Here is a 113,683-nt window from a genome sequence, read left to right as displayed (position 1 = left end):
CGCCAGTTGCATCCGCGTGCAGCGGTCTTGCAGCGCGGCGCTCGCGAACGCCTGGGTGACGGTGCCGCATGCCACCATCCAGTCGCCCGTGGGCGCCAGGTCGGTCACGATGCCCCACTGGCCGTCCGGCAGATGGCACAGCAGCGGCAAATGCGCGGCATCGGGGCGCCGCAACCCCTGCGGCGCCCCCACCCCCAACAGGCGGCACAACAGAACCAGCAACTCGGCGGGATGCTGGACGCCGGCGCATTGACGCAGGCCGGACCGCAATTGCAGCGGATCCAGCACCGCGCCCTGCAACGTGGCCAGCCGGTTCAATGCCCAGGCCAGCGACTCCAGCGGCTCCATCTTGGGGACGGCGCTCACGGCGCCAGCTCCGTCGCGCCCAGGCGCACCTGCAGGCGATAGGCGGCCGCGGCCAGCGCGGCCTGCGAGTCGGCCCGGGCGTACTGGTTCTGCGCCAGTTCCCGCACGGCATTCAACAGGTCGATCCAGGTCTTGCGTCCGGCGGTGAACTGACGGGAATAGGAGTCGAGCACGTGCTGCGAGCCGGTGACGGCGCTCTCCAGCGCCGCCAACTGATTCTCGGCCGCCGCGATCTGATCGATATCGCCGAGCATCGCCTCGCGCTGTTCGAGCCAGGCCGCGTCCACGGCCATGCTTGCCGCCGACACGCGCTCGCGCAGGGCATCGGCCTCGACACCGGTCGAGAACCCCGCGCCCGGCGTGTAGCGCAGGCCCACGAACACCGATACGCCACGGTCGGTGCGGGCGCCCGGATAGGCATCGCCCAATGGGCGGTTGACGCGCAGGTAGGCCGTCGGCCAACGTTGCGCCGACTTGGCGTCGAGCTGGGCCCGCATGACGGCCACATCGCCCTGGGCCATTTTCACGGCCGCGCTGTCCCATGCCTGGGCGCCGACGTCTTCCGCCAGCAAACGGGCCGAAACGTCTTTGACCTGCTGCGCGTCGGGCCACGCGGCCAGCGTGTCGGCCTCAGCGTCCAGCCCGGCCACGCCCGACAATTGCTCGATCCGTTGTGCCGCCAGCCGCAGGGCGGAACGCGCCGTCGTCAGGTCGACTTCCGTCTGCCGCAGGCGCGACAGCGCCAATTCGATGTCGACCGCCGGCGAAGCATCGGCCGCCACCCGGCGGCGCATCTGGGCTTCGTAGCCGCGCAGCCGGGTCATGGTTGCCTCGGAAATGGCAATCCGGTCTCGGGCGCTGATCAGCGACTGCCAGGCGCCGATGACCTGCAGCGCCAGTTGCTGGCGCTGCCATGTGACCCGCGCCTCGCTCTTGCTCACATCCGCGCGCGCCCGATCGATATTGGCATTAATCTGGCCGCCATCCCATAGCGTCTGCTCGAGTTGGGCGCCCCGCGATGCGGGCGAGTTGACGGAAGTCGAGTGCGACTCCATGACCAGGGACGCCGAAGGCCACCAGCGCCGCCGGGCCGCGTCCACGTCGACCTTGGCCGCGTCCAGCTCTTGCTGCGCGCCACGCGCGAGCGGATGGCCGCGCATCGCCGCCTCGACCAGGGCCTGCAATGTGATGGGAGCCTCCCCGGGCCCGGAGGCACCCGCGGGTGCGCCAACCGACGCTGTCTTGCCGCCGGTCACACCGGCCCCGGCCGTGCCGCCCGTCGCGACCAGGGCCATCGCGACGACGGCGCCCGCGCACCAGCGCATTGCTACCCATGACCGGGATCGGCCCGCCCCGGACATCAGGACGACCATGACGTACCCGCATCCATTACGGACACGACAATCGTTGCGCATCGGTGCGTTTGCCAATCGGCATTGCAACCCGCCTGCATTTCAGTTTTATATTTTTTCATTATTACGACAACAAAAAAACGGCCCTGCAAGCCATTATTTCCACCTGGATGAAATCCCGCGATTCCAATTGAAATCGCTACGTGCATTCAGCAAGGAAATAACCCCGCCGGCACGATTCCTTCTCGAGAATCTAGGCGATTTGGCTAATGAATTAGAGCACTTGCGGCACACGCATCATGCGTAACGCCATAGGTATTAATTTCGATGGAGCAATCGAATGTCAATGCGCACGCCGCACTCTAATAATTATTATTGCGGGAAGCAGGACAAATAAAACACATAGATATTTATAAAACCGCGGCTTGGTCTTATATTATCCGAAGCCATTTCCAATAATGATATTTTCAGCTCGAATTATTTCCGTCGAGCTGCTCAGATGGCGTGATATTCAGATAAAAGGAAACCGCTCTTTCCCGGGAATCTGATTCATCCGCAAGAAAGTGGCCGATCAACAACGGCTGCGGAATCGCCCCGCACACCACGATGGCCATTGCGGCCAGATCGGTCGATCGGCGGGAGACGGCTCGATCAGAGCCCAAGGGTCGGTCGCGAATCCTGAAGCGGCGCGCCGCGCAGCGGCCCGCCGGGGAGCACCGGTACTCGGATACCGGCGCGGCTCCAGGCGAGGAGCCGCGCAAAAAAAAACGCCGCTTCGAAAGCGGCGTCTTTGGGTGCCATGGCATCAAGCTCCCCGGGGGATGGAGAGCTTGGGCTCAAGCGAGAATTCGGGGTGGTGGGCTGAGCGAGACTCGAACTCGCGACCAACGGATTAAAAGTCCGCTGCTCTACCGACTGAGCTATCAGCCCGACCGAAGCCCGAAATTATGGCTGATTTCGTGGACCTTGTCAAAAAATAGAGGCCAGGATGCCTTCACGCCGGAACTGGCGATCGCTGTCCGCCAGCGGCGCCGGTGCACGCGACCCGCCGCGCGCCGCGGCGGGACCGTGAAACAGCCGTTCGGCCCGCCTCAATGGAAAACGGCCGCTTGCGCGGCCGTTCTGCATCGGGGAGGCGACCTGGCTTACCAGGCAGCCACCACCGCGCCCTTGAACTTGGTCTCGATGAATTGCTTCACGGCCGGGCTGTGGTAGATGCTGACCAGCTTGGCGAACTCGGGACGGTCCTTGTCCTTTTCACGCACCACCAGCACGTTGGCGTACGGCGAGTTGGGCGATTCCTGGGCGATGGCGTCGGTGGCCGGGTTCAGGCCCGCTTCCAGCGCGAAGTTGGTGTTCACGGCCGAAGCGTCGGTGTCGTCCAGCGAACGCGGCAACTGGGCGGCGTCCAGTTCGATGAAGCGCAGCTTCTTCGGGTTCTCGATGACGTCGATCGGGGTGGCCTTCAGGCCGGCTTCCGGACGCAGCTTGATCAGGCCATTGGCCTGCAGCAGCAACAGGGCGCGGCCGCCGTTGGTCGGGTCGTTCGGCAGCGCGATGCGGGCGCCTTCCTTCAGCTCGGACAGCGACTTGATCTTCTTGCTGTAGATGCCGATCGGGAAGATCACGGTCTTGGCGATGCTGACCAGCTTGTAGCCGCGGTCGGCGTTGGCGTTGTCCAGGTACGGCTGGTGCTGGTAGCTGTTCAGATCCAGGTCGCCCGAGGCCAGCGCGACGTTGGGCTGCACGTAGTCGGTGAACTCGATCACCTGGATGTTCAGGCCCTGCTTGGCGGCTTCCTGCTTGACCACGTCGAAGATCTGGGCGTGCGGGCCGGCGGTGACGCCAACCTTAAGGGGCTTGTCCTGGGCCAGCGCGGGCTGGGCGAATACGGCGGCGCCGAGGGCGAACGCGGCCAGCGACTTCAAAACCTTGATGCTCATGTTGCGAATTTCCCGGATGTCGGAAGGAGGAGAAGAATGTTCGGTGTGCTCAACGATGCGAGATGCGGCGCACGTAGCGGTCGCCCAGGCTCTGGATCAGTTGCACCAGCACGATCAGCACGATGACCACCGCGGCCATCACATCGGACTGGAAGCGCTGGTAGCCGTAGCGGATCGCCAGGTCGCCCAGGCCGCCGCCGCCGATGGCGCCGGCCATGGCCGAGTAGCCGATCAGGCTGACCACGGTGACGATGGTGGCGGCGATCAGGCCGGGCAGCGCCTCGGGCAGCAGCACCTTCATGATGATCTGCATCGGCGAGGCGCCCATGGCGCGCGCGGCCGTGATCAGGCCCGGATCGACTTCGCGCATGGCGTTCTCGGCGATGCGCGCCATGAACGGGATCGCGGCCACCGACAGCGGCACGATGGCGGCGGTGGTGCCGATCGAGGTCTGCGCCACCAGGCGCGTGAACGGAATGATGGCGACCATCAGGATCACGAACGGCACCGAGCGGGTGGCGTTGATGACCGCGCCCAGCGCGTGGTTGACGGCCTGGTTCTCCAGCATGTTGCCGCGCGCGGTGACGGTCAGGATCACGCCCAGCGGAATGCCGACCAGCACCGCGATGGCGCTGGCCACGCCCACCATCAGCAGGGTGTCAAGCAGCGACGTAATAAGCAGGTCGATCAGTTGCGGGCTCATGAGCGATTTCTTCAACGGTGATGTCACGGGCGGTCAACGCGGCGATGGCGTCCTTGACCGCGGCGGGCGCGCCCTGGGCCAGCACGAACATCGTGCCGACGGCCACGCCCTGGATGTCTTCGACGCGCGCCTGCACCAGGCCCACGTCCAGCGAATACTGCGTCGACAGGTCGGACAGGAACGAACCCGACGCGTCGGTGCCGGTCAGCGACAGGCGCAGCAGGCGCACGGCCTGGCCCGGCTTGGCGGCGGCCAGCGCCTCGATGCGCTGCTTGACGGCGGCCAGCGTGGCGTCGGTCAGGTCCGACGCGGTCGCGGCCGACACCATGGCGCGGGTCACTTCGTGGCGCGGCTGCGCGAACACTTCGCGGGTGCTGCCCATCTCGACCACTTCGCCCTGCGACAGCACGGCCACGCGGTCGCAGACCTCGCGCACCACTTCCATCTGGTGCGTGATCATGACCACGGTCACGCCGGTCTTGCGGTTGATGTCGCGCAGCAGCGCCAGGATGTTGTGGGTGGTCTCGGGATCGAGCGCGGAGGTGGCCTCGTCGCTGAGCAGCACGTCCGGATTGTTGGCCAGGGCGCGCGCGATGCCGACGCGCTGCTTCTGGCCGCCGCTGATCTGGCTGGGATAACGGTCGCGCAGGTGCTCCAGGCCCACCAGCGCCAGGAGGCGTTCGACGCGGGCCGGGATCTCGCTCTTGGCGACGCCGGCGATTTCCAGCGGCAGCGCCACGTTGCCGTACACCGTGCGGCGCGACAGCAGGTTGAAGCCCTGGAACACCATGCCGATGCGGCGGCGCTGCGCGCGCAGTTGCGCCTCGCTCAGCCCGGTCAGCGCCTGGCCGCCGATGGCGATGGAGCCCTCGTTGGGACGCTCCAGCAGGTTGATGCACTGGACCAGCGTGCTTTTACCGGCCCCGCTGGGGCCGATGATGCCGAAGACCTCGCCCTGCTGGATGTGCAGGTTGATGCCACGCAGCGCCTGGAACTGGCCGTGCGGCGTGGCGTAGGTCTTGGATAGGTTCTCGATCTGAATCATGGCAAGCGATTTTGTATCTTTTCTCTTCTAAAGAGAACGACCGTTTTTTCCATTTTTAATAACTAACAGTAATATAAGATGCGTCCGCGCAAAGACGTAAAGGGCAGTCGGGAAGGAAAGCCTTCCTGACTGCCCTTTTTCATCGGCGGCCGGCGAACCGGCCCCGCCTGGCTCAGCGAGCGCGCGAAATACGGACTTCCGCGCCGCGGCGCTTGACCTCCAGGCCCTCGGACGGCGAAATGCGCAGGCCTTCCAGCCCCTTGATGTAGCTGGAGCCCTGCATCTGCATGACGCGGATCTTGTTGCGCATGACCACCGGGTTGTGCACCGGCATGCCGAACATCCAGACCTCGTCCAGGATGCGGGCCGAATTGAATTCACCGGTGTGCTGCGCGGCCGGGCCGAGACAGAGCATGTGCCCTTCGCGGCCGAACACCGGGAACTGGCCCAGCTCGCAATCGATGGTCCAGGTGGTGCCGCCTTCGTAGCGATGGCCGGTGTTCAGGTCCCACCAGGCCTCGCCCTTGGGCAGGTACACCCGCACCTGCTTGCCCGGCGCGGTGATCGGCGCCACCAGCAGGGCCGGGCCGAGCAGGTACTGCAGGTCCCATTCGTGGGCATGCGGGTCGTTGGGGAACGACAGCGCCATGGAGCGCTGCACCGGCAGCCCGGTGCGGGCCGCGTCCTCGATGGCGCCCAGCACGTAGGGCACCAGGCGGTAGCGCCACTGCATCCAGGTCTTGACGTGCGCCAGGGTCTCGTCACCGAAGTCCCACGGCAGCAGGCCGGCGACGCCCTGGAACGAGAAATTGGCCGAGAACACGCCGGCGGTCAGCCAGCGCAGGTACAGCTCGGGCGTCATGTCGGCCGTGCCGCGCGAACCGGTGCCAATGCCGTGCACCTGGACCGGCAGGCCCGAGGCGCCGATCGACAGCGCGGTGCGCAGGGTATGGCGCAGGCCTTCCCAGGTGTTGTCGACCTGCGGGCCAACCTGCCACGGCAGCCGTTGCGCGGCCGGGAACAGGTCGGTGCTGGGCACCACGCCCTCGGGCGGCACTTTCAGGCCGGCGACGGCGTCGAACAACGCGCGGCGCACCAGCAGCGGATACATGCTGCGCAGCGCGGGGCCGGTCTCGCCGTTGCGGGCGGAGACGCCATCGGGAATGGCGATCTGGGCGTCGCAGGCCGGCGCGTCCAGGCCGTCCTCGACCAGTTGGCGATGGCGCTCGACCCAGAGGTTGTAAATGTCGCGGTAGGTCAGGTCCAGCAGACCGTAGGGCTGGCCCGAGGTGGCGGCATTGCCGTCGAACACCTGCGCCGAGCCATCTTCGCGCGTCAGCAGCCAGCCGCGGTCTTCGAGTTCCTCGAACAGCGGGCTGATCTTGATGACACCCGGGAAACCCGACGCCGCCACATGCACGTTGTGCTTGTGGAACAGCGCCAGCATCTGCTTGGCATCGGGGAAGCGCTGGGCGTCCCATTCGAACACGGTCTTGTCGGCCTGGAAGCCCCAGGCCGCCGGCTGCGCCAGGGTCACGGCATCCACCGGAATCTGGTTTTCGCGCATGCGGCCCAGAAGGGCCACGGTCTGTGTCGGCATCTCGCCGCTGGCCTGCTGCAGCCACGCGCCCATCGCCCACAGCACCGGCTGGCCGGCGCGGCCGGTCAGGGCGGTGTACTGGTTGAGGATTTCGGCGGGCTCGCCGGCGAACAGGAACACATCCAGCACCACGTCGTCGACGCTGACGACGTAGGCCGAATCGGCCGGCGCCGTGCCAACCGCGTGCTCGACGCGGCGCATCGTGTTGACGTACAGCCCCCAGCCGCGCGGGCTCCATGCCAGCGGCAGGGCGCGATGCTCGGGATCGTCGGAGACCACGGATTCTTCGCGGCGATTCAGATCGCCCGGGGTTTCGCCCAGACCGTACACGCGCTCGCCCGGCAGCAGGGTAAAGCCCGCCGTCCAGGCCGCGGCGTCGGCCTGGTCCAGCGCGTTGTGCCCGAATGCGGGCGTATGCGCGGAAACCTCGGACTCGAACACCCGCTCTTCATTGCGGTAGAGCGCAAAGCGCACCGGGTTGGATTGGAGCTCCAGGGCCACGTCGCCCTGGGTGATGCGCCAACCGTCCCCGCCTTCGCGCGGGGCGATGGCGGCCTCGCCCACCGCCTCCTGGCGCGCGAGCAGCATCTCGGCCACGGCGCGCGCGCGCGCGCCGGGTTTGTCATCGGTAAGGTGGTTCGCCTCGCCGCAGCGCAGGCGGAACACACCAGGCGCATGCGCCTCGACTACCAGGTGCAACCCATCGCCCGCGTCGAAATCGATGCGACTGGGGCGGGACGTCAGCAGCTCGATGTTGTCGAGCTGGGTAGTATGGGCAAAGTCGAACTTGGGCGGCACAGAGCATCCCCCGGCTTAAGCCAAAAACCATCAAAAGACGCTATTTTGACGGATTTGAGCTTTGAAATAAACTCAGTCCCTCTTTTGGATGGCGATATCATCCGAAAAAAGGGGTCGCAAAGCCCCCGGCTGGCCCCCCGCAAGTCATCGCCAGAGCGCCACCGGAACACCAAACCTGCGCCCAACGCGGGTTCATTTGGCGCCAAATCCTGGCATTTGCCACAATTCTACGCCACCCCGCTCCGGGTTCTGCACGCCCCGGAAGTTTTTTTCAGCGTGGGGCGATCAACCGGGACAGATCGGTTTCAAGAGGTGACGGCTCGCCGCAAAGCCGGGCCGCAACCAGGTCCCCCATCAGCGCGGACCAGGACAACCCGCGCGACGCGTAGCCCGCCGCCAACCACAACCCCGGCGCATGGGCCAGCTCGCCCACGGCGGGCAGGCGCCCCGGCAACACCGCCCGCCACCCCGCCCAGCCCGGCAGCGTGCCAGGGACGAGCGCGTCGAAGGCGGGAAAGTCGCCGCTGCTAAGCAATCCCGCCGCCTTGTCCAACGTCACGCGCTGGCCTTCGGCGCCGATACACGCCTCGCTGGCGCCATGCACGTACGTACTGCCCGCCACACAACCCGCGCCAGTGTCCGGCAACAGGTAGCCCTCGCCCCCGACCACGCAACGCGGACCGCCGCCCAGCGCCGCGGCCGGAATCAGTGTGACCTCGCCTGCCAGCGCATGCATCTGCGCTACCCGCGGCAGCGGCGCCAGCAGGCCACTGGCCGCCAGCACACCCTGGGCGCCGAAGGCGTTGGCCAGGATCACGACATCGGCCCGCGCCAGCTCCGCATCGGCGGCGTCGAGCGCGCGCCAACCCGTGCCGTCCGGCGTCACCCGCGCCACCGTCCCCACCGCCACGCGCACGCCGGGCGTCGCCAGCAAGGCCGGAATCAACTGGGCGGGCTGCACCAGCATGCCCTGCCCGAAGAAAATACCGCCGCGCGCCAGCGGCAATCCGGCCAGCGCGCTGGCCTCGTCGCGGCTGACCGCGCGCACCCAGTCACGCGGAAACGCCAGCACCGACAGGGTTTCCTCCAGCGCGGCGGCGCGCCCGGCATCACGTTCCAATTGCACGGTCCCGCACCGGATCGGCGCGGCGCCGCCGGCCAGCCCGGCCCAACGCGCCCGGGCGCGTGCACTGCCGGCGCGCGACAGGCGCGCGCGCGCATTGTCGTCGCGCGCCAGCACCGGCGTCAGCGCAGCCGCGGTGTGGCCGGCATGGGCCAGCGCGCCCCCCGCCAGCGCCGCATCCAGCACTGTTACCCGCCAGCCCCGCAGCGCCAGGGACTGCGCAATGCCCGCCCCCGCCAGGCCCGCCCCCACCACCAGCGCATGGCGGCCAGGGTCGGCCGTGGCGGCCGGCGCGGCGTCGGCGCCGACCGCCACCGCGCCTACCGTCATGTGCCATTTGCCGCCATAGCCCGGCGCCCGCCGCACGTCGAACCCCGCATCGCGCAGGGCCTGGCGCAGTTCACCCGTGCAGGCCCAGGTGGCCACCGTGGCCTGCGGCGCGGCCAGCCGCGCCAGGTCCTTGAGCAAGGCGGCCTGCCACATGCGCGGGTTGCGTTCGGGTGCGAAACCGTCGAGGAAATACGCATCGACTCGCGCGGCGAGCCGCGGCGCCAACACCTGCGCGTCGCCGAAACCCAGCGTCAGCGTCACCGCGCCGCCCTCGAATTCCAGCCGGTGCAGGCCGGGCAGCAAGGCCGGCCACTGGGCCGCCAGTTGCGTCGCCAGCGCAGCCACGGGTTCGGGCGCATGGCGCGCCAGCAAGGCTCGCAGGTCTTCGCCGCCGAATGGATGCGCCTCCAGCGACACCACGTGCAGGGTGCGCGAACGCTGTGGATCGTCGCGCCAGGCGCGCCACAACGCCAGGAAATTGAGGCCCAGGCCGAAACCGGTCTCGCAGACGGTGAAGGCGCCGCGACCGCGCCAGCGTTCCGGCAGGCCGTTGCCCCGCAGGAAAACGTGTTCCGCCTGGCCCAACGCGCCCGACGGCGAGTGATAGACGTCGCCATAGACCGGGCTGTACAGCTGGCCCTGGGCATCGAATTCAGCGACGGCGGGGGTCAGGGGCGCATAGGACGAGGACATGAAAACGGCGGCGATCGGAAAAGAAGGATTATCGGCTGGCGCAGCCGGCTGCGTTGGATATGCGCCACGGGCACGCGGGCTTTTGCCGCGTCGCCACGGATTTGACGCATGGCTGGGCTTACACTGGTTTCATGGAAACCTATGACCCGCCCCGCTCGCTCGCCTCGCCCGTAGACCTGTGCGCCGCGCTTGACGCCGCGGTCACGGCAGCCCACGCCGGCGCGGCCATCCTGCAATCCTACGCGCATCATCGCGCCGACCTCGTGATCGATCGCAAGGCGCGCAACGATCTCGTGTCCCAGGCCGATCGCGAGGCCGAGGCCGCGATCATCGAACAATTGCAGGCGCGCACGCCCAAGTTCGGCATCGTCGCCGAAGAGACCGGCGGCCAGGCGCAGGGCGCCGCCACCTGGTATATCGACCCGCTCGACGGCACCACCAATTTCCTGCACGACATTCCGCACTACGCCGTCTCGATCGCGCTCATCGCGCATGCCGGCACGGCGGTGTCCCCCACCGAACGCCTGGCGCACGACACGCCCGTGGCGGGCGTGGTCTACGATCCCTGCCGCGAAGAACTGTTCACCGCCGTGTACGGCCTGGGCGCCTGGCTCAATGGCCGGCGCATCAGTTGCTCGCGCACCCGCACGCTGGACGACGCCGTGCTGGCGACGGGCTTTCCCTTCCGTGATTTTTCCTTCGCCAGCCAATACATGCCGATGCTGCATGACGCCATCAACCGAGCCCGCGGCGTGCGGCGCATGGGCGCGGCCGCGCTGGATCTGGCATGGACCGCCTGCGGCCGCTATGACGGCTATTGGGAAATGGGATTGGCGCCCTGGGACGTGGCCGCGGGCACGCTGATCGTGCGCGAAGCCGGCGGCGCCTGCAGCGACATGCACCAGCAGGACTCCTGGCCCATCGGCGGACGCGTCGTGGCCGGCAACCCCGACATCGAGCGCGCCCTGCACGAGATGATCGCCCCCCACCTGGACCAGCCGGGCTGAGGCCCGGCCGTCCCCACGCCGCGCGCGCTCAGGCCGCCTGGCCCTGCGGCGCCGCGGCCTCGGCGTCCGGACGCAGTTCGCGCCGCAGGATCTTGCCGACGTTGCTCTTGGGCAACTCGTCGCGAAACTCGACGAAGCGCGGCCGCTTGTAGCCGGTCAGCTTGTCCTTGCACCACTGCTGCACCTGGGCCTCGGTCAGCGAGGCATCCTTCTTCACCACGAAGACCTTGACGGCCTCGCCCGAATGCCCGTCCGGCACCCCGATGGCGGCGCATTCGAGCACGCCCGGCATCTGCGACACCGCCGCCTCGACCTCGTTCGGATAGACCTTGAAACCCGACACGGTGATCATGTCCTTCTTGCGGTCGACGATGCGCGTATAGCCCTTGTCGTCCATGATGCCGATATCGCCGGTGCGGAAGAAGCCGTCGGCGGTCATCGCCTGGCGGGTCTCTTCCGGCTTCTGCCAGTAGCCCGCCATGACCTGCGGCCCGCGGATGGAGACCTCGCCGCGCTCGCCCAGCGCCACCTCGTGGCCCTCGTCATCCAGGATGGCGACGTCGGTGGAGGGCAGCGGCAGCCCGATCGAGCCCGAATACGCATCGGTATCGGTCGGATTGACCGTGGCCACCGGCGAGGTTTCGGACAGGCCATAGCCTTCGACCAGCGGCCGCCCGGTAACCTTGAGCCAGCGCTCGGCCACCGCCTGCTGCACCGCCATGCCCCCGCCCAGCGTCAGCCGCAGGCCGGAGAAATCCAGCTTGGCGAAGTCCTCGTTGTGGACCAGCGCATTGAACAGCGTATTGACGCCCGGGAACACGTTGATGGGCGTTTTGCGCCACGCGCCGATCAGCGACGGCTGGTCGCGCGGATTGATGATGAGCACGTTGCGCATGCCGGCGTGCAGCCCGTACAGGCCGCAGACCGTCATGGCGAACACGTGATACAGCGGCAATGCGCTCAGGATCGTGACCTGCCGCGCCGCCAGGTCATGCAGCGCGGGCGAGGCCACCGCTTCCATCTGCATCACATTGGAGGTCAGGTTGCGATGCGTCAGCATCGCGCCCTTGGGCACGCCGGTGGTGCCGCCGGTGTACTGCAGCACGGCCAGATCGTCCATCGAAATGGCCGGCGCGGTGAACGGCAGGCCCGCCCCCGAGGCCAGCACCTTCGACAGCATCTGCGCGCCCTCGATGTGCCACGCCGGCACCAGTTTCTTGATGTAGCGCGCCGCCAGGTTCACCAGCGGCGCCTTCAGGCCGCCCAGCAGGTCGCCCGGCCCGGTCACCACCACGTGCTTGAGCTGGCCGCGGTCCGACACGCTCTGCAGCGTGTGGGCAAAATTCTCAAGGATGACGATGACCGCCGCGCCGCTGTCCTGCAACTGCCGTTGCAGTTCATCGGGGGTATACAGCGGATTGACGTTGACCACCGCGTGTCCGGCTCGCAGCGTGCCCAGCAGCGCCACCAGGTAGGCCGGCACGTTGGGCATCATCAATGCGACCCGCGACCTCTTGGGCAGCCCCAGGCTTTGCAGCCAGGCGGCGAACCCGTGGCCGTGCGCGTCCAGCTCCGCATAGGTGATGTCGCTGCCCATGGCGGTGCAGGCGATGCGGGTCGCGTACTGCTTGCAGGCCCGGTCCAGCAGGTCGGTCAGCGAGGTGTAGCCGTCGATGGAGATATCGGCGGGCACGCCTTTCGGGTAATGGGCAAGCCACGGACGGGTCATGGTGTTTGTCTCCATTAAATTGGTTTTTGATTGATGATAACCTTGTTGCGTTCCCATATTCCGCCTGATTCTTTCCATGAAACTGCTCGATCCCATCGTTGCCTGGCGCGACGATATCTCCCAGATCCGACGCGACATCCACGCGCATCCCGAATTGGCGTTCGAGGAATTCCGCACCGCCGACGTGGTCGCGGCCAAGCTCGAAGAATGGGGCATTGAAATCCATCGCGGCCTGGGCGGCACCGGCGTGGTCGGCATCATCCGCGGCGACCGTCCCGGCGAACGCGCCGTCGGCCTGCGCGCCGACATGGACGCCCTGCCGATGCAGGAAGCCAACACCTTCGCCCACGCCAGCAAGCACGCCGGCAAGATGCACGCCTGCGGCCACGACGGTCATACCGCCATGCTCCTGGCCGCCGCTCGCTACCTGTCGCAGCACCGCGACTTCGCCGGCACGGTGTATGTGATCTTCCAGCCCGCCGAGGAAGGCGGCGGCGGCGCCAAGCGCATGATCGACGACGGCCTGTTCACCCGCTTCCCGATGGAAGCCGTGTTCGGCATGCACAACTGGCCCGGCATGGCGCCCGGCCAGTTCGGCGTGACCGCCGGCCCCATCATGGCCTCCAGCAACGAATTCTCCATCGTGGTCAAGGGCAAGGGCACCCATGCAGGCATGCCCAACCTGGGCATCGACCCGGTGATGGCGGCGGTGCAACTGGCGCAATCGCTGCAGACCATCATCACGCGCAACCGCAATCCGCTCGACGCCGCGGTCCTCAGCATCACGCAGATCCACGCCGGCAGCGCCGACAACGTGGTGCCCAATCACGCCGAGCTGCGCGGCACCGTGCGCACCTTCACGCTGGAGGTGCTGGACCTGATCGAACGCCGTATGGAAGAGATCGCGCGCCACACCTGCGCCGCCATGGACTGCGAGGTGGAGTTCACCTTCCAGCGCAACTACCCGCCCACCATCAACCATCCCGACGAAGCCGCGTTCTGTGCCGACGTCATGCGCGACATCGTCGGCGCCGACAAGGTCAACGACCACGTGCAGCCCACCATGGGCGCCGAGGACTTCGCCTTCATGCTGCAGGAACTGCCCGGCTGCTACGTCTGGATCGGCAACGGCGTCGGCGACCACCGCGCCGCCGGCCATGGCCTGGGCCCCTGCATGCTGCATAACGGCAGCTACGACTTCAACGACGACCTGCTGCCGCTGGGCGGCACCTACTGGGTGCAACTGGCGCTCAAGCGCCTGGCCAAGGCCTGACGCGCCGCTAGAAGTCGCCCGCCTGCGCCGTCCGCACCGCCTGGCACATCGCCAGGAAGCGCTGGGCGGCGCGGGCGGCGGCATCCGCGTGCGGCACCAGGATGCTCAGCGTGCGCGTCAGCGGACGCGGCAACAGCCGCAAGGCCGCCAACGCGCCATCCTCGTGCCGCATCGACATGGCCGACACGAAGCCCACGCCGAGCCCGGCGCGCACCGCCTGCTTCACCCCCTCCACCCCCGCCAGTTCCAGCCCGATCGACGGCGCCAGGCCGGCGTCGGCGAACGCGCGCTCGACCAGCCGCCGCACGCCTGAGCCCGGTTCCCGCATCACCAGCGCCGACTGCGCCAGGTCGCGCAGCGTCACCGCGCCCTTGCCGGCCAGCGCGTGATCGGCCCGCACGATCGCCACCACCTCGTCCTGCCGCCACGCGTGCACCGCGGTATCGGCCGGCAGGCCCGTCGGCACGTCGCCCTCGATGAACGCCAGGTCCAGCGCGGGCAGGCGCTCCACGATCTCGCGCGTGTTGCCATCGGACAGGTGCAGGCTGACCGCCGGAAACGCCTGGCGGAAATCCGCCACCAGGGCGGGCAACAGGTAGCTGGCGGGCGTGGTGCTGGCCCCCAGGCGCAGCGCGCCGGTCTCCAGGCCGCGCCAGGACTCCCGCACCGCCTGGGCCTGGCGGTACACCTGGCGCAATTGCCGCGCCTGCTCGGCAAGGCGCTCGCCCGCTTCGGTCAGGGCGATGCCGTGGCCGCTGCGGCGGTACAGCGGCTCGCCGAACCATTCCTGCAAGGCGCGCAACTGGCCCGACACGGCCGGCTGTGACAGGTGCAGTTGCTGCGCCGCGCGGCTGATATTGCCGGCATCGGCCACCGTGGCGAAGGTGAGCAATTGATCGGGGGTCATGGGCGGTCCGGGCGGCGGCAGCCGTATTATCAGAATTTCCGATATTTCATATCAAAAATGAAAATTTTTCAAATAACGACCATGAAATTAATATTTCGCCTAGTTATTTAGATATGCACGAAGGCCCGCCATGAGCACCGCCAGCACCACCGCCCCCCACCATGCCGCCCCTGCCGCGCCGCCCGCCGCGGCCGCCGCGGCCACGCCCTGGCGCGACAAGCTCAACGGCGTGCTGTTCGTCGGCCTGATGTCGGCCGCGGTGATGCAACTGGCGGACCTGCCCGCCATCCGCCAGCTCGGTTTCTCGCCGCTGGTGGTCGGTATCGTGTGCGGCATGCTGTACGGCAACTTCCTGCGCGGCACCATGCCGGTCGATTGGGGCGTGGGCGTCAACTTCACCGCGCGCCGCCTGCTGCGCATCGCCGTGGCCTTCTATGGCCTGAACATCAGCATCCAGCAGATCGCCGCCGTCGGCCTGCCGGGCCTGGCGGTCTCGGTGGCGGTGGTGGTGGGCACGCTGCTGATCGGCACCTGGGTCGGCCAGCGCCTGCTCGGGCTGGACCGCGACACCGCCATGCTGACGGCCGCCGGCAGCGCCATCTGTGGCGCGGCCGCCGTGCTGGCCTTCGAGCCGACCCTGCGGGCGCAGCCGCACAAGAGCGCCGTGGCGGTGGCCACGGTGGTGCTGTTCGGCACGCTGTCGATGTTCCTGTACCCGGTGCTGTACCACGCCGGCTGGCTGCCTTTCGACACCCAGGCGCTGGGCATCTACATCGGCGGCACCATCCACGAAGTGGCGCAGGTGGTGGGCGCGGCCAGCAACATCGACCCCGCCACCACGGAAGTCGCCACCATCGTCAAGATGACCCGCGTCGCGCTGCTGGTGCCGGTGCTGCTGGTCCTCGGCCTGTACCTGCGCAGCGCCGCCAGCCACGCCGGCGGCAACGCCAAGGGCGCCAAGCTGCCCATTCCCTGGTTCGCGGTCGGCTTCCTGGCCCTGGCCATCATCAACTCGCTGAACATCATCCCGGCCGACGTCGTCGCCGCCATCCGCCGCCTGGACGTCTTCGCCCTGACCATGGCCATGACCGCGCTGGGCATCGAAACGCGCTTCGCCAACATCCGCAAGGCCGGTCCGCGCGTGATGGCGCTGGGCCTGATCCTGTACGTCTGGCTGCTGGTCGGCGGCTACGGCATCGTCAAGCTGGCGTCCTGATCCGCGGGCGCTTCGAGAAAGCGTCCCGACGTGGCGCCGGCCCGCGCCGGCGCCACGTTTTTCCTGCATAATCGGCTGGTTGCCTTGCATTGGAGCCGGCCGCATGACCTCCAGCACCAAAACCCCCTTCACGACTTTGCCCGCCAATCGCGACGCGGTATTGCGCGTCATGCCAATGCCGGCGGACGCCAACATCCACGGGGACGTTTTCGGCGGCTGGATCATGTCCCAGGTCGACATCGCCGGCTCGATTCCCGCTGCCCGCCGCGCGGCCGGCCGGGTCGCCACCGTCGCCGTCAATGCGTTCCAGTTCAAGCAACCCGTGTTCGTGGGCGACCTGCTCAGCTTCTATGCCTCCATCGTCAAGACCGGCAAGACCTCCATCACCGTCTCGGTCGAGGTCTACGCGGAGCGCCAGCGCCTGGATGCCGAAGTCGTCAAGGTCACCGAAGCCACGCTGACCTACGTCGCCACCGACGAAGCTCGGCGCAGCCGCCCTCTCCCCATTCTTTGAGCCGTATCGCATGACGCAGTCCGCCGCCGCGCAGAAACCGCCCGCGACGCCCCGCCGCCTCGACCCGGAAGACGCGCAGCACGCCCTGGCGGAAGTCCAGGAGCGCCTGCGCCGCCAACAGTTGGTGGCCGACCTGGTGCATCGCCAGGAAGAAGGCGACGCCAAGGCCAACCTGGTCGAAGACCTGGTGCACCGCCAGCACGAGGCCGAGCTCAAGACCCTGCTGGACGGCCTGCATCCCGCGGACATCGCCTTCATCCTCGAGTCGCTGCCCAAGGATGAACGCCAGGCGATCTGGAAGCTGGTCAGCCCCGAGCACGACGCCGACGTGCTGCTCGAGGTCGAGGACTGGGTGCGCGAGTCGCTGATCGAGGCGATGGACCGCCAGGACCTGGTGGCCGCCACCGGCAACATGGACGCCGACGAACTGGCGGACCTGGCGCCCGACCTGCCGCCGGACGTGGTGGCCGAGGTCCAGAAAGGCCTGACCGAGGAAGAGCGCGCGCAACTGCTGGAAGCGATGGGCTATCCGGAGGACAGCGTCGGCGCCATCATGGACTTCGAAATGGTCCGGGTGCGCGAGGACGTCACGCTCGAAGTGGTGCTGCGCTACCTGCGCCGCCTGCACGAACTGCCCGACCACACCGACCAGATCTTCGTGGTCGACCGCCAGGACAAGCTGCAAGGCATCCTGCCGCTGTCGCGCCTGCTGGTCAGCGAACCCGAAACCGAAGTGCGCGCGGTCATGAACGCCGACTTCCTGACCCTCAACCCGCTCGACTCCGACGCCGACGCCGCCGGCGCATTCGAACGCTACGACCTGGTGTCGGCGCCCGTGATGGACGACCAGGGCCGCCTGATCGGCCGCGTCACCATTGCGGACGTGGTCGACGTGATGCGCGAAGACTCACAGGAGCAGGCCCTGTCGCGCGCCGGTCTGCAGGAAGAGGACATCTTCGCCCCGGTCAGCACCGCGCTGCGCAACCGCGCGCCCTGGCTGCTGTTCAATCTCTGTACCGCCGCCACGGCCTCGTTCGTGGCCTCGCAATTCGAGGGCACGGTCAGTCAGATCGTGATCCTGGCGTTTCTGATGTCCATCGTCGCCGGCATCGGTGGCAACTCGGGCAACCAGACCATGACGCTGATCATCCGCGCCCTGGCGATGGGCCGGATCACCGGGCGCAACCTGTGGCAACTGGTCAAGCGTGAACTGTTCGTGACCCTCATGGTGGGCCTGTGCGGCAGCCTGGTGGCGGCCCTGTTCGCCTGGGTGATTTCGCACTCCCTGTCGATCGCGCTGGTGATGATGGCCGCCATGGTCTGCAACATGCTGGTCGGCGCGTCGGTCGGGGTGCTGGTGCCGATGGTGCGGGCCCGTTTCGGCAAGGATCCGGCCATGGGATCCTCGGTCCTGCTGACCTTCGCGACAGACTCGCTGGGCTTTTTCATCTTCCTGGGCCTGGCCACGATTTTCCTGCTGTAGCGCGTCCGCAACGGACCCGCGCACGAATGTTTCACCGGATGTCCTGAACACTCGTTTGACAGCGACATGACAGTCAATATGACGGCCGCTCCGTTACAGTAACGGGGTTGTCATCATTTTCTGTCCCCGCAATGACCGCCCGTTTCCGGGCAGCGCTTTTTTGCCTGCTGCTCTCCACTTTCAGCGCCGCCGCGCACGCCTGCGATAACCTTCCCTCGTGGGCCCAATCCGCCTGTCAACGCCTCGACCAGATCTGGACCGAAGGCGGCAACGACCTCTATTTCAGCGGCTACGCGTGGCACAACCGCGCCATGTACAGCCGCGAAAAGATCAACAGCTTCAACGAGCTGGCCTGGGGCGGCGGCTATGGCCGCAGCATCTACGACGAAGACGGCGACTGGCAGGGCCTGTACGCCATGGCCTTCCTGGACTCGCACAGCAAGGTCGAGCCGATCGCCGGCTATGGTTTCCTGAAGATCGGACGGGTCAGCGAGAACTTCCGGCTGGGCGCCGGCTATACGGTCTTCCTGACCGCGCGCCACGACATCATGAGCTACGTGCCCTTCCCCGGCGTGCTGCCGCTGGTCTCGGCCGGCTACAAGGACACCATGCTGTACGCCACCTACATCCCCGGCTCGCGCGGCGCGGGCAACGTGCTGTTCATGTTCGGCCGCTGGGCCTTCTGACGGCCCGGCGCGCCGCCGCGGAACGGCCCCGGGCGCCCGCCGCAAGGCGCTTCGGCGGCCTCGGGCGCGCCGCCCTTCAGCAGGGCTGCATGCCCAGGCGGCGCACCAGCTCGCCCAGGCGCCAATCGTCAATGCCGTGGGCGCGCAGCGCCTTTTCGGTTTCCACCACGTAATCCAGGCACGGGCCTGAATGCCCAACCGCGTTGCGCACCGATGCCAGCAGGCGGTCGTCGCTCAGGTCGGCGGCGTATTCCTGGCAGGCGCGGTTCAAGAGGAAAACCAGTCCGCGCACGGGCGCCTGTTCGGTGTGGCAGGCCAGCCAGCGCGGCGTGTAGGCGCCGGTGACCATCTCGCGGCGCCATAGCGCCTCGAACACCTCCGGCACGTCGCAGGCGGCAATCTGGAATGCCACGCCGCGGCAGCAGCCGCCGCGATCCAGGCCGAACACCAGCCCGGGGTTGTCGGGCGAGCCGCGGTGGTCGTGCGACCAAAGGCAAAGCGAGCGGTGATAGCCGCGCACCGTGGCCAGGCGCCGTTCGCGCCAGGCAAAACCGGGATGCCAGATGAGGGAACCATAGGCGAACACCCACAGGTCGTCGGTGCCGTTCCATCCCACCAAAAGATCTTCCACCGACGCGGGTTGCGTCTTCGCCAGTCCGGCGCAGCCGGCGGGTACTGCCAACGACATAGGGTCCTCTGATATCCCGGGTTCATTCCCATGGCGGGAATGACGGATATGCTACGCCGCCTGGCGCGCAAAAGAATTGCGAGATGGGCCGCGCGCAACACCCCGAAAGAAATTTGTATTCGCCGGAGGGCGGCGCCAGGGAAAAAAATTGCGCATCGGCGCCGGGGCCCGATTGCCACCGGCCGCCCCCCTGGGGACGGTCCCGCACGGAGCGCGTCGGCCGCCCGCGCCTAGAGCGCGTCCAGCGGCAATTCCGTGGTGCTCTTGATCACTTCCATCGAGAAACTGGCGCTGACGTCCAGCAGGTCGACCGCGCCGATCAGGCGGCGGTAGAAGCGGTCGTAGGCCGCCATGTCCTCGACCACCACCTTGAGCAGGTAGTCGATGTCGCCGGCCATGCGGTGGAACTCGACCACGTTCGGCAGCGCCATGACCGCATTGATCAGGCTCTGGGTCCATTTCTCGTTGTGCTGGCTGGTCTTGATCGAGACGAACACGGTCAGGTTCAGCCCCAGCGCGCGCGGATCCAGCAGGATCGCGTTGCGGGCGATGACGCCATCGTCCTTGAGCTTCTGGATGCGGCGCCAGCAGGGGGTGACGGACAGATTGACCTGCTCGGCGATCTCGGCGACCGAGCAGGTGGCGTCCTTCTGCAGCAACGCCAAGATCTTGATGTCCGTCTGGTCCATGGGGGTTCCTCAAGCGATATCGCCGCAATCTTGCCCTGACGCCCCGACCGCGTCCAGCCGTGGAACACCCTAAGCGGCCGTGGCTTCAGTACGTGCCGGGGTAGCCACCGCCGTCAAGCAGGATGTTCTGCGCCGTCATGTAGCCAGCGTGCGCCGAGCAGACGTAGGCGCACAGCGCTCCCAGTTCCTCGGGCTGGCCATAGCGGCCGGCCGGGCTGGCGCGGCCCCGCTCGTCCCAAAGCTGTTCGAAGGTCTTGCCCCCCTCTTCCAGCATGCCGCGGATATGGCGCGCCTGCGCGTCGGTGGCGAAGGCGCCCGGCAGCAGGTTGTTGATGGTGACGTTGTGGCGCACGGTCTGACGCGCCAGGCCGCTGACAAAGCCGATCAGGCCGGCGCGGGCGCCGTTGGACAGTCCCAGCTCGGCGTGCGGCGCCTTGACGCTGCGCGAGACGATGTTGACGATGCGCCCGAAGCGCCGTTCGATCATGCCGTCGACCACGCGGCGGATCATGTCGATGGGGCCCAGCATCATGGAATCTAGCGCCGCGATCCAGTCTTCATGGCTCCAATCGCGGAAATCGCCAGGCATGGGGCCGTCGGCGTTGTTGATGAGGATGTCGGGGTGCGGACACGCGGCCAGCGCGGCGTCGCGGCCCTTGTCCAGCGTCAGGTCGGCCGAGACCCAGCCCACGCCGATGCCCGCGACGCGGGCGATCTCGGCGGCCGCCTGCTCCAGCGTCTGCGGGTTGCGGGCCGCGATCGTCACCGCCACGCCCTCGCGCGCCAACTGCAGGGCGCAGGCACGGCCCATGCCGCGGCTGCCGCCAAATACCAATGCCGTCTTGCCGCTGATCCCCAGATCCATGCCTGACTCTCCAGAGTGATGCCGTGAAGCGGATCAGTATAGGAGCGGCAGGCCGCGGCAGGGGTGGAATTTTTTTCTAATGTTCGGGCCCCGGCGGCCGAATTTGGCAAAGGCATTCCAGCGCAAATCCCTAAGATGAAACCTCGTCATTCAGGGGCCCGCCCATGACCTCCGTCCAACTTGCCGCCGCAGACCTGCGCTCGCTGTGCGAATCGGTGCAGGTCGCCCAGATGAACGCGGCCCGCGGCCTGCTGCGCGAGCTGGCCAGCAGCGTCGCCAATGCCGGCGACATGCTGCGCGGCCTGCCCGAAGACCTGCGCGCCGGCCGCGCCGACACCTACACCCGCCATATCGCCTACGCCGATCCGCATGGCGCCTTCACCGTCGCCTACCTGATCTGGCGCCCGGGGCAGTTCAGCCCGGTGCACGGCCACAAGACCTGGTGCACCTACCAGGTCCTGCAAGGCGAACTGGCCGAAACCCACTACCGCTGGGACCCTGCCGCCGCCGCGGCCATTGCCTGCGGCGAGATCAGTCGCCGGCCGGGCGATGTCGGCACCGCCGCCCCGGGCCTGCATCAGATCCACCGCCTCGGCAACGCTGGCCCGGGCGTCGCCGTGTCCCTGCATATCTACGGGGTCGACCAGGCCGACCTCTGCACCGGCGTCAACCATCTGGTGCCCACGCCCGCGCCGCACTGACGCCGTCCGCCGCAACCGGCATCCCGAAAAAAAGCGGGGCCTTCCAAGGCCCCGCTGCATATTTCCCGGCCGGGTTCTCAGCCCATCCACTGGCTGACCGGCGCCGCCGCGTCCTGCAGCGGCTGCGCCACCACGTCGATCAGCGCAGGGCCGTCATGCTCCATCGCCGCCTTGATCGCCGCGTCCAGCTTGGCCGGATCCTCGACCCGCCAGGCCTTCACGCCATAGGCTTCCGCGATGCGGGCGTGGTCGGTGCGGTCGAAGTCCACACTGTAGTAGCGCTTGTCGTAGCCGGCCTTCTGGCTGGCCTTGATCCAGCCATAGACCGAGTTCGAAAACACGATCATCAGCAGCGGCGCCTTGTGGCGCACGATGGTCTCGAGCTCGCCGACCGTGAAGCCGAAGCTGCCGTCGCCCATCACCGAGACGCACTTGGCGTTCGGCCGGCCGACCCAGGCGCCCAGCGCCGCCGACATCGAAAAGCCCAAGGCGCCATGGGCGCGGTTGGTGATGAAGTGGCGGCCGGGCCGCGACACGTCGTAGTAAGCCGAGAAGTACGGGCACGGCGTGCCGGGATCCGCGCACACCACGGCATCGTCGGGCAGCAGGCGATTGAGCGACTGCACCACGCGTTCGGGGCGGATCGGCGCCTCCAGGCTGCTCGCCAGCGGCTCCAGTTGCGCGCGCCGCGCGGCCTTGGCGCGGCCCGCCAGCACCGCGCCATCGACGGCGTCGGACGGCCGGTGCGCCAGGCGCGCCTGCACCTCGGCACCCAGCGCCTGCAGGGCGAGCTTGGCGTCGCCCACCATGCCGACTTCGGTCAGGTAGTTGGCGCCGATCACCATCGGATCGATGTCGATGTGCAGGATCGGCACGTCGCGGTTCGGGAAGCGCCAGTGCTCGGTCGAGGTCGAACCCGCGCGGCAGCCGACGAACAGCACCACGTCGGCCGCGGCCACCACGTCGCGCGTGGCCATCACGCCGCCGTTCGAACCCACCACGCCCGCGTTCAGCGGATGGGTGTCGGCCAGGCTGCCCTGGCCGCTGACCGTCACGCAGACCGCCGCCTTCAGGCTCTCGGCCAGTTCCTGCAGCGCGCCGCTGGCGCCGGCGATCACCACGCCGCCGCCGCAGATGATGACCGGCGAACGCGCGCCCACCAGGCGCTGCGCCGCGCGCGCCACGTCCGACGGATCCGGCGCGTAGCGCAGCGACGGAAACTGCGCATGCTCGGGCTGGGCCCAGACGTCGGCGCCATCGACCTGCTGCTTCATCACGTCATACGGAAAGCACAGGTGCGCCGCGCCGGGCTTGCCGGTGGTCATGGCGCGGAACGCCGCGCGCACCATGCCGGGGATCTGGTCGGCGCGATCGATGGTGCGGTTCCACTTGGTCAACGGCCGGTACAGTGCCTCCTGGTCCAGTTCGGTCAGCGGGTACTTGCCGCGCGAGCCCACCGCCACGTCGGAGGTGATGCCCAGCACCGGAATGGACGATTCGTTGGCCTCCACCAACCCCGGCAGCAGATAGGTCGCGCCGCCGCCGCTGGGCCCTTCGCACACGCCCACCTTGCCGGTCACGCGGGCATAGGCGTCGGCCATGTAGCCGGCGCTGCGCTCGTCACGGGTAAGGATGTGTCGCATGCCATGATCCAGCCGGTAGAGCGCGTCGTAGAACGGCAGGCTGGTATCGCCGCAGAGGCCGAAAATATGTTTGACGCCGTTGTGTTGCAGCATCCGCACCATTGCTTCGGCGCCAGTCAAGGTATCCATGTCTTCTCCACGCGATGCGCGGACCGGGCGGCGCGCGAAGGCGCGCCGCCACCGGCCGCTCAGTTATCCAGGTTGATGTTGCTGCTCTTGATGAACTTGCTCCAGCGGTCGTATTCCGCCTTCACGTAGGCATCCAGCGCCGGGCCGTTCGAGGCCACGATCTCGAAGCCGGCCTCTTCCAGCTTCTTCTTGACGTCCGGATCGGCCAGCACCGTGTTGAACGCCTGCGTCAGCTTTTTGACGGTCGCCTCCGGCGTGCCCTTGGGCGCGAACATGCCGCTCCACGAATAGGCGACGAAGCCCGGAAAACCGGACTCCGCCACCGTCGGCACGTTGGGCAGGTCCGGCAGGCGCTTCTCGCCGGCCACCGCTAGCGGCTTGATCTTGCCGGCCTGGATCTGGCCGCGCAGCGCGGCGAAGCTCAACCAGGTCATGTTGGCCTGGCCGCCCACCACGGCCTGGATGGCCGGTCCGCCGCCGCCATATGGCACGTGCAGTAGCTCCACCTTGGACAGGCGCTTGAGTTCTTCGGGCGCCAGGTGGTTCAGCGATCCCACGCCGGTGGAGGCATAGTTGAACTTGTTGGGCGGCTGCTTGGCCGCGGCCGCCAGGAATTCCTTCAGGTTGTCGCCCGGCACGCCCGGATTGGCGCCCAGCACCAGCGGAAAGCGCACGGTCTGGGTGATGGCGACGAAGTCCTTGAAGGTGTCGTAGGGCAGCTTGGGCTTCACCGCCGGGTTGATGCCGTGGTTGTCGAAGCTGACCAGCAGCGTGCTGCCGTCGGGCTCGGCCCGCGCCACGAAGGCGGTGGCGATCTGGCTGGCGGCGCCCGGGCGGTTTTCCACCACCACGGCGCGGCCGCCCAGTTCCTTGGATAGCCGTGGCTGCAGGATGCGGGCCAGGATGTCGGTGCTGCCGCCGGGCGGATACGGCACCACCAGGATCAGCGGCTTTTCTTCCGCCCGGGCGGGCGCGGCGGCCAGCCCGCCCCCCAGCGCGGCGAGCGCGCAGACGGCCGCCAAGGCGCGCCGCATCGTTGTGTAGGTCATGTGTTTTCCCCTGCTGTTGTGGTGTTGGCCGGCGCTGCGACAGCGGGTTCGGCCTGGTCCCGCATGTAAATCGTGGAAAAGCCGGTGCGGATGACATCGGTGATCTGGTCCAGCCGCCGGCCGATGTGGCTGCGCATCATGTCCGGCAGGGCATCCATGTCGCGCCGCTCCAACGCCTGGACGATGCGCAAGTGTTCGCCCTGGGTGTGGCTGCGACGGCCCTGCTGCATGTCGATCCAGCGCACGAAATGGATGCGGGCGTTGACGCTCTCCAGCGCGCGCACGAATTCCTCGTTGCGCGAATAGCGCGCCAGCGTCAGGTGAAACGCCTCGTCCAATTCCAGCAGGCGGGTCGCGTCACTGTCCTCGGGCACGTCGCGCGAGCGTTCGACAAACGCGCGCAGCGCCGCCAGTTCCTCGTCGGTGGCGCGTTCGCAGGCAGCGCGCACAATGCCGGCCTCGAGCACCGCGCGGTATTCATAGAGGCTATGGATCTGCTTGGCGTCGAGCAGCCGCGCGATGAAACCGCGGTTCACCGAACGGGTCAGGAAGCCCTCGACCATCAGTTGGTTGAGCACCTCGCGCAGCGGCGTGCGGCTCACGTTCAGGCGCCTGGCCAGTTCGACTTCGTTGATGCGCTCGCCCGGCTTGAACTCGAAACTCACCGCCATCGCCTTGACGGCGTTGTACAGCTCGGCCTGGCCGGCCATGGTGCGGGCTGCGGGTCGGGATGAGGTCATGAGGGTGTCGGCCGCCGGGGCGCTCCGCGATGGGGATAAAGTGCATACTAAAGTGCATACACTTTGCCGGACAACCCGGGTTTGCCCGCAAGCGCGAAGCAAGGCTCCGCCCCCAAAAATTGGGAACGGGAGGTCAACCAAAGAAAAAGCCCGCGCGGCGACTGCGCGCGGAAGGCGGGATCAGACGCCGGTGTCGAGCGTGTAGTGAGCGCCGTCGCGGTTTTCCAACGTCAGCGTGGACAGCACCGGGGTCACGGCCGTGGCGTCTTCCCGCACGTGGATGTGCAGGTTGGCCAGCGGCACGTCCCAACCGCCGGCGGCGGCCTCGGCCGTCACCCCTGCCACCAGGGCCAGCCGTTCGGCCACCTGGCGCGGCTGAGCCGCGCGGGCGTCGATGCGCAGCAGGCTGCGGGCGCCGTTGGGATGGGCCATCAATTCAGGCGACCAGACGCACTCGGGCGTCAGGTGACGGCAGAAATACATGCGGATCCCGGGCAGCGGCTGCTCGGCGAAACGCACGGTATGGAAACGGGCCTCGACTTCCCGGCCGTCCAGCATGGCGGGACGGGACAGCTCCTGCATCGGATTGACGGCGAAGCCGGCGGCGAGCAGGCGCTCGCGCGTGGCCTCGGCATCGTAGGTGCGGAACACCAGCGCCTCGAGCCCGAAGGGCGAATCGGCGATTTCCTTGCGCGCCGGCGGCGCGCCGGGCGGCCAGCCCAGCAGTTCGACGTAGGTGCCTTCGAGCACGATCAGGCGGTTGCACGAACCCAGGTTGTGCACCGCCTTGTCGCTCAGGTGGAAGCCCTGGCGCTCGAAGTGCGGCGCCAGCGCATCCAGGCGGTCCCGCACCATGACCACGGCGTGGTCGAACTCGGTCTGGCCGACGGCATGCAGCATGGCGTTATCCGCTCAGACCAGCTTGCCGTGGCACTGCTTGTACTTCTTGCCGCTGCCGCACGGGCACGGATCGTTGCGGCCCACCTTGGGCAGCACGTTGCGCACCGGCTGGGCGCCCGCGTCGTCGGCCGACTGGGCCAGGGCCTCGTCGTAGTCGGAGTGGTGGTACTGCACGTTCTGCACGTGCGGCTGGGCCGCTTCGGCCTCGGCCTGCTCGACCTGCTCGGACGACTGCACGCGCACCGTCATCAGCACGCGCACCACGTCGTCGCGGATGCGGTCCAGCATGCCCGAGAACAGTTCGAAGGCTTCGCGCTTGTATTCCTGCTTGGGGTTCTTCTGCGCGTAGCCGCGCAGATGGATGCCCTGGCGCAGATAGTCCAGCGCCGACAGGTGCTCGCGCCAGTGCGTGTCGATCGCCTGCAGCATGATCGAACGCTCGAACTGCGACCACGATTCGGCGCCGACCTGGTCGACCTTGCCCTGGTAGACGTCGCGCGCCGCCGCGATCACGCGCTCGCGCAGATCCTCGTCGGTCAGGTTGGCTTCCTTCTCGAGCATCTCGGTCAACGGCAGGTGGATCTGCCAATCAGCCTCCAGCGCCTTCTGCAAGGCCGGGATGTCCCACTGCTCTTCCACCGATTCCGGCGGCACGTAGGTGTTGAACAGGTCGACCACCGCGGCGTCGCGCAGGTTCTCGACCGTGGCGCTGACGCTGGCCGCTTCCAGCACTTCGTTGCGCTGCGCGTACAGCACCTTGCGCTGGTCGTTGGCGACGTCGTCGTATTCCAGCAGTTGCTTGCGGATGTCGAAGTTGCGACCTTCGACCTTGCGCTGCGCGGTCTCGATGGAACGCGTCACCATGCCGGCCTCGATCGGCTCGCCCTCGGGCAGCTTCAGGCGTTCCATGATGGCGCGCACGCGGTCGCCCGCGAAGATGCGCATCAGCGAATCTTCCAGCGACAGGTAGAAGCGCGACGAACCCGGGTCGCCCTGGCGGCCGGCGCGGCCGCGCAGTTGGTTGTCGATACGGCGCGATTCGTGGCGCTCGGTGCCGATGATGCGCAGGCCGCCCGCAGCCTTGACCTGCTCGTTGAGCGGCTTCCAGTCGGCACGCACCTTTTCGATGCGGGCGGTCTTTTCGGCTTCGGACAGCGACTCGTCGGCGCGGATCAGGTCGACCTGCTTGTCGACGCTGCCGCCCAGCACGATGTCGGTGCCGCGGCCCGCCATGTTGGTGGCGATGGTGATGTGGCCCGGCTTGCCGGCCTCGGCGACGATCTCGGCTTCACGCGCGTGCTGCTTGGCGTTCAGCACCTCGTGCGGCAGCTTGGCCTTTTTCAGCAGGCCCGACAGCAGTTCGGAGTTCTCGATGCTGGTGGTGCCCACCAGCACCGGCTGGCCGCGCTCGTGGCAATCGCGGATGTCTTCGAGGATGGCGTTGTACTTTTCGCCGTCCGTCTTGAAGACTTGGTCGTTCTGGTCCTTGCGGATCATGGGCTTGTTGGTCGGGATGATGACCGTCTCGAGCCCGTAGATCTCCTGGAATTCGTACGCTTCCGTGTCGGCCGTGCCGGTCATGCCGGACAGCTTCTCGTACATGCGGAAGTAGTTCTGGAAGGTGATCGACGCCAGCGTCTGGTTCTCGTGCTGGATCTTCACGCCTTCCTTGGCCTCGACCGCCTGGTGCAGGCCGTCGGACCAGCGGCGACCCACCATCAGGCGGCCGGTGAATTCGTCGACGATGATGACTTCGCCATCCTGCACCACGTATTGCTGGTCGCGGAAGAACAGCGTGTTGGCGCGCAGCGCCACCATCAGGTGATGCATCAGCGCGATGTGGCGCGGGTCGTACAGCGACTCGCCCTCGGGCAGGATGCCCAGGCGCGCCAGGATGCCTTCGGCGTTGACGTGGCCGGCTTCCGACAGGTAGACCTGCTGGCTCTTTTCATCGACCCAGTAGTCGCCCTCGGGTTCCGGCTCCTGCGGCTTGGGCTCGCTGGCCATGCGGGTCAGCAGCGGCGGCACCGCGTTCATGCGGATGTAGAGCTCGGTGTGGTCCTCAGCCTGGCCGGAGATGATCAGCGGCGTGCGCGCCTCGTCGATGAGGATCGAGTCCACTTCGTCGACGATGGCGTAGAACAGGCCGCGCTGGCGCCGATCCTCAACACGGTATTCCATGTTGTCGCGCAGGTAGTCGAAACCGAATTCGTTGTTGGTGCCGTAGGTGATGTCGGCGGCGTAGGCGGCCTTCTTTTCCTCGTTCGGCTGCTGCGGCACCACCACGCCCGTGGACAGGCCCAGGAAGTGATACAGGCGTCCCATCCATTCGGCGTCGCGGCGGGCCAGGTAGTCGTTCACCGTGACCACGTGCACGCCCTTGGCGGCGATCGCGTTCAGGTAGACCGGCAGCGTGGCCATCAGCGTCTTGCCTTCGCCCGTGCGCATTTCGGCGATCTTGCCGCTGTGCAGGGCGATGCCGCCCAGCAACTGCGCGTCGAAGTGGCGCATGCCGAACACCCGCTTGCCCGCCTCGCGCACCACGGCGAAGGCTTCGGGCAGCAGGTCGTCGAGCGACGTGCCCTGGGAATGGCGGGAACGGAATTCCGCGGTCTTGGCCGCCAGCTCCGCATCGGAGAGCGCGGAGATCTTGGGCTCCAGCCCATTGATCTGGGTTACCAGCTTGCGATACTGCTTAAGCAGCCGGTCGTTGCGGCTGCCTATGAGTTTTTTGAGCAGAGAAACCATGCGTATGTCGGCCGCACGAGCCCCGCCGCGCCCGCATGGGGCCAGGGCGGCGTCACCCGTGACTTGATTTATTTGGTTGAGCGGGGGTCCGCTGGGAAACGAACCAGTTTAACGCACCTGGCGCGTAAGAGCCTGAACCGATGGCCAGGGTGGCACTGTAGCCCGGATCGGGCGTCAGCGCGCGGCGCTGTCCGCGCCGGCCTGCGCCACCGTCGGCGGAGCGTTCTGCTGCGGGCCGAGGAACAGGCGCGGATCCAGCGGCTGGCCGGCCAGCCGCACTTCGAAATGCAGGTGCGGTCCGGTGGATCGCCCCGACGAGCCCACCCGGGCGATCTGCTGGCCGCGGTCGACCAGTTGACCCTGTTTGACCATCAGCGAGGAAGCATGCGCGTAGCGTGTGATAAGGCCATCGCCATGATCGATTTCGACCATGTTGCCATAGCCGGGATGGAATCTTGCTTCCAGCACCACGCCACCGGAGGCCGCCAGGATGGGCGTGCCCGGCGGCGCGGCGAAGTCCAGCCCCTCGTGCATGGCCGAACGACCGGTCACGGGGTTGCGGCGCCAGCCGTAGGAAGAACTGAGATAGGGGTAATCGGTGATCGGCATCGCCGTCGGCATGCGGGCCTGGTCGGCCGAGCGCCGGGTCAGCGCCGCGTCCAGCAGCTTGAGATTGTCGGTCTGCAGGGCCAGCCGTTCCTGGATCTCGTCCAACTGACGGCCCAGGGCCTCGGCCGAGGCGGCGCTGGGCGGCGTGCCCTCGGTGAACAGGTCGTCCATCACCTGGGTGGCCTCGGGGGCATGCTGGGCGTCGGCGGGGGCCGATGCCAGTTGCTTGGCGACCTCGGGATCGGTGTAGGCCACGCCAGCCACCTTGGCCACCCGTTGGCCCAGTCCGTCGATGCTGGCCAGCTTGGCCTGCAGCGCGCCCACCTTGGCGGCCAGCAGGTTCATGTTGCCCCGCAGGAAGTCCGCATCGCGTCCCGGTTGTTCGGACAGCGGCCAGCCAACGGTGTGTACGGCGGGCAGGATGGGTGTAATGTAGCGCTGAAGGGCGGCGCCGAAGATGGCGGCCGTCATCAGCGCGCCCCCCAGAAACAACGCCAAATGCGCGCCTCCCAGGGTGAAATGCCCGTCCCGCCCGTCGCGGGCGTGCATAATCACGATTTTCAAGGTTTGCTTCCTAATTCTCAGAGCCGGGATGAATAGACCCACTTCATACCGTCAACGTTCCAGTTCCAGCCGGCGAGGGGAAAATACCGCCCTGGGATGGCTGGGTCATGACATGCGGGGCGCCGGCGTACTGGCAACCGCCCGCAAGCACTTGCAAATCCAATATGCGGTGGCGGCGATCCTGCCCGCCCCGTTGGGCTCCGTCTGCCAGGTCGGCAAGCTGGAAAACCAGCGCCTTCAACTGGTGGTGCCCAGCGCCGCGCACGCGGCGAAGATGCGCCAACTTGCCCCGCGCATCGCGCAGGCTTTGGCGGACCAAGGCTGGAACCTTAACGAAATTGCGGTGAAGGTACAAGCCGGCCTGCCCAAGCCCGGGGCCCGCAAGCCGCTGCCGCCGAAAGAGGCGCAGCCGCTGGGGGATGCCGCCCTGGGCGCCTTCGAAACCCTGCATGACAACCTGCGTCCCGGCCCGCTGGCCGACGCGGTGGCCAGGCTATTGAAGCACCACAAGAGTAGCTGAGATAGCCGGGCTTGTCCGGATGCCCGCCTTTCGGGTGACATCGATGGCCACATTGCCGGACGGGATGACCCTGCGGCGGGCGCGGGGATGGCGCCAGCGGGACGAGGCGTGCCCCCTTGGGATGCCATCCAAATGAAATTGGCCGGCTGCCAGCCGGGGACAGCCCCCCGGCGCACCGGCCATCAGCAGTCGACCGGCCTCAGGCCAGTTGCCATTCGTGCCGGAACGCCTGCGGCGCCTCGGCTTGCGATTCGTAGGTGACCATTTCCCAGGCATCGCGCTGCGCCAGCAGCGCGCGCGCCAACTGGTTGTTCAGCGCGTGGCCCGATTTGCATGCCACATAGCGCGCGACCAGCGGCTTGCCCAGCAGATACAGGTCGCCGATGGCGTCCAGGATCTTGTGCTTCACGAATTCGTCATCGTAGCGCAGGCCGTCGCTGTTCAGCACCCGGTATTCGTCCATGACGATGGCGTTATCCAGGCTGCCGCCGCGGGCCAGGCCCATCGAACGCAGCGCCTCGACTTCGTTGACGAAGCCGAAGGTGCGCGCGCGCGCGATCTCGCGCACGTACGAATGGGTGGCGAAATCGATTTCGGCGAAATTCGCGGTCGAGTCGATGGCCGGGTGGCGGAAGTCGATCGAGAAGGCCAGCGCGTACCCTTCATGGGGTTCGAGCCGGGCCCACTTCTCGTTGCGGCCTTCGCCCTCGCGCACTTCCACCGTCTTCAACACGCGGATGAACTGCTTCGGCGCGTTCTGCTCGACGATGCCCGCCGAGCGCAACAGGTACACGAAGGTTGCCGCACTGCCGTCCATGATGGGGACTTCTTCGGCAGTGAGGTCGATATGCAGGTTGTCGATGCCCAGGCCGGCCAGCGCCGACATGAGATGCTCCACCGTGGAAACGCGGACGTTGCCCTGCTGCAGGACGGACGCCATGCGCGTATCGCCCACGCCAGTGGCCTGCGCGGGCAGGTCGACGACTTCGGGCAGATCGACGCGGTGGAACACGATGCCCGTATTGGGCGCCGCCGGACGCAGGGTGAGCTCGACCCGCCGTCCGGAGTGGACGCCGACGCCTGTCGTGCGGACGAGATTCTGAATGCTGCGCTGTCGGAACATGAGACTAAGGTATTTTGAGCCAGGAAGCCGGCAAGATGACAAGAGATTGCCGGCGTAACTGACGTATTGTAACTCTGTCCGGTTCTCAACGCCATCAAAGCGTCAGGACCGACCGATAAAACCGTCCCCGATTCACGTCACACAATCAAAACACAGACCGCTCCGCCTCCGGCCTGCCCGCGGGGACAGGCAAGCCGGAGATGAGGGAGTGCATATAGAGCCTGAAACCAGGCTCCAGGTTCAATCCGCCTGCTTACGCAGGAAAGCGGGGATGTCGAAATGATCCATGCCCGAGCTTTCCAGCGCGCGCACCTGGGCCGACGCCTGGCTGCGCGGGTTGCGCATGACAGACGGCATGTCCAGATTGCGGTAATCACCCTGACCGGCGGCCGGCATCGTGCCCATGGGCATGTTGTCGGTGCCGGTGCGCAGCACTTCAGCGGTGCTCTGCACCAGTTGCGGACGCGCCTGCGCACGGCCCAGGCCGGTCGCAACCACGGTCACGCGCAGGTTTTCACCCATCGATTCGTCGTAGGCGGTGCCGAAGATCACGGTCGCGTCGTCCGAAGCGTAGCTGCGGATCGTTTCCATGATTTCGCGCGTTTCGCGCATCTTCAGCGAGCGGCTGGCGGTGATGTTGACCAGCACGCCGCGCGCGCCGTTCAGGTCCACGCCTTCCAGCAGCGGGCAGGCGATGGCGTGCTCGGCGGCGACGCGGGCGCGGTCAGCGCCCGAAGCCGATGCCGTGCCCATCATGGCCTGGCCCTGCTCGCCCATGATCGTCTTGACGTCTTCGAAGTCGACGTTGACGTTGCCTTCGACGTTGATGATTTCGGCGATACCCGCGCACGCGTTGTGCAGGATGTCGTCGGCCGAACGGAAGCAGTCTTCCTGCGTCGCGTCCTCGTCCATCAGTTCATACAGGTTCTCGTTGAGCACCACGATGAGCGAATGCACGTGCTTGGCCAGTTCGGCAATGCCGTCTTCGGCCATCTTCAGGCGCTTGTTGCCTTCGAACGAGAAGGGCTTGGTGACCACGCCCACCGTCAGAATGCCCAGCTCCTTGGCGACTTCGGCCACGACCGGACCTGCGCCCGTGCCGGTGCCGCCGCCCATGCCCGCGGTGATGAAGACCATGTGCGCGCCGTTCAGGGCGGCACGGATCTCTTCACGCGCGGTTTCGGCCGACGCGCGGCCTTGCTCGGGCTTGGCGCCCGCGCCCAGGCCGGTGCGGCCCAGGCGGATCTGCACCGGGGCGTTGGTCGCCGCCAGTGCCTGCGCATCGGTGTTGGCGCAGATGAAATCCACGCCGTGCACGCCGCTGCGAATCATGTGCGCGACGGCATTGCCGCCCGCACCGCCCACACCAACGACCTTGATTACGGTCCCTTTGGTGTTGTTCTCAAGCATCTCAAAGTTCATCATGATGACTCCCTCACAAGTCCGATTTTGCAAATCACAAAAATTCCCCAACAACCTATATTTTGTGAATCGCCTCAAAGCCGAAGCCGACTGCTTTGGTCCGCAACGGGTTTGAGACGCCTCCCCTTTCTGGCCCGGCCCGCCCTACCGCCGCGGATCGTGCCAAGGAGCAGGCCCCAACCTGCCCCCCTCTTCAATTCATGAACCATTCCTTCATGCGCGCCAGCAGGCTCTTGAAATTGCCGGTCTGCGCGGCGACCTTGCGGCCGCGCACGCGTTGCATGCGCGCCTCCTGCAACAGCCCCATCACGGTCGAGAAGCGCGGATTGCGCATCACGTCGGCCAGGCTGCCTTCGTATTCGGGCACCGCCACGCGGACCGGCTTGAGGAACACGTCCTCGGCCAGTTCGATCATGCCGGGCAATTGCGCCGAGCCGCCGGTCAGCACCACGCCGGAAGCCAGCAGGTCCTCGTAGCCGGAGTCGCGCACCACCTGCTGCACCAGCGTGAACAGTTCTTCGACGCGCGGCTCGATCACGGCGCCCAGCGCCTGGCGCTTGACCTGGCGCGGGCCGCGGTCGCCCAGGCCCGGCACTTCCACGGACTCGTCCGGGCTCGCCAGCACCTGCTTGGCCACGCCATAGCGCAGCTTGATTTCCTCGGCATCGGGCGTCGGCGTGCGCAGCATGGCCGCGATGTCGTTGGTGATCTGGTCGCCGGCGATCGGCAGCACGGCGGTGTGGCGGATCGCGCCGCCGGTGAAGATCGCCACGTCGGTGGTGCCGCCGCCGATGTCCACCAGGACGACGCCCAGCTCCTTTTCGTCGGCGGTCAGCACGGCCAGGCTGGAGGCCAGCGGCTGCAGGATCAGGTCCTGCACTTCCAGGCCGCAGCGGCGCACGCACTTGACGATGTTCTGCGCGGCGCTGACGGCGCCGGTCACGATGTGCACGCGCACTTCCAGCCGCAGACCGCTCATGCCGATGGGTTCGCGGATGTCTTCCTGGCCGTCGACGATGAACTCCTGGGTCAGCACGTGCAGCACCTGCTGGTCGGTCGGGATGTTCACCGCCTTGGCGGTCTCGATGACGCGGGCGACGTCGGTGGCGGTGACTTCCTTGTCCTTGACGGCGACCATGCCGCTGGAATTGAAGCTGCGGATATGGCTGCCGGCAATGCCGGTGTAGACGTCTCGGATCTTGCAATCTGCCATCAGCTCGGCTTCTTCAAGCGCGCGCTGAATCGAATTCACAGTGGTCTCGATATTGACGACCACGCCCTTGCGCATGCCGCGCGATTCGTGCTGGCCGAGGCCAAGCACTTCGAATCGCCCTTCGGGCAGGATTTCAGCCACCACAGCCACCACCTTGCTGGTGCCGATATCGAGGGCGACGATAAGGTCCTTGATGTCACGGGTCATGGCGTTAGCGTTTCTTGGGAGGTTTCGGTGTGGATTTGGGTTTGTTTGCCGACGCGGGCAACGGGGCCAGCGCCAGGGCGAAACCATTGGGATAGCGCAGGTCGGCCTGCGTGATGGTGCGCCCTTCCAGGCGCCCCGCCACGGCCGGCCAGGCCTGAACAAAACGTTGAATGCGCGCCGCGAACGGCAGCGCGCCGGGCAGGCCGTGCGGATCCGGCGCATCGGCGCCCGGATCTCGGCCCAGGTCCAGCAGCATGCCGTTGGACAGCACCACGCGCCAGGCGTAGCGCGGACTCAGCTCCAGCTGCTTGACATGCATATCGAGCGGCGCGAACCAGCGCGCCAGCTCGGCGTAGCGTTGCACCACCAGCGACTCGGTGCCCTCGGGCCCGGAGAACTGCGGCAGCACCGTCTCGTCGTCCACTTCGCCCGTGTTGGCCGTGAACGCCTCGCCCCAGGTGTTGATCATCTGGTTCTCGTTCCACAGCGCCAGCGGCTGCTGCTCCTCGATGCGCACGCGCAGCACATTCGGCCAGATCCGCCGCACGGTGGCGTGGCGCACCCATGGCACCGACTCGAAGATCTCGCGCGCGTCGTCCAGGTCCACCGTGAAGAAGTTGCCCTTGAAGCGCCCCGCGATCGCCGCACGCACCGCGCCCGGCGAGACATAGTGCAGCTCGGAGTCCGGCGTGGACTCCAGCTCGATGGCCGACAGCGTGAAATACGGACGCTGCGCCACCCACACCACGCCCGCCAGGAGCATGGCGCAGACCGCCAGCACGGCAAGCGTGTTGGCGATCAGGTTGGTCGTGCGAGCGTCGTTCCACACAGAATGTCCGGGTCAAGTATTGCGAGCGGCGCTGTGCAACTTGCACGAGGCGTCGGCCAGGATCGCCACGCACAGCTCGGCATAGCTCATGCCGGTGGCGCGGGCCGCCATCGGCACCAGCGAATGGCTGGTCATGCCGGGCGAGGTATTCATTTCAAGCAGCCAGGGGCGGTTGTCGGCATCCAGCATGAAGTCGGCGCGGCCCCAGCCTTCGCAGCCCAGCGCGCGATAGGCGCGCACCGCGATGTCGGCGACCTCCTCGGCCACGGCCGGCGGCAACGCGGCCGGGCAGAAGTACTGCGTGTCATCGGAGAAGTACTTGTGCTCGTAGTCGTAGTTGCCGCCGGGCGCGGCGATCTCGATCACCGGCAGCGCGCGCGCGGTCTTGCCGCTGCCCAGCACCGCCACGGTCAGCTCGCGGCCCTGGATGAACTGCTCGGCCAGCACCTCGGCATCGAACCTGGCGGCCAGCGCGTAGGCTTCCTTCATGTCGGAATAGCCCACCACCTTGGTGATGCCCACGGTCGAGCCCTCGTGCGGCGGCTTGATGATGAGCGGCAGGCTCAGGCGGTCCGGCACCAGGCGCAGTTCCGTGTCGGCGTCCAGCAATTCGAATTCCGGCGTGGGCAGGCCATGCTGCAGCCACACGCGCTTGGTCATGGTCTTGTCCATGGCCAGGGCCGAGGCCAGCGGGCCGCTGCCGGTATAGGGGATGCCCAGCAATTCGAGCGCGCCCTGGATCGAGCCGTCTTCGCCGAAGCGGCCATGCAGGGCGATGAACACGCGCTCGAAGCCCTCGGCGGCCAGCTCGGCCAGGCTGCGCTCGCCCGTGTCGAACAGGTGCGCGTCGACGCCTGCGCTGAGCAGCGCCTGGTGCACGCCAGCCCCGGACATCAGGGACACTTCGCGTTCGGCGGAACGGCCGCCGTACAACACACCCACCTTGCCGAATTTCGCGCTCATGCCAATTCTCCAACTTGGGCCGGGACCTTGCTGATCGAGCCCGCCCCCATGACGATCACCACGTCGCCGTCGCGCACGAAATCGACCACCGCCTGCGGCAGGTCGGCCACGTCCTCGACGAACACCGGCTCGACCTTGCCGGCCACGCGCAGGGCGCGCGACAGGGCGCGGCCGTCGGCGGCCACCAGCGGCGGCTCCCCGGCGGCATAGACCTCTGTCAGCAGCACCGCGTCGGCCGTGCCCAGCACGCGCACGAAATCCTCGAAACAGTCGCGGGTGCGCGTGTAGCGATGCGGCTGGAATGCCAGCACGATGCGGCGGTCGGGCCAGGCGCCGCGGGCGGCGGCCAGCGTGGCGGCCATTTCCACCGGGTGGTGGCCGTAGTCGTCGATCACCGTGAAGGTGCCGCCGCCATGCGCGGCCGGCACCGGGAATTCGCCCGTCTGCGTGAAGCGGCGGCCCACGCCCTTGAACGAGGCCAGCGCGTCGCGGATGGCTTCATCGGCCACGCCCAGCTCGGTCGCCACCGCGATCGCCGCCAGCGCGTTGCGCACGTTGTGCAGGCCCGGCAGGTTCAGCTCCACCTGCAGCGGCGGCAGCAGCGTGTCGCGGTGGCTGCGCTGCACATTGAAGCGCATGCGCGTGCCGTCGGCCTGCACTTCGTAGCCGCGCACCATCGCGTCTTCGTTCAGGCCATACGAGGTGATGGGGCGCGACACGAACGGCATGATCTCGCGCACGTTGGCGTCGTCGGTGCACAGCACCGCGCTGCCGTAGAACGGCAGGCGCTGGGTGAATTCGATGAACGCGCTCTTGAGGCGGGCCACGTCGTGGCCATAGGTGTCCATGTGGTCCGCGTCGATGTTGGTCACGATGGCCATCACCGGCAGCAGGTTCAGGAACGAAGCGTCGGATTCGTCGGCCTCGACCACGATGTAGTCGCCCTGCCCCAGGCGCGCATTGGCCCCGGCGGAATTCAGGCGCCCGCCGATCACGAAGGTCGGATCCAGGTCGCCGGCGGCCAGGATGCTGGCCACCAGGCTGGTGGTGGTGGTCTTGCCATGCGTGCCGGCCACCGCGATGCCGCGCTTCAGGCGCATCAGCTCGGCCAGCATGATGGCGCGCGGCACCACCGGGATGCGGGCGGCGCGGGCCGCGATGACCTCGGGGTTGTCGCCCGCCACCGCGGTCGACGTGACGATGGCGTCGGCGCCGGTGACATTGCTGGCGACGTGGCCGATGGCGATATTCACGCCAAGGCCGGCCAGGCGGCGCGTCACGGCCGACTCGTTCAGGTCGGAACCGCTGATGGTGTAGCCCAGGTTGAGCAGCACCTCGGCGATGCCGCTCATGCCGGAACCGCCGACGCCTACGAAATGGATATGCTGGATTCTGTGTTTCATGATGAACGCCCCGCTGCTTGTTCACAGACGTCGGCGATATGCGCCGCCGCTTCCGGGCGCGCGTGCGCGCGGGCCCGTTCTGCGACGGCTTGCAGTTCTTGGCGGGAACGCTGGCCCAGCCAGTCCGCCAGCCACTCGGGGCTGAAGGCGTTCTGCGGCTGCAGCCACGCGGCCTGCGCGTCGCTCAGGAAGCGCGCGTTGGCGGTTTGATGATCATCGATGGCATGGGGCAGCGGCACGAACAGCGCCGCGACGCCGACGGCGGCCACTTCGGACACCGTCATGGCGCCCGCGCGGCAGACCAGCAGGTCGGCCTCGCCCATGGCGCCGGCCATGTCGTCGATGAAGGCGCGGCAGTCGGCCGTCACGCCCGCCTGGGCGTAGGCCTGCTGCAGCGCCGGCAAATGTTGCTCGCCGGCCTGGTGCACCACCACCGGACGGTCCGCCTGCGGAAGTCGAGCCAGCGCTTGCGGCACGGTGGTATTGAGCGCCTGGGCGCCCAAGCTGCCACCCACCACCAGCAGCCGCAACGGGCCGCTGCGGGCGGCATAGCGCCGCGCCGGATCGGGCAAGGCGCACAGGTCGGCGCGCACCGGGTTGCCCATGGCCTCGCCCTTGGGCAGCACGCCGGGGAACCCGCTCAGCACGCGGCGCGCCATCCTGGCCAGCCACTTGTTGGCGGTGCCGGCCACCGCGTTCTGCTCGTGCACCACCAGCGGCGTGCCACGCAACGTCGCGATGACGCCGCCCGGAAAGGCGACATAGCCGCCCATGCCCAGCACCACGTCCGGACGCACGGACGACAGTCGCGCCCAGGCCTGGGCGAAGGCGCGCACCAGCAGGAACGGCAGCTTCAGCAGCGCCGTCACGCCCTTGCCGCGCACGCCGGCGAAACGCAGCGGCACCAGTTCGATGCCGCGCGGCGGCACCAGCTTGCCTTCCATCTTGTCCGGGTTGCCCAGCCACAGCACGCGCCAGCCGCGCTGGCGCAGCACGTCGGCCACGGCCAGGCCGGGCATGATGTGGCCGCCGGTGCCGCCGGCCATGATCAGGATGGTGCGCGACGACGCGGTCATACCCGTCCTCCGCGCATCATGATGCGGTTTTCCACGTCCACCCGGATCAGCATGGCCAGGGCGCACAGGTTCATCACCACGCCCGAACCGCCATAGCTCATCAGCGGCAGCGTCAGGCCCTTGGTCGGCAACAGCCCGAGGCACACGCCCATGTTGATGAAGGCCTGCACCCCGAACCACATCGCCACGCCGTGCGCCACCAGGCCCGCGAACGTGCGTTCCATGGCAATGGCCTGGCGGCCGATGTCGAAACCGCGGTAGACGATGATGGCGAACAGCGTGATCACCAGCATCACGCCGGCGAAACCCAGTTCCTCTCCCACCACCGCCATCAGGAAGTCGGTATGGGCCTCGGGCAGGTAGTGCAATTTCTCGACGCTGGCGCCCAGCCCCACGCCCAGCCATTCGCCGCGCCCCAGGGCGATCAGGGAATGCGAAAGCTGGTAGGCGCTGCCGTAGGCGTTGTCTTCGTTCCAGGGATCCAGGTAGGCGAACAGGCGCGCGCGGCGCCACGGCGACAACCAGATCAGCATGAGGAAGGTGCCGACCAGCACCGCCAGCAGGCTGCTGAAGTACTTGCCGTTGATGCCGCCCAGGAACAGGATGCCGATCGCGATCGCCACGATCACCATGAAGGCGCCCAGGTCGGGCTCGAGCAGCAGCAGCATGCCGACGCCGGCCAGCGCGAACGCCATCGGCAGGAAGCCGCGGGCAAAGGCCTGCATGTGTTCCTGCTTGCGCACGGTGTAGTCGGCGGCGTAGAGCAGCGCGGCCAGCTTCATCAGTTCCGACGGCTGGAAATTCAGCGGACCCAGCGGGATCCAGCGGTGCGCGCCGTTGACCTCGCGGCCGATGCCGGGCACCAGCACCGCCACCAGCAGCACCATTGCCACCACGAACAGCGGCACCTCCAGGCGTTGCCACACGCGGATCGGAATCGCCAGCACGACGGCGCCCGCCACCAGGCCGGCGGTGACGAACAGGCCATGGCGGATGACAAAGTAATAGCGGCCATAGGAGGCATAGCGCGGGCCGTCGGCCAGCGCGATCGACGCCGAATACACCATCAGCAGGCCGAGCAGCAGCAAGGTCGACGCCGCAATCGCGAGCGGCATGTCGAAATTGCGCATGCGGGTACGGCCGGGCCGTACGGCGTTGACGCTGGCGGTGAGATCGGCGATCAGGCTCATGCCACCTCTCCCCGGTCGCGGGCCAGGTCTTCGACCTCTTCCACGAACACTTGCCCGCGGTGCGGGTAATTGCGGAACATGTCCAGGCTGGCGCAGGCCGGCGACAGCAGCACCACGTCGCCGGCCTGCGCCAGGTCAGCGGCGCGGCGCACGGCGTCGCGCAGCGATTCGACGGCGATGCAGTCGACGCCGGTGGCGGCCAGCACCCGACCGATCTCGGGGCCGTCCTGGCCAATCAGCAACACGGCGCGCGCGTGGCGCGACACCACCGGGATCAGCGGCGAGAAGTCCTGGCCCTTGCCCTGGCCGCCGGCGATCAGCACCACCGGCTGGCCCATGCCTTCCAGCGCGGCCACGGTGGCGCCAACGTTGGTGCCCTTGCTGTCGTTGATGTAGTCCACGCCGCCGATACTGCGCACGAAGGCGGCGCGATGCGGCTCGCCGGCGTATTCGCGCAGGGCCCGCAGCATCGGGCCCCAGCCCAGATCCAGGCAACGCGCCAACTGCAACGCGGCCAGTGCGTTCAAGGCATTGTGGATGCCGCGGATACGCAAGGCATCGACCGGCATCAGGCGGCTCATGCGGCCCTTGGCGCGTGTCGGCTCGGGCGCATCCTTCTTGCGCCGCACAGGCGCCACGGGCTCGTCGAAATCGACCGGCTCGGCCGCGGCCAGCCAGGCCACGCCCTGCCCGAGCTCCAGGCCCATGTCGCCGACCAGTTCCGGCACGTCGCGGCCAAAGCTGCGCACCGGCATGGCAGCCAGCGACGGCACCATGTCCACGGTATGGGGGTCATCGCGGTTGACGATGGCGATGCGCGTCATCTTCAACAGGCGCGCCTTGGCGCGCGCATAGGCGTCCATGCCGCCATGCCAGTCCAGATGGTCCTGCGTCACGTTGAGCACGACGGCCGCGTCGGCCATCAGCGTATGCGTGGTCTCGAGTTGGAAGCTCGACAGCTCCAGCACCCACACCTGCGGCAGATCGTCGGCATCCAGCGCCTGCATCAGCGCGGTCAGCGCCGCCGGGCTGATGTTGCCGGCGGCCAGCACCGACAGGCCACTGGCCTCGGCCAGATCGCGCGTCAGCGCGGTGACGGTGGTCTTGCCATTGGTGCCGGTCACGGCCAGCACGCGTGGGTGATATTCGCGGGTCTCGGCCAGTTCGGCCAGCGCCCGCGCGAACAATTCGATCTCGCCGATGATCTCGATGCCGCGCGCCTTGGCCTCGCGCAGCAGATCGCCAGCCGGCGCGCCTTCGGGCGCCAGTCCCGGGCTGACGACGATCTGGCTCACGCCGTCCAGCAACGCGACGTCGAAAGACGTATCGCAGCCCAGGCGGTACTCGACCTCGGCCTGCGCCAGCGCATCACGCAACGCGTCCAGTCCACCCGGCTCCGCGCGCGTGTCGGCCACGCGCAGGCGGGCACCCTGGCGGGCGCTCCAGCGTGCGGCGGCCACGCCCGACTCGCCCAATCCGAGGATCAGGACAAGCGGCGCGTCGGCGCGGGAGGTTTCCATCGTATTCATCGCAACTTCAGGGTAGAGAGGCCAATCAGCACCAGCATCATGCTGATGATCCAGAAACGCACGACCACCTGGGTTTCCTTCCAGCCGCCCACTTCGAAGTGATGATGCAGCGGAGCCATGCGGAATATGCGTCGACCTGTTCCATAACGTCGCTTGGTGTACTTGAACCACGTCACCTGGATCATCACCGACAGGGTCTCGACCACGAACACGCCGCCCATGATGAACAGCACGATCTCCTGGCGCACGATGACCGCGATGGTGCCCAGCGCGCCGCCCAGCGCCAGCGCGCCGACGTCGCCCATGAAGACCTGCGCCGGATACGCGTTGAACCACAAAAATGCCAGCCCCGCGCCCCCGATCGCCGCGCACAGCACCATCAATTCCGAGGCGCCGGGGATGTAGGGGAACAGCAGGTACTTCGAATAGTCGACGCGGCCGACCACGTAGGCGAAGATGCCGAGCGCGCTGCCAACCATCACGGTAGGCATGATCGCCAGGCCATCCAGGCCATCGGTCAGGTTGACGGCATTGCTGGTGCCGACGATCACGGCCCACGTCAACGCCACGAAGCCGAGCACGCCCAGCGGATAGCTGACGGTCTTGAAAAACGGCACGATCAGGTCGGCGCGCGTCGGCAGCGACATCGTGAAGCCGCTTCCCACCCAGGCCTTGAACAGCGGCCACAATTCGGTGTTGGCCGGCGCCGACACGGCGAACGCCAGGTAGACCGCGGCCACCAGGCCGATGGTTGCCTGCCAGAAGAACTTCTGGCGCGCCGGCATGCCTTCCGGATCGCGATAGACCACCTTGCGGTAATCGTCCATCCAGCCGATCCAGCCAAAGCCGAACGTCACCAGCAGCACCACCCAGACGAAGCGGTTGGTCCAGTCGGCCCAGAGCAGCGTGCTGATGGCGATGGAAATCAGGATCAGCACGCCGCCCATGGTCGGGGTGCCGGTCTTGACCAGGTGGCTTTCCGGGCCATACGAACGCACGGCCTGGCCGATTTTCATCTCGGTCAGCTTGCGGATCACGCGCGGGCCGGCCACCAGGCCGATCAGCAGCGCCGTGGCGCACGCCAGCACCGCGCGCAGCGTGATGTACTCGAACACGCCCAGCGCGCGCACATCATCGGAAAGCAGACGGGCGATCTCAAGCAGCATGGTTGTCCCCCTGCCCCTTGGACGCTTGCCCGTCATTCGAAATAAAAGCCGTCACTACCCGCTCCATGCGCATAAAGCGCGATCCCTTTATCAATACGCAGGACGCGTGCAGGCCGCGCAATGCGGCAACGACTTCGTCTACCGATGCGCAGGCGTGCGCGCCCGTGCCGTAGGCGGCCGCGGCCGCCCGGCTGGCATCGCCTAGCGTGATGAGCGCATCGAGGCCAAGCTCGCGCGCGTAATTGCCCACCTCTTCATGCATGGCGGGGCCGTTGTCCCCGACTTCGCCCATGTCGCCCAGAACCAGGACACGCGTGCCGGCCATGCGGGCCAGCACATCGATGGCCGCGCGAACCGAGTCGGGGTTGGCATTGTAGGTGTCATCGATGAGCAACGTTCCGTCACTCAATTTCTTGTGCTGCATCCGGCCCGCGACCGGGCTGAAGCCGGCCAGCGCGCGCACGGCGGCATCCAGCGGCGCGCCGGCGGCGATGGCGCTGGCGATCGCCGCCAGCGCATTGCGCAGGTTGTGCACGCCGGGCACCGGCAGCGTCAAGTCGGCGCTGCCCATCGGGGTCACCACGCGGCAGCGCGTCGAATCGACGTCCGCCAGGATCTGCTCGGCATAGACGTCCAGACCGGGCTGCAGGCCAAAACGCAAGACCCGGCGTGGAGCGGCCAGCTTGTCCCAGATGGCCGAGTAAGCCTCGTCGCCCGGATAGACGGCCACGCCGTCCGCCGGCAGCGCCGAGATGGCGGCGCCGTTTTCCAGCGCGACCGCTTCCACGGAGTGCATGAATTCCTGGTGCTCGCGCTGGGCATTGGTCACCAACGCCACGCTGGGCGCCGCGATGGCAGCCAGTTGGGCGATTTCGCCCGGATGATTCATGCCGAGTTCGAACACGGCCGCGCGATGCTCCGGACGCAGGCGCAGCAGCGTCAGCGGCACGCCGATGTCGTTGTTCAGGTTGCCGGCCGTGGCCAGCCGACCTGTCTCGCCGCGCCAGACCGCCAGCATGGCCGAGATCATTTCCTTGGTGGTGGTTTTGCCGTTGCTGCCCGTCACAGCCACCACCGGCAGCGTGAAGCGGGCGCGCCAGGCCGCGCCGATGCGCGTCAGCGCCACGCGGGTATCGCCCAGCACCAGTTGCGGCAGGTTCGATTCCGGCACGGCGTGCGCCACCACCGCGGCGCAGGCGCCGCGTTCGGCGGCCTGGTCCAGGTAGTTGTGCGCGTCGAAGTTCTCGCCCACCAGCGCCACGAACAGCTCGCCAGCGCCGATGCGCCGCGTATCCGTGGAAACGCCCTTGACCAGCGGCAGCAGCAGCGCCAGCCGCGCCCATTCGCGATCGTCGAACGGCAGCTTCTCGCCGGCGATCTCCTGATAGGTTTCGTGGCCCTTGCCAGCCAGCAGCACCACGTCCTCGGGCGCGCTGGCCCAGATGGCCTGCATGATGGCGCGGGCGCGGTCGACCTGCACCTCGACCGCCGCCGACGCCGGAATGCCGGCCAGGATCTGCGCCACGATCGCTTCGGGCGACTCGCTGCGCGGGTTGTCGCTGGACACCACCACGTGGTCCGCGAGTTCGGCGGCGATGCGGCCCATCTCGGGGCGCTTGCCGGCGTCGCGGTCGCCGCCGCAACCGAACACGCACACCAGGCGGCCGGCGCGCGCCTGCGCCACCGGACGCAATGCCATCAACGCGCGCGCCAGCGAATCTGGGGTGTGGGAGTAATCCACCACCACCAGCGCGCCACGGCCCGAGTGGGCCTGCGTGCTGGCGGCAACCGGTTCCACGGTCTGCAGGCGGCCATCGACCGGATCGGTCGCGGCCAGTTCGCGCGCGATCTGCGCGAATGGCAGGCCCAGCTTGTACAGCACGCCCGCCACCAGCAGCAGGTTGGAAACATTGTGCGCCCCCAGCAGGCGCGTCACGATCTGGGCCTCGCCATGCGGCGACACCAGCGTGAAGATCTGGCCTTGCGCGGTGGCCTGCAGGTCGCGCGCGCGCATCGCGGCGGGAATCGCCGGGTCCGCGCTCAGGCTGTAGCCCATCACCGACAGGTCCGCCGGCAGCGAGGCGATCAGGCGGCGCCCGGCTTCATCGTCGGCGTTCACCACCGCCGCGCTCAGGCCCGGCCAGCGGAACAGGCTGGCCTTGGCCGCCTCGTAACGTTCCATCGTGCCGTGATAGTCGAGGTGATCGCGCGTCAGGTTGGTGTAGGCGGCCAGCGCCACCCGCACGCCATCCATGCGGCCCTGCTCGATGCCGATCGAAGACGCTTCCATCGCCACCGCCTTGGCGCCGGCGTCGCGCATGGCGGCCAGCAGGCGGTGCACGGTCAGCACGTCCGGGGTCGTGAGATGGCCGCCCAGCGTCTGCCCGTCGGGCAGCACGGCGCCCAAGGTGCCAATGGTGCCGCAGGGCTTGTCGTTGCGGCCCAGCGCGTGGGCGATCCATTGCACCGACGAAGTCTTGCCATTGGTGCCGGTCACGGCCACCACGGCCAGGGTCGACGACGGCCGGCCGTACCAGGTGTCGCCCAGCTCGCCCAGCAGGGCGCGCAAGCCGGTCACCGGCAGCATCGGCGTATCGCCGGCGGCGGCCGCGGCCTCGATGGCCTCGGTCGCGGGCGCCTCGAACAGCACTGCGCTGGCGCCCAGCGCCAACGCCTTCTCTATATATAGACGGCCGTCGCTGGACAGGCCCGGGCAGGCGACGAACACGTCGCCCGGCTCGATCTCGCGGGAGTCCAGCTTCAGGTGCGCGGTCAACGACACGCGCGAATGCAACCACGCCACGGCTTGTTCGACCGTGGCGGCGGGGGATGAGAGGAAGCCTTTGGCGCTCATCTGCCTGGCTCCTTGATACCAGCAACAATTGTCGATTCGAAGGGCGCGTCCGGCCGCACCCCCATCAGCCGCAGACTCCCGCCGACAATGTGGGAGAACACGGGCGCGGCGATCGCGCCGCCGTAATAACCACCGACCGTGGGCTCGTCGATCGAGACGGCCACCACGATCTTGGGATCGGACACCGGCGCAAAGCCCACATACGAACTGCGATACCGCTGCGTGCTGTACTTGCCGTCGACAATCTTGCGCGCGGTGCCGCTCTTGCCGGCCACACGGTAACCCTGGACCTGGGCGGCCTTGGTGCCGTCCGGCCCGGTGGCGGCCTCCAGCATCCCGCGCACCAGCGCGGTGGTCTTGGGCGTATAGATCTTGACGCTGGTCGGATCGCTGTCGCGCTTGACCAGGGTCAGCGACACCATGTCGCCATTGCGGGCGAACACGGTGTAGGCGCGCGCCACTTGCAGCAGCGACACCGACAGGCCATAGCCATAGGCCATGGTGGCCTTCTCGATCAGGCGCCAGCGGTCCCAGGGGCGCAGGCGGCCAGGGGCCGCGCCGGGGAATCCCACTTGAGGGGCCTGGCCCAGGCCCAGTTCGGTGAAGCGGTCCCACATCTCGCGCGATTCCAGCTTCTCGGAGATCATCGTCATGCCGATGTTGCTGGACTTGCGCAGCACGCCGGCCACGTCCAGCGTGCCGTTGCGGCTGACGTCGCTGATCGTGCTGCCTTGATACGTAAAGCGGCCGTTGCCGGTCTCGAACAGGGTCGAGGTGGTGATGCGGCCCAGGTCCAGCGCCAGCGCGGCGGTGAACGGCTTCATGATCGAGCCCGGCTCGAACGTGTCGGTAATGGCCTGGTTGCGCAGATTGGCGCCGTGGAAGGTCTCGCGCTTGTTCGGGTCGAACGTCGGCACGTTGGCCAGCGCCAGGATCTCGCCGGTATGGACGTCCACGACCACGGCGGTGGCGCCCTTGGCCTGGTGCTTGTCCATCGCGTCCTTCAGTTCCTTGAACACCAGGTACTGCAGGCGGGTGTCGATCGACAGCCGCAGGTCGCGGCCATCCACCGGCAGCGTCACGGCCTGCACGTCCTCGATGACGCGGCCCAGCCGGTCCTTGATGACGCGGCGGCTGCCCGGGCGTCCCGACAATTGCTGGTTGAAGGTCAGTTCGACGCCTTCCTGGCCCTGGTCCTCGACGCTGTTGAAACCCACCACGTGGGCCATCACGTCGCCGTCCGGGTAGTAGCGGCGGGTCTCGGGCTGCTGGTGCACGCCCGGCAGGCCGAGCTGCTTGATCTTGTCGGCCACGTCCATCGAGACCTGGCGCTTCAGGTAGACGAAGTTCTTGTCTTCCTCGACCCGGCGGCGCAAGTCGGCGATCGGCGTTTCCAGCAATTTGGCCAGCGAGTCCAGCTGGCTCGGGGTCGCCTGCTTCAGATCCTCGGGAATGGCCCAGATGGCGCGCGCCGGCACGCTGGAGGCCAGCACCGCGCCGTTGCGGTCCATGATCTTGCCGCGGGTGGCGGACAGCGTCAGGGTGCGCTCATAGCGACGCTCGCCTTGCTGCTGCAGGAATTCGGTGGACAACCCTTGCAGGAACAACGCGCGGCCGGCCAGCACGGTGAAACCGCCAAACAGCAGGATCAGCACAAGACGCGCGCGCCAGGTCGGCAGTTGCCCGCGCAGCACCGGATTGTCGAAGAACGGAACGCGCTTCATTGGGCACCTCCGCTGGCCGGCACCGGCGCCTGATTCAGATAGAGCGTGCGGTCAGGCACGATGGGAATCATCTTCAGGCTGTCGCGCGCGATCACGTCAACCCGGGCGTTGCGCGCCAGCTCGGCGCGCTCCAACTGCAGACGCCGCCAGTTGGTTTCCAGGTCGCGCTCCTGCGCCTGATCGCGGCCCAGCTCGACGAAGAGCTGGCGCGACTGATACCGGCTGGTGACCAGGGAAATGGCCGACAGCATCAGCAAAGCCGCAACGATCAGGTTGACGCGACCCATCAGCGGCGCCCTCCCTTGCCGCCGCGACGAGGCGGCGGAGCCAGATCGCTGCCCGGCAGCGACCCGATTTTCACGAACGCCATGCCGCCCTCGGCGGGCAGGGGCGTGGCGGTGCGTTCGGCGACGCGCAGCACGGCCGAACGGGCGCGGGCGTTGGCCGAGACCTCATCGTCTTCGGCCAGCACGCGTCCCAGCGAACGCAACACCGGCTGGGGCATTTCGCTTTCGCGCAGGGGCAGGCGCGCATGCGCGGCTGCCGGACGAGCCGCCGCCGCGATGCACTGCTTGACCATACGGTCTTCAAGCGAATGAAAGCTGATCACCGCCAACCTCCCCCCCGGGGCAAGCAGGTCTAGAGCTGACGCGAGGGTGCGCGCGAGCTCTTCGAGTTCCCGATTGATGTAAATCCGTAGAGCTTGAAAGGTGCGTGTGGCCGGATGCTGCCCCTTTTCGCGCGTGCGGACGGCGCTGGCGACGCACTCGGCAAGCTCGAGCGTGGTGCGCAGCGGCCTTGTTGCGCGGCGAGCAGCAATCGCCTTTGCAACCTGAAAAGCAAACCGTTCTTCGCCATAATCCGCTATGACCTCCCGCATCTCATCCACACTGGCTTGCGCCAGCCAATCCGCCACCGTGGGTCCACGAGTGGTGTCCATCCGCATGTCGAGCGGGCCGTCCCGCATGAACGAGAAACCGCGCTCGGCATCGTCGATCTGAGGCGACGACACCCCCAGATCCAGCATCACGCCATCGACCTTGTCGATGCCGAGCTGCCGCAACTCTTCGGCCATGGTGGCAAAGCCCCCATGCACCACCGTCACCCGGGAATCCGCCGCCGCCAACGCATTGGCCACCGCGATCGCCTCGGGATCCTTGTCGAACACCACCAGGCGGGCCGCCGGACCGAGGCGGCCGAGCAGCTCGCGGCTGTGGCCACCGCGCCCAAAGGTGCCGTCCACGAAGACACCCCGTTCCGCTCGCGTAGCCGCGGCCGGCTCGTCCTGGGCGTGCGACCGTGCCGCGCCCTTGCCGCCGAAATCGGCCAGCAACAGCGCGTCCACCGTCGGCTCCAGCAGGACGGGCCGATGTTCGAATTCCATAACTCTTTCAGAACGAAAACTGATTCAACACATCCGGCATACCCTTGGCCAGGTCCTCAGCCTCGCGGCTGGCCAGGGTAGCGGCATCCCACAGCTCGAAGTGGGCGCCCAGACCGAGCAGCATCACATCGCGCGTCATACCGGAAGCGTTGCGCAGTTCAGGCGCGATCAGGACGCGGCCGGAGCCGTCCAGTTCCACGTCCTGAGCGTTGCCCAGCAACAGCCGCTGCAACGCGCGCGCCGTCATGGGAAAGGCGGCAATCTGCTCGCGCTTCTTTTCCCACTCGGGCCGCGGGTACACCAGCAGGCAGCCGTCTGGGTGGCGGGTCAGGGTCAGGCGGCCTTCGGCCTGCGCCATCAGCGCGTCACGATGCCGGGTCGGAATCGAGATCCGTCCCTTGGCATCCAGCGTGAGCGCGCTGCTTCCCTGAAACACCACTTTTACCCCACTTAATTGCACAATTTCCTACTATTTCCCACTCTACGGTATGGCAATGGGGCGGTCAAGCGCGCGGTTGCAATTTTTTCAATCACAACAAGGACTTAGAGCAACTTGTAAATACGCAAAAAGAAAAACCTCCCAATAAATCAGGAGGTTGCGTCACTATCTAAAAGTGCTTCTTAAGAAGTGGCGGCTAACAATGCCTTTGCATTGTTTTACCCGGCCCGCTTGCCGAAGACTGGCGGGCGTTGCGCGCCAGGTGGCGGATATCGCGGCGAGAAAAAAGCGCCGCGGCGCCACGCGTCGATCGGAAATCCAATGCAAGACGGGTCTATAGGCCGGATTCTGTACACCAGGTTTCCCTGGCGGACGATCATTCCTCTGCGCGGATCATTGCTGAGCCGCTGTAGCCATCTACCCGCATGCTCGGACGGAGCCGCCCTTCGCGACCCGAAAGCCGCACGCATGCCTATTTGATGTTGCTCCGGGTAGAGGTTGCCGCGTTTCACCCTGCGATGCCGCCGGCCGTTGCCGACCGGCGCGATACGGAGATGGCCGTATCGGTGCGCGACTGGCGCGCCCGCCCCGCAGACTCGTCTCTGTGGCCCTGTTCCTCGACCGCGTCCGAAGACGCGACCGGACGGCCGTTAGCCGCTACCCTGCCCTGTGGAGTCCGGACCTTCCTCGATGGACTCGCATCCACCGCGATCGCCCGACCCGCCTTGCGGTGCGTATTCTAGTACAGGTCGCCGCTCCGTCCCCGAACAGCGGCGCGGGTTCCTGCGACAATACCGGTCTGATCCGCTTATCCGCCGCAAGAACGACCCGACCCACATGGCCCTCGCAACGCTCATCACCCTGACCGACATCCAGCTGGCCTATGGCCACCACCCGCTGCTGGACCACGCCGACTTCGCCATTCAGGCCGGCGAGCGCATCGGCCTCATCGGCCGCAACGGCGCCGGCAAGTCCTCGCTGCTGCGGCTGCTGGACGGCCGCACCGTGCCGGACGATGGCGACATCGCCCGCAGCTCGGGCCTGCGCGTGGCCACGGTCGAACAGGAACCGGAACTGGACGAGAACGCCACCGTGTTCGACGTGGTCTGCAATGTCGACGGCGACCATGAAGACTGGCAGCGCCCCTCGCGCGTGCGCGCCGTGCTGGAAAAGCTCGGCCTGCCTGCGGACGTCCAGATCGCCGGCCTGTCGGGCGGCACCCGCAAGCGCGTCGCGCTGGCCCGCGCGCTGGTCGAAGAACCCGATCTGCTGCTGCTGGACGAACCCACCAACCACCTCGACTTCGACGGCATCGCCTGGCTCGAAGAAATGCTGCGCACCTGGAAGGGCGCCGCCGTCATCATCACCCACGACCGCCGCTTCCTGGATTCCGTGGCCACCCGCATCGTCGAGCTGGACCGCGGCCGGCTGCTCAGCTTCCCCGGCAACTTCTCGCAATGGCAGGAGCGCAAGGCCCAGTGGCTGGAGTCCGAACGCCTCGAACAGGCCCGCTTCGACAAGCTGCTGGCCCAGGAGGAAGTCTGGATCCGCAAGGGTGTGGAGGCACGCCGTACCCGCAATGAAGGCCGCGTGCGCCGCCTGGAACGCCTGCGCGTCGAACGCGCCGAGCGTCGCGAACGGGTCGGCGACGTGTCGCTGGCGCTGGCCGAGGGCCAGCGCTCGGGCAAGCTCGTGGCCGAACTCGACCATGTCGGCAAACGCTTCGGCGACAAGATCGTGGTGGACGACTACTCCACCACCATCCTGCGCGGCGACCGCATCGGCATCATCGGCCCCAATGGCGCCGGCAAGACCACGCTGCTAAAGCTGATCCTGGGCGAGATGCAGCCGGACAGCGGCACGACCCGCCTGGGCACCAACGTGTCGGTGGCCTACTTCGACCAGATGCGCGCCCAGCTCGACGAGAACGCGACGCTGGTCGACATCATCAGTCCGGGCAGCGAGTGGGTCGAGATCGGCGGCACCCGCAAGCACGTCATGAGCTATCTCGGCGACTTCCTGTTCTCGCCCGCCCGCGCCGGTTCGCCGGTGCGCAGCCTGTCGGGCGGCGAACGCGCCCGTCTGCTGCTGGCGCGCCTGTTCGCGCGTCCGGCCAACGTGCTGGTGCTGGACGAACCGACCAACGACCTCGATATCGAAACGCTGGAACTGCTTGAAGAACTGCTGCAGGAATACTCGGGCACCGTGCTGCTGGTCAGCCACGACCGGGCCTTCCTGAACAACGTCGTCACGCAGACCATCGCCTACGAAGGCAACGGCCACTGGCGCGACTACGTCGGTGGCTATGACGAATGGGTAGCCCAGCGCCCCGCCCCGGCGCCGGTCGCCGCGGCGCAGGAAGACGCAGCCAAGGCGGCGCGCGCGGCCGACGAAGCCGCGGCCCGCGCCAAGGCCGCCAAGCCCAAGCCGGCCCGCGCCGCCAAGATGAATTCGTGGGAGCTTCGCGAACTCGAAGGCCTGCCCGAAGCCATCGCCGCGCTCGAAGCGCAACAAGCCGAACTGGCCGGCAAGCTCGCCGACGGCAGCCTTTACCGCGATGCGCCCGCCGAAGTCGAACGCATCAACAGCGAGCTGTCCAAGCTGGAAAGCGAACTCGAGGAAAAGTTCGCGCGCTGGGAATTGCTCGAGGCGCGCCGCGAAAGCGCCCTCTGATCCAGTCCCGTTACCGCAGCGCCCGCGGCGCTTTCCGCACCGCCCTCTATATATAGTCGGAGGGCGGTCGCCGCGCTCAGACCGACGCGCGCCAGGCCAGCGTCTCGCCAGCGGCCAGCGGGACCAGCGCGGTGTTGCCGAACGGCACCTCGTCCGGAATCTGGAAGCTTTCGCGCACCAGCGTCAGCTTGCCAGTGTTGCGCGGCAGCCCATAGAAATCAGGGCCGTGGAAGCTGGCGAATCCTTCCAGCTTATCCAGCTTGCCGACCGCATCGAACGCGGTCGCGTACAGTTCCATCGCATGCAGCGCGGTATAGCAACCGGCACAGCCGCAGGCATGCTCCTTCAGGCCGCGCGCATGCGGCGCGCTGTCGGTGCCCAGGAAGAAACGCGGGCTGCCGCTGGTCGCGGCCTCCACAAGCGCCAAGCGGTGCGTCTCGCGCTTCAGGATCGGCAGGCAGTACCAATGCGGCCGCACACCGCCCTGGAAAATCGCATTGCGGTTGTACAGCATATGCTGCGGCGTGATCGTGGCCGCGATAGGACCCTCGGCATCGCGCACGTATTCGGCGCCTTCCTTGGTGGTGATGTGCTCGAACACCACCTTCAAGGCCGGAAACGCGCGGCGCAGCGGCTTCATCACGCGCTCCACGAAGATCGCCTCGCGGTCGAACACGTCGATCGACGGATCCGTCACTTCGCCATGCACCAACAGCGGCATGCCGCACTTTTCCAGCGCTTCCAGCGCCTTGGCGCACTTGCCCAGCAAGTCGGTCACGCCGGCGTCGGAATTGGTGGTCGCGCCCGCGGGATACAGCTTGACCGCGTAGACCTGGCCCGACTCGTGCGCGCGGAAGATCTCCTCGGCCGAGGTATTGTCAGTCAGGTACAGCGTCATCAGCGGCGTGAAGGCGCCCGCATCGCCGCCCGCCTTGGTCAACGCCGCCAGGATGCGGCCGCGATAGGCCAGCGCCTGCTCGGTGGTGGTTACCGGCGGCTTCAGGTTGGGCATGATGATGGCGCGGGCGAACTGCCGCGCCGTATCCGCAACCACCGCTTCCAGCGCCGCGCCGTCGCGCAGATGCAGGTGCCAGTCGTCGGGGCGGGTGATGATCAGTTGATTGGTGTTTTGCGTGGACATGTAGAGGCTTCTTAATCTGCCAGGGGCATGCCCCGTTCGGCCAGCGCGCAGAACATCGCGCTGCCCAGGGGAATGACGGCATCGTTGAAATCGAAATGCGAGTTGTGCAGCACGCAGCCGGATTCGGCGCCGCCCTGCCCCAGGCGGAAGTAGGCGCCGGGCTTGCTCTGCAGCATGAAGGAGAAATCCTCCGACCCCATCGACGGTACCAGATCGCGCACCACGTTTTCCTTGCCGATCATCTCGGTGGCGATGTCGGCGACCAGGTTGGCATGCTGTGGCGTGTTCAGGGTCGCGGGATAGATGCGTTCGTAAGTCAGTTCGGCCGTGCCGCCGAAGGCGCCGGCGATCGCCGTCACCAGCTCGCGCATGCGCGTCTCGACCATCTCCTGCACCGACTTGCGGAATGTGCGCACCGTGCCCACCAGCCGCGCCTCGCGCGGGATCACGCTCATCGCGCCAGGGTGGCCCGCCTGCAGGGACCCGATCGACACCACCGCGGAATCCAGCGGATTGACGTTGCGCGACACGATGGTCTGCAATGCCGTGATGACCTGGCCGGCGATCGTGACCGGGTCAATCGTCTGATAAGGATGCGCGCCGTGGCCGCCACGGCCTGTGATCAGGATCTCGAAGCGGTCTGCCGCGGCCATCATCGGCCCCGGATTGATGCCGATGGTGCCGGGCCTCAAGCCCGGCCAGTTGTGCAAGGCATAGATGGCATCGCACGGAAAGGTATCGAATAACCCGTCCTCCATCATGGCCTTGGCGCCACCGCGTCCTTCCTCGGCCGGCTGGAAGATGAGCACGGCCGTGCCATCGAAATTGCGCGTCTGCGCCAGATACTTCGCCGCCCCGATCAGCACAGCAGTATGGCCGTCGTGGCCGCAACCGTGCATAAGGCCCGGCTTGGTCGACTTGTGCCCGAATTCGTTGTCCTCCGTCATCGGCAGCGCATCCATGTCGGCACGCAGGCCGATCATGCGGCCGCTGTCGCAGCGTTTGCCGCGGATGACGCCCACCACGCCGGTCTTGCCAATTCCGCGATGCACCTCGATTCCAAGCGCCTCAAGCGCACCTGCGACGATCCCGGACGTCCGGACCTCTTCGAAGCCAAGCTCGGGATGGGCATGCAAGTCGCGCCGCAGCGCCGTCAATTCGTCATGGAACAGGCGAATTGATTCCAAAGGAGAACGTGCGTACATAGGAGGTTACAGAATGACGTGAGAGGGGGGACAGTGGGGATATTTTAGTTGCTACAGAGGATAAATGCCTTTGTCTTTACGGGAGAGACACGTTATGCTCCGGCCGCAGGACAATTTTTCCAACAGCCAGAGAAGGAGCGCCGCATTATGGCCACAACCTCCAAACCCGCGACCGCGCGCAAGCCGAACGCTGCATTCATGAAGCCCCTGACTCCCAGCGCCGAACTGGCCGCTGTGATCGGTTCGGAAGCCGTGCCGCGCACCGAGGTCACCAAGAAGATCTGGGAATACATCAAGAAGCACAACCTGCAAGATGCGAGCAACAAGCGCAACATCAACGCCGATGCCAAGCTGCGCCCGATCTTTGGCAAGGATCAGGTCACGATGTTCGAACTGACCAAACTGGTCAACGCACATCTGAAGTAAGCAGGCAAAGGGCGTACCCTGTACGTCCCTGCCTCGATACTGTCGCGACGCCCTGGCTAGAACGCCGGGCGGACCCGACTTCCGAAGATCCCCGCCGCCACAGGCTTTGCGCCTTGTCCAGCCAGTCCCATACCCGCGATGGGCACGGCCTTCCTCCCCACCTCATCCATCTTGCATGCGAACGCTGTCGCGTCGAATCGCGTGGGCAACATCATTGCGGTCTCGATCGAGATGCATGAGCACCCTCACGCTGTCGTGGCAGCCGCGCGTACGGGTCGGCGTCCTGAACGCAATGCTGCTCAGCAAAGGTCCGCGATCTCTCATGGCTCGCCATGCTCGGCACGCGACGATCTGCGCTTCATCGAGCAAGCAGGCGCGAAACGTCAAGGCCGTCGATCGCTGTGGGGCCATACGCGAAGATACCTGCGAGTAGATATATGGTCGTGGGGCCGCGCCCTATCGAACAGGCGAAGCAACTCGCCAGCGCGCTGGTCATCGGCCGCAACATCAAGCTCGGCATTGCTGAACTGCGGCCCTTGCGCCAGGTCCAGCAACACCTGCGCCATACGCACCAACGCCGCCAAGCCGCGCGGTTCATCGTGCAGCAACATGACGCTCGCCACTACCTCCAAAAGGCCCCTCGCGGCGTTCGCGCCTTACCCTGTGATGGCCGCGAGACAGTCAATGGCGAGCGATCGCCCATCCAGATAGTTCTGCCGCCAGCGCGTCAACGCCACGGCGTGGTCCCGAACGAAAAAAAGCCGGCGTCAGCCGGCTTTTTAGTGCGAGCGCCCGGAATCAGGCGTAGGAGGTCGGCGCAGCGCCTTCCAGCAGGGCCAGCCAGCCCTTGATCAGGCGATACAAGCCCCACACTACCGTCGCGACTACACCGATCCAGCCAATGTAGATGATCAGCGCCAGGCTGCTGATGGCCAGCCAGAGCAACGCCCACCAGAACGTGCGCAACAGCCAGTCGAAATGGGTGGCATAAACGGTGCCGGCGACGTCCGAGCGCTTCAGGTACATCAGCACGACAGCCGCCAGGGTGGCGATGCCCAGGAAACCACTGGTCAGAAAGCCCAGGGCGAACAAACCATAGGCGACATGGGTCAGCGTGCGCAGGTCTAATGCCGTACCGGGCGCGGGGGTCTGGGTATCACTCACGATTACGCTCCAACAATTGACTCGGTCAATCTTACCGCACAAAGCCAGCCGCCCCACGAGCGTTGTTATTTGGGCACATTCAATGCTGGCGCGGGTTGCAGGCTCGCTGCGGGGGCTTATCGCAAGCGATTTTCAGGAGTCGAAACCACAACGATCAATGACAGGATCGCCCTGGGATTCCGTCGCGGGCGCTATGTAGAAAACAAAAACCCCCGTGCGGCGCAAGCCGCATGGGGGTTTCTTTTGGGAGTGTCTTTTCAGGGTGTGGCGCGCCCCAAAAGACAAAACCCCACAGGCGTAGCCTGCGGGGTTTTGAGCAATAAAAGCCTGACGATGACCTACTTTCACAGACGTCCGTCCACTATCATCGGCGCAAAGGCGTTTCACTGTCCTGTTCGGGATGGGAAGGAGTGGTACCACCTTGCTATGGTCGTCAGGCGTAACGGGTTGAGAGATTGTCTTTGAGGACAACCGCTCCAATCTTGGAAGAAGCGCAACGTGTGGCGATCAGAGTATGACTCGATGATCAACGCACAGTGGGTGTAATTGGTGTTGGCTGGCTGCTGACGGGGCAGCCAGATTTTGTATTGAACGACACTTGGAACGCTATACCACCAGGTCATAACCATCAGTGTTATAGGATCAAGCCTCACGAGCAATTAGTATCGGTTAGCTTAACGCATTACTGCGCTTCCACACCCGACCTATCAACGTCCTGGTCTCGAACGACTCTTCAGGGGGATCAAGTCCCCGGGATACCTAATCTTCAGACGAGTTTCCCGCTTAGATGCCTTCAGCGGTTATCTCTTCCGTACTTAGCTACCCGGCAATGCCATTGGCATGACAACCGGTACACCAGAGGTACGTCCACTCCGGTCCTCTCGTACTAGGAGCAGGCTCCGTCAAGTATCCAACGCCCACGGCAGATAGGGACCAAACTGTCTCACGACGTTTTAAACCCAGCTCACGTACCTCTTTAAATGGCGAACAGCCATACCCTTGGGACCGGCTACAGCCCCAGGATGAGATGAGCCGACATCGAGGTGCCAAACACCGCCGTCGATATGAACTCTTGGGCGGTATCAGCCTGTTATCCCCAGAGTACCTTTTATCCGTTGAGCGATGGCCCTTCCATTCAGAACCACCGGATCACTATGTCCTGCTTTCGCACCTGTTCGACTTGTCAGTCTCACAGTCAAGCACGCTTATGCCATTGCACTATCAGCACGATTTCCGACCGTACCTAGCGTACCTTCGAACTCCTCCGTTACACTTTGGGAGGAGACCGCCCCAGTCAAACTGCCCACCATGCACTGTCCCCGATCCGGATAACGGACCAAGGTTAGAACCGCAAACAAACCAGGGTGGTATTTCAAGGATGGCTCCACGTGATCTAGCGACCACGCTTCAAAGCCTCCCACCTATCCTACACAGGCCGGTTCACAGTCCAATGCAAAGCTACAGTAAAGGTTCATGGGGTCTTTCCGTCTAGCCGCGGGTAGATTGCATCATCACAAACACTTCAACTTCGCTGAGTCTCAGGAGGAGACAGTGTGGCCATCGTTACGCCATTCGTGCAGGTCGGAACTTACCCGACAAGGAATTTCGCTACCTTAGGACCGTTATAGTTACGGCCGCCGTTTACCGGGGCTTCGATCAAGAGCTTGCACCCCATCACTTAACCTTCCGGCACCGGGCAGGCGTCACACCCTATACGTCGACTTTCGTCTTTGCAGAGTGCTGTGTTTTTAATAAACAGTCGCAGCCACCGATTCTCTGCGACCCCATCATGCTAAGCGCGCAGGCGCTTCACACTACCGGGGTATACCTTCTCCCGAAGTTACGGTATCAATTTGCCGAGTTCCTTCTCCTGAGTTCTCTCAAGCGCCTTGGAATATTCATCCCGTCCACCTGTGTCGGTTTGCGGTACGGTCTCGTACAGCTGAAGCTTAGAGGCTTTTCTTGGAACCACTTCCAATCACTTCGCAAGCAATGCTCGCTCGTGCCGTACCCTTGATTTACGCGCCCGGATTTGCCTAAGCGCCATCTTCGATACGTCAACAGGGACATCCAACACCCTGATGATCTTCCGCGATCCGTCCCCCCATCGCACTGTACGATGGTGCTGGAATATTAACCAGCTTCCCATCAGCTACGCATCTCTGCCTCGCCTTAGGGGCCGACTCACCCTGCGCCGATGAACGTTGCGCAGGAAACCTTGGACTTACGGCGAGGGGGCTTTTCACCCCCTTTATCGCTACTCATGTCAGCATTCGCACTTCTGATACCTCCAGCAGCCTTTACAAGCCACCTTCGCAGGCTTACAGAACGCTCTCCTACCGCGTGCACAAAGTGCACACCCGCAGCTTCGGTTTATCGCTTAGCCCCGTTACATCTTCCGCGCAGGACGACTCGATCAGTGAGCTATTACGCTTTCTTTAAAGGATGGCTGCTTCTAAGCCAACCTCCTGACTGTCTATGCCTTCCCACTTCGTTTCCCACTTAGCGATAATTTGGGACCTTAGCTGGCGGTCTGGGTTGTTTCCCTCTTGAGTCCGGACGTTAGCACCCGGTGCTCTGTCTCCCAAGCTGTACTTGCGGGTATTCGGAGTTTGCCATAGTTTGGTAAGTCGCCATGACCCCCTAGCTATAACAGTGCTCTACCCCCCGCAGTAATACTTGAGGCACTACCTAAATAGTTTTCGGAGAGAACCAGCTATTTCCAGATTTGTTTAGCCTTTCACCCCTATCCACAGCTCATCCCCTAATTTTTCAACATTAGTGGGTTCGGTCCTCCAGCACGTGTTACCGTGCCTTCAACCTGGCCATGGATAGATCATCTGGTTTCGGGTCTACACCCAGCGACTGAATCGCCCTATTCGGACTCGCTTTCGCTACGGCTTCCCTATTCGGTTAACCTTGCCACTGAATGTAAGTCGCTGACCCATTATACAAAAGGTACGCAGTCACCCCACAAGGAGGCTCCTACTGTTTGTATGCATACGGTTTCAGGATCTATTTCACTCCCCTTCCGGGGTTCTTTTCGCCTTTCCCTCACGGTACTGGTTCACTATCGGTCGATCACGAGTATTTAGCCTTGGAGGATGGTCCCCCCATCTTCAAACAGGATTTCACGTGTCCCGCCCTACTTTTCTCACGCTTAGTTCCACACACAAAATTTCGTCTACAGGGCTATCACCTGCTACGGCCGGACTTTCCATTCCGTTCGACTATCTTGCATGCTAAAACGTGAAGGCTCTTCCGATTTCGCTCGCCACTACTTTCGGAATCTCGGTTGATTTCTTTTCCTCGAGCTACTGAGATGTTTCAGTTCACCCGGTTCGCTTCCACTGACCTATGTATTCAGTCAGGGATACTCCTTGCGGAGTGGGTTTCCCCATTCGGATATCTGCGGATCAAAGCTTGTTTGCCAGCTCCCCGCAGCTTTTCGCAGGCTACTACGTCCTTCATCGCCTGTGATCGCCAAGGCATCCACCATATGCACTTAGTCGCTTGATCCTATAACGCTGTAGGCTATAGGACCTGAGTATTAGCGTTTGTGCCGTTCATAAGTTTCAAAGCAGTCTGAGGTTATTCACCCCAGTCTTGAGAACTTGGAACAAAATTAATGCAATCACAACCCGTACCCATCTTCATCAGCAAGCTGATTACTCGATGAGCACATTTCGTTGTGCTTCTTCCAGATTGTTAAAGAACGAATATAGCTGTTGAGTAAAACCCAACTCATAAGACCGGGCAGATATTATCCGCACGACGCTATGAGTTAGCCTCTACATCCCACCAGGCGCAGGTCTTGGTGGAGGTGAACGGGATCGAACCGATGACATCCTGCTTGCAAAGCAGGCGCTCTCCCAGCTGAGCTACACCCCCATATCCACGGCATCTCTACCTGCGAATACTTGGTGGGTCTGGTTGGATTCGAACCAACGACCCCCGCCTTATCAAGACGGTGCTCTAACCGACTGAGCTACAGACCCAAAACCTTCCCGGATCAGTAGTCAGAAGTCATGGACACAGGGAGGAGTCCCTCTACCCAAGCCCACAACCGATCCCAGCTATATCAAACAACCGATAAGAGTGGACGCTTAACACGAGCACTAAGCTCTGAAAGGAGGTGATCCAGCCGCACCTTCCGATACGGCTACCTTGTTACGACTTCACCCCAGTCATGAATCCTACCGTGGTAATCGCCCCCCTTGCGGTTAGGCTAACTACTTCTGGTAAAACCCACTCCCATGGTGTGACGGGCGGTGTGTACAAGACCCGGGAACGTATTCACCGCGACATGCTGATCCGCGATTACTAGCGATTCCGACTTCACGCAGTCGAGTTGCAGACTGCGATCCGGACTACGATCGGGTTTCTGGGATTGGCTCCCCCTCGCGGGTTGGCGACCCTCTGTCCCGACCATTGTATGACGTGTGAAGCCCTACCCATAAGGGCCATGAGGACTTGACGTCATCCCCACCTTCCTCCGGTTTGTCACCGGCAGTCTCATTAGAGTGCCCTTTCGTAGCAACTAATGACAAGGGTTGCGCTCGTTGCGGGACTTAACCCAACATCTCACGACACGAGCTGACGACAGCCATGCAGCACCTGTGTTCCGGTTCTCTTGCGAGCACTGCCAAATCTCTTCGGCATTCCAGACATGTCAAGGGTAGGTAAGGTTTTTCGCGTTGCATCGAATTAATCCACATCATCCACCGCTTGTGCGGGTCCCCGTCAATTCCTTTGAGTTTTAATCTTGCGACCGTACTCCCCAGGCGGTCAACTTCACGCGTTAGCTGCGCTACCAAGGCCCGAAGGCCCCAACAGCTAGTTGACATCGTTTAGGGCGTGGACTACCAGGGTATCTAATCCTGTTTGCTCCCCACGCTTTCGTGCATGAGCGTCAGTGTTATCCCAGGAGGCTGCCTTCGCCATCGGTGTTCCTCCGCATATCTACGCATTTCACTGCTACACGCGGAATTCCACCTCCCTCTGACACACTCTAGCCCGGTAGTTAAAAATGCAGTTCCAAAGTTAAGCTCTGGGATTTCACATCTTTCTTTCCGAACCGCCTGCGCACGCTTTACGCCCAGTAATTCCGATTAACGCTTGCACCCTACGTATTACCGCGGCTGCTGGCACGTAGTTAGCCGGTGCTTATTCTGCAGGTACCGTCAGTTTCGCGGGGTATTAACCCACGACGTTTCTTTCCTGCCAAAAGTGCTTTACAACCCGAAGGCCTTCATCGCACACGCGGGATGGCTGGATCAGGGTTTCCCCCATTGTCCAAAATTCCCCACTGCTGCCTCCCGTAGGAGTCTGGGCCGTGTCTCAGTCCCAGTGTGGCTGGTCGTCCTCTCAAACCAGCTACGGATCGTCGCCTTGGTGAGCCGTTACCCCACCAACTAGCTAATCCGATATCGGCCGCTCCAATAGTGCAAGGTCTTGCGATCCCCTGCTTTCCCCCGTAGGGCGTATGCGGTATTAGCTACGCTTTCGCGTAGTTATCCCCCGCTACTGGGCACGTTCCGATACATTACTCACCCGTTCGCCACTCGCCACCAGACCGAAGTCCGTGCTGCCGTTCGACTTGCATGTGTAAGGCATCCCGCTAGCGTTCAATCTGAGCCAGGATCAAACTCTTCAGTTTAATCTCTGTATTTGTTTCGTATTTCTTAGTTCCGAAGAACCGAGTCATACGTCGCTACTCAAAGGAAGTGAGGTATGTGCTTAGACTTGACATCTAAGGTACTTCACTTCTAGTGAGCACTTGATTTCATTGTGCTTGTGACGGGTTTTAAAACCAGTCACTATGCACTCGCATCAAGCGCCCACACTTATCGGCTGTTTAATTGTTAAAGAGCGGTACTGCCAAATTCTGTACTACTTACTGCATCTTCTGCTTTCTTCGGCGATTTCGCTTTCGCGTCGATCGCCGTGTCAGCAGCAGAGAAACGAGATTATGAAGAAGTTTTTATCGTTTGTCAAGTCAGCGTTGCTTGCTTCACTTCGCTGCCTTGCCTACGACCTCTTCAGGTCTCACCAGGTTCGCACCCGGCTTTCTCTTTAGCAGCTATCGAAATATCAGGGTTAACCCTAATTTTTCGGTAACTGCCAAGCCTGAAACTATAACACAACTTTTGCAGATTATGCAACCGGCTTTTGCCTAATTTGCATCCTATCTTGCAACCCCGCCGTTCTGTGAATCGCTTCACTTTGCAGCAGCCCCGGATCGCTCCAGAGGTTGGTTACCGCCCAGTCGGCTTGCAACGCTGCTCAGACCACCCTATCGGGTAAACCCTGATTCGCCGTCACCAGCCAAGCCCAAGACTATAGCACAATTTTTGCAGATCGTGCAACTGGCTTCTGCCTGATTTGCACCGACTTACGCAAAATTCGCTGACCGCCGGTTCGAGAGAATCATCGCTGACTCACCGCCTTGCTGCCCTGCGGCAGATTCGTCGCCGTGGCGTCAAATCCGTTGCACTTGCCTGGCTTCGCGGCTCACAAAACTGCGTGAACTGCGAAGGAGCGAGACTATAGCACAGAATTTTGGCTTGTCACGCCGGCATGACACTCGTTTTGCAGAAAGATGATGATTTCCGGGGACGCACCCCGCATTTGCCATGGGAAAGCCATCCGTTCTGCGCCATCTGCTCTACATGGAATGCGTATCACCAGGCCCGAGCCCTGCGCGAAGCACCCCGCGGCTGACGGCACCCCTGTAGCGCGCCGAGATGGATATACATCTCCACTCTATATAGAGGCGTCTCGGTTCTCCATAGGGCCATATCCGTTTTCGCCCCTACGCCCAGGTGCAGTGGACCTGGCCGAGGGTTTCGCCTGATCGCGGCCTATATAAGGAGGCGCCGTGGGCGGGGAACATCCGCCCACGGCCACGCGCTCTGGTCTCTCTATATATAGACATCCTATATGGAGGGGCCGATATAGAAGGCCTGATAGACACGAACGGACGCATCCCGCTCCGCTACAGCCGCAACTCTGTCGTTTCCTTGATCTGCTGCAGCGCGAAGAACGAGCGCATGTCGACCACCGCCGGATGGCGCATCAGGGTGTCCATGGCGAACTTGGAGAAGTGCGCGAGGTCCGCGACCTGGATGCGCAGCAGGTAGTCCATGTCGCCGGACATGGCGTAGCACTCGACCACTTCCGGCCAGAGCTGAACGTCGCGGGCGAAATCGCTCATGGGTGCGTGGCTGGAGCCGCTGTGCTTGTTCAGGCGGATGTTGACGTAGGCCAGCAGGCCCAGTCCGACCTTCTCGGCGTCGATCAGCGCCACGTACTTCTTGATGAAGCCCTTCTCTTCCAGCCGCCGCACCCGCCGCAGGCAGGGACTTGGGGACAGCGAGACGCGATCAGCCAGCTCCTGGTTGCTCAGGCGGCCATCCCGTTGCAATTCGGCCAGGATCCTTATATCTGTCCTATCCAGCTCCATGTCAGACATTTTCAGCCCCATATTTTTTATCCTGGGCAATATTATTGCTCAACCTTGCCCCTTTCGCGACATGTTTGCAATTGTCTGCCTGCCTTTCCTCCCTACAATCTTCATCCTAGACTTGAACGACAAGTCGCCTCTATAACGACTCAAGGGAGCAGACTCATGAGCAGCGCTTTCCAACCCTGGGACAACCCGATGGGCACCGCCGGGTTCGAATTCATCGAATATGCCGCGCCGGACCCCGCCGCGCTGCGCAAGGTGTTCGAACTGCTGGGCTTCAAGGCAATCGCCAAGCACCGCCACAAGGACGTGACGCTGTACCGCCAGGGCGGCGTGAATTTCCTGATCAACGCCGAACCCGATTCCTTCGCGCAGCGCTTCGCCCGCCTGCACGGCCCGTCGATCTGTGCGATCGGCTTTCGCGTGCAGGACGCGGCCGCGGCGTACAAGCGCGCGCTGGAACTGGGCGCGTGGGGTTTCGACTCGCACAGCGGTCCGATGGAACTGAACATTCCCGCCATCAAGGGCATCGGCGATTCGCTGATCTACCTGGTGGACCGCTGGAATGGCAAGGAAGGCCATGGCGGCATCGGCGACATCAGCATCTATGACGTCGACTTCGTGCCGGTGGATCCGCAGAACGCGCAGGCCGACCTGAACCACCGCGGCGCCGGGCTGACGCTGGTGGACCACCTGACGCACAACGTGCACAAGGGCCGCATGGCCGAGTGGTCGGAGTTCTACGAGCGCCTGTTCAACTTCCGCGAGGTGCGCTACTTCGACATCGAGGGCAAGGTGACGGGCGTGAAGTCCAAGGCCATGACCTCGCCGTGCGGCAACATCCGCATTCCCATCAACGAGGAAGGCACCGAGGAGAAAGGCCAGATCCAGGAATACCTGGACCTGTACCGCGGCGAAGGCATCCAGCACATCGCCATGGCCACCGAGGACATCTACGGCACGATCGAGGCGCTGCGCGCCAACGGCGTGGTGTTCCTGGATACGCCGGAAACCTACTACGAGCTGCTGGATCGCCGCCTGCCCAACCATGGCGAGGACGTGGCGCGCCTGCAGAAGAACCGCATCCTGCTGGATGGCGCCCCCGACGGCGGCCTGCTGCTGCAGATCTTCACCGAGAACCAGATCGGCCCGATCTTCTTCGAGATCATCCAGCGCAAGGGCAACGACGGTTTCGGCGAAGGCAATTTCAAGGCGCTGTTCGAGTCCATCGAGCTGGACCAGATGCGCCGCGGCGTGGTGAAAGCCGTCGACTGACCGCTTCCCCCGCCAGCGCCGGTACCCACGTACCTGGCGCCGGCCTTGAAACCTCGCCTTGCGCGAGGTTTTTTTTCGCCTGCCTTATTTCTTCAGGCGATCCTGGAACTGCTTGCGGAACTTGGCGACCTTGGGCGCGATCACGAACTGGCAATAGCCCTGCTCGGGATGCAGCGCGAAATAATCGCGGTGATAGTCCTCGGCCTGCCAGAAGCGCGCGGGCGCCAGCAGCTTGGTCACGATGGGCGCGTCGTAGACCTTCTGCGCCTCGACCTCGGCGATGACGGCCTCGGCCTGCTCGCGCTGGGTGTCGTTCTGCCAGAAGATGGCCGATTCGTACTGCGGGCCGATGTCGTTGCCCTGGCGCCCCGGAGTGGTCGGGTCGTGGGTGGCGAAGAAGACGCGCAGCAGGTCGCTGTACGACAGCTCGGCGGGATCGAATTCGACGCGCGCCACTTCGATGTGGCCGGTGTCCTTGCCGCAGACCTGCTCGTAGCTGGGGTTGTCGACGTGTCCGCCGCTGTAGCCGGGCAGCACGCTCTTGACGCCTCGCAGGTCGGTGAAGACCGCCTCGACGCACCAGAAACAGCCGCCGCCCAGAACGGCGACTTCATTGCCCGGGGAGGGTTGTTCAGCCATGACGATTCCTTTCCTGAAACTTTCCAGAGACGATACGACTACTTCTTGGCCGGCGCCAGCGTCAGGATCCATTCGGCCAGCAGGCGGGCGTCTTCCTGGCTGACGTGGGTTTGCGCCGGCATCGGCACGGCGCCCCAGGCGCCGCGGCCGCCTCCGCGGATCTTGCCCGCCAGGTAATCCACCATGGCATCTCCCTGCCCGGCGTAGCGCTCGGCCACGCTGGCCAGCGGCGGTCCGACGCGCTTGACGTCGACCTGGTGACAGGCCATGCAGGCCTTGCTCTTGGCCAGATCCAGGCCGGTGGTTTGCCCCTGGGCCGCGCCGGCGGCCAGCAGGCCGGCGGCGACCGCCAACAGACTACGTATCAAATGCATCGGTTACCGCCCCACGGCTCGCGGTGCTGGCGAGCTTGCCGAACTTGGCAAGCACACCGCGTGTATAACGCGGCTTGGGCTGGACCCAGGCCTGGCGACGAGCCGCCATTTCTTCGTCGCTGATATTGAGCTGCAACAGCAGCTTGTGGGCATCGATGGTAACCGAATCGCCCTCGCGGATCAGCGCGATCGGGCCGCCGACGAAGGCCTCGGGTGCCACGTGGCCCACCACCATGCCCCACGTGCCTCCCGAAAAGCGGCCGTCGGTGATGAGGCCGACGGTTTCTCCCAGGCCCTGCCCCACCAGCGCGGAAGTCGGCGCCAGCATTTCACGCATGCCGGGTCCGCCCTTCGGCCCTTCGTAGCGGATCACCACCACGTCGCCGTCACGGATCTGGCGCGCCATGATGGCGGCCATGGCGTCATCCTCGGAATCGAAGACCCGCGCCGGTCCGGTGATGACCGGGTTCTTCAGGCCGGTGATCTTGGCCACGCAGCCTTCCGGCGACAGGTTGCCCTTGAGGATGGCCAGGTGGCCCTGGGGATAGAGGGCGCGGTCCAGCGGCATGATCACGTCCTGATCGGCGCGCGGCGTATCGGGCACGTCGGCCAGCGATTGCGCTACGGTCTGGCCGGTGATGGTGATGCAGTCGCCGTGTAGCAGGCCGGCGTTGAGCAGCAGCTTCATGACCTGCGGAATGCCGCCGGCGCGATGCAGGTCGGTCGCCACGTATTTGCCGGACGGCTTGAGGTCGCACAGCACTGGCACGCGCTGGCGGATGCGTTCGAAGTCGTCGATGGTCCAGGGCACCTCGGCGGCGTGGGCGATGGCCAGGAAATGCAGCACGGCATTGGTCGAGCCGCCCGTTGCCATGATGACGGAAACGGCGTTCTCGATGGACTCGCGCGTGATGATGTCGCGCGGACGCAGCCCCCGCCTGACGGCCTGCACCAGTACCCGGGCGGACTCGGCCGCCGAGACGACTTTCTCTTCGTCCTCGTTGGCCATGGTGCTGGAATACGGCAGGCTCATGCCCATGGCTTCGAAGGCAGAGCTCATGGTGTTGGCGGTGTACATGCCGCCACAGGAACCCGAGCCGGGGATGGCGCATTTCTCGATCTGCTTGAAGTCGGCCTCGTCCATGCGCCCCATGGTGTATTCGCCGACCGCTTCGAACACCGAGACGATGGTCAGGTCCTTGCCCTGATAGCGGCCCGGCTTGATGGTGCCGCCATAGACGTAGATGCCCGGCACGTTCATGCGCGCCAGGGCGATCATGCCGCCCGGCATGTTCTTGTCGCAGCCGCCGATGACCACCACGCCGTCCATCCACTGGCCCTGCGCGGCGGTCTCGATACAGTCGGCGATGACTTCGCGCGACACCAGGGAGTACTTCATGCCCTCGGTGCCCATGGACATGCCATCGGAAATGGTGGGCGTGCCGAACACCTGCGGATTGGCTTTGGCGCCGCGGATGGCCTCGATGGCGGCATCGGCCAGGCGCTGCAGGCCGCTGTTGCACGGCGTGATGGTCGAATGGCCATTGGCCACGCCGATCATGGGATTGTCGAAGTCGGCTTCCTGGTAGCCCAGCGCGTAATACATGGCGCGGTTGGGCGCGCGGGCGACGCCGTGCGTGATGTGGCGGGAACGTTCGTTGTGCGACATGGTCTGTTGTCTCCTGTCGGCCGTCAGGGCGCGGACATGGCGATCGCGCCCGGGTGGGTAGCCAGCTCGCTCGCGGGCGAGTCTCGGGATACACCGACATGCCTGGGCTTGCATGCCGATCTACCGCGGGGCTCGCCGGTTATTATCATTCAACTTCATTGTGTCGGGCGGAACATGCTGCAATATCCAAAATTCGACCCCGTTGCCCTGCAGATCGGGCCCCTGTCCATCCATTGGTACGGGCTGATGTACCTGGTGGGCTTCGCGCTGGTATACGTCCTGGGCCGGCGCCGCATCACGCGCGGCCATACCACCTCGCTGAACGTGCGCGACCTGGAGGATCTGATCTTCTACAGCGTGCTGGGCGTGGTGCTGGGCGGACGGCTGGGCTATGTGCTGTTCTACAAGCCGAGCTATTACCTGGCGCATCCGCTGGAAGTGGCCTACCTGTGGGAAGGCGGCATGTCGTTCCACGGCGGGCTGATCGGCGTGATCCTGGTGATGCTGCTGTTCGCCCGCAAGAAGGGCCTGCCCTTTTTCGCCGTCAGCGATTTCATCGCGCCGCTGATCCCGCTGGGGCTGGGCTTTGGCCGACTGGGCAATTTCATCAATGGCGAGTTGTGGGGCCGCCCCACCGACGTGCCGTGGGCGATGGTGTTCCCGAGCAGCGGCGACGGCATCGCGCGCCATCCGTCCCAACTGTATGAGCTGGGGCTGGAAGGCATCGTGCTGTTCGCGCTGATGTGGTGGTTTTCGAGCAAGCCGCGCCCCCTGGGCCAGGTGAGCGCGGTATTCCTGATGGGCTACGGAACGTTCCGTTTCCTGGTGGAATTCACCCGCGAGCCGGACAACTTCCTGGGCCTGCTCGCGGGCGGGTTGAGCATGGGACAGTGGCTGTCCCTGCCGATGGTCGCCCTGGGCGCCATCATGTTCGTGCTTACTGCAAAACGATCGTCCCGTTGACCGAAATGCTGACCGTGACGTCCCCTGCTTCCAGGGGGACGTCCGCGCTGTAGCCTGCGCCGCCGGAGGCGTCCTTGGCCATGGCGCCCATCATGCGCGGCATCGGCGTGACGCCGCCGGCGCCGCCGAGTTCGAGCTTGCTCAGTCGGTAGCCCGAAAAACCGAAGGCGTTGGCCGCGGCCAGCGCGCGATCCTTGAAGGCCTGCGCGGCTTCCTTGAGCAGCTTGCGCTCCTCGGCCTCGCGCACCTCGCGCGACAGCGAGAAGCTGATGTTGGAAATGGCGGTCTTGTCGGACAGCTTCGAGGCCAGCGCGGCGGCGGCGGCAAAATCCTTCGATTCGAGAATGATCTCGCCCTGGCCACGCCAGGTCGTGCTGGTCTTGCCCTTGCTGCTGCTGGTGGAATTGGGCCAGACGTTGAAGCTGCCGGTGCGCACGTCGACGCCCTTGGTGTCGCGCGCGCGCTTGGCCACGTCGTCAAGCATCTCGGTCAGCTTCTTGCCGGCGGTGGGCTGATCCGCCGCTTCGGTCTCGGCCGACAGCGAGATGCGCACCGTGTCCTGCTTGACCTCGGACGACGCAGTGGCCTGCAAGGTCAGTTCCGGCGACCGGTTGGCGGCGGATTCCGCCGTGGCGGGAGCCGTCGCCGGTGCCTGCGCAAAAACAGGCTGCGCCAGCGAGAGAGCGGCCACGGCCGCGCACGCCGCGCCAAGTTTGGTCAGCGAAAAAACGGGGGATTTCAACATGGACTGGTCCTATGAGGGAGGACGATGGGGGAGGCGCCCGGCGCGGACCTGCGCTCATGGCAGGTCCGCTGGGATAGATGCCCCGCCTGTGCCGTCAAGGCCGGCATCTCGAACCCTGAGGTTCAAGGTGGTCGCGTTCCGAAGAGCGTCGGGTTCGTCTACGAGAGACAATCGCTCCAGCTCTGCACTCCCGCAACCAATATGCCATAAGACATAGGTTCAGAGAATGTATGGCCAGGTCACGGACACGGCAGGGACAAACTGAAAAACTTGAAAAAACGGGGTGAAAACCGCTTATGAACGTCAGAGCAGCTTTTCTTGCCCTGACAGCGCGTCGTCGAGGACTGCGTTCATGTCCTCGATTCTACGCTTGAAGTCGCCGACCGCCAAACCACCCAGCGGACCATCCGGCGCTTTCATGGCGAGCAGCTCGCCAGCGACCTGCAGCGCAGCCATGACGGCGATGCGTTCGTTGCTGGAGACCTTGCCGGTGCCCTGGATGCGCAGCATGAGCTGGTCGACGTGGCGCACGGCGGCCAACAGCGTGGGCTTTTCCTCGGCCGAACACGCCAGCGAATAATCACGCCCGAGGATTGTTACGTCTACGCGTTCCATCAGTGTTGCTCTCCGGACGGCGCACCCGGCAGACGGGCCAGGACGGCGTCGATGCGCTCGCGGGCCGCGGCGGCGGCCACACGCAGGCGCTGTAGTTCGGTGTCGCGGCTCTGCAGGGTGCCCTGCATTTCGGTTTCCCGGGCCGCGAAGCGCGCCTCGAGCGACTGGCGCTCGGCGGTTTCGCGAGCGAGCTGTTCGCGCAGGGCCACTTCGGCCTTCTGCGCCTGCTCCAGCATCGCGGTGACGGCGCCGTCGTTGTCTTGCAGCTTGCCCTGCAGCACGGCGATGTCGGCCTCACGCTCGGCGGCGCGCTGCTTGAGCACACGCTGCTCGGCTTCGGTTTCATTCAGGCGCATACGCAATGCGTCACGCTCGGCATGCAGTTGCCGGGTGCGTTGCACCAGTTGCCCAATACGGGCGGCGAGTTGGTCTAGGTCTTGCAGCATGGGCGCTATCGTAAACCATCCAGTGGGGAATCGGGCCGCTTCACGCAAGGTGAGAAACACGGCAATATTCAGTAGGAAATGCAGGCGGCATTGCCGGCGGCGGGCAACATACCCGATCAGGCACAACTAGAAAAGTCCCTCGCGCCCGGCAAGCGGCAGATCAAGCGGCCCCGCTTTCGCATTTCTTTCTATCAACTTTCACTTAGCTTTCAAACAACCCTCAATCTGCCCGCCCCGTTACATCTGGGGATCGGGAGTTCCCCAATTTTAGGGAAAACCCCAGGCTTTCACCTAGCTTACAGGGTTTGCATCGTTGCGGGCGTCCATTACCATTCGCCCTTTCAAGAAGCCGCGCCGAAGCTTTCAGAAGAACACCGGGCACCGAGTCGTGCCTTTTTTGTGCCTGTCACATGGCTTTCTGCCAGTGCGGCGGACCACAAACCTCTTTTTATCTACATGCTGTAAACAGGAGCCAACCAATCATGCAGCTACGCAATCGACAGGACTTCTGGTCGGGGGTGATGTTCATCGCCCTTGGACTGGGATTCGCCTGGCAAGCCAGCAGCTACCAAATGGGTACTGCCGCCCGGATGGGCCCCGGGTATTTTCCTTTCTGGCTGGGCATTGTTCTCGCATTGCTGGGTGCCATCGTGCTGCTTGGCTCGATGTCGAAGAAGGCCCAGGAAACCCACGTCGACAAGTTCGACTGGCGCATCGTGTTCCTCGTGGTCGGATCCGTGGTCGTCTATGGCCTGGTCCTGAAACTGCTGGGCATCTATATCTCGGTGTTCCTGCTGGTGGTACTCAGCAGCCTGGCCAGCCACGAGTTCAGCCTCAAGGTCGCCGTCGCCAACGGCATCTTCCTGGTGGTGTTCTCGTATCTGGCGTTCGTCAAGGGGCTGGGGCTGATTTTCCCGCTGTGGCCGTCGTTTCTGGGCATGAACTGAGGAGCAACCGGTCATGGAATTGTTTGACAACCTGATGTTGGGTTTCTCGGTGGCGTTCACGCCCGAGAACCTGTTGTACGCGCTGCTGGGCTGCGTCCTGGGTACGCTGATCGGCGTGCTGCCGGGCATCGGCCCGGTCCCGACCATTGCGATGCTGCTGCCGATCACGTACGTGCTGCCGCCGGTGGCCGGCCTGATCATGCTGGCGGGTATCTATTACGGCGCCCAGTACGGTGGTTCGACCACGGCCATCCTGGTGGCATTGCCAGGGGAAACGTCCGCGGTGGTGACCGTGCTGGACGGTCACCAGATGGCCCGCAACGGCCGTGCTGGCGCCGCGCTGGCCATCGCCGCCCTGGGTTCGTTCTTCGCCGGTTGCGTGGCCACGCTGCTGCTGGCCGCCTTCGCGCCCCCGCTGGCTGAAGTCGCCTTCAAGTTCGGCCCCGCCGAGTACTTCTCGCTGATGTGCCTGGGCCTGGTCGGCGCCGTGGTGCTGGCCTCGGGCTCGCTGCCCAAGGCGATCGCGATGATCATCCTGGGTCTGCTGCTGGGCATGGTCGGCACCGACGTCAACTCGGGCGTGGCCCGCTTCGACTTCGGCGTGCCGGAACTGCAGGACGGCATCGACTTCGCCATCGTGGCCATGGGCGTGTTCGGCTTCGCCGAAATCATGACCAACCTCGAGCAGAAGGAAAACCGCGTCGACATCACCGACAAGATCGGCACCCTGTACCCGAACAAGCAGGAATTCAAGGAATCCGCGCCCGCCGTGCTGCGTGGCACGGCCCTGGGTTCGGCCCTGGGCATCCTGCCGGGCGGCGGCGCGGTGCTGTCGTCGTTCGCGTCGTACACGCTGGAAAAGAAGATCTCGAAGAATCCGGAACGCTTCGGCAAGGGCCATCCGGCCGGCCTGGCGGGCCCGGAATCGGCCAACAACGCGGCCGCGCAGACCTCGTTCATCCCGCTGCTGACCCTGGGTATCCCGGGCAACGCCGTGATGGCGCTGATGGTCGGCGCGATGACGATCCACAACATCCAGCCCGGCCCGCAAGTGATGACGAGCCACCCCGAGCTGTTCTGGGGCCTGATCGCCTCGATGTGGATCGGCAACCTGATGCTGGTGGTGCTGAACCTGCCGCTGATCGGCCTGTGGGTCAAGCTGCTCAAGGTGCCCTACCGCATCCTGTTCCCCGCGATCCTGGTGTTCTGCACCATCGGTGTGTACTCGCTCAACTACAACTCGTTCGACATCTTCACGACGGCCATGTTCGGTATCGTGGGCTATGTCTGGTCGAAGCTGAAGTGCGAAGGCGCGCCGCTGCTGCTGGGCCTGGTGCTCGGCCCCATGATGGAAGAGAACTTCCGACGCGCCCTGCTGCTGTCGCGCGGCGACTTCAGCACCTTCGTGACGCGTCCGCTGTCGGCCTCGCTGCTGGCCGTGGCGGTGTTCCTGGTGATCCTGGTGGCCCTGCCGGCGATCCGCAAGAAGCGCGAAGAGACCTTCGTCGAAGAAGATTGAGGACGGCGCCGCCGCGTTGCGCGGCGGTTTCGCTCCCCACCCGAACCCCCGGCTTGCCGGGGGTTTTTATTTGGATTCGCGGTTGCGCCGGCGCCAACCGTACGCGTTACCAGAAACGAGTTGCTACAACGCAATACAGAGTGTGGATGCAAACGCCGGCATCTACGTTAAGCTACGGGTTTACCCCCACGCGATGATTCGAGATGAATTTCGACTGGAACAACCCCTATCCCACAACGCGTACGCCGGTCTTCGCCCGCAACATCGTGGCCACTTCGCAGCCGCTGGCGGCGCAGGCCGGGCTGCGCGTATTGGCCGGCGGCGGCAACGCGGTGGATGCGGCCATCGCCGCGGCCGCGACGCTGACGCTGACCGAACCCGTCAGCAATGGCCTGGGATCGGATTGCTTCGCCATCGTCTGGGACGGCTCCAAGCTGCATGGCCTGAATGCCTCGGGCCCGGCGCCGGCAGCCTGGAGCCCCGACTATTTCCGCCGCCGGCACCAGGGCATGATCCCGACCCGCGGTTGGGACAGCGTCACGGTGCCGGGCTGCGTGGCCGGCTGGGCCGCGCTGCATGAAAAACTGGGCCGCGTGTCGTTCGCCGACGTGCTGGCGCCCGCCATCGACTATGCCGAGCGCGGCTTCGCCGTCAGCCCCATGGTGCACCAGAAGTGGGCCGCACAAGCCGACGTGCTGCAGCCGCAACCCGGTTTCGCCGAACACTTCCTGCCGCGGGGCCGGGCGCCGCACATCGGCGAGCACTTCACGCTGAAAGGCGCCGCGGCGACGCTCAAGCGCATCGCCGCCAGCGGCGGCCGTGATTTCTACGAAGGCGAAACGGCCCACAAGCTGGTGGCCCATGCGCAGGCCCACGAGGCCGCCATGACGCTGGCCGACCTGCGCGACTACGCGCCGGAATGGGTGACGCCCGTCAGCCAGGCGTATCGCGGCCATACGCTGCACCAGATTCCGCCCAACGGCCAGGGCATCGCCGCCCTCATCGCGCTCGGGATCCTGCAGAACTTCGACCTGGCGGCGCGGCCGATCGATCATCCCGACACCCAGCATCTGTTGCTCGAGGCCATGAAGCTGGCGTTCGCCGATGTCTATGCGCACGTCGCGGACGCGCGCCACATGCGCGTGACGCCCGAACAGATGCTGCGCGCCGACTACCTGGCCGAACGCGCGCGGCTGATCGATCCGAATGTCGCCCAGGCATTCGCCTGCGGTCATGCGCCGCAGGGCGGCACGGTCTACCTGACCGCCGCCGACCGCAGCGGCATGATGGTCAGCTTCATCCAATCGAACTACATGGGGTTCGGTTCGGGCGTGGTGGTGCCGGGCACCGGCGTCAGCCTGCAGAACCGTGGCCATTGCTTCAGCACCGAAGCCGACCACCCCAACGCGGTGGCGGGTGGCAAGCGCCCCTTCCACACCATCATCCCGGGCTTCCTGATGCGCGACGGCGCGCCGGTCATGAGCTTCGGCGTGATGGGCGGCAACATGCAGCCGCAAGGCCAGGTACAGACGCTGGTGCGCATGCTCGACTACGGCCAGCAGCCGCAGGCCGCTTGCGACGCGCCGCGCTGGAAATGGAACCAGGGGCTGGCGGTGGATGTGGAGTCCTCGATGTCCGCCGCCGTGGCGCAAGGCCTGCGCGCCCGCGGCCACGTGCTCGAAGGCATCGATGACCCGTACATGGATTTCGGTTCCGGCCAGTTCATCTGGCGCCTGGGCGACCCGGCAGTGGATGGCTACGTCAGCGCCAGCGACAGCCGTCGCGACGGACTCGCCGCCGGCTTTTGATTGCGTTAAGGTTACTGCCTCAGGTTTTCCTTTCCAACGCGGAGTTCCCTGCATGGCATCGATCGGTACCAAGAGCTACGACGCAGTCGTGGCCCAGAAAGTCGCATTCCTCGGATTGGGCGTGATGGGCCTGCCCATGGCCGGCCATCTGGCCCGCGCCGGGCACGACGTCACCGTCTACAACCGCACGCCGTCCAAGGCGCAGGCCTGGGCCAGCGAATTCGGCGGCCACAGCGCGATGACGCCGCGCGAAGCCGTGGCGGGCGCGCAGATCGTGTTTGCCTGCGTCGGCAATGACGACGACCTGCGCAGCGTCACCCTCGGGCCGGATGGCGCATTCGCCGGCATGGCGCCGGGCGCGGTGTTCGTGGACCACACCACCGCCTCGGCGGACGTGGCGCGCGAGCTGTACGCGCAAGCCAAGGACCTGGGCCTGAATTTCATCGATGCGCCAGTGTCCGGCGGCCAGGCCGGCGCCGTCAACGGCGTGCTGACGGTCATGTGCGGCGGCGAACAGGCGGTGTTCGATGCCATCAAGCCCGTGGCGCAGGCGTTCGGCCGCGCGGTGACGCGCGTGGGCCCCCCGGGAGCCGGACAACTGGCCAAGATGGTCAACCAGATCTGTATCGCCGGCATCGTGCAAGGTCTGTCGGAAGCCGTGGCGTTCGGCCAGGCCGCCGACCTGGACATGAAACTGGTGCTGGATGTCATCAGCAAGGGCGCCGCGCAAAGCTGGCAGATGGAGAACCGTGGCGGCACCATGGTCGACGACAAGTTCGACTTCGGCTTCGCGGTCGACTGGATGCGCAAGGATCTCGGCCTGGTGCTGGCCGAGGCGCGCCACAACGGCGCCCGGCTGCCGCTGACGGCGCTGGTGGACCAGTTCTACGGCGATGTGCAGAAAATGGGCGGCGGCCGCTGGGATACGTCCAGCCTGATCAAGCGCCTGCGCGATTGACCTCCCGCTCGACGTGAAAAAAAGCGGCCCCGCGGGGCCGCTTTTTTCATTGCATCAAGCCGCCTGCAGTGCGCCTCGCGCCGGGGCCAGGTCGAGGGCGTCGATGCGCTGGCGCGCCAGCGCCACGCCTTCGAGCGCCGCGACTTCGCCCATCGCCATGCCTTCGGCGGCGATGAACGTGACCTCGTTCATGCCCAGGAAGCCCAGCATCTGCCGCAGGTACGGCGTCATGGTGTCGTTGGGCGTGCCTTCGGCCTTGCCGCCACGCGCCGTCAGCACGAACACCTGCTTACCCTTCACCAAGCCCTCGGGAACGCCTTCCGGCGTATAACGGAACGTGACGCCGGCACGGGCGACATGGTCCAGGTAGGTCTTGAACTGCGCCGGCAGGGTGAAGTTGTAGACCGGCACGGCGAACACGATGCGGTCCGCCTGCATCAGCTCGGCCACCAGCGCGTCGCTGCGTTCGACGATACGCTGCTGCTCGACGCTGCGGGCGTCGGCCGGCGTGAACAGGGCGCCGGCGGTCGCGCCGTCGAAATAGGGCAGCGGCTCGGCGCCGATATCGCGCACGGTGACGACGGCGGCCGGATCGGCCTGCTTGACGCGGGCAACCATATGGTCGGCCAATTGCTTGCTGTGCGAGCGCTCGCCCAGAATCGAGGACAGGATGACAAGGGTTTTCATAACGTGATCTCCAGTGCGGACCGCGAAAAGCGCGCGTCCTGAATGCATGACGTCACTGTAGATCGCTTAATTATTCACATAAACCCATGTATGATGAACTATTCGTTCCAGGTATAGAACAATCATGCAAGACCTAAACGACCTCTACTACTTTTCCCAAGTCGTCGAGCAGGGCGGTTTCAGCGCCGCCGCGCGGGCGCTGGATATCCCCAAATCGCGCCTGTCGCGCCGCATTTCGCACCTGGAGGAAAGCCTGGGGGTAAGGCTTTTGCAGCGCACCACCCGACGCCTGCGCCTGACCGCAGCCGGCGAGCGCTACCTGCATTACTGCCGGGAGATGGCCGCCTCGGCCCGCGCGGCCGACGATGCCATGCGCCAGTTGCAGTCCCAGCCCGCGGGGCCGGTGGTGGTCAGTTGCCCGGTGTCAATCGCGCAAGACGTGCTGGCGCCGCTGCTGCCGGAATTCCTCGATGCCTGGCCGGCAATCTCGGTACAACTGCTGGTGACCAACCGCCGGGTCGACCTGATCCGCGAAGGCGTGGACCTGGCCTTGCGCGTGAGGACCAAGCTCGATACCGATGCCGAACTGGTGGTACGCCACCTGGGCACCGCGCGCGGCACGCTGGTGGCCAGCCCCGGCTACCTGCAGCGCCACGGTGCGCCCGACACCCCGCAGGACCTGGCCTCGCACACGACGTTGAGCTTCAGCGATCCGCAGAATGAGGTGCGTTGGCCGCTGCGCAACGACAAGGGCGAAGAGGTGCATATCGAACTCAAGCCGCAGTTGTCGTGCAACGACTTCATCGTGCTGGTGGAGGCCGCCGTGCGCGGCCGCGGCATCGCGCTGCTGCCGTCGATCGCGACCCAGGAGGAACTGCGGCGCGGCCAACTGGTGCCGGTCCTGCCGCAGTGGCAGTCGCCGGAAGGCATCGTCCACTGCATCTATCCGTCCCGGCGCGGCATGATGCCGGCGGTGCGCACCCTGCTGGATTTCCTGTCGCAGCGCCTGCCCCCCACCTACCAGCGCCTGGAGAAGCAAGGCGCCACGGCGCCTGCCGCTCAGTAGCCGCGCTCGCGCTCGACCACGCCGGTGATGGGCTCGCCGCGCATCAGCCGGGCGACCTTGCCGGCAATCTGCTCGATGCTTTCGTCGCGCAGCGTGCGGGCGGCGATGTGCGGCGTGACATGCACGCGCGGATCGCGCCAGAACGGATGGTCCTTGGGCAGCGGCTCGGTATGGAACACGTCGAGCGTCGCGCCGGCGATCTCGCCCTCTTCCAGCATCCGCACCAGGTCGTCCTCGACCAGGTGTTCACCACGGCCGACGTTGACCAGGTGCGCCTCGGGCAGCAGTTGGCCAAGCGTGTCGCGGTTGAGGATGCCACGGGTGTCGGGCGTGAGAGGCAGCACGTTCACCAGGAAGCGGGTGCGCGCCAGGAAGGCCGGCAACGCGTCCTGCCCGGAGAAGGACTCCACGCCGGGGATCTCGCGCGGCGTGCGCGACCAGCCCGCCACCGGATAACCGAACTCGGCCAGCGTCTGCGCCACGCGCGCGCCCACCTGGCCCAGGCCCAGCACGCCCACCGGCCAGTCGGCCTGGCGCGTGCCTTCGCGGGTATCCCAGTGCTGGCGCGCCTGCGATTCGTCAAAGGCCTGAAAGTCGCGCGACACGCGCAGCAGCGCGTACAGCGCATATTCGGCCATCTGCACCGACATGCCCGCGTCCTCGAGGCGGACGATGCGCACGTGCGGCGGGATTTCCTTCATCTTGAGCAAGGCATCCACGCCCGCGCCCAGATTGAACAGCGTCTCGATGCGGGTCTCGTGCCGGAACAGTTCCGCCGGCGGCTTCCACACCAGGGCGACCTCGGCGCCGGAGGGCGGGCCATCGGGATTCCAGACCGAAATGCGACAGCCGGGCATGGCGGCTTGCAGGCGCGGGACCCAGACGTCGGGGTCGTGCAGGGGGCAGGCGAAAAGGATATGCATGGCGTAGATCCGGACAGGCTCGGGAAATCGCAAGCATGGGGGAAGACGGCGCACAAATCAAACGGCCCGGCGTGAACGCCGGGCCGTGTCTGACACGCGGAACGCGGAGCCGGTCAGGCGGCCTGGGTGACCTGCGGCTTGTTCTTGTTCTTGCCGCGGCGCAGGAAGGCCCACACCTGCAGCAGGATGAGCAGCGCGCTGGCGCCGATGAACCAGGCGCTGATCGGACGTTCGATGAACACCGCCAGGTCACCGCGCGACAACAGCAAGGCGCGGCGGAAGTTCTCTTCGACCATGGGCCCCAGCACGAAGCCGAGCAGGATCGGCGCGACCGAGAATTCCAGCGTCATCAGGACGGCGCCGATCACGCCAAAAGCCAGCACTTCCCAGATCTGGAAGAGACTGTTCTGGGTGCTGAACACGCCCACCGCGATGAAGAACAGCGCCGACGGGAACAGGTAGCGGTAAGGCACCTGCAGCAGCTTGACCCAGACGCCGATCAGCGGCACGTTGAGCACCATGAGCAGCACGTTGCCAACCCAGAAGCTGGCGATCAGGCCCCAGAAGATGTCCGGATGCTCGGTGATCAGTTGCGGGCCGGGCTGGATGCCCTGGATCAGCAGCGCGCCCAGGATCAGCGCCATCACCGCGTCGCCGGGGATGCCCAGGCTCATCGTGGGGATGAAGTCGACCTGCGTCTTCGAGTGCGACGAGGCTTCGGGCGAGGCCACGCCGGCGATCATGCCGGTGCCGAACTTCTCGGGCGTCTTGGAGATCTTGCGTTCCAGCGCGTAGGCCACGAAGGTGGTGATGGTCGGGCCGGTGCCGGGCATGGCGCCGAACAGCGTGCCCACGGCGGTGCCGCGCACCATCGGCCAGAAGGCCGTCTTCAGTTCCTGCTTGCTGGGACGCATGTCGCGCAGGCGCAGCTTGGCGCCGCTGCCGATGATGGTCATGCGGTTGACGCTCATCAGGAAGTCGGCCACGCCGAACAGGCCCATCGAGATCGCCACCAGTTCCAGGCCGTCGGACAGGTCGAGCAGGCCGAACGAGAAGCGGATGGTGCCGGTGTTCACGTCGGTGCCGACCACGCCGCACATCAGGCCGAACAGCGTCATGGCCACGCCCTTGAGCGGCGAACCGCGCGACATGGTGGCGCCGGCCAGCAGGCCCAGCAGCATGATCGAGAAAATCTCGGTCGGGCCGAACTTGAAGGCGACTTCGACCAGCAGCGGCGAGGCGAAGATCATGACGATGATGCCGACCGAGGCCGCGAAGAACGAGCAGATCATCGTGATGCCGAGCGCCGTTCCTCCCTTGCCCTGTTTGGTCAATGGATACCCGTCAAGGCACGTCACCGCGTGCGGCGGGTGCGAAGGCAGGTTGAGCAGGATCGCGCCGATGGCGCCGCCGTACTGCGAACCGTAGAAGATGCCGGCCAGCATCAGGATGGCAGGCACCGGCTGCATCACGTAAGTCAGCGGCAGCAGGATCGAGATGGCCGACAGCGCGCCCATGCCGGGCAGCACGCCGATGAGGTTACCCACCAGCACGCCGAAGAACGACCACATCAGGTTGTGGAGCTGGAAGGCGACGCCGAAGCCGTACCAGAGGTCGGTCAAAGCTTGAGAAATCATGACGCATCAACCCCAGCGAAACAGCGGCAGCTGCAGTTGCAGCGCCCACCAGAAAACCACCACCGCGATCACGGACATGCCGAGCGACAGTACGAACGCCTGCTTGACCGTGTTCTTGCGGTCGCCCAGGGCGGAGATGAAGACGATAGCGAAGGTCGCTGGCAGCAGGCCGCCATAGTGGCCCAGCAGCAGGAACGCCAGCGTGCCCAGCAGGATGCAGGCGCTGCCGCGGAAATCCGGCAGGCCATGCGCGTGGCCGTCGCCCGGCGCCGGCGGCGTGGCCTCGCCGGAGCGTGCCGAGATGGCGATCAGGATCCCCGTCAATGCGAGCAGGCCGCCCAATGCCGCGGGAAAGAACCCGGGGCCCATGTGGCTGAGCGTTCCAATGTGATAGTCCGTACCACCGTAGATCGCCCCCAATCCGACTAGGACCATCAGGGCGCCGCCGTAATAGTCCTTTCTATTAATTGTTTTTTGCACTTCCATCCTCCTGAAGCAGGGCCGTGCGGGCCCCTGGGATGCCGCCCGGAACGAGCGCCACCCGGCCTTTTCAACAACAGGCCGGTTCGCAGGTTAAGGATGGAACCTGCTAATTCGCTTTCTATGCGCTGTCGAGTCCCTGAATTCGGGGGTTATCCCTGATGGGAATCCACGAGCGGCGCTATGAAGGCCAGGGAGAAAGATTGAAAGCTTTGGCGATTACTGGTCGCCGGTGAAGGGCACTTCGGCGGGCCGGGGATATTGCGACACGGTGGTGGCCAGGGGCAGCCACACGACGGAGGCCAGGCCGACGCCGCCCTGCGCGTTGGGTTCGCCGTCGCGCAGATCAATGTCGCCATCGTTGCGGCGGGCGTAGGCGCGCGCGATCGCCAATCCGAGGCCGGAACCGGAGGATGTGACCGGTTTGTCCGTGCCGACCCGCTCGAAGCGGGCGAAAGCCCGCGCGCGCAGGTCCGGATCGAGCCCCGGGCCGTTGTCGGACACGGCCACTTCGGCGCGATCGCCGTGGCGGCCGACCGAGACCGTGATGCGCGCCCCCACGGGCGCGTAGTGGATGGCGTTGTGCACCAGGTTGGAAAGGGCCTCGTGCAGCTCGGCCTCGTTGCCGGAGACCGGGACCTCGACCTCGTGGCCCTGCTCGTTGGTGGCCTGCACCCACCCCAGGTCCTGCTGTTTCTCGTGCGCCAGCGGCAGGTACTGCAGCACCACCTCGCGCGAGACAGCGTTCAGGTCGAGCAGTTGGCGGGGCACCTGGTCGGCCTGGTTGGCATGCGCCAGCGACAGCAACTGCTCGGTCAGGCGGCGGGTGCGCCCCAACTGGTCGACGATGGCGCGCAACCCTTCCTGGGCCCGGGCCGGGTCGCGCTCTCGCAGGGCGTACTGGGCCTGGGTCAGCATGATGGCCAGCGGCGTGCGCAGTTGGTGCGAGGCGTCGGCCAAGAAGTGCGACTGCTCGTCCAGCACGCGGCGGTAGCGGGCGATGTGGTGGTTGACGGCGTCGACCAGCGGCGCCACTTCGCTCGGCACGCGCGAGGCGTCGAGCGGGGTCAGGTCTTCGGGCCGGCGGTTGCGGATGTCGGCGCGCAGCCGCCGCAACGGCTTCAGGGCCCAGGACACGCCCCACCAGACCAACAACACGACCAGCGCCAGCATGCGGGCGTCGCGCAGGATTTCCTGGCGGCGGGCGCTGTCTTCGGCCTCGATGCGCTTGCCCGTGCTTTCGGCCACCAGCACCAGCACCTGGCGGTGGACGCCCTGGTAGTACAGATCGCGCACCAGCGACACCACCCGTACCGGATCGTTGCGGTAGACCCCGTCGTAGAACACCGGCAGGCCATTGGAGCGCGGCCAGGTGGGCGGCCGCGGCAGTTCCGGCATGCCCAACAGGGTCTTGCCCTGTTCGGCCGGCACCGGCGACTCATCCGGCAGGGGCGGGTCGATCTGCTCGATGCGGAAATACTTGCGCAGGCCGGCCCGCGATTCCAGCATGACCTGGGCGTACAGCGGCGTGGCCACTTGCAGCGAACCGTCGGGCGCGAACTCCAGGCTGCTCTCGAGCACGCGGGCGGGTTCGAGCAGGGCGCTATCGTAGGCCTCGTTGGTGATCTCGGACAGGGTACGGTAGTCGTTCAGGCTGTCGATGACCAGCAGCGCCACCACGCCGGGCAGCAGCAGGATGATCAGCAGCGCGCGGATGCCGACTCGCGGCAGCCCTGGAATCCGGAGGCTCACGAGCGAGTCAGGAGTCGGCGGCTTCGCTGGCCACGCTTTCCAGCATGTAGCCCAGTCCGCGGACGGTCACGATGCGCACGTCGCTGCCGGCCAGCTTCTTGCGCAGGCGGTGCAGCACCACCTCGATGGCGTCGGGGTTGGCTTCGCTGTCGTGGGTGAAGACCTTGCCGAACAACTGCGATTTGTCCACGGGATAGCCGCTGCGCGTCAGCAGCGCCGCCAGGGCGGCGTGCTCGCGCGGGGTCAGGAACAGCAGGGAGCCGTCGAGCGTGAAGGCGCGGCTTTCGCTGTCGTAGGACAGCGAGCCACATTGCAGGCGCGGATGCTGGCGGCCGCGGCTGCGGCGCACCAGCGCGGTCAGGCGGGCTTCAAGTTCTTCGAGGGCGAACGGCTTGGTCAGGAAGTCGTCGGCGCCCAGGTTGAGACCGCGCACGCGGTCCTGCAGCGCGCCCTGGGCGGTCAGCAGCAGCACCGGGGTGCGGTCGTCGCGGTTGCGCATCTCGCGCAGCACCACCAGGCCGTGCTTGTCGGGCAGGCGCAGGTCCATGACGATGGCGTCGTACTCGGTGCCCGCCATGAACGCTTCGGCCGTGCGGGCGTCGGCCGCGTGGTCCGGCACGAATCCGCTCTGCGCGAGCGCGCGCATCAGCCAGGACGCCATGTCCCGTTCATCTTCAACCAATAATATGCGCATGACCGTCCGTTCCTTCGGGCAAGTTCTCTGCCGCCCGCTGCCCATGCACGCGCTGACGCAGGTAGCGGGTTTCGTGGTGACGCCGAAAGAGGATTGCCGACAACTCGTTCAACGCCTGGGTATAGACGTCCCGCTTGAACTCGATCACGGCATCCAGCGGCACCCAGTACTGGCTCCAGCGCCAGGCGTCGAATTCCGGATGCTGCGTCGCGCGCAGGCATACGTCGCTGTCACGTCCCACCAGGCGCAACAAGAACCAAATCTGCTTTTGTCCTTTATAGTGGCCGCGCCACTCACGCCGGACGAAGTGATCGGGCACGTTATAACGTAACCAATCGCGTGTACGCCCCAAAATACGGACATGCTCGGGCTTCAGGCCCACCTCTTCATGGAGCTCGCGATACATGGCCTGCACCGGGCTTTCGCCGTACTTGATGCCGCCCTGCGGGAACTGCCAGGCATGTTCCCTGATACGCTTGCCCCAAAAGACCTCGTTTCTGCTATTGACGAGAATGATGCCGACATTGGGGCGGTAGCCTTCGCGGTCAAGCATGGGCCACCCCCACCGAATTCAATACAATTACAGTCGATTATACGTATCTGCTGCCACCTTTAAACATGCGCGCATCCAACTACCACATCAACACCCTCAAAGAAGCCCCTTCCGAAGCGGAAGTCGCCAGCCACCAGCTCATGACCCGGGCCGGGATGATCCGCAAGCTGGCGGGCGGCATCTACACATACATGCCCCTCGGCCTGAAGGTCATCCGCAAGGTCGAGGCCATCATCCGCGAGGAAATGAACGCCGCCGGCGCGATCGAGCTGCTGATGCCGGTGGTCCAGCCCGCCGAACTCTGGATGGAATCCGGCCGCTGGGAACAGTACGGCGCGGAACTGCTGCGCATCAAGGACCGGCACCAGCGCGATTTCGTGCTGCAGCCCACCTCGGAAGAGGTGATCACCGACATCGCCCGCAACGAGATCCACAGCTACCGCCAACTGCCGGTGAACTTCTATCACATCCAGACCAAGTTCCGGGACGAGCGCCGTCCCCGCTTCGGCCTGATGCGCGGCCGTGAATTCACCATGAAGGACGCCTACTCCTTCGACCGCGACGAAGCCGGCGCCCAGAAGAGCTACGACACCATGTACGCCGCGTACATGCGCGTTTTCGGCCGCCTGGGCCTGGAATTCCGCGCGGTGGCGGCCGACACCGGCTCCATCGGCGGCACCCGCAGCCATGAATTCCAGGTGATCGCCGACACCGGCGAGGACCTGCTGGTCTACAACGCCGACTCCGACTACGCCGCCAACATCGAGCTGGCCGAAGCGCCCAGCCTGTACCCCACGCGCGGCGCGGCCACCCAGGCGATGGCCGACGTGGCCACCCCGGGCGCCGCCAAGTGCGAGGACGTGGCCCGCCTGCTGGGCCTGCCGCTGGAGCAGACGGTCAAGTCGATCGTCCTGGCCACCGACGGCGACAAGGGCAAGGTCGACATCTGGCTGCTGCTGCTGCGCGGCGACCACGAGCTGAACGAAATCAAGGCCGGCAAGCTGCCGGGCCTGGCCGGCTTCCGTTTCGCGACCGAGACCGAGATCGTCGAACACTTCGGCTGCAAGCCGGGCTACCTGGGCCCGGTGCGCACTGCGCGCCCGGTGCACGTCATCGCCGACCGCACCGTGGCCAACATGGCCGACTTCGTCTGCGGCGCCAACCGCGAAGACTTCCACATCCAGGGCGTGAACTGGGGCCGCGACCTGCCCGAGCCCGAACTGGTGGCCGACCTGCGCAACGTGGTCGCCGGCGACCCCTCGCCGGACGGCAAGGGCACGCTGTCGATCCAGCGCGGCATCGAGGTGGGACACGTTTTTTATCTGGGTAAAAAATACTCCGAAGCCCTCAAGGCGACCTTCCTGGACGAGACCGGCAAGCCAGCCGTCCTGGAGATGGGCTGCTACGGTATCGGCGTGACCCGCATCGTCGGCGCCGCCATCGAACAGAACCACGACGCGCGCGGCATCATCTGGCCGCGCGCCCTGGCACCGTTCGAAGTGGTGATCTGCCCGGTCGGCTGGGGCAAAAGCGAAACCGTGCGTAACACCTCCCTGAAACTGTACGAATCGCTGCTGGCGCGCGGCGTGGACGTCATCCTGGACGACCGCGATGCCCGCCCCGGCGTGATGTTTGCCGAGTGGGAATTGATCGGCGCGCCGCTCCGTGTAACAGTTGGAGAACGCGGCCTGAACGACGGTGTGGTGGAATTGCAGGCCCGTCGGGAAACCGAAGCGGCCAAGATTCCGGTAGAGTCCGCGCTTGAAGCCGTGCTGACGAAACTCGACACGCTGTAAACCTTATAGCAACTACGGACTTTTCGCGTCCCGACCCGCATCATCGAAGCCCGCATCGTGACCGTTCCGAAGTCCGCCGAATCCCGCCTGCAGGTCCGCGTCTACTATGAAGACACGGACGCGGGCGGGGTGGTTTTCTACGCCAACTACCTAAAATTCCTGGAGCGCGCCCGCACCGAGTGGCTGCGCGACCTGGGGGTCAACCAGTCCGGCCTGGCCGCCAGCGAGCAACGGCTGTTCGTCGTCCGCTCGCTGGACATGTCGTACCGCAAGCCGGCCAGACTGGACGATTTGCTTACCATACGCAGCCGGGTCACACGACTGGGCCGCGCTTCGATACACTTCGCGCAGCGCGCAGAACGGGACGGGGAACTGCTTGCCGAAGGCAATATCCAAGTCTGCTGCGTCGATGCCGTCAACATGCGGCCGGTGGAACTGCCGGCCGACGTCCGCGCCAAACTGGAATCAATTCAGGAATAACCATGCAAGCCACCAACGACATGTCGTTGCTTTCGTTGATTTCGCACGCCAGCGTGCCGGTGCAACTGATCATGCTGATGCTCCTGGGCATCTCGATCATGTCCTGGACCTATATTTTCGCCAAGCGGCTGGCCATCAAGCGTGCCCATGCCCAGACCCGCCGCTTCGAGGATGACTTCTGGTCCGGTGGCGACCTGTCGATGCTGCAGCAGGCCGTGGCCTCGCGCCGCGACGAGCAAGGCGCCCTGGCCCGCATCTTCGACGCCGGCATGACCGAATTCCTCAAGGCCCGCCGCGGCAACGCCAGCACCGACGCCACCGCCCTGCTCGACGGCCCCCGCCGCGCCATGCGCGCCGCCTACCAGCGCGAAATGGACGCCCTGGAGTCGCACCTGAACTTCCTGGCCTCGGCGGGTTCGGTCTCGCCCTACATCGGCCTGCTGGGCACGGTCTGGGGCATCATGCACGCCTTCATCGGCCTGTCGAACATGCAGCAGGCCACGCTGGCGTCGGTGGCTCCCGGCATCGCCGAAGCGCTGATCGCCACCGCCATCGGCCTGTTCGCCGCCATCCCCGCGGTGGTCGCCTACAACCGTTTCACCAACGACATCGACCGCATCTCGATCCGCTTCGACAGCTTCGTCGATGAATTCCTGAACATTCTGCAACGGCAGGTGCGCTAATGCCCTCGGTAAGCTCGCGCGGCAGATCCGGCCGCCGCATGAAGGCCGACATCAATGTGGTGCCGTACATCGACGTGATGCTGGTGCTGCTGGTCATCTTCATGGTGACCGCGCCGCTGATCACGCCGGGCCTGATCCAGTTGCCCTCGGTGGGCGCGGCGTCCGATGTCCCGGTCAAGCCGCTGGAAGTCCAGATTTCGGAAGACGGCAAGATCGCGCTGCGCATGCGCGAGCCTGGCGCCACGCTGCAGAACATCGCCCGCCCCGAACTGGTGGCGCAGGTGCGCTCGCGCATCACCGCGGAAACGCCGGTGGTGATCGCGGCCGACGGCAAGGTGCCGTACGAGACGGTCGTGAAGGTCATGGACGAACTGCGTACTAATGGCATCACCCGCCTGGGCCTGCTGGTGGACCAATCCGCCGGCGGCAACCAGCCCGCTACCGCGAAGAAACGCTAACGCGACGTCCTCCGCCGGCGCCGCCGGCTTGCAACGCTCATGACGCCACCCATCATTCGACACCACAGCGGCCCCCCGGCCACGCCGCCCAACAACGACAACCGGATCGCCCTGGTCCTGGCGTTGCTGGTGCACGCGCTGCTGCTGGCCGTGTTGATCTTCAACCTGAACTGGCGCACCGAAAACCCGGGGCCGGTGGAAGTGCAGTTGTGGGCCGACGGCAATTCGCCCGTCTCGCCCCCGCCGCAGCCACAGCCCGAACCGCCCAAGCCCCAGCCCAAGCCGCAACCCCAGCCGGAACCGGAAAAGACGCCGGAGCCGCCGCCTCCCCCTCCGCCGCCCAAGCCGGAACCGCAAGCCCAGCCCAAGCCTGACGAGGTGGATCCGGAAATCGCGCTGCAGGAAGCCAAGAAAAAGAAGGAGCAGGAAGAGCGGGCACGGCAGGCCGCCGAGGCCGCCAAGGAAAAGGCGCGCCTGGAGGAAGAGCGCAAGCAGGCCGAGCTGAAGGAAAAGAAGCGCCTGGAACAGGAACGCCAGGCCGCCGAGAAGGCCGCTGCGGACAAGGCCGCCGCCGAAAAGGCCGCTGCCGAAAAGGCCGCTGCCGAGAAGGCTGCCGCCGAAAAGAAGGCCAAGGACGACGCCGCCAAGAAGGCGGCCGAGAAAGCCGCCGCCGAAAAGGCCGCAGCGGAGAAGGCCGCTGCCGAGAAAGCCGCGGCTGACAAGGCTGCCGCCGAAAAGGCCGCCGCCGAGAAGAAGGCCAAGGAAGAAGCCGCCAAGAAGGCCGCTGCCGACAAGGCCCTGAAGGACGCGTTCCGCAACGACGCCCTGGGCGCGGCCGGCATTCCCGGCGGCACCGCCGACCGCAACCAGGCCGGTGGCGGGCGCGATAGCGGCTACGGCGCCAAGGTGCGCGCCTGCGTGCAGCCCGGCGTGGCCTACCCGCCGCCGCCGCGCAGCGGATCGGACAATCCGACGGCCCAATACCGGGTACAGTTAGGTTCTGACGGGAAGGTTAACGGGGTCACGCTGACCAGTTCCTCCGGCAACCCGGGCTTCGACCGCGCTGTCGAGACCGGCATCCGCCGTTGCAACCCCTTCCCCAAGCCTTCGACCGGCCGCTACGAGCCCATCATTGACGTTGTGTACAGAATGTATGATTGACAGGAGATTGCTGATTATGACTCCCGCCCATAGCCGACGAGCTTCCCCCCTCGTTCTCTGGCGATCGTATGGATTCGGCCTGTTGCTGCTGGCGCTTGCCTGCCTGATGGCCATCAGGCCCGCCCAGGCGCAGTTGCGTGTCGATATCTCCGGCACCGGCGCCACCCAATATCCCGTCGCCATCGCCGATTTCGCGGTGGATGATGCCCACGGCCGCGCCCTGGCCGAAGTGATCCGCGCCGACCTGACCCGCACCGGCCAGTTCCGCCTCATCAACGCGGCCGGTTCGGGCCTGAACGTCGATTCGCCCATCGCCCATGACGACTGGCGCGCCAAGGGCGCCGACTTCATCGCCTATGGCAGCATCGTGCGCGGCAACGACGGCCGCTACGACGTCCGCTACCGCCTGGCCGACACGGTCAAGAAGGGCCAGTTGGATGGCGTCGCGTTCTCCGGCACCGAGCAGGAACTGCGCCGCGTCGCCCACCAGATCGCCGACCGCATCTATGAAAAGATCACCGGCGTGCGCGGCGTGTTCTCGACCCGCATCGCCTACGTGCTCAAGCAAGGCGCCACCTATGAACTGCAGGTGGCGGACGCCGATGGCCAGAATCCGCAGGTCGCCCTGCGTTCGCGCGAGCCGATCATCTCGCCGTCCTGGTCGCCCGATGGCTCCAAGCTGGCGTACGTGAGCTTCGAATCCGGCAAGCCGGTGGTGTACGTGCACACCCTGGCCACCAGCGCCCGCGTGCCGGTCGCCAACTTCAAGGGCAACAACAGCGCCCCCGGCTGGTCGCCCGACGGCACCCAGCTTGCCGTGGCCCTGACGCGTGACGGTCTGTCGCAAATTTACATCGTTAGCGCGGCCGGCGGCTCGAATATGAAGCGAGTTACGCGTTCTCCCGGGATTGACACCGAGCCGAGCTTTACGCCGGACGGCCGTTCCATTATCTTTACCAGTGACCGCAGCGGCGGGCCGCAAATCTATCAAACCGGCCTGGACGGTGGCGATGCTCGCCGCCTCACGTTTAATGGTGGTTACAACATCTCACCCCGAATTTCCCCAGATGGATCGACGCTGCTGTACGTTGCCAGACGCGACGGCGCGTTCCGGATCGCATCGTTGAACCTGTCCTCCGGCTCGGAGAACTTGTTGACCGATGGTCGTGACGATCAGTCGCCAAGCTTCGCGCCGAACGGCATGCAAGTCCTCTACGCCGCGATTCAAAACGGCCGTAGCGTGCTTGCGGGCGTTTCGAGCGATGGCCGCGTACGGCAGACGCTTTCGGTACTGAATGGGGAAATACGTGAACCGACTTGGGGCCCATTTACCCGATAACACGTGTGACTCTCTTTGCAAAGGAACTATCATGAAGTCGCGCATTGCCAAAAGCCTAACCATCGCCGCTCTGGCCGCCACCCTGGCAGCTTGCAGCTCCGTCCCTCTCGACGATAAAGCGGGTCAGGGCGGAGGCGCTGGCCAAGGATCCTCGGCCTCCGGCCAGATCCTTGATCCCTTCAATCCCCAAAGCATCCTGGCGCAACAGCGCTCGGTATACTTTGACTTCGACAGCTACACGGTGTCCGACCAGTACCGCGGCTTGGTGGAAACCCACGCCCGCTACCTGGCTTCGCACCAGCAGCAGAAAATCAAGATCGAAGGCAACACCGACGAACGCGGCGGCGCCGAATACAACCTGGCCCTGGGCCAGCGCCGTGCCGACGCCGTGCGTCGCATGATGACCCTGCTGGGCGTCAGCGACAACCAGATCGAAACCATCAGCTTCGGTAAAGAAAAGCCGAAGGCGACTGGCTCGTCGGAAGCCGACTTTGCGGAAAACCGCCGCGCCGATATCGTTTATCAGCGTTAAGCTTTTCGTATAGTTAAGTGCCCCACCACGCGTCGGGACGGTCAACCGGCCGTCCCGACGTTTGTTTTTATCCCCCGGGAATTTTCATGCGCGATAACGTTCTGTCCCTGCGTCCCCTGATGGCGGCCACTGGCCTGGTGCTGGCCGCCCTGACGGCGCCCGCCCACGCTTTCTCCGATGATGAGGCCCGCAAGGCCATCCTGGATTTGCGCCAGCAGGTGCAGCAACAGAACGAGCAGAGCCAACGGGCCAAACTGCAATTGGCCGACCAGATCCAGGCGCTGCAGCAGGAAATCGCCCAATTGCGCGACCAGCTCGAACTGGTGTCGCGCCAGCAGCCCAGCGCCAATAAGCCGGGCGGCGCGCCAGGCGGCGCCAACCCGCCGGGCGCCACGGCCGGCGACCCGCAGGAGCAGGCCGCCTACGACGGCGCCATCGACCTGTTCCGCAAGGGCCAGTACAAGGAGGCGTCCGAATCGCTGGCCGCCTTCACCGCGCTCTACCCCGCCAGCCAGCTCGCGCCCAGCGCCCAGTTCTACCTGGGCAGCAGCCGCTACGCGCTGAAGGATTTCAAGGGCGCCATCGAGCAATTGAACGCCATGGTGCAGAAGGCCCCCGACAACGCCCGCGCCCCCGACGCCCTGCTGGTGATCGCCGGCAGCCAGATCGAGATGAACAACCGCGCCGGCGCCAAGACCACGCTGCAGCGCATCGTGCGCGACTACCCGACCACGCCGGCCGCCAACACGGCCAAGAGCCGCCTGCAACTGCTGCAGTAATGGCGCAAGCCGCTTCAGCGGTCGCCGCCTACCGGCACATCCTGCGCCGCCGCGCGGGGCTCATCGCCCTGCTGCTGGCGGCGATTTGCATTGGGCTGCTGCTCGACTTCACGCTCGGCCCCTCGGGCCTGGGCTGGGGCGAACTGTGGCGCACACTGAGCGCGCCGGCGTCGGCCGATCCGACGCTGCGCGTGATCGTCTGGGATATCCGGCTACCTTACGCCCTGATGGCCGCGCTGGTCGGCATGGCGCTGGGCCTGGCGGGCGCCGAAATGCAGACCATCCTGAACAATCCCCTGGCCAGCCCATTCACGCTGGGCGTGTCGTCGGCGGCCGCCTTCGGCGCGTCGCTGGCCATCGTGCTGCACCTGGGCGTGCCCGGCATCCCCGACGGCTGGCTGATCGCCGGCAATGCCTTCCTGTTCGCCATGCTGGCGGCCCTGCTGCTGGACGGCGTGGCACGCCGGGGCGGCATCAACACCTCGGGCGTGGTGTTGTTCGGCATCGCCATGGTGTTCACCTTCAACGCGCTGGTGTCGCTGGTGCAGTTCACCGCCAGCGCCGAGGCGCTGCAGAGCCTGGTGTTCTGGACCATGGGCAGCCTGGCGCGCTCGAGCTGGACCACGGTCACCGCCCTGGGATTGGCGTTCGCGCTGGCGCTGCCGCTGGCCATGCGCCAGTCCTGGAAACTGACCGCGCTGCGGCTGGGCGAGGAACGCGCCGCCAGTTTCGGCGTGGACGTGCGCCGCGTGCGCGTGACGGCGCTGGCGCGCGTCAGCCTGCTGTCGGCGCTGGCGGTGGCGTTCGTCGGCACCATCGGGTTCATCGGCCTGATCGCGCCCCATATCGCCCGCCGGCTGGTGGGCGAGGATCACCGCTTTTTCCTGCCGGGCAGCGCGCTGGTGGGCGGCGTCATCCTGTCGCTGGCCTCGGTGGCGTCCAAGAACCTCGCGCCCGGCGTCATCGTGCCGGTCGGGATCGTCACCTCGCTGATCGGCATTCCATTCTTCGTCGCGGTGGTGCTGCGCCGGAGGCTGCCATGACGGGCGCCACGCGTGCGCCGGCGCTGGCGATCGACGGCATCAGCGCCGGCTATGGCGGCACGGACGTGCTGCACGACCTGTCCTTGCCGCGCCTGGGCGCTGGCGAGGTCTCGGCCCTGCTGGGCCCCAATGGCAGCGGCAAATCGACGCTGCTCAAGGCGCTGGCGGGACTGGTGAAGGTGCGCGCCGGACGGGCGCGACTAAACGACCTGGAGCTGGCGCGGATGGATTTCGCCACCCGCGCGCGCCATCTGGTCTATCTGCCGCAAAGCCTGCCGGCCGCCGTGCACCTGCGCGTGTTCGAATCGGTGCTGGTGGCGGCCCGCGCCAGTGAGGCCGAGGGTCCGCCGACGGACCTGCACGGGATCGACCGGCTGCTGGAAAGGTTGGGCATCGGCCATCTGGCGTTGTCCTACCTGGACGCGCTGTCCGGCGGCCAGAAGCAGCTGGTGGGGCTGGCGCAGGCGCTGGTGCGGCGGCCGCGCGTGCTGCTGCTGGACGAACCGCTGTCGGCGCTGGACCTGAATTACCAGTTCCATGTGATGCGGCTGCTGAAACAGGAAACCGCCGACCACGGGCTGATCACGGTGATCGTGCTGCATGACCTGAACGTGGCGCTGCAGCACGCCGACCGGGCGGTGATGATCCATGGCGGCAGGCTGGTCGCCGCGGGCGCGCCGGCCGACGTCATCACGCCGGCCTCGCTGGCCGCCGTGTATGGCGTGCGGGGCCGGGTCGAGGCCTGCTCGCGGGGACGGCTGCAGGTGCTGATCGACGATCTGGAGGCCGATCCGCACTGACCCTGCGGCGGCGTCCGTCTGCCCGCGCCATGGCGCGGGGCTTTCCAGGCTGCGCTAGGCGCGCTGCGCCACGTCGGCGACCGGCGCGCCGGTCATGGCGGCCAATTGCCGCGGCGTCAGGTTGAAGACCGCGTGCGGGTGCCCCGCCGCCGCCCACAGGCTGTCGTACTGGAACAGGTCCTGGTCGAGCAGCATCACGGGCTTGACCGCGTGACCGATCGGGCAGACGCCGCCGATGGCGTAACCGGTCATCTCGCGCACGAACTTGGCGTCCGCCTTGGCCAGCGCGCCGACCTGCTCGGCGACCTTGGACTCATCGACGCGGTTGATACCGCTGGCGATGACCAGCACCGGCGCGTCATCGGCGGCCCGGCGGAAGATGATCGACTTGGCGATCTGTGCCACCTCGCACCCCAGCCCCGCCGCCGCCTCGGCCGAGGTCTTGCCCGTCTGCGGTAGCACCACCACCGGCTTGTCATGGCCCATCTCGGCCAGCAGGCGGGCGACGCGTTGGGCGGACTCGGGAAGATCGGCGGGGGTGGCGAGGGACATCTGGCGAACTCCGTTCAGGACAAAAAGATCGGGAATCGAGTTTATCAGCCCGGCGAATGCCCCCGCCGCGGACGCGGGCGTGCCGCTGCCGCGGGAGTGAAACGGCTAGAATGCCCGGCTGGCTTTCCCGACCCCGACCCGATGCGTTCCGAACCCGTCCTGCCCCTGCAAAGCGCCGATATCGGCGGCTATGCCATGTCCTACACCGAATACGGCGAAGGGGCGCCCCTGGTGCTGGTGCACGGCTCGCTGTCGGACTGTCGCTACTGGAAATCGCAGATGGCGCCGCTGGGCCGTTCGTTCCGGGTGCTGGCGGTATGCCTGCGCCGCTATTGGCCCGAAAGCTGGGATGGCGAAGGCGACGGTTTCTCGGTGGCGCAGCACGGCGCCGACGTGCTGGCGTTCATCGACAAGGTGGCGGGCGGTCCCGCCCATCTGGTGGGCCATTCGCGCGGCGGCCGCGTGGCCCTGGAAGCCGCGCTGGCCCGCCCCGACGCACTGCGCAGCCTGACGCTGGCCGACCCCGGCCTGCCGCTGCCTGGCGGCGACGACGCCCGGGGCGGCTTTCGCCAGCGGGCGCTCGAACTCATCCGCGACGGCGCCGTGGAAGAAGGCCTGGCGCTGTTCGTGGACACAGTGACCGGACCGGACACCTGGCAACGCATGGTGCCCTGGTTCAAGGAAATGGTGCGCGACAACGCCGGCACGCTGTTCGGCCAGGCCCGCGAGACCCCGGCCTCGCTGAGTCCGCAGGAGATCGCCTCGCTGACACTGCCGACGCTGCTCATCGGCGGCGCGTTGAGCCCCGATCCCTACCCCGCCGTGCTCGACGCGCTGGAGAGCTGGCTGCCGCAATCGCGGCGGGTGGACATTGCCGGCTCGTCGCACGGCATGAACCTGGGCAATCCGCGCGCCTTCAACGGCGCCATCGAATCGTTCCTGCGCGGTTGAGCGGCGCGAGTCGTCAGGGCTCGACCGACGGCGTGTGCTTGAGGCGCTTGAGCACGAAGGTCGAGCGGCTGTGCCGCACGCCGGGCAGCTTGTAGAGCCGCTTGCGCAGGAACTCTTCATAACCTTCGGTGCCGGCCACGGCGACCTTGATCAGGTAGTCGTATTCGCCCGTCACCAGGAACGCCTCCACCACTTGCGGCAGCCGCGTGATCGCCTCGCCGAAGCGCGCCAGCGTGTCGTCGTCGTGGTGCTCGAGCGTGACCTCGATCATGACCGTGTCCGGCAGGCCCAGCGCCTTCTGGTTCAACAGGGCCGCGTAGCCCTCGATGACGCCCGCGTCCTCCAGCGCCCTGACCCGGTTCCAGCAGGGCGTCGGCGACAGGCCGACCTGCTCGGCCAGCTTCAGGTTGGTGAGGCGGCCGTCGGCGCGCAGGGCGCGCAGGATCTTGCGGTCGGTTTCGTCGATTTTGGGTGGGGTGGACACGGCGGAAAATCCGTAGAAGAGACTATCCCTGCAAAACCTGATTCTAGAGGATATATATTCCTTCAATACCGCCAAATTGGCGGGAATCAGGAAACCTATTTTCCCGACCCGGCCGTAGACTCTCCATCAAGACGGGCATTACCCCGCCCGTCGGATCCAGCGCCCGCGCCGTGGCACAACCCCGCGCCGACGCCGGTGTAGTCCACCGCAGTGTGCCGCGCGCCGATCCGCGCGGCGGGAAATCATGTCTCACGCAGCAGCAGTCCCCGCAAGAACCGGCCTGGGCCTGTCCGGCACCGCCATGCTCCTGGCCGCACCGGCGCTCTTCGCCTCCAACATGGTGGCCGCCCGCTGGGCCCATGACGCCGCCCTTCCCCCCGTTTTCCTGGCCTTCGGCCGCTGGCTGATCGCCTTCCTGATCCTGTTGCCGCTGGCCGCGCCGGCCTTGCTGCGGCATCGCCGGGCGCTGTGGCGCGGCCTGCCCACGCTGCTGCCGCTGGCGGTGCTGGGCATGGGCGTGGCGGTGGCGCCGCAGTACATCGGCGCCCAAAGCACCAGCGCCACCAACATCGCCCTGATCTTCTCATGCAGCCCGATCCTGGTGGCGCTGCTGGAGGCAGTCATCTGGCGCAAGCCCCTTTCGCCCCTGCGCGCCGCCGGGCTGGCGCTGGCGCTGGGCGGCGTGCTGGTGGTGCTGACGCGCGGCGACGCCTGGGCGCTGGCGCGGCTGGCGTTCGGCCAGGGCGACCTGTGGGTGCTGCTGGCCGCCACCGGCTGGGCGCTCTATACGGTGCTGCAGAAGCGCCTGGCGCAGCCGGCGGTGCCGGATGGCGCGCGGCTGGCGGCGATGATGCTGGGCGGCGCGATCGCGCTGGCGCCGTTCGCCGGCATCGAAGCCGCCACCGGCGCCACCCCGCCCTGGAGCGATCCACGGCTGGCGGCGGTCCTGCTGTTCCTGGCGGTGGTGCCCAGCCTGGGCGCGTATTACGTCTACGGCCGCCTGATCAGCCGCGCCGGCCCCGCCACCGCGGGCCTGTCGATGTTCCTGGTGCCGGTGTATGCCGCGCTGCTGGCCTGGCCGCTGCTGGGCGAGGCGCCGCAACTGTTCCATGCCTACGGCTTCGTGATGATCCTGCTGGGCGTGAAGCTGGCGTCCTCGCGCGTGCGGGCGACGACGGCCGGGGCCGCCGCGCCGGCATGAGGCACACGTAGCGCCGACATGAAAAAAGGGCCACCCGCACGGGTGGCCCTTGTTCCGAGCCGATCGGAATTCAGCGGCCCGAACCCTGGGCCGCGATCACTTCCTGCGCCACCTGGCGCGGCGCTTCGGCGTAGTGCTTGAACTCCATCGTGTAGGTGGCGCGGCCCTGCGTCAGCGAGCGCAGCGAGGTGGAGTAGCCGAACATCTCGGCCAGCGGCACCTCGGCGCGCACCACCTTGCCGCCGCCCCCGGCGATGTCTTCCATGCCCTGCACCATGCCACGGCGTGACGACAGATCGCCCATGACGTTGCCGGTGAAGTCCTCGGGCGTTTCCACCTCGACCTGCATCATCGGCTCCAGCAGCACCGGGTCGGCGCGCCGCATGCCTTCCTTGAAGGCCATCGAACCGGCCATCTTGAAGGCGTTCTCGTTCGAGTCCACGTCGTGGTACGAACCGAAGAACAGCGTCACCTTCACATCGACCACCGGATAGCCCGCCAGCACGCCGGCGTTGAGCGCCTCGCGGATGCCCTTGTCCACCGCCGGGATGAACTCGCGCGGCACCACGCCGCCCTTGATGGCATCGACGAACTCGTAGCCCTTGCCAGGCTCCTGCGGCTCGAGCTTGAGCACCACGTGGCCGTACTGGCCGCGGCCGCCCGACTGCTTGACGAACTTGCCTTCGACCTCGTCACAGGTCTTGCGGATGGTCTCGCGATAGGCCACCTGCGGCTTGCCCACCGTGGCCTCGACGCCGAACTCGCGCTTCATGCGGTCGACCAGGATTTCCAGGTGCAGCTCGCCCATGCCGGAAATGATGGTCTGGCCGGACTCCTCGTCGGTGCGCACGCGGAATGAGGGATCTTCCTGCGCCAGCCGGCCCAGGGCGATGCCCATCTTTTCCTGGTCGGCCTTGGTCTTGGGCTCGACCGCCTGCGAGATGACCGGCTCGGGGAACACCATGCGTTCGAGCACGATGACGTGCGCCGGATCGGTCAGCGTATCGCCCGTGGTGACGTCCTTGACGCCTACCGCGGCGGCGATGTCGCCGGCATAGACCTCGGTGATCTCGCGCCGCTCGTTGGCGTGCATCTGCAGGATGCGGCCCAGGCGTTCCTTCTTTTCCTTGACCGGGTTGTAGACCGAGTCGCCGGACTTGACCACGCCGGAGTAGACGCGGAAGAACACCAACTGGCCGACGAACGGGTCGGTCATGATCTTGAAGGCCAGCGCCGAGAACGGTTCCTTGTCGGTGGGATGGCGTTCGATTTCATGGTCGCGCTCGTCGTGGCCCTTGATGGCGGGCACGTCGACGGGCGACGGCAGGTAGTCGATGACGGCATCCAGCATGGCCTGCACGCCCTTGTTCTTGAAGGCGCTGCCGCACAGCATCGGCACGATCTCGTTGGCGACCGTGCGCTGGCGCAGGCCCTGCTTGATCTCGGCCTCGGTCAGCGCCTCGCCGCCCAGGTATTTCTCCAGCAGCGTTTCATTGGCCTCGGCGGCCTTCTCGACCATCTTGTCGTGCCATTCCTGCGCCTGCGCCTGCAGCGCCGGTGGAATGTCACGGTACTCGAAACGCACGCCCTGGCTGGCGTCGTCCCAGATGATGGCCTTCATCTTGACAAGGTCGATGACGCCCTCGAAGCCGTCCTCGGCGCCCACCGGCAGTTGCACCGGCACGGCGTCGCCCTTGAGACGTTCGCTGATCTGGCGCTGCACGCGCAGGAAGTCCGCGCCGACGCGGTCCATCTTGTTGACGAAGGCCAGCCGCGGCACGCGGTACTTGTTGGCCTGGCGCCAGACGGTCTCGGATTGCGGCTGCACGCCGCCGACCGCGTCATAGACCATGACCGCGCCATCCAGCACGCGCATGGAGCGCTCGACCTCGATGGTGAAGTCGACGTGGCCCGGCGTGTCGATGATGTTGATGCGGTGTTCGGGATAATTGCCGCCCATGCCCTTCCAGAAGGCGGTGGTGGCGGCGGACGTGATGGTGATGCCGCGTTCCTGTTCCTGCTCCATCCAGTCCATCACGGCGGCGCCGTTGTGCACTTCGCCGATCTTGTGGGTGATACCGGTATAGAAGAGGATGCGCTCGGTGGTCGTCGTCTTGCCCGCGTCGATGTGGGCGCTGATGCCGATGTTCCGGTATAGCTCGATAGGCGTCTTGCGAGTCATGGCCTCGTTCCTTGCAGTAATCACCAGGAGTAGGCGGCAGGTCCGACCGGATACTGCCGCGGCGGGCGCCATGCCGCGTTGAGAGGTGTGCTCGGGTGTTGCGAAACCGCGCCCGCACTTATCCGTAAATATTACGCGCCGCGGGCCGGTTTACAAGCTTTAGCCATATGGGTCATAGGGAATGGCGCGGACAAGAAAAAGCCCCTCGCCAGGAGGGGCCGGGCCCGGCATCGGCGCCGGGAGGCCTGACAGCGGCCTGACACGGGCAACGAGGCCGGATTTACTTCTTTTCTTCCTTGACGCGGTACACCAGCACGGCGGTGCTGGCCAGCGACAGCACCTTGGCGGTGACGCTGCCCAGCAGCAGGCGCGACAGGCCGCTGCGGCCGTGGCTGCCGATGAAGATCAGGTCGCAACCGGCGTCGGCGGCGGCCTGGACGATGCCGTCGGCCACGTTGAAGTTGGACACGGCGCGCGCCTCGGACTTCACGCCGGCGGTGTCGGCGCGGTCGGTGATCTGCTTGAGGTACTTGTCGGCCTGCTCGGCCGAGGCCTTTTCGTAGTCTTCGTCGGTGATGGCGTAGGCCGCGGCCATGCCGTCGAAACCGATGGTGGCGGCGAACGGCTGCGTCACATAGAGGGCGACGACGTCAGCGCCCACCGAGCGCGCGAAGGAAATGCCGGCGTTGGCGGCTTGGGCCGACAGCGGCGAGCCGTCGGTGGGAATCAGGATCTTCTTGAACATCTTGCCTGCTCCTGTTTGAGAGGAAGCTCCATGCTACCGGAAACCCGCCAGGTTCACATCAAGCGAACCCGGGGTCCTTGATGCGCGTCAACCCAGTTGCTGGGCGGCGGCGAACAGATTGGTGCAGCGGGTGCCGGTGCGGCAGTAGGCCAGCACCGGGCCCGGCAGGGTGCGCAGCAGTTCGGCGAAGCGGACCACATCGGCGGCGGTCATGGCGCTGCCGACGACCGGCTGGTATTCGATTTTCAGGCCGGCGGCGGCGGCGGCCTTGGACACGTCGGCGGCGGTCGGCTGGTCGGGGCCGCCCTCGAAGTCGGGACGGTTGATGATGACGCTCTTGTAGCCGGCGGCGGCCACGTCGGCCATGTCGTCGGGGCCCAGTTGCGGGGCGACGGCGAAATTCTCGGTGAGGGGTTTGATGGGTGCGGACATGGCGATTCCTTGATGGGGATGACTGCGTATTATTGTAGGAGCCGTTTCAGGCGAAAAGCTTTTCCAGCATATTCCACACGCCCCGGTCATCGACCATCGGCACCGAGAACCGCAACATGGTCGACGGCCCCTGGGATGGCGAGAACAGCGTGCCGGGCGCCAGCAGCATGCCCTGGTCGGCGGCGGCGCGAGCCAGCACCTCGCTGTCGCGCCCGCAATCGGCCCACACGAACATGCCTGCCTGCGGCTCGTGCCGGATCGTCAGGCCGAGCTTCTGCAGGCCCTTCAGGCAGCGCTGGCGGGCCTCGTCCACCCGCAGCCGCACGCGCTCGATATGGCGCCGGTACTGTCCTTCCATCAGCACCCGGTGCACCACCCGTTCGCCCAGCTCGGGCGAAGTCAACCCGGCCAGCATCTTCAGGTCGGCCAGCTTCTGCAGGATGTCGGGATTGGCGGCCAGATAGCCCACGCGCAGGCTGGCCGCCAGCATCTTGGAATAGCCGCTGACCAGGATCACGCGATTGAGCCGGTCCAGCACCGCCAGCTTCATGGCGCCGCCCGGATGCAGCTCGCCGTAGGTGTCGTCTTCCACCACCATGAAATCGTGACGCTCGGCGATGCGCAGGATGTCGTAGGCGGCGCCCGCCGACAAAGTGTGGCCGGTGGGGTTGTGGACCGCGCTGTTGATGATGAACAGCTTCGGCTTGTGCTGCGCCGCCAACTGCTCCAGCAAGGCGGTGTCGGGACCGTCGGGACCGCGCGGCACGCCGATCAGCCGGGCGCCGAAGGCGGCCAGGCGGCCAAAGATGACGAACCAGGCCGGATCCTCGACCAGCACGGTGTCGCCGGGCTGCACCAACAGGCGGGCGATCAGGTCCAGGGCATGGGTGACGCCATTTGTGGTGAGCAGATTGCGTTCGGGATGGGCCGGCACGCCGTCGCTCTGCAGCGAGGCGGCGATCTGCTGGCGCAGCGGCGAAAACCCCTGCGGATGGCCGTAGGAAACGAGATGGCCGCGCACCGAGCGGCCCACCGCACGCACCGCGCCCGCCACCATTTCGGGATCGAGCCAGTCGGCCGGCAGCAAGCCGGCGCCGCCCGGCATGCCTGGCCCGCCGCCCTCGCGGAACATGCTACGCAGCAGCCAGGCGATATCGACCCGCGCCGGCGGCGTGAAATTCTGCGTGGAAGCGGGCACGGCGACCGGGGCCAGCGGCCCGCTGCGCGCGCGCACGAAAAAGCCGGCGCCGCGCCGCGATTGGACCAGACCGCGCGCCACCAGCCGGTCGTAGGCTTCCACCACCGTGAAACGGCTGACGCCGGACTGCTCGGCCATCTTGCGGATGGACGGCAAGCGCGTCCCCGGCCGCAAGCCCTGCTCGTCGATGCGCCGGGCCAGGCCGTCGGCCAATTGCGCCACCAGCGTGGCGTCGGCCTGGCGCACCGGCTGCCAGGGCATGGAAGGCGAAGTAACTGTCATGGGGATTTCACCAGGCCAGCGGTTGAAGTGACATGTATAAGTGTACCGGTACTGTACCGATAACTATGCGTAGAGTGACAGCAATGGCATCAGCCCGCAAGCCCCGCGGACCGCCCCGCCGCATCGCCATGGCAAGGCTGCGGCCAGGGCTGCCACGGGGACCGGCCGCAGCCCTGTTTCATTGGAGTCAAGAAATGACGTTGTTCCCCGCCAGCCTGGCCGACGTGCCGCTCGCTTCCCTGTCCTTGCTGGGTCCCCTGGCAATGTTCGCCCTGGTCAGTTCGATCACGCCGGGGCCGAACAACGTCATGCTGGCCGCGTCCGGCCTGAACTTCGGCTTTCGCCGCAGCATGCCGCACCTGCTGGGCGTGAACCTCGGCTTCACGCTGATGATTTTCCTGGTGGGCGTGGGGCTGGGATCAGTGTTCCAACAGGTGCCGCAGCTTTACACGGTGCTCAAATACGTGGGCGCAGCCTACCTGCTGTACCTGGCCTGGAAGATCGCCAACTCGGGCGGCATGGAGGATGGCGCCGTCAGCGGCAAGCCGATGACCTTCCTGCAGGCCGCCGCCTTCCAGTGGGTCAACCCCAAGGCCTGGGTGATGGCCGTCGGCGTGATCGCCACCTATACGCCGCAGGCCGGCTTCTTCGCCAACCTGGTCATCGCCACGGTGGTGTGCGGCATCGTCAACCTGCCGAGCATCGGCATCTGGGTCACCTTCGGCACCGCACTGCGGCGCGTGCTGCACAAGCCGTGGGCGATCCGCGCCTTCAACGTCAGCATGGCGCTGCTGCTGGTGGCCTCGCTGTATCCGGTGGCGCTGGAAGCCTTCCAGTGACGCGGCCGGATCAGGCCCGCAGCGCCACCACCACGGCGGGCGTGACCAGAACGTTGAACAGCCCTGCCATCACCATCACCAGGCCGGCCACCGCGCCCTCTTCCGCCGCCAGTTCGCGCGCCTTGGCCGTGCCGGCGCCGTGGGCGCCCATGCCGAACAGGGCGCCCCGAGCCAGGGCTGAACGCAGGGGCAGCCAGCGGCGCATGAGCTGGCCGATGGCCGCGCCGAAGACGCCGGTGACGATGACGAACACCGCGGTCAGGTCGGGTACGCCGCCGACGTGCGACGACACCGCCACCGCGAACGGCGTGGCCACCGAGCGCGGCAACAGGCTCAGCCGCAGATCCGGCGGCAGGCCCAGCAGGCTGCCCAGCAACCAGGCGCTGAGTCCGGCGATGGCGCTGCCGACCACCACCCCCGCCGCCAGCACCGGCCAGTAGCGGCGGATGAGCGCGCGCTGCTCGTACAGCGGCAGCGCGAAGGCAACGATCACCGGCCCCAGCATCAGCATCAGCCAGTGCGAGCCCGACATGTAGTCGCGATAGCCGGTATGCAGGAGCAACGCCAGCATCAGCAACAGGGCCGGCGCCACCACCAGCGTCGACGTCCACCAGTACGCATAGCGGCGATAGAACAGGCGTGCGCAGGCATAGGCCAACACGGTGGCCAGCGGCCAGAACAGCAGGTTGAATTCAGCCCGCATGGCGGTTCATCCATCGGTAGCAGAGGTCGATCGTCAGCGCTGTGCCCGCCATGACCAGCGCTGTGCCCAGCAGGATCACGGCCAACAGCTTGGCGCCCAGCACGCCCAGGAATTCGCGGTGGTCCAGCAACGACATCACCGCGGGCACGAAGAACAGCAGCATCTCGCCCAGCAACCAGCTCGCGCCCCGGTGCACGTTGCGAACGCGCAGCAGGCCCGAAGCCAGCAACGCCAGCACCAGCGCCATGCCGATGACGCCGCCCGGCACCGGCAGGCCGGCGGCATTGGCCAGCATCTGGCCCAACAGGGAAAACAGGGTGATGAGGACGATCTGCAGCAAGCGGCTGCGGCGCAGCAGGCTGCGCAGGAGAACGGGATAGCGTGGGCGAGACATGGGTGAAATTCCTTGGGATGGAAACGTTTTACGCCTGGCCAGGGCATAGATAAAATGAATTTGATGAATTCAACCCATTCCAATCAGGCATAGTTATGGATCTGCGCCCCTTGCGCGCCTTGGTGGAGGTGGTCCGCCAGGGCGGTTTTTCCCAGGCGGCCAAGGTCGTGTTCGCCACCCAGCCCACGGTCAGCAAGGCCGTGCGGCAACTGGAGGATGAAATCGGCATGCCCTTGCTCGACCGCCAGGCGCAGCCGCCGCGGCTGACCGAGGCAGGCGAGATCGTCTACCGGCGCGCGGTCAAGATGTTGGCCGAACGCGACGATCTCTACGCCGAGCTGGACGAGCTGCGCGGCCTGAAACGCGGCGTGTTGCGGCTGGGCCTGCCGCCACTGGGCAGCAACGCGCTGTTCGCGCCGATGTTCGCGCGCTTTCGCAGCCGCTATCCGCAGATCGAGATCAGCCTGCTGGAACATGGCGGCCATCGGCTCGAGGAAATGGTGATGGCCGGCGAAATCGAGCTGGCCGCGTCGCTGCGCCCGGAATCCGGCGAACTCGATTGGCAGCCGGTGGCGCGCGAGCCGTTGATCGCGCTGTTGCCCGCCGACCATGCTGGCGCGCGCGCCGCCGCCATCGACCTGGAACAACTGCGCGACTCGCCCTTCATCCTGTTCGAGACCGGCTTCGCGCTGAACCGCGTCATCCTCGATGCCTGCCAGCGGGCCGGCTTCACCCCGGCGATTGCCGCCCGCAGCGGCCAGACCGACTTCATCGCGGCGCTGGTCATGGCCGGCCTGGGGGTCGCCTTCCTGCCGCGCCTGAAGGCCAACGAGGAGCGGCATGCGGGCGTGGCGCGGGTGCCGGTGCGCGATCCCGGCACGGACTGGGAAATGGGCCTGGTGTGGCGACGCGGCGGCTATCTTTCGCACGCCGCCCAGGCCTGGCTGGCACTGGCGCGCGAGATGCATCCGGATACCGCTTGACGCGAGCCGTCAACAACCGCCGTTGTATGCTGGCGGCGGAACCGTGCCCGTCGGCGCGGGTCATATCCTCCATGCCCGCCCTGCCCCGCCTCACCCTGCGCCGCCTGATCGGCGCCGCCGTGCTCGCCGCCGCCAGCGTGGTCGGCTGCTCGCAGCTCGACTCCTGGCAGCGCCAGACCATCTTCTCGCCGCAATCCGAGCCGCAGACCTGGTGGCGCGAGCCGGCCAAGGGCACGCAGGTCTACGACCTGGCGCTGGCCAACGGCGACAAGGTTCGGGCCTGGTACTGGCAAAGCCCGCAGGCCGACGCGCCCACCGTGCTGTATCTGCATGGCGCGCGCTGGAACCTGAACGGCAGCGCCTTCCGCATCGACGGCTGGACCCGCAAGGGCTATTCGATCCTGGCCATCGACTACCGCGGTTTCGGCGCGTCGACGCCGCGCCTGCCGTCCGAGGCCAGCGCGCTGGAAGATGCCATGGCCGGCTTGAAGGAATTGGCCCGCCTGCAACCGGACCCGGCGCGCCGCTTCGTCTATGGCCACAGCCTGGGCGGCGCCATTGCGATCAACCTGGCGGCGCGCCCGGAGCAACCGGACTTCGCCGGGCTGATCGTCGAATCCAGTTTCACCAGCATCAGCGCGATGCTGTCCACCATGAAGTGGGGCCGCGTGCCCGGCGCCAGCCTGCTGGTCACGCAACCGTTCGACTCGGTGCAGACGCTGGCGCAGCTCCACACGCCGATGCTGTTCATGCATGGCACCGCCGATCGCGTAGTGCCGCACACCATGAGCGACGAGCTTTACGCCGCCGCCCGGGGAGTGGCGCCCGAACTGAAGCGGCTGGTCAAGATCGAGGGCGCGACGCATTCGGGCGCGTTCCGCAGCGGCGAGCAATACGACGACGCCGTGAAGACCTTCATGCGCGACGCCAGCCGCGCCTATCAACGCAAGGCCGGCTGACCCTCGCGCCGCGCCACCACGGGCCGAGCCATCCGTCGCGCCCGCGGGATCGGGCGTGCACGCCCGATCCCGCGGGCGCGCGCGGCATTCCGCTGGCTCCCTTCCCGCCCATTCCCCTGCGCCTTCGGGCGCCCACACCGTCCTCCCCGGGGAAACCCGCTCTCGGGAAACTCCCATATCAAAATATCTTCTAAATATATTTAACGGATATTAGACTTTCTCCCACCCGCCGCCCTTCCTTCGCGGCGCCGGCCATCCGAGGAGAATCCAGTTGAGTAACGTGCGTTGGCAGGGCGTCTTTCCTGCCGTAACCAGTAAGTTCCATGCCGACGAAACCCTCGACTTCGAAGCGATGCGCAAGCACTTCGGCTTCCTGATCGACAACGGCGTGCATGGCCTCGTCACCTGCGGTTCGCTCGGCGAAGCCAGCACCCTGACGCTGGAGGAAAAGCTGGCGGTGACGCGTTGCGCCGTGGAAGTCAGCGGCGGCCGCATCCCCGTGCTGGCCAACGTGTCGGAAACCAGCACCCGCGAGGCGCTGCGCTTCATCAAGGCGGCGGTGGACCTGGGCGTGGACGGCTTCATGCTGATGCCGTCGCTCATCTACGTGGCCGATGCGCGCGAGGCGATGCAGAGCATCCGCACCATGGCCGAGGCCGCCGCCAAGCCCTGCATGATCTACAACAACCCGGTCGCCTACCGCGTCGACCTCAAGCCCGAGCACATGGCCGAGCTGGCCGATTGCCAATGGCTGGTGGCGATCAAGGAAAGCAGCGACGACATCCGCCGCGTGACCGACCTGCGCAACAAGCTGGGCGACCGCTATCAACTGTTCATCGGCGTCGACGACCTGTCGTTCGAAGCCCTGGCGCTGGGCGCCGACGGCCTGCTGGCCGGCCTGGTGACCGCCTTCCCGCGCGAGACAGTGGCGCTGTACGACCTGATGAAGGCCGGCAAGTGGCAGGAAGCGCTGGCGCTGTACCAGTGGTTCACGCCGCTGCTGCACCTGGATGTTTCGACCAAGCTGGTGCAGAACATCAAGCTGGCCGAGACCCTGGCCGGCGTCGGCAACGAGCACGTGCGTCGTCCGCGCCTGCCGCTGGTGGGCGCCGAGCGCGAGCGCTGCGCCGGCATCATCGAAGCGGCGCTGGCCAAGCGGCCGCGGCAATACCAGTCGAAGTAAACGACCCAGCCCGAAGCAGGACCGGCGCGCCCGCAGGGCCGGGGCGCGCCATCCTCCCGCCAGCCTCTCGGACACCATGCACAGCGACATCATCCTTCAGACCCGGGGCCTCACCAAGGAATTCCGCGGCTTCGTGGCGGTCAACGACGTCAACCTGAGCGTCAGGCGCGGCGCGATCCATGCGCTGATCGGTCCCAACGGGGCCGGCAAGACCACGGTCTTCAATCTGCTCACCAAGTTCCACATCCCGACCCGCGGCCAGATCGTCTACGACGGCGTCGACATCACCGGCGAACGGCCGGCGCAGACGGCGCGGCGCGGCATCGTGCGCTCGTTCCAGATCTCGGCGGTGTTTGCGCAGTTGTCGGTGCGCGAGAACGTGCGCGTGGCCTTGCAGCGCAAGCTGGGCGTGGACTACTGCTTCTGGCGTTCGGAGCGCTCGCTGGAGCGGCTGCATGCGCGGGTCGAGGAGCTGCTCGACCAGGTCGGCCTGCGCGGGCAACTGGACGTGGCCGCCGGTGACCTGCCCTACGGCCGCAAGCGCACGCTGGAGATCGCCACCACGCTGGCGCTGGAGCCGGAACTGCTGTTGCTGGATGAGCCGACGCAAGGCATGGGCCACGAGGACGTGGACCGCGTCAAGCACCTGATCAAGCAGGTCTCGGCCGGCCGCAGCATCCTGATGGTGGAACACAACATGAAGGTGGTGGCCGACATCTGCGACACCATCACCGTCCTGCAACGCGGCGAGATCCTGGCCGAGGGTCCGTACGCCGAGGTGTCCGCGAACCCCGCGGTGCGCGAAGCGTACATGGGAGCGGAAGATGAATGACAAGACCCCGGCGCGGTCCATGCTGGAGATCCGCGATCTGCACGCCTGGTATGGCGAATCGCACATCCTGCACGGCATCGACCTGGACGTGAAGGCGGGCGAGTGCATCACGCTGCTGGGCCGCAATGGCGCGGGCCGCAGCTCGACCCTGAAGTCGGTGCTGGGCCTGGTGGGCCGGCGCAGCGGCTCCATCAAGGTGCAAGGCCAGGAAACCATCGGCCTGCCGCCGCACAAGATCGCGCGCCGGGGCATCGGCTATTGCCCCGAAGAGCGCGGCATCTACGCCTCGCTGTCCGCCGAGGAGAACCTCATGCTGCTGCCCTCGGTGGGACCGGACGGCATGTCGGTGGAAGAGATCTACACGATGTTCCCCAACCTGAAGGAACGCGCCCACAGCCCCGGAACGCGGCTGTCGGGCGGCGAGCAGCAGATGCTGGCGATGGCGCGCATCCTGCGCACCGGCGCCCGCCTGCTGCTGCTCGATGAAATCACCGAAGGCCTGGCGCCCGTCATCGTGCAGGCGCTGGGCCGGGTGATCCGGCAATTGCAGGAGCGCGGCTACACCACCGTGCTGGTCGAGCAGAACTTCCGCTTCGCCCGGCACCTGGCGGACCGCCATTACGTCATCGAACATGGCCAGGTGGCCGCCGTGATCGAGCGGGCCGAGGTCGAGCGGTCGCAGGACCGGCTCAACACCCTGCTCGGCATCTGAAGGCCGTCGCGCGCAGTTCCCCGTCATTGCAGTTCCCGTGTTGCTTCCGACCGCAGTCCCCCCATTCCCCTACGGAGCGTAGTCAGATGAAATTGAATCGAATTGCAGCGGCGCTGTGCGCCATCGGCTTGGCGGGCGCCGCCCACGCCGAGACCGGCATCAGCGACGGCATCGTCAAGGTCGGCGTGCTGACCGACCTGTCCGGCGTCTATTCCGACCTGGCCGGCAACGGCTCGGTGATCGCGGCGCGCATGGCGGCCGAGGAGATGGGCAACAAGGTGCTGGGCAAGCCGGTCGAGGTGGTGGCCGCCGACCATCAGAACAAGCCCGACGTCGCCGCCAACCTGGCGCGCGAATGGTTCGACCAGGGCAAGGTCGACATGATCACCGACTTCCCCACCGCGTCGACCGCGCTGGCCGTGATGGAGATCGCGCGCCAGAAGAACCGCGTGACCATGCCGTCCGCGGGCCTGTCGACGGCGATCCTGGGCGAGAAGTGCTCGCCGCTGAACGCGCAATGGACCAGCAACACCTACGCGCTGGCGGCCGGCACGGCGCGCGCGCTGGTCAAGGAAGGCAAGAAGAGCTGGTACTTCATCACCGCCGACTACACCTTCGGCCATTCGCTGGAGAAGGACGCCACCGAAGTCATCCAGGAGAACGGCGGCAGCGTCGTCGGCGTGTCGCGCCACCCCTTCCCCGGCAACGATTTCTCGTCGTTCCTGCTGAAGGCGCAGGCCTCCAAGGCCGACGTGATCGCCCTGGCCAACGCCGGCAACGACACCGTCAACGCGGTCAAGCAGGCCAACGAATTCGGCATCACCAAGAAGCAGATCGTGGCGCCGCTGCTCACCTACATTTCGGACGTGCACAGCATGGGCCTGGCCAAGGCACAGGGCATGTACCTGACCGAGGCGTTCTACTGGGACTACGACGACGCCTCGCGCGCCTGGGCCAGGAAGTTCTTCGAGAAGGCCAAGAAGATGCCGACGGCCTCGCAGGCGGGCGTCTACTCGGCCACGCTGTCCTACCTGAAGGCGATCGAGGCGGCCGGCACCGACGAGGCGCCGGCGGTCATGGCCAAGCTGCGCGAGATGACCATCAACGACGCCGTGATCCGCAACGGCAAGCTGCGCGCGGATGGCGCGCTGGTGCACGACATGCTGCTGTTGCAGGTGAAGGCGCCGGCCGAGTCCAAGGCGCCTTGGGACTACTACCACGTGAAGTCGGTGCTCAAGGGCGACGAGGTCTTTCCCAAGCCGCAGGCCGCCTGCGCGCTGAACAAGTCCTGACGCCCGCTGGCGCCGGGCGGCTTGCGCCCGGCGCCGGTTCGATCCGCCCGCGGCGCGCGGCAACGCGCGCCTCCCGCAAACCGACGCGTCCCGTGTCCGATCGCCGCCCACTATGTTCGACATCTCGCTTCCCGCCCTGCTCGCCCAACTGCTGGTGGGGCTGATCAACGGCTGCTTCTACGCCATCCTCAGCATGGGGCTGGCCATCATCTTCGGCCTGCTCAACATCGTCAATTTCACCCACGGCGCCCAGTTCATGATGGCGGCGTTCCTGGCGTGGATCGGCTTCACCCAGCTTCCGCAACTGCTGGGCCCGGGCGCGCAGATCAACTTCTGGGCGGCCCTGGTGCTGGCGCCGCTGATTGTCGGCGCGGTCGGAGTGGTCATCGAGAAGACGCTGCTCAAGCGGCTCTACCATCTGGACCACCTGTACGGCCTGCTGCTGACCTTCGGCATCGCGCTGATGATGGAAGGCGGGTTCCGCTACTTCTACGGCATCTCCGGCGTGGGCTACGAGCCGCCCGAGATCCTGCAGGGCGGCTTCGACCTGGGCTTCATGTTCCTGCCGGCGTACCGCGCCTTCGTGGTGGTGGCGTCGCTGCTGCTGTGCCTGCTGACCTGGTACCTGTTCGAGCGCACCCGCCTGGGCGCGCTGCTGCGCGCCGGCACCGAGAACGCCCGGCTGCTGCAGGCCTTCGGCGTCAACGTGCCGGTGATGATCACGCTGACCTACGGCTTCGGCGTGGCGCTGGCCGGCGTGGCGGGCGTGCTGGCCGCGCCCGTCATGCAGATCAACCCGCTGATGGGCTCCAACCTGCTCAATATCGTGTTCGCGGTGGTGGTGATCGGCGGCCTCGGCTCGATCATGGGCGCCATCGTCACCGGCCTGGCGCTGGGCCTGCTGGAGGGCCTGGCCAAGGTGTTCTACCCCGAAGCGTCCACCGTGGTCGTGTTCATCGTGATGGCGGTGGTGCTGCTGACGCGCCCCGCGGGCCTGTTCGGCAAGGAGAAATAAGGTGTCGCGCTTCCCTCTTTCCATCCGCATCCTCGCGCTGCTGCTGGTGCCGGCGCTGCTGGTCCCGTGGTTCCCGCAAGTGGTCTATCCGGTGTTCGTGATGAAGGTGCTGTGCTTCGCGCTGTTCGCGCTGGCCTTCAACCTGCTGACCGGCTTCACCGGCCTGGTGTCGTTCGGCCATGCCGCCTTCTTCGGCTGGGCCGGCTATGCCGCCGGCGAAATGATGATCCTGTACGGCGCGGCCGGCCTGCCGCCCGAGCTGGCAATGCTGTGCGGCGTGGCCATGGCCGCCGCCATCGGCTATGCCATCGGCTGGCTGGCGATCCGCCGCACCGGCATCTACTTCGCCATGATCACGCTGGCGCTGTCGCAGGTGGCCTACTTCATGGCGGTGCAGGTCCGCTGGACGCGCGGCGAGGACGGCATGCAGGGCATTCCGCGCGGCAAGTTCCTGGGCCTGGTGGACCTGAGCGCCGACACCAACATGTATTACTTCACGCTGGGCGTGTTCGTGCTGGGGTTCCTGTTCGTCTACCGGGTCATCCATTCGCCCTTCGGACAGGTGCTTAAGACCATCCGCGACAACGCGCCGCGGGCCATTTCGCTGGGGTACGATACGGATCGTTGCAAGCTGCTGGCGTTCGTGCTGTCGGCTTCGGTGGCCGGCCTGGCCGGCTCGCTCAAGGCGCTGGTGCTGCAACTGGTGGCGCTCAACGACGTGTCGCTGGCCACCTCCACCGAAGTCCTGCTGATGACGCTGCTGGGCGGGATCGGCACCGTGTGGGGCCCCGTGGTGGGCGCCACGCTGGTCGTCAGCCTGCAGAACTACCTGGCCACCCTGGGCGATGTCGTCACCATCGTCATCGGGTTGATTTTCGTGTTGTGCGTGTCGTTCTTCCGGCGCGGGTTCGTCGGCGAATGGCTGGCCTACACGCAGTGGCGCAAAACGAAGGAAAACAACCGTTGATGGCAGGAGCAGAACCCAAAAGGCGCGCGGCAGACGTCGCCTACGACCAGATCGAAAGCATGATCGCCACCCTGCAATTGCAGCCGGGCAGCGCGGTCGTTGAAGCGGATCTGATCGAAAAGACCGGCCTGGGCCGCACCCCGCTGCGCGAAGCGTTGCTGCGCATGGTGGCGGCCGGCCTGATCCGCCAGGAACCGCGGCGCGGCCTGCGGGTCTCGATGATCCAGCTTGCCGACCACATGGACCTGATCCAGACCCGCCGGGCGCTGGAGCAGTTGATCGCCGCCAGCGCGGCGCGCCGCGCCACGCCGGCGCAACGCGCCCAGATTGTCGAATGCGCGACGCAGATGGTGCGCGCGGCCGAGGGCGGCAACCTTGACGACTACATGCAGGCCGACCAGTTGCTCGACCACGTCTGCCACAGCGCCTGCCGCAACGTCTCGGCCGTGAATGCGGTGGAACCGCTGATCATCCAGTGCCGGCGCTTCTGGTACGCCTACCAGCACGAGGGCGACATCGCCGAGGGCGCGCGCCGCCACATGGCCATGGCCGCCGGCATCGCCACGGGCGACGAAGCGGCGGCCATCCAGGGCGCGGATTCGCTGATGGACTACCTGGAGATGTTTACGCGCAAGGTGATTGACGCGTAGCGCTCGCGGCCGGGGCGGCGGCGTCCTTGGCGCCGCGCGCCAGCCAGGCCATGACGCGCGGGCGGGCGCGGTCGTAGCCCAGGTTGTAGAAGAAGGCGTACGGCAGGTAGAACAGCACCAGCGCGATGTCCAGCACGAAGGCCTGCCACAGGCTGATGTTCAGCCACCAGGCGGCCAGCGGGATCACGATCAGGATCAGCCCCAGCTCGAAGCCGAACGCGTGGATCACGCGCACGCGCAGGTTGCGGGTGATGCCCAGGCGATTTTCGAGGCGGTCGAAGCCGGCGTTGTAGATCATGTTCCAGACCAGCGCGATCCAGGCGATCACGGCGGTCAGCACGCCCATTTCGAACAGCGACTTGCCCATGGCCCAGGCGGCCACCGGCGCGCACAGGCCGATGGCGAGGATTTCGAACAGGAAAGCGTGGATGAAGCGCTCCTTGATGGTTTTCTTGGCTTGCGTCATGACCCACCTCTGAGGTCGTTTGTTTCAGTGACCGGGGGATTTTCGACGATATTTCCGGTACGATAAAGATAGAATCCATCGGAAATTCCGATACAACACCCATCCATGCGCCATTCCCTGGAATCCCTGGCCACCTTCGCCCAGGTGGCCGCCGAGGGCACCTTTTCAGCGGCGGCCCGCAAGCTGGGCAAGAGCCAATCCACCGTCAGCGAGACTATCGCCAACCTCGAGGTCGACCTGAACGTGACCCTGTTCGACCGCAGCCAGCGGCAGCCGGCGCTGACCGAGGCCGGCCAGGTGCTGCTGGGCCAGGCCTTGCAGGTGCTGGCGGCCAACGACCGCCTGAACCGTAGCGCCAGCCAACTGTCCGCCGGACTGGAGCCGCGCCTGACCGTGGTGCTGTCGGATACGTTTCAGTCCGAAACCTTTGAGAACATGCTCAGCCAGATCGACCAGCGCTATCCGGCGCTGCGCTTCGAGTGCCTGATCGCGGAATACGAGGACGTGGTCGCGCTGGTGCAGCAGGGCCGCGCCCACCTGGGGCTGATGGCGGCGCAGGAAAGCTATCCGCCCGACATGGCCCACGCGACGCTGCGCGAAGCGTCGGAGATCGTGCTGTGCGTCGGCCGCGGCCATCCGCTGGCGACGCTGTCGGGGGTCACCCGGGACCACCTGAAGACCGAGCGCGAGCTGCGCCTGAGCACCTATGAGCTGGACGACAAGGACCCCGCGCCGTCGCAGTCGACCTGGTCGGCGCCGGGCTACCTGATGCTGCTGGAAATGGCCACGCTGGGATTTGGCTGGACCGAGTTGCCGCGCTGGATGCTGCAGCGCTTCGGCCGCGGGCAACTGGTGGAACTGGCGGTGCCGGGGTGGCCGCGCCAGATCCGGGTGGACGCGGTGTGGTCGACCCGCCGACCGCTGGGACCGGCCGGCGCCTGGCTGCTGCAGAGCCTGACGCGTGCCTGATGTCGGCAAGCGTGGACGCCCTGGCGCACGACGCGCCTAGCGCGCGGTGTGCGGCAGGCGCGAAATGCGCACGCCGTTGGCGGCCAGCCAGTCGCCCAGCTTGGGGCAGGCCAGCACATCGTATTCGGCGCGGCGCTGGCGCGCCATGGCGCTGCCGCCCTGGCTGTCCTTGGCCGGATGGCACATCAGCAGATCGCAGTCGCGGGCATTGAACAGCCAGTTCTGCAGCAGGTCGGCATAGCGCCGCTTGCCCCCCTCGAAACCGTAGACACCCAGCAGCCGGCGGTTGGTGCGCAGGCCTTCACGGTTGGCGCGGCGGCCCAGTTCGGCCGCGCCCAGCGCGCCGATGATGCGCGCCTTGAGCGATTCCTTCAGCGGAATGCCGCAAAGCATGCCAGGCGCCGTCTGGCGCAACCACGGCATGCGGGCGCCGTAGCGCTGCTTGAGCATGACCAGCAGGCGTTCGCGGATCACGGGCAACTGGTGCACGTGCTGATGGCCGTCGACGTAGTCGGGAGCGCGGCCGAAGGCTGCCTCAAAGGCGTCGAACTGGCGCGCCAGGTGCTGGTCGACCCAGGCCGCATCCAGGCGCCGCAGATAGGCACGCAGGATCAACTTCGACAGCGGCGGCAGGTCGGCATCGAAACCATTGCCCAAGGGCTCGGTGAAGTTCACGTGCAAGCCGAGATCGGCGTCCTGCGCCGCCAGCCGCGCCGCATTGGCGCGGAAGGTCGGTCCCAGCGACAGGCAACTGACCGCGCTCAGCCGGCCCATGCCGGCGAGCGCGATCATGCCTTCATCAATATCGGCATTCATGCCAAAATCGTCACCGCAAATCACTATGCGTTTGGTCAAGTCCTCACCCCGCTTTTTTTCATCGACACGCCCCACATGCGCGCCCTGCTTCAGCAAGTCATTCTGTTCGTCTTCGTCGGATGCGCAGCGGCCGCCACCCACTGGGGCGTCGCGGTCGCCTGCGTCGAAGGCCTGGGCGCGGCCCCGCTCCTGGCCAACCTGATCGGCTGGCTGGTGGCGTTCGTGGTGTCCTTCAGCGGACACTATCGGCTCACGTTCAGACATTCGAAGACACCCTGGACCATAGCAGTACGTCGTTTCTTCTTCATTTCAGCCGCGGGCTTCATCATCAATGAATCCGCTTACGCCTGGTTGCTGCGGGTAACGGCCATCCGCTACGACATCCTGCTGGCGCTCATCCTGATCGGCCTGGCGGTGGCCACCTTCATCACGAGCCGGCTTTGGGCGTTCCGCCACAAGCCCGCTGCTTGAACGCGGCGTCCGAGACCACCTGCCAGATCACGTATTTCACGCTGTTCGCCACCGGTTCGAGGCCGGCCAGGGCGCGGTAGCTGCCCGCGTCCGACTTGGTGCCCCAGACCCAGTAGCGGGCGCCATCGGGCGCCGCGCACAGGCGGGCGTGGAATTCGTCGGCGCTGATCAGCACCTGCTTGCCCACCTGGGGCTCGAACTTGGCGGCGTCATAGAGTTCCTTGCGCCAGTTGTCGCGCACCGGCACTTCCGGATTGAGCCAGTCGTCCACCACCCAGGTCGGGTTGGGCGCCTTGGCGTACAGCGCCAGGTCGAACGGATAGGTGTGCAACGACACGAAGGTATCGGCAGGCTGAGCCAGCGAACGGATCT

General features: G+C 66.0%; 104 protein-coding genes, 3 tRNA genes, 3 rRNA genes and 2 other RNA genes (2 of these 112 cut by a window edge). 42 read left to right on the top strand and 70 right to left on the bottom strand.

The genetic code is table 11. From position 1 onward, the window contains the following. From AAID08_RS04230 to mnmC, 9 genes are all read right to left on the bottom strand, one after another. Positions 1–366, bottom strand: partial view of an ATP-binding cassette domain-containing protein gene (locus AAID08_RS04230; RefSeq protein ID WP_240317333.1) — the 5' portion only. 1,806 nt of this gene lie to the left of the window's left edge; the window shows 366 of its 2,172 coding nt (coding positions 1–366); its start codon is at positions 364–366; its stop codon lies off the left edge, out of view. Then, positions 363–1,739 carry a TolC family protein gene (locus AAID08_RS04225; RefSeq protein WP_395757379.1) on the bottom strand — a complete coding sequence of 459 codons (1,377 nt, stop codon included), beginning with the start codon at positions 1,737–1,739 and terminating at the stop codon, positions 363–365. The genes AAID08_RS04230 and AAID08_RS04225 overlap by 4 nt, the downstream gene beginning before the upstream one ends. A 446-nt stretch (positions 1,740–2,185) precedes the next feature. Further along, positions 2,186–2,332 carry a hypothetical protein gene (locus tag AAID08_RS04220; RefSeq protein WP_395757378.1) on the bottom strand — a complete coding sequence of 49 codons (147 nt, stop codon included), beginning with the start codon at positions 2,330–2,332 and terminating at the stop codon, positions 2,186–2,188. 240 nt (positions 2,333–2,572) lie between these two features. Beyond that, positions 2,573–2,648: transfer RNA gene (locus AAID08_RS04215), tRNA-Lys, on the bottom strand. Positions 2,649–2,863: 215 nt separating this feature from the next. Further along, the gene (locus AAID08_RS04210) at positions 2,864–3,661 is read right to left on the bottom strand and encodes a MetQ/NlpA family ABC transporter substrate-binding protein (RefSeq protein WP_049071433.1); all 798 of its coding nucleotides are present in this window, start codon (positions 3,659–3,661) and stop codon (positions 2,864–2,866) included. 49 nt (positions 3,662–3,710) lie between these two features. Beyond that, entirely contained in the window at positions 3,711–4,364 is a 654-nt protein-coding gene (locus tag AAID08_RS04205; protein WP_006388812.1) for a methionine ABC transporter permease, read from the bottom strand. Continuing rightward, positions 4,321–5,409 (bottom strand): methionine ABC transporter ATP-binding protein, encoded by a 1,089-nt coding sequence (locus AAID08_RS04200; RefSeq protein WP_054501893.1) that lies wholly within the window; start codon positions 5,407–5,409, stop codon positions 4,321–4,323. The genes AAID08_RS04205 and AAID08_RS04200 overlap by 44 nt, the downstream gene beginning before the upstream one ends. Positions 5,410–5,581: 172 nt before the next feature. After that, positions 5,582–7,807: a glycoside hydrolase family 31 protein gene (locus AAID08_RS04195; protein ID WP_395757377.1), complete on the bottom strand. Its 2,226-nt coding sequence runs from the start codon at positions 7,805–7,807 to the stop codon at positions 5,582–5,584. Positions 7,808–8,078: 271 nt separating this feature from the next. Next, positions 8,079–9,953 (bottom strand): FAD-dependent 5-carboxymethylaminomethyl-2-thiouridine(34) oxidoreductase MnmC, encoded by a 1,875-nt coding sequence (gene mnmC, locus AAID08_RS04190; RefSeq protein ID WP_395757376.1) that lies wholly within the window; start codon positions 9,951–9,953, stop codon positions 8,079–8,081. A gap of 131 nt (positions 9,954–10,084) precedes the next feature. On the opposite strand from mnmC, the gene AAID08_RS04185 reads away from it, so the two are divergent. Beyond that, positions 10,085–10,960, top strand: a complete 876-nt coding sequence (locus AAID08_RS04185; protein ID WP_064527147.1) for an inositol monophosphatase family protein — start codon at positions 10,085–10,087, stop codon at positions 10,958–10,960. 28 nt (positions 10,961–10,988) lie between these two features. Here AAID08_RS04185 and AAID08_RS04180 read toward each other — a convergent pair whose 3' ends face one another. Then, a complete protein-coding gene (locus tag AAID08_RS04180; protein ID WP_395757375.1) occupies positions 10,989–12,689 on the bottom strand; it encodes an AMP-binding protein in 1,701 nt (566 codons plus the stop codon). 76 nt (positions 12,690–12,765) lie between these two features. On the opposite strand from AAID08_RS04180, the gene AAID08_RS04175 reads away from it, so the two are divergent. Next, a complete protein-coding gene (locus AAID08_RS04175) occupies positions 12,766–13,962 on the top strand; it encodes a M20 aminoacylase family protein (protein WP_175168153.1) in 1,197 nt (398 codons plus the stop codon). Between the two features lie 7 nt (positions 13,963–13,969). Here AAID08_RS04175 and AAID08_RS04170 read toward each other — a convergent pair whose 3' ends face one another. Beyond that, complete coding sequence (locus tag AAID08_RS04170) at positions 13,970–14,869, bottom strand: LysR family transcriptional regulator (RefSeq protein WP_054501898.1); 900 nt, start codon at positions 14,867–14,869, stop codon at positions 13,970–13,972. 130 nt (positions 14,870–14,999) lie between these two features. Here AAID08_RS04170 and AAID08_RS04165 point away from each other — a divergent pair, with 130 nt between their 5' ends. The 4 genes from AAID08_RS04165 (at position 15,000) to pagP (ending at position 18,768) form a co-directional block, all read left to right on the top strand. Beyond that, positions 15,000–16,085: a YeiH family protein gene (locus AAID08_RS04165; protein WP_372415622.1), complete on the top strand. Its 1,086-nt coding sequence runs from the start codon at positions 15,000–15,002 to the stop codon at positions 16,083–16,085. A 103-nt stretch (positions 16,086–16,188) separates the two neighbouring features. Beyond that, entirely contained in the window at positions 16,189–16,599 is a 411-nt protein-coding gene (locus tag AAID08_RS04160) for an acyl-CoA thioesterase (RefSeq protein ID WP_006388802.1), read from the top strand. A gap of 10 nt (positions 16,600–16,609) precedes the next feature. After that, positions 16,610–18,082, top strand: a complete 1,473-nt coding sequence (gene mgtE / locus AAID08_RS04155; protein ID WP_054501900.1) for a magnesium transporter — start codon at positions 16,610–16,612, stop codon at positions 18,080–18,082. A 131-nt stretch (positions 18,083–18,213) separates the two neighbouring features. After that, entirely contained in the window at positions 18,214–18,768 is a 555-nt protein-coding gene (gene pagP, locus AAID08_RS04150; protein ID WP_049071412.1) for a lipid IV(A) palmitoyltransferase PagP, read from the top strand. Positions 18,769–18,844: 76 nt separating this feature from the next. On the opposite strand, the gene AAID08_RS04145 is transcribed toward pagP, so the two are convergent. The 3 genes from AAID08_RS04145 to AAID08_RS04135 form a co-directional block, all read right to left on the bottom strand. Then, positions 18,845–19,456 carry a gamma-glutamylcyclotransferase gene (locus AAID08_RS04145; protein WP_054501901.1) on the bottom strand — a complete coding sequence of 204 codons (612 nt, stop codon included), beginning with the start codon at positions 19,454–19,456 and terminating at the stop codon, positions 18,845–18,847. Between the two features lie 230 nt (positions 19,457–19,686). Beyond that, positions 19,687–20,145, bottom strand: coding sequence for an Lrp/AsnC family transcriptional regulator (locus AAID08_RS04140; RefSeq protein WP_054501902.1), 459 nt, complete (start codon positions 20,143–20,145; stop codon positions 19,687–19,689). Between the two features lie 85 nt (positions 20,146–20,230). Then, positions 20,231–21,010: an SDR family oxidoreductase gene (locus AAID08_RS04135; protein WP_064527143.1), complete on the bottom strand. Its 780-nt coding sequence runs from the start codon at positions 21,008–21,010 to the stop codon at positions 20,231–20,233. Between the two features lie 164 nt (positions 21,011–21,174). Between AAID08_RS04135 and AAID08_RS04130 the strand changes: the two genes are divergently transcribed. After that, a complete protein-coding gene (locus AAID08_RS04130; protein WP_054501904.1) occupies positions 21,175–21,711 on the top strand; it encodes a cysteine dioxygenase family protein in 537 nt (178 codons plus the stop codon). A gap of 77 nt (positions 21,712–21,788) precedes the next feature. Here AAID08_RS04130 and AAID08_RS04125 read toward each other — a convergent pair whose 3' ends face one another. The 6 genes from AAID08_RS04125 to AAID08_RS04100 form a co-directional block, all read right to left on the bottom strand. Next, the gene (locus tag AAID08_RS04125) at positions 21,789–23,483 is read right to left on the bottom strand and encodes a thiamine pyrophosphate-binding protein (protein WP_054501905.1); all 1,695 of its coding nucleotides are present in this window, start codon (positions 23,481–23,483) and stop codon (positions 21,789–21,791) included. A 59-nt stretch (positions 23,484–23,542) separates the two neighbouring features. Further along, complete coding sequence (locus tag AAID08_RS04120) at positions 23,543–24,532, bottom strand: tripartite tricarboxylate transporter substrate binding protein (protein ID WP_006392965.1); 990 nt, start codon at positions 24,530–24,532, stop codon at positions 23,543–23,545. Further along, a complete protein-coding gene (locus AAID08_RS04115; protein ID WP_054501907.1) occupies positions 24,529–25,272 on the bottom strand; it encodes a GntR family transcriptional regulator in 744 nt (247 codons plus the stop codon). The genes AAID08_RS04120 and AAID08_RS04115 overlap by 4 nt, the downstream gene beginning before the upstream one ends. A gap of 180 nt (positions 25,273–25,452) precedes the next feature. Beyond that, positions 25,453–26,172: a VOC family protein gene (locus AAID08_RS04110; RefSeq protein WP_175188450.1), complete on the bottom strand. Its 720-nt coding sequence runs from the start codon at positions 26,170–26,172 to the stop codon at positions 25,453–25,455. Between the two features lie 12 nt (positions 26,173–26,184). Then, positions 26,185–28,920: a preprotein translocase subunit SecA gene (secA, locus tag AAID08_RS04105; RefSeq protein ID WP_054501908.1), complete on the bottom strand. Its 2,736-nt coding sequence runs from the start codon at positions 28,918–28,920 to the stop codon at positions 26,185–26,187. 174 nt (positions 28,921–29,094) lie between these two features. Next, complete coding sequence (locus AAID08_RS04100; RefSeq protein WP_054501909.1) at positions 29,095–30,078, bottom strand: M23 family metallopeptidase; 984 nt, start codon at positions 30,076–30,078, stop codon at positions 29,095–29,097. Positions 30,079–30,205: 127 nt separating this feature from the next. Here AAID08_RS04100 and AAID08_RS04095 point away from each other — a divergent pair, with 127 nt between their 5' ends. Continuing rightward, the gene (locus AAID08_RS04095; RefSeq protein ID WP_006388788.1) at positions 30,206–30,613 is read left to right on the top strand and encodes a flagellar hook-length control protein FliK; all 408 of its coding nucleotides are present in this window, start codon (positions 30,206–30,208) and stop codon (positions 30,611–30,613) included. 199 nt (positions 30,614–30,812) lie between these two features. Here the strand turns inward: AAID08_RS04095 and lpxC are convergent, their stop codons facing one another. The 16 genes from lpxC to rnpB all read right to left on the bottom strand — a co-directional run bounded on the left by lpxC (position 30,813) and on the right by rnpB (position 49,862). After that, entirely contained in the window at positions 30,813–31,736 is a 924-nt protein-coding gene (gene lpxC, locus AAID08_RS04090; RefSeq protein WP_006392959.1) for a UDP-3-O-acyl-N-acetylglucosamine deacetylase, read from the bottom strand. 240 nt (positions 31,737–31,976) lie between these two features. Then, positions 31,977–33,161: a cell division protein FtsZ gene (ftsZ, locus tag AAID08_RS04085; protein ID WP_054501910.1), complete on the bottom strand. Its 1,185-nt coding sequence runs from the start codon at positions 33,159–33,161 to the stop codon at positions 31,977–31,979. A gap of 190 nt (positions 33,162–33,351) precedes the next feature. Next, positions 33,352–34,578 (bottom strand): cell division protein FtsA, encoded by a 1,227-nt coding sequence (gene ftsA / locus AAID08_RS04080; protein WP_006217473.1) that lies wholly within the window; start codon positions 34,576–34,578, stop codon positions 33,352–33,354. Between the two features lie 4 nt (positions 34,579–34,582). Further along, entirely contained in the window at positions 34,583–35,407 is an 825-nt protein-coding gene (locus AAID08_RS04075) for a cell division protein FtsQ/DivIB (protein ID WP_020925135.1), read from the bottom strand. Positions 35,408–35,419: 12 nt separating this feature from the next. Continuing rightward, the gene (locus AAID08_RS04070; protein ID WP_064527139.1) at positions 35,420–36,370 is read right to left on the bottom strand and encodes a D-alanine--D-alanine ligase; all 951 of its coding nucleotides are present in this window, start codon (positions 36,368–36,370) and stop codon (positions 35,420–35,422) included. Beyond that, complete coding sequence (gene murC, locus AAID08_RS04065; RefSeq protein WP_064527137.1) at positions 36,367–37,773, bottom strand: UDP-N-acetylmuramate--L-alanine ligase; 1,407 nt, start codon at positions 37,771–37,773, stop codon at positions 36,367–36,369. Before murC ends, AAID08_RS04070 begins: the two co-directional genes overlap by 4 nt. Next, the gene (gene murG, locus AAID08_RS04060) at positions 37,770–38,849 is read right to left on the bottom strand and encodes an undecaprenyldiphospho-muramoylpentapeptide beta-N-acetylglucosaminyltransferase (protein ID WP_064527135.1); all 1,080 of its coding nucleotides are present in this window, start codon (positions 38,847–38,849) and stop codon (positions 37,770–37,772) included. Before murG ends, murC begins: the two co-directional genes overlap by 4 nt. Beyond that, the gene (ftsW, locus tag AAID08_RS04055; protein ID WP_395757374.1) at positions 38,846–40,039 is read right to left on the bottom strand and encodes a putative lipid II flippase FtsW; all 1,194 of its coding nucleotides are present in this window, start codon (positions 40,037–40,039) and stop codon (positions 38,846–38,848) included. Before ftsW ends, murG begins: the two co-directional genes overlap by 4 nt. Further along, on the bottom strand, positions 40,036–41,568 hold the full coding sequence (murD, locus tag AAID08_RS04050) for a UDP-N-acetylmuramoyl-L-alanine--D-glutamate ligase (RefSeq protein WP_395757373.1): 1,533 nt from the start codon (positions 41,566–41,568) through the stop codon (positions 40,036–40,038). Before murD ends, ftsW begins: the two co-directional genes overlap by 4 nt. Continuing rightward, complete coding sequence (gene mraY / locus AAID08_RS04045; RefSeq protein WP_049071384.1) at positions 41,565–42,734, bottom strand: phospho-N-acetylmuramoyl-pentapeptide-transferase; 1,170 nt, start codon at positions 42,732–42,734, stop codon at positions 41,565–41,567. The genes murD and mraY overlap by 4 nt, the downstream gene beginning before the upstream one ends. Further along, positions 42,724–45,588, bottom strand: coding sequence for a bifunctional UDP-N-acetylmuramoyl-L-alanyl-D-glutamate--2,6-diaminopimelate ligase MurE/UDP-N-acetylmuramoyl-tripeptide--D-alanyl-D-alanine ligase MurF (gene murF, locus AAID08_RS04040; RefSeq protein WP_372415598.1), 2,865 nt, complete (start codon positions 45,586–45,588; stop codon positions 42,724–42,726). The genes mraY and murF overlap by 11 nt, the downstream gene beginning before the upstream one ends. Further along, complete coding sequence (locus AAID08_RS04035; protein ID WP_054419225.1) at positions 45,585–47,312, bottom strand: penicillin-binding protein 2; 1,728 nt, start codon at positions 47,310–47,312, stop codon at positions 45,585–45,587. The genes murF and AAID08_RS04035 overlap by 4 nt, the downstream gene beginning before the upstream one ends. Then, complete coding sequence (gene ftsL / locus AAID08_RS04030; protein WP_049071379.1) at positions 47,309–47,599, bottom strand: cell division protein FtsL; 291 nt, start codon at positions 47,597–47,599, stop codon at positions 47,309–47,311. Before ftsL ends, AAID08_RS04035 begins: the two co-directional genes overlap by 4 nt. Then, positions 47,599–48,696: a 16S rRNA (cytosine(1402)-N(4))-methyltransferase RsmH gene (gene rsmH / locus AAID08_RS04025; RefSeq protein ID WP_175188443.1), complete on the bottom strand. Its 1,098-nt coding sequence runs from the start codon at positions 48,694–48,696 to the stop codon at positions 47,599–47,601. The genes ftsL and rsmH overlap by 1 nt, the downstream gene beginning before the upstream one ends. Positions 48,697–48,703: 7 nt before the next feature. Then, entirely contained in the window at positions 48,704–49,132 is a 429-nt protein-coding gene (gene mraZ, locus AAID08_RS04020; protein WP_006392946.1) for a division/cell wall cluster transcriptional repressor MraZ, read from the bottom strand. A 324-nt stretch (positions 49,133–49,456) separates the two neighbouring features. Beyond that, positions 49,457–49,862, bottom strand: an RNA gene (gene rnpB, locus AAID08_RS04015) — RNase P RNA component class A. 110 nt (positions 49,863–49,972) lie between these two features. Between rnpB and AAID08_RS04010 the strand changes: the two genes are divergently transcribed. After that, the gene (locus tag AAID08_RS04010) at positions 49,973–51,808 is read left to right on the top strand and encodes an ATP-binding cassette domain-containing protein (protein ID WP_054501919.1); all 1,836 of its coding nucleotides are present in this window, start codon (positions 49,973–49,975) and stop codon (positions 51,806–51,808) included. Between the two features lie 76 nt (positions 51,809–51,884). Here the strand turns inward: AAID08_RS04010 and pyrC are convergent, their stop codons facing one another. Continuing rightward, entirely contained in the window at positions 51,885–52,949 is a 1,065-nt protein-coding gene (pyrC, locus tag AAID08_RS04005; protein ID WP_054501920.1) for a dihydroorotase, read from the bottom strand. A gap of 11 nt (positions 52,950–52,960) precedes the next feature. Then, entirely contained in the window at positions 52,961–54,154 is a 1,194-nt protein-coding gene (locus AAID08_RS04000) for a M20 aminoacylase family protein (protein ID WP_049071372.1), read from the bottom strand. Positions 54,155–54,301: 147 nt separating this feature from the next. Here AAID08_RS04000 and AAID08_RS03995 point away from each other — a divergent pair, with 147 nt between their 5' ends. Beyond that, positions 54,302–54,580, top strand: a complete 279-nt coding sequence (locus tag AAID08_RS03995) for an SWIB/MDM2 domain-containing protein (RefSeq protein WP_006217453.1) — start codon at positions 54,302–54,304, stop codon at positions 54,578–54,580. 798 nt (positions 54,581–55,378) lie between these two features. On the opposite strand, the gene AAID08_RS03990 is transcribed toward AAID08_RS03995, so the two are convergent. The 7 genes from AAID08_RS03990 to AAID08_RS03960 form a co-directional block, all read right to left on the bottom strand. Beyond that, positions 55,379–55,744: a hypothetical protein gene (locus AAID08_RS03990; protein ID WP_054501922.1), complete on the bottom strand. Its 366-nt coding sequence runs from the start codon at positions 55,742–55,744 to the stop codon at positions 55,379–55,381. Positions 55,745–56,069: 325 nt separating this feature from the next. Then, positions 56,070–56,182, bottom strand: a 5S ribosomal RNA gene (rrf, locus tag AAID08_RS03985). Between the two features lie 200 nt (positions 56,183–56,382). Continuing rightward, positions 56,383–59,263: ribosomal RNA gene (locus tag AAID08_RS03980) — 23S ribosomal RNA — on the bottom strand. Positions 59,264–59,559: 296 nt separating this feature from the next. Further along, a tRNA-Ala gene (locus tag AAID08_RS03975) sits at positions 59,560–59,635 on the bottom strand. Positions 59,636–59,665: 30 nt separating this feature from the next. Continuing rightward, positions 59,666–59,742 (bottom strand) — tRNA-Ile (locus tag AAID08_RS03970). Positions 59,743–59,872: 130 nt separating this feature from the next. Next, a 16S ribosomal RNA gene (locus AAID08_RS03965) occupies positions 59,873–61,403 on the bottom strand. Together the 16S, 23S and 5S rRNA genes with 2 tRNA genes alongside form the textbook arrangement of a ribosomal RNA operon. A 1,338-nt stretch (positions 61,404–62,741) precedes the next feature. Then, entirely contained in the window at positions 62,742–63,218 is a 477-nt protein-coding gene (locus tag AAID08_RS03960; RefSeq protein WP_054503555.1) for an Lrp/AsnC family transcriptional regulator, read from the bottom strand. A gap of 156 nt (positions 63,219–63,374) precedes the next feature. Here AAID08_RS03960 and hppD point away from each other — a divergent pair, with 156 nt between their 5' ends. Beyond that, a complete protein-coding gene (hppD, locus tag AAID08_RS03955; RefSeq protein ID WP_049071368.1) occupies positions 63,375–64,487 on the top strand; it encodes a 4-hydroxyphenylpyruvate dioxygenase in 1,113 nt (370 codons plus the stop codon). An 84-nt stretch (positions 64,488–64,571) separates the two neighbouring features. Here hppD and msrA read toward each other — a convergent pair whose 3' ends face one another. From msrA to ilvD, 3 genes are read right to left on the bottom strand one after another with little or no spacing between them, the layout of a single operon-like run. Next, positions 64,572–65,126 carry a peptide-methionine (S)-S-oxide reductase MsrA gene (msrA, locus tag AAID08_RS03950; RefSeq protein WP_054432677.1) on the bottom strand — a complete coding sequence of 185 codons (555 nt, stop codon included), beginning with the start codon at positions 65,124–65,126 and terminating at the stop codon, positions 64,572–64,574. Between the two features lie 38 nt (positions 65,127–65,164). Further along, positions 65,165–65,500: a c-type cytochrome gene (locus tag AAID08_RS03945; protein ID WP_054503554.1), complete on the bottom strand. Its 336-nt coding sequence runs from the start codon at positions 65,498–65,500 to the stop codon at positions 65,165–65,167. Continuing rightward, positions 65,484–67,169, bottom strand: a complete 1,686-nt coding sequence (gene ilvD / locus AAID08_RS03940; protein WP_144657049.1) for a dihydroxy-acid dehydratase — start codon at positions 67,167–67,169, stop codon at positions 65,484–65,486. The genes AAID08_RS03945 and ilvD overlap by 17 nt, the downstream gene beginning before the upstream one ends. Positions 67,170–67,343: 174 nt before the next feature. Between ilvD and lgt the strand changes: the two genes are divergently transcribed. Next, entirely contained in the window at positions 67,344–68,132 is a 789-nt protein-coding gene (lgt, locus tag AAID08_RS03935; RefSeq protein WP_049071361.1) for a prolipoprotein diacylglyceryl transferase, read from the top strand. On the opposite strand, the gene AAID08_RS03930 is transcribed toward lgt, so the two are convergent. The 4 genes from AAID08_RS03930 to AAID08_RS03915 all read right to left on the bottom strand — a co-directional run bounded on the left by AAID08_RS03930 (position 68,107) and on the right by AAID08_RS03915 (position 69,938). Continuing rightward, positions 68,107–68,877 carry an SIMPL domain-containing protein gene (locus AAID08_RS03930; protein WP_395757372.1) on the bottom strand — a complete coding sequence of 257 codons (771 nt, stop codon included), beginning with the start codon at positions 68,875–68,877 and terminating at the stop codon, positions 68,107–68,109. The genes lgt and AAID08_RS03930 overlap by 26 nt on opposite strands. A 75-nt stretch (positions 68,878–68,952) precedes the next feature. Continuing rightward, a non-coding RNA gene (gene ssrS / locus AAID08_RS03925) (6S RNA) lies at positions 68,953–69,137 on the bottom strand. A 43-nt stretch (positions 69,138–69,180) separates the two neighbouring features. Next, positions 69,181–69,492, bottom strand: coding sequence for a cell division protein ZapA (locus AAID08_RS03920; protein ID WP_006388757.1), 312 nt, complete (start codon positions 69,490–69,492; stop codon positions 69,181–69,183). Beyond that, positions 69,492–69,938, bottom strand: a complete 447-nt coding sequence (locus tag AAID08_RS03915; protein WP_081273659.1) for a hypothetical protein — start codon at positions 69,936–69,938, stop codon at positions 69,492–69,494. Before AAID08_RS03915 ends, AAID08_RS03920 begins: the two co-directional genes overlap by 1 nt. Positions 69,939–70,016: 78 nt before the next feature. Between AAID08_RS03915 and AAID08_RS03910 the strand changes: the two genes are divergently transcribed. The 5 genes from AAID08_RS03910 (at position 70,017) to AAID08_RS03890 (ending at position 75,170) form a co-directional block, all read left to right on the top strand. Continuing rightward, positions 70,017–70,403 carry a hypothetical protein gene (locus AAID08_RS03910; protein ID WP_156330784.1) on the top strand — a complete coding sequence of 129 codons (387 nt, stop codon included), beginning with the start codon at positions 70,017–70,019 and terminating at the stop codon, positions 70,401–70,403. Positions 70,404–70,420: 17 nt separating this feature from the next. Continuing rightward, the gene (locus AAID08_RS03905) at positions 70,421–70,885 is read left to right on the top strand and encodes a tripartite tricarboxylate transporter TctB family protein (protein WP_049071356.1); all 465 of its coding nucleotides are present in this window, start codon (positions 70,421–70,423) and stop codon (positions 70,883–70,885) included. A gap of 13 nt (positions 70,886–70,898) precedes the next feature. After that, positions 70,899–72,404, top strand: a complete 1,506-nt coding sequence (locus tag AAID08_RS03900; RefSeq protein WP_054503535.1) for a tripartite tricarboxylate transporter permease — start codon at positions 70,899–70,901, stop codon at positions 72,402–72,404. Positions 72,405–72,607: 203 nt separating this feature from the next. Next, complete coding sequence (locus AAID08_RS03895) at positions 72,608–74,212, top strand: gamma-glutamyltransferase family protein (RefSeq protein WP_054503534.1); 1,605 nt, start codon at positions 72,608–72,610, stop codon at positions 74,210–74,212. Between the two features lie 52 nt (positions 74,213–74,264). Further along, positions 74,265–75,170 carry an NAD(P)-dependent oxidoreductase gene (locus tag AAID08_RS03890; protein WP_054503533.1) on the top strand — a complete coding sequence of 302 codons (906 nt, stop codon included), beginning with the start codon at positions 74,265–74,267 and terminating at the stop codon, positions 75,168–75,170. Positions 75,171–75,224: 54 nt separating this feature from the next. On the opposite strand, the gene AAID08_RS03885 is transcribed toward AAID08_RS03890, so the two are convergent. Next, positions 75,225–75,857, bottom strand: coding sequence for an FMN-dependent NADH-azoreductase (locus AAID08_RS03885; RefSeq protein ID WP_395757371.1), 633 nt, complete (start codon positions 75,855–75,857; stop codon positions 75,225–75,227). A gap of 124 nt (positions 75,858–75,981) precedes the next feature. Between AAID08_RS03885 and AAID08_RS03880 the strand changes: the two genes are divergently transcribed. After that, positions 75,982–76,923 carry a LysR family transcriptional regulator gene (locus tag AAID08_RS03880; RefSeq protein WP_054503531.1) on the top strand — a complete coding sequence of 314 codons (942 nt, stop codon included), beginning with the start codon at positions 75,982–75,984 and terminating at the stop codon, positions 76,921–76,923. Here AAID08_RS03880 and AAID08_RS03875 read toward each other — a convergent pair. The 6 genes from AAID08_RS03875 to AAID08_RS03850 form a co-directional block, all read right to left on the bottom strand. Then, positions 76,917–77,846 (bottom strand): glyoxylate/hydroxypyruvate reductase A, encoded by a 930-nt coding sequence (locus AAID08_RS03875; RefSeq protein ID WP_054503530.1) that lies wholly within the window; start codon positions 77,844–77,846, stop codon positions 76,917–76,919. The two genes, AAID08_RS03880 and AAID08_RS03875, sit on opposite strands and share 7 nt — an antisense overlap. A 113-nt stretch (positions 77,847–77,959) precedes the next feature. Beyond that, positions 77,960–79,483, bottom strand: coding sequence for a tripartite tricarboxylate transporter permease (locus AAID08_RS03870; protein ID WP_054503529.1), 1,524 nt, complete (start codon positions 79,481–79,483; stop codon positions 77,960–77,962). Positions 79,484–79,489: 6 nt separating this feature from the next. Beyond that, the gene (locus tag AAID08_RS03865; RefSeq protein ID WP_054503528.1) at positions 79,490–79,969 is read right to left on the bottom strand and encodes a tripartite tricarboxylate transporter TctB family protein; all 480 of its coding nucleotides are present in this window, start codon (positions 79,967–79,969) and stop codon (positions 79,490–79,492) included. Positions 79,970–80,182: 213 nt separating this feature from the next. Beyond that, positions 80,183–81,715: a sensor histidine kinase gene (locus AAID08_RS03860; RefSeq protein WP_231133066.1), complete on the bottom strand. Its 1,533-nt coding sequence runs from the start codon at positions 81,713–81,715 to the stop codon at positions 80,183–80,185. 7 nt (positions 81,716–81,722) lie between these two features. Next, entirely contained in the window at positions 81,723–82,409 is a 687-nt protein-coding gene (locus tag AAID08_RS03855; RefSeq protein ID WP_020925157.1) for a response regulator, read from the bottom strand. Then, on the bottom strand, positions 82,390–82,962 hold the full coding sequence (locus AAID08_RS03850) for an RNA pyrophosphohydrolase (protein ID WP_006392918.1): 573 nt from the start codon (positions 82,960–82,962) through the stop codon (positions 82,390–82,392). The genes AAID08_RS03855 and AAID08_RS03850 overlap by 20 nt, the downstream gene beginning before the upstream one ends. A 65-nt stretch (positions 82,963–83,027) precedes the next feature. On the opposite strand from AAID08_RS03850, the gene AAID08_RS03845 reads away from it, so the two are divergent. From AAID08_RS03845 to AAID08_RS03800, 10 genes are all read left to right on the top strand, one after another. After that, positions 83,028–84,758 (top strand): proline--tRNA ligase, encoded by a 1,731-nt coding sequence (locus tag AAID08_RS03845; protein ID WP_395757370.1) that lies wholly within the window; start codon positions 83,028–83,030, stop codon positions 84,756–84,758. Positions 84,759–84,815: 57 nt separating this feature from the next. Then, positions 84,816–85,238, top strand: coding sequence for a tol-pal system-associated acyl-CoA thioesterase (gene ybgC, locus AAID08_RS03840; RefSeq protein ID WP_054503526.1), 423 nt, complete (start codon positions 84,816–84,818; stop codon positions 85,236–85,238). A 2-nt stretch (positions 85,239–85,240) separates the two neighbouring features. Continuing rightward, positions 85,241–85,921 carry a protein TolQ gene (gene tolQ, locus AAID08_RS03835; RefSeq protein WP_054503525.1) on the top strand — a complete coding sequence of 227 codons (681 nt, stop codon included), beginning with the start codon at positions 85,241–85,243 and terminating at the stop codon, positions 85,919–85,921. Continuing rightward, entirely contained in the window at positions 85,921–86,379 is a 459-nt protein-coding gene (locus AAID08_RS03830) for an ExbD/TolR family protein (RefSeq protein WP_395757369.1), read from the top strand. The genes tolQ and AAID08_RS03830 overlap by 1 nt, the downstream gene beginning before the upstream one ends. Before the next feature lie 39 nt (positions 86,380–86,418). Beyond that, a complete protein-coding gene (gene tolA / locus AAID08_RS03825; RefSeq protein ID WP_054503523.1) occupies positions 86,419–87,540 on the top strand; it encodes a cell envelope integrity protein TolA in 1,122 nt (373 codons plus the stop codon). A gap of 16 nt (positions 87,541–87,556) precedes the next feature. Further along, positions 87,557–88,879 carry a Tol-Pal system beta propeller repeat protein TolB gene (gene tolB / locus AAID08_RS03820; protein WP_064526145.1) on the top strand — a complete coding sequence of 441 codons (1,323 nt, stop codon included), beginning with the start codon at positions 87,557–87,559 and terminating at the stop codon, positions 88,877–88,879. Positions 88,880–88,910: 31 nt separating this feature from the next. Then, the gene (gene pal, locus AAID08_RS03815) at positions 88,911–89,411 is read left to right on the top strand and encodes a peptidoglycan-associated lipoprotein Pal (protein WP_006388738.1); all 501 of its coding nucleotides are present in this window, start codon (positions 88,911–88,913) and stop codon (positions 89,409–89,411) included. An 86-nt stretch (positions 89,412–89,497) separates the two neighbouring features. After that, positions 89,498–90,190: a tol-pal system protein YbgF gene (gene ybgF / locus AAID08_RS03810; RefSeq protein WP_049071329.1), complete on the top strand. Its 693-nt coding sequence runs from the start codon at positions 89,498–89,500 to the stop codon at positions 90,188–90,190. Then, complete coding sequence (locus tag AAID08_RS03805; protein ID WP_064526147.1) at positions 90,190–91,233, top strand: iron ABC transporter permease; 1,044 nt, start codon at positions 90,190–90,192, stop codon at positions 91,231–91,233. The genes ybgF and AAID08_RS03805 overlap by 1 nt, the downstream gene beginning before the upstream one ends. After that, positions 91,230–92,033 (top strand): ABC transporter ATP-binding protein, encoded by an 804-nt coding sequence (locus AAID08_RS03800; RefSeq protein WP_064526149.1) that lies wholly within the window; start codon positions 91,230–91,232, stop codon positions 92,031–92,033. Before AAID08_RS03805 ends, AAID08_RS03800 begins: the two co-directional genes overlap by 4 nt. 54 nt (positions 92,034–92,087) lie before the next feature. On the opposite strand, the gene AAID08_RS03795 is transcribed toward AAID08_RS03800, so the two are convergent. Then, positions 92,088–92,585 carry a YbaK/EbsC family protein gene (locus tag AAID08_RS03795; protein ID WP_049071322.1) on the bottom strand — a complete coding sequence of 166 codons (498 nt, stop codon included), beginning with the start codon at positions 92,583–92,585 and terminating at the stop codon, positions 92,088–92,090. Between the two features lie 141 nt (positions 92,586–92,726). Between AAID08_RS03795 and AAID08_RS03790 the strand changes: the two genes are divergently transcribed. Beyond that, positions 92,727–93,536, top strand: a complete 810-nt coding sequence (locus AAID08_RS03790) for an alpha/beta fold hydrolase (RefSeq protein ID WP_054503519.1) — start codon at positions 92,727–92,729, stop codon at positions 93,534–93,536. 13 nt (positions 93,537–93,549) lie between these two features. Here the strand turns inward: AAID08_RS03790 and AAID08_RS03785 are convergent, their stop codons facing one another. Next, the gene (locus AAID08_RS03785; protein ID WP_064526151.1) at positions 93,550–94,020 is read right to left on the bottom strand and encodes an Lrp/AsnC family transcriptional regulator; all 471 of its coding nucleotides are present in this window, start codon (positions 94,018–94,020) and stop codon (positions 93,550–93,552) included. A 244-nt stretch (positions 94,021–94,264) separates the two neighbouring features. Here AAID08_RS03785 and AAID08_RS03780 point away from each other — a divergent pair, with 244 nt between their 5' ends. Beyond that, positions 94,265–95,221 (top strand): DMT family transporter, encoded by a 957-nt coding sequence (locus AAID08_RS03780; RefSeq protein WP_395757368.1) that lies wholly within the window; start codon positions 94,265–94,267, stop codon positions 95,219–95,221. Between the two features lie 70 nt (positions 95,222–95,291). On the opposite strand, the gene fusA is transcribed toward AAID08_RS03780, so the two are convergent. From fusA to AAID08_RS03760, 4 genes are all read right to left on the bottom strand, one after another. Then, positions 95,292–97,403 (bottom strand): elongation factor G, encoded by a 2,112-nt coding sequence (gene fusA, locus AAID08_RS03775; protein WP_064526154.1) that lies wholly within the window; start codon positions 97,401–97,403, stop codon positions 95,292–95,294. A 280-nt stretch (positions 97,404–97,683) separates the two neighbouring features. Then, positions 97,684–98,148 carry a universal stress protein gene (locus AAID08_RS03770; RefSeq protein WP_006388728.1) on the bottom strand — a complete coding sequence of 155 codons (465 nt, stop codon included), beginning with the start codon at positions 98,146–98,148 and terminating at the stop codon, positions 97,684–97,686. Between the two features lie 87 nt (positions 98,149–98,235). Beyond that, a complete protein-coding gene (locus tag AAID08_RS03765) occupies positions 98,236–98,580 on the bottom strand; it encodes a TIGR01244 family sulfur transferase (RefSeq protein ID WP_025137488.1) in 345 nt (114 codons plus the stop codon). 46 nt (positions 98,581–98,626) lie between these two features. Further along, positions 98,627–100,024, bottom strand: coding sequence for a PLP-dependent aminotransferase family protein (locus AAID08_RS03760; RefSeq protein ID WP_144657102.1), 1,398 nt, complete (start codon positions 100,022–100,024; stop codon positions 98,627–98,629). 230 nt (positions 100,025–100,254) lie between these two features. Between AAID08_RS03760 and AAID08_RS03755 the strand changes: the two genes are divergently transcribed. Continuing rightward, positions 100,255–100,899 (top strand): LysE family translocator, encoded by a 645-nt coding sequence (locus tag AAID08_RS03755; protein WP_395757367.1) that lies wholly within the window; start codon positions 100,255–100,257, stop codon positions 100,897–100,899. A gap of 10 nt (positions 100,900–100,909) precedes the next feature. Here AAID08_RS03755 and AAID08_RS03750 read toward each other — a convergent pair whose 3' ends face one another. Further along, positions 100,910–101,602: an LrgB family protein gene (locus AAID08_RS03750; RefSeq protein ID WP_054503514.1), complete on the bottom strand. Its 693-nt coding sequence runs from the start codon at positions 101,600–101,602 to the stop codon at positions 100,910–100,912. Then, positions 101,592–101,996, bottom strand: coding sequence for a CidA/LrgA family protein (locus AAID08_RS03745; RefSeq protein WP_054503513.1), 405 nt, complete (start codon positions 101,994–101,996; stop codon positions 101,592–101,594). The genes AAID08_RS03750 and AAID08_RS03745 overlap by 11 nt, the downstream gene beginning before the upstream one ends. A gap of 95 nt (positions 101,997–102,091) precedes the next feature. Between AAID08_RS03745 and AAID08_RS03740 the strand changes: the two genes are divergently transcribed. The 9 genes from AAID08_RS03740 (at position 102,092) to AAID08_RS03700 (ending at position 110,589) form a co-directional block, all read left to right on the top strand. Next, complete coding sequence (locus AAID08_RS03740) at positions 102,092–102,979, top strand: LysR family transcriptional regulator (protein WP_054503512.1); 888 nt, start codon at positions 102,092–102,094, stop codon at positions 102,977–102,979. Positions 102,980–103,050: 71 nt separating this feature from the next. Continuing rightward, positions 103,051–103,938 (top strand): alpha/beta hydrolase, encoded by an 888-nt coding sequence (locus tag AAID08_RS03735; RefSeq protein ID WP_064526156.1) that lies wholly within the window; start codon positions 103,051–103,053, stop codon positions 103,936–103,938. 271 nt (positions 103,939–104,209) lie between these two features. Next, a complete protein-coding gene (locus AAID08_RS03730) occupies positions 104,210–105,121 on the top strand; it encodes a dihydrodipicolinate synthase family protein (protein WP_064526157.1) in 912 nt (303 codons plus the stop codon). Positions 105,122–105,197: 76 nt separating this feature from the next. After that, a complete protein-coding gene (locus tag AAID08_RS03725) occupies positions 105,198–105,953 on the top strand; it encodes an ABC transporter ATP-binding protein (RefSeq protein ID WP_054503509.1) in 756 nt (251 codons plus the stop codon). Then, complete coding sequence (locus AAID08_RS03720; protein ID WP_064526158.1) at positions 105,946–106,665, top strand: ABC transporter ATP-binding protein; 720 nt, start codon at positions 105,946–105,948, stop codon at positions 106,663–106,665. Before AAID08_RS03725 ends, AAID08_RS03720 begins: the two co-directional genes overlap by 8 nt. Positions 106,666–106,751: 86 nt before the next feature. Then, positions 106,752–107,957, top strand: coding sequence for an ABC transporter substrate-binding protein (locus AAID08_RS03715; RefSeq protein WP_395757366.1), 1,206 nt, complete (start codon positions 106,752–106,754; stop codon positions 107,955–107,957). 112 nt (positions 107,958–108,069) lie between these two features. Further along, a complete protein-coding gene (locus AAID08_RS03710) occupies positions 108,070–108,972 on the top strand; it encodes a branched-chain amino acid ABC transporter permease (protein ID WP_006388713.1) in 903 nt (300 codons plus the stop codon). A gap of 1 nt (position 108,973) precedes the next feature. After that, positions 108,974–109,939 carry a branched-chain amino acid ABC transporter permease gene (locus tag AAID08_RS03705; protein ID WP_054506155.1) on the top strand — a complete coding sequence of 322 codons (966 nt, stop codon included), beginning with the start codon at positions 108,974–108,976 and terminating at the stop codon, positions 109,937–109,939. Then, entirely contained in the window at positions 109,939–110,589 is a 651-nt protein-coding gene (locus AAID08_RS03700) for a GntR family transcriptional regulator (protein ID WP_064526163.1), read from the top strand. Before AAID08_RS03705 ends, AAID08_RS03700 begins: the two co-directional genes overlap by 1 nt. Here the strand turns inward: AAID08_RS03700 and AAID08_RS03695 are convergent. After that, positions 110,564–111,055, bottom strand: a complete 492-nt coding sequence (locus tag AAID08_RS03695; RefSeq protein WP_047993461.1) for a multidrug/biocide efflux PACE transporter — start codon at positions 111,053–111,055, stop codon at positions 110,564–110,566. The genes AAID08_RS03700 and AAID08_RS03695 overlap by 26 nt on opposite strands. Before the next feature lie 105 nt (positions 111,056–111,160). On the opposite strand from AAID08_RS03695, the gene AAID08_RS03690 reads away from it, so the two are divergent. Further along, on the top strand, positions 111,161–112,024 hold the full coding sequence (locus AAID08_RS03690) for a LysR family transcriptional regulator (RefSeq protein ID WP_064526166.1): 864 nt from the start codon (positions 111,161–111,163) through the stop codon (positions 112,022–112,024). A gap of 36 nt (positions 112,025–112,060) precedes the next feature. On the opposite strand, the gene AAID08_RS03685 is transcribed toward AAID08_RS03690, so the two are convergent. Further along, positions 112,061–112,879: a ChbG/HpnK family deacetylase gene (locus tag AAID08_RS03685; RefSeq protein WP_054503551.1), complete on the bottom strand. Its 819-nt coding sequence runs from the start codon at positions 112,877–112,879 to the stop codon at positions 112,061–112,063. Positions 112,880–112,915: 36 nt separating this feature from the next. Between AAID08_RS03685 and AAID08_RS03680 the strand changes: the two genes are divergently transcribed. Continuing rightward, positions 112,916–113,311, top strand: coding sequence for a GtrA family protein (locus AAID08_RS03680; RefSeq protein ID WP_081273537.1), 396 nt, complete (start codon positions 112,916–112,918; stop codon positions 113,309–113,311). Here the strand turns inward: AAID08_RS03680 and AAID08_RS03675 are convergent. Next, a protein-coding gene (locus AAID08_RS03675; RefSeq protein ID WP_116791537.1) for a glycosyltransferase family 39 protein crosses the window boundary here: on the bottom strand, positions 113,268–113,683 show its 3' end. The gene runs 1,174 nt beyond the window's last position; 416 of the gene's 1,590 nt are visible here — the last part of the coding sequence; its start codon lies off the right edge, out of view — the gene reads right to left on this strand; the stop codon is at positions 113,268–113,270. The two genes, AAID08_RS03680 and AAID08_RS03675, sit on opposite strands and share 44 nt — an antisense overlap.

It is taken from the genome of Achromobacter sp. EB05 (assembly GCF_044232075.1).
GTDB lineage: Bacteria > Pseudomonadota > Gammaproteobacteria > Burkholderiales > Burkholderiaceae_B > Achromobacter > Achromobacter dolens.
This window is presented reverse-complemented; position numbering and strand designations above follow the sequence as displayed.

Coding starts and splice junctions, on each gene's coding strand:
- AAID08_RS04225 (WP_395757379.1), bottom strand. CDS start 1,739: ATGGTCGTCCTGATGTCCGGGGCGGGCCGATCCCGGTCATGGGTAGCA.
- AAID08_RS04220 (WP_395757378.1), bottom strand. CDS start 2,332: ATGGCCATCGTGGTGTGCGGGGCGATTCCGCAGCCGTTGTTGATCGGC.
- AAID08_RS04210 (WP_049071433.1), bottom strand. CDS start 3,661: ATGAGCATCAAGGTTTTGAAGTCGCTGGCCGCGTTCGCCCTCGGCGCC.
- AAID08_RS04205 (WP_006388812.1), bottom strand. CDS start 4,364: ATGAGCCCGCAACTGATCGACCTGCTTATTACGTCGCTGCTTGACACC.
- AAID08_RS04200 (WP_054501893.1), bottom strand. CDS start 5,409: ATGATTCAGATCGAGAACCTATCCAAGACCTACGCCACGCCGCACGGC.
- mnmC (WP_395757376.1), bottom strand. CDS start 9,953: ATGTCCTCGTCCTATGCGCCCCTGACCCCCGCCGTCGCTGAATTCGAT.
- AAID08_RS04185 (WP_064527147.1), top strand. CDS start 10,085: ATGGAAACCTATGACCCGCCCCGCTCGCTCGCCTCGCCCGTAGACCTG.
- AAID08_RS04180 (WP_395757375.1), bottom strand. CDS start 12,689: ATGACCCGTCCGTGGCTTGCCCATTACCCGAAAGGCGTGCCCGCCGAT.
- AAID08_RS04175 (WP_175168153.1), top strand. CDS start 12,766: ATGAAACTGCTCGATCCCATCGTTGCCTGGCGCGACGATATCTCCCAG.
- AAID08_RS04170 (WP_054501898.1), bottom strand. CDS start 14,869: ATGACCCCCGATCAATTGCTCACCTTCGCCACGGTGGCCGATGCCGGC.
- AAID08_RS04165 (WP_372415622.1), top strand. CDS start 15,000: ATGAGCACCGCCAGCACCACCGCCCCCCACCATGCCGCCCCTGCCGCG.
- AAID08_RS04160 (WP_006388802.1), top strand. CDS start 16,189: ATGACCTCCAGCACCAAAACCCCCTTCACGACTTTGCCCGCCAATCGC.
- mgtE (WP_054501900.1), top strand. CDS start 16,610: ATGACGCAGTCCGCCGCCGCGCAGAAACCGCCCGCGACGCCCCGCCGC.
- pagP (WP_049071412.1), top strand. CDS start 18,214: ATGACCGCCCGTTTCCGGGCAGCGCTTTTTTGCCTGCTGCTCTCCACT.
- AAID08_RS04145 (WP_054501901.1), bottom strand. CDS start 19,456: ATGTCGTTGGCAGTACCCGCCGGCTGCGCCGGACTGGCGAAGACGCAA.
- AAID08_RS04140 (WP_054501902.1), bottom strand. CDS start 20,145: ATGGACCAGACGGACATCAAGATCTTGGCGTTGCTGCAGAAGGACGCC.
- AAID08_RS04135 (WP_064527143.1), bottom strand. CDS start 21,010: ATGGATCTGGGGATCAGCGGCAAGACGGCATTGGTATTTGGCGGCAGC.
- AAID08_RS04130 (WP_054501904.1), top strand. CDS start 21,175: ATGACCTCCGTCCAACTTGCCGCCGCAGACCTGCGCTCGCTGTGCGAA.
- AAID08_RS04125 (WP_054501905.1), bottom strand. CDS start 23,483: ATGGATACCTTGACTGGCGCCGAAGCAATGGTGCGGATGCTGCAACAC.
- AAID08_RS04120 (WP_006392965.1), bottom strand. CDS start 24,532: ATGACCTACACAACGATGCGGCGCGCCTTGGCGGCCGTCTGCGCGCTC.
- AAID08_RS04115 (WP_054501907.1), bottom strand. CDS start 25,272: ATGACCTCATCCCGACCCGCAGCCCGCACCATGGCCGGCCAGGCCGAG.
- AAID08_RS04110 (WP_175188450.1), bottom strand. CDS start 26,172: ATGCTGCATGCCGTCGGCCAGACCGAGTTCGACCACGCCGTGGTCATG.
- secA (WP_054501908.1), bottom strand. CDS start 28,920: ATGGTTTCTCTGCTCAAAAAACTCATAGGCAGCCGCAACGACCGGCTG.
- AAID08_RS04100 (WP_054501909.1), bottom strand. CDS start 30,078: ATGCACGCCCGCGACGGGCGGGACGGGCATTTCACCCTGGGAGGCGCG.
- AAID08_RS04095 (WP_006388788.1), top strand. CDS start 30,206: ATGCGGGGCGCCGGCGTACTGGCAACCGCCCGCAAGCACTTGCAAATC.
- lpxC (WP_006392959.1), bottom strand. CDS start 31,736: ATGTTCCGACAGCGCAGCATTCAGAATCTCGTCCGCACGACAGGCGTC.
- ftsZ (WP_054501910.1), bottom strand. CDS start 33,161: ATGATGAACTTTGAGATGCTTGAGAACAACACCAAAGGGACCGTAATC.
- ftsA (WP_006217473.1), bottom strand. CDS start 34,578: ATGACCCGTGACATCAAGGACCTTATCGTCGCCCTCGATATCGGCACC.
- AAID08_RS04070 (WP_064527139.1), bottom strand. CDS start 36,370: ATGAGCGCGAAATTCGGCAAGGTGGGTGTGTTGTACGGCGGCCGTTCC.
- murC (WP_064527137.1), bottom strand. CDS start 37,773: ATGAAACACAGAATCCAGCATATCCATTTCGTAGGCGTCGGCGGTTCC.
- murG (WP_064527135.1), bottom strand. CDS start 38,849: ATGACCGCGTCGTCGCGCACCATCCTGATCATGGCCGGCGGCACCGGC.
- ftsW (WP_395757374.1), bottom strand. CDS start 40,039: ATGAGCCTGATCGCCGATCTCACCGCCAGCGTCAACGCCGTACGGCCC.
- murD (WP_395757373.1), bottom strand. CDS start 41,568: ATGAATACGATGGAAACCTCCCGCGCCGACGCGCCGCTTGTCCTGATC.
- mraY (WP_049071384.1), bottom strand. CDS start 42,734: ATGCTGCTTGAGATCGCCCGTCTGCTTTCCGATGATGTGCGCGCGCTG.
- murF (WP_372415598.1), bottom strand. CDS start 45,588: ATGAGCGCCAAAGGCTTCCTCTCATCCCCCGCCGCCACGGTCGAACAA.
- AAID08_RS04035 (WP_054419225.1), bottom strand. CDS start 47,312: ATGAAGCGCGTTCCGTTCTTCGACAATCCGGTGCTGCGCGGGCAACTG.
- ftsL (WP_049071379.1), bottom strand. CDS start 47,599: ATGGGTCGCGTCAACCTGATCGTTGCGGCTTTGCTGATGCTGTCGGCC.
- rsmH (WP_175188443.1), bottom strand. CDS start 48,696: ATGGAATTCGAACATCGGCCCGTCCTGCTGGAGCCGACGGTGGACGCG.
- AAID08_RS04010 (WP_054501919.1), top strand. CDS start 49,973: ATGGCCCTCGCAACGCTCATCACCCTGACCGACATCCAGCTGGCCTAT.
- pyrC (WP_054501920.1), bottom strand. CDS start 52,949: ATGTCCACGCAAAACACCAATCAACTGATCATCACCCGCCCCGACGAC.
- AAID08_RS04000 (WP_049071372.1), bottom strand. CDS start 54,154: ATGTACGCACGTTCTCCTTTGGAATCAATTCGCCTGTTCCATGACGAA.
- AAID08_RS03995 (WP_006217453.1), top strand. CDS start 54,302: ATGGCCACAACCTCCAAACCCGCGACCGCGCGCAAGCCGAACGCTGCA.
- AAID08_RS03960 (WP_054503555.1), bottom strand. CDS start 63,218: ATGTCTGACATGGAGCTGGATAGGACAGATATAAGGATCCTGGCCGAA.
- hppD (WP_049071368.1), top strand. CDS start 63,375: ATGAGCAGCGCTTTCCAACCCTGGGACAACCCGATGGGCACCGCCGGG.
- msrA (WP_054432677.1), bottom strand. CDS start 65,126: ATGGCTGAACAACCCTCCCCGGGCAATGAAGTCGCCGTTCTGGGCGGC.
- AAID08_RS03945 (WP_054503554.1), bottom strand. CDS start 65,500: ATGCATTTGATACGTAGTCTGTTGGCGGTCGCCGCCGGCCTGCTGGCC.
- ilvD (WP_144657049.1), bottom strand. CDS start 67,169: ATGTCGCACAACGAACGTTCCCGCCACATCACGCACGGCGTCGCCCGC.
- lgt (WP_049071361.1), top strand. CDS start 67,344: ATGCTGCAATATCCAAAATTCGACCCCGTTGCCCTGCAGATCGGGCCC.
- AAID08_RS03930 (WP_395757372.1), bottom strand. CDS start 68,877: ATGTTGAAATCCCCCGTTTTTTCGCTGACCAAACTTGGCGCGGCGTGC.
- AAID08_RS03920 (WP_006388757.1), bottom strand. CDS start 69,492: ATGGAACGCGTAGACGTAACAATCCTCGGGCGTGATTATTCGCTGGCG.
- AAID08_RS03915 (WP_081273659.1), bottom strand. CDS start 69,938: ATGCTGCAAGACCTAGACCAACTCGCCGCCCGTATTGGGCAACTGGTG.
- AAID08_RS03910 (WP_156330784.1), top strand. CDS start 70,017: ATGCAGGCGGCATTGCCGGCGGCGGGCAACATACCCGATCAGGCACAA.
- AAID08_RS03905 (WP_049071356.1), top strand. CDS start 70,421: ATGCAGCTACGCAATCGACAGGACTTCTGGTCGGGGGTGATGTTCATC.
- AAID08_RS03900 (WP_054503535.1), top strand. CDS start 70,899: ATGGAATTGTTTGACAACCTGATGTTGGGTTTCTCGGTGGCGTTCACG.
- AAID08_RS03895 (WP_054503534.1), top strand. CDS start 72,608: ATGAATTTCGACTGGAACAACCCCTATCCCACAACGCGTACGCCGGTC.
- AAID08_RS03890 (WP_054503533.1), top strand. CDS start 74,265: ATGGCATCGATCGGTACCAAGAGCTACGACGCAGTCGTGGCCCAGAAA.
- AAID08_RS03885 (WP_395757371.1), bottom strand. CDS start 75,857: ATGAAAACCCTTGTCATCCTGTCCTCGATTCTGGGCGAGCGCTCGCAC.
- AAID08_RS03880 (WP_054503531.1), top strand. CDS start 75,982: ATGCAAGACCTAAACGACCTCTACTACTTTTCCCAAGTCGTCGAGCAG.
- AAID08_RS03875 (WP_054503530.1), bottom strand. CDS start 77,846: ATGCATATCCTTTTCGCCTGCCCCCTGCACGACCCCGACGTCTGGGTC.
- AAID08_RS03870 (WP_054503529.1), bottom strand. CDS start 79,483: ATGATTTCTCAAGCTTTGACCGACCTCTGGTACGGCTTCGGCGTCGCC.
- AAID08_RS03865 (WP_054503528.1), bottom strand. CDS start 79,969: ATGGAAGTGCAAAAAACAATTAATAGAAAGGACTATTACGGCGGCGCC.
- AAID08_RS03855 (WP_020925157.1), bottom strand. CDS start 82,409: ATGCGCATATTATTGGTTGAAGATGAACGGGACATGGCGTCCTGGCTG.
- AAID08_RS03850 (WP_006392918.1), bottom strand. CDS start 82,962: ATGCTTGACCGCGAAGGCTACCGCCCCAATGTCGGCATCATTCTCGTC.
- AAID08_RS03845 (WP_395757370.1), top strand. CDS start 83,028: ATGCGCGCATCCAACTACCACATCAACACCCTCAAAGAAGCCCCTTCC.
- tolQ (WP_054503525.1), top strand. CDS start 85,241: ATGCAAGCCACCAACGACATGTCGTTGCTTTCGTTGATTTCGCACGCC.
- AAID08_RS03830 (WP_395757369.1), top strand. CDS start 85,921: ATGCCCTCGGTAAGCTCGCGCGGCAGATCCGGCCGCCGCATGAAGGCC.
- tolA (WP_054503523.1), top strand. CDS start 86,419: ATGACGCCACCCATCATTCGACACCACAGCGGCCCCCCGGCCACGCCG.
- tolB (WP_064526145.1), top strand. CDS start 87,557: ATGACTCCCGCCCATAGCCGACGAGCTTCCCCCCTCGTTCTCTGGCGA.
- pal (WP_006388738.1), top strand. CDS start 88,911: ATGAAGTCGCGCATTGCCAAAAGCCTAACCATCGCCGCTCTGGCCGCC.
- ybgF (WP_049071329.1), top strand. CDS start 89,498: ATGCGCGATAACGTTCTGTCCCTGCGTCCCCTGATGGCGGCCACTGGC.
- AAID08_RS03805 (WP_064526147.1), top strand. CDS start 90,190: ATGGCGCAAGCCGCTTCAGCGGTCGCCGCCTACCGGCACATCCTGCGC.
- AAID08_RS03800 (WP_064526149.1), top strand. CDS start 91,230: ATGACGGGCGCCACGCGTGCGCCGGCGCTGGCGATCGACGGCATCAGC.
- AAID08_RS03795 (WP_049071322.1), bottom strand. CDS start 92,585: ATGTCCCTCGCCACCCCCGCCGATCTTCCCGAGTCCGCCCAACGCGTC.
- AAID08_RS03790 (WP_054503519.1), top strand. CDS start 92,727: ATGCGTTCCGAACCCGTCCTGCCCCTGCAAAGCGCCGATATCGGCGGC.
- AAID08_RS03780 (WP_395757368.1), top strand. CDS start 94,265: ATGTCTCACGCAGCAGCAGTCCCCGCAAGAACCGGCCTGGGCCTGTCC.
- fusA (WP_064526154.1), bottom strand. CDS start 97,403: ATGACTCGCAAGACGCCTATCGAGCTATACCGGAACATCGGCATCAGC.
- AAID08_RS03770 (WP_006388728.1), bottom strand. CDS start 98,148: ATGTTCAAGAAGATCCTGATTCCCACCGACGGCTCGCCGCTGTCGGCC.
- AAID08_RS03765 (WP_025137488.1), bottom strand. CDS start 98,580: ATGTCCGCACCCATCAAACCCCTCACCGAGAATTTCGCCGTCGCCCCG.
- AAID08_RS03755 (WP_395757367.1), top strand. CDS start 100,255: ATGACGTTGTTCCCCGCCAGCCTGGCCGACGTGCCGCTCGCTTCCCTG.
- AAID08_RS03750 (WP_054503514.1), bottom strand. CDS start 101,602: ATGCGGGCTGAATTCAACCTGCTGTTCTGGCCGCTGGCCACCGTGTTG.
- AAID08_RS03745 (WP_054503513.1), bottom strand. CDS start 101,996: ATGTCTCGCCCACGCTATCCCGTTCTCCTGCGCAGCCTGCTGCGCCGC.
- AAID08_RS03740 (WP_054503512.1), top strand. CDS start 102,092: ATGGATCTGCGCCCCTTGCGCGCCTTGGTGGAGGTGGTCCGCCAGGGC.
- AAID08_RS03735 (WP_064526156.1), top strand. CDS start 103,051: ATGCCCGCCCTGCCCCGCCTCACCCTGCGCCGCCTGATCGGCGCCGCC.
- AAID08_RS03725 (WP_054503509.1), top strand. CDS start 105,198: ATGCACAGCGACATCATCCTTCAGACCCGGGGCCTCACCAAGGAATTC.
- AAID08_RS03720 (WP_064526158.1), top strand. CDS start 105,946: ATGAATGACAAGACCCCGGCGCGGTCCATGCTGGAGATCCGCGATCTG.
- AAID08_RS03715 (WP_395757366.1), top strand. CDS start 106,752: ATGAAATTGAATCGAATTGCAGCGGCGCTGTGCGCCATCGGCTTGGCG.
- AAID08_RS03710 (WP_006388713.1), top strand. CDS start 108,070: ATGTTCGACATCTCGCTTCCCGCCCTGCTCGCCCAACTGCTGGTGGGG.
- AAID08_RS03700 (WP_064526163.1), top strand. CDS start 109,939: ATGGCAGGAGCAGAACCCAAAAGGCGCGCGGCAGACGTCGCCTACGAC.
- AAID08_RS03695 (WP_047993461.1), bottom strand. CDS start 111,055: ATGACGCAAGCCAAGAAAACCATCAAGGAGCGCTTCATCCACGCTTTC.
- AAID08_RS03690 (WP_064526166.1), top strand. CDS start 111,161: ATGCGCCATTCCCTGGAATCCCTGGCCACCTTCGCCCAGGTGGCCGCC.
- AAID08_RS03680 (WP_081273537.1), top strand. CDS start 112,916: ATGCGCGCCCTGCTTCAGCAAGTCATTCTGTTCGTCTTCGTCGGATGC.